The following is a 115,343-nucleotide window of genomic DNA, read 5'->3' on the forward strand; positions in this document are numbered from 1 at the left end:
CGAACGGGAAAGTCGGGGCGATGAGGTGCTTCATAGGCGCGTAGGGGAAATGAGCCTGACGACCCCTATGATCAACGACTGCTCAGGCGTGGCAAGTGTGAAATTTGGGGTAGGGGACTATGGGGGGCGGGGGGGGGGGCGGTTGCAGCCTGCGCTTGGTTACGTGCGCAGTTCATTGGTGAATAAGTTGCCATTCTTGGTTGCCGCTCAATCGCTCGCGAAGGTTGTTGGATTTCACCTTTTGAGTTGGGCGGATGACGTGTGGGAAGGTGTCGAGAAGCCACCTGCCGAAGCGCATACTGAAAGCTTTGAGTGGGTCGGTCGACGAGGCAAAGTGGCTGAATTCTGCCACGAAGAGCTCTGGATGCTTACTCCTGAACTCTCGCTCGACAGTGTGGGAGTCGAAGCGATCGGCCTGGGCAGTGAGGATGGAAAGAACATGGTGAGCAGTGACGTAGTTCATTTGACCGTTGTGTGTCTGGTTAACTGTTCGAGTCCGGGCAGGACTCTTCCCCCCCCTGCTTAATACGGGGAAGCGGGCGTTTTCCACTGCGGTTTCTGGGAGAACGGTTGGTTTTGTTTCCGTTTCCCCACGCTCCCATCGTGATGGTTGGGTTGGTTTGTAATCAGCGGACACCATGCCGTGTTCGTTCTCGAGGTCTGGTTAGCTCCAGTCATCAGGTCCTGTCGTGTTATACAAGCCCGTCCATCCGGACGCCACAACTTCAAGACGGTCTTTCAAGCGCCTGATCTCGTCGCGCATCTCGAAGCCATGAAAACCAGTCGGTTCGTGCTTTGGGATGAGTGCCTGAATGCGGAAAACATCCCTCGCAGGGGCAAACGTGTGGCGCTCATGATCAGGCGTCTTCTGGTTGCGTCTCATCGAGGAATGCTGAAAACGATGGGAACTGCTCCCGGAACTCGTAGCCCTCCATGTAATGGATCTGTCCAAATCTGCCGTCAGAAACATCGATGTAGAGGTAACCGCCCAACAGATTCCCACCGATATGCATCAGCGACTTTTCCGGAATGCCAATCCGCTTCTGATCGTCATTCTGCAAAATGTCATCAGCGGTCAGAAGGGAATCGACGACACCTGAGCGGGGCGGGAGGAAAAGCCGGGCGTGATCGAGGAAGCTATCGCGATGATCCACCAGAAAACTCCGATAGTCCTCTGGCAGGCGAATCCCCAGTCGTTTTTCAAGTTCCAGAACAGGCTCGTACATGTGTTGGCAGTGGTGATTAACGACCCAAACTCCGGGACCCGGCCCTCGGGAAGCCACGATGGCAATAGCAGCCAGATGGCCGGGTACGCTGCAGCGCATGGTCAGGCGTTGCGATCATGTTTGATGAAGCGTCGACAGTCGAGTTGGTAGCCGAGATGCTCGTAGAAAGCATGTGCGTCCGGACGATGGTCGCCGCTGGTAACCTCGATGCGGGCGCATCCATGTGCCCGGGCAAACTCTTCGGCAGCCGCCACAAGCAACCGACCGATGCCGCGCTGGCGAAAAGTGGGCGCTACAACCAGGCTCGTGATGCGACCAAGGAATCCATCGGCATGAAACAATGGGATGCAATGAAAAGAGGCAACGCCAGCAATACGTTGCGTTGAGGCGGCAACGAAAACGGCGGTGGTGGCAGAAGCCTCGCAATCGATGATGCGTTGCGCAACGCTCGCGACTGGCGAGGGATAGCCAAGGGTCGCGAGCAATTCAGCGACGGCGGGAGCATCGTCCGGCTGCGCGCTCCGAATCACGGCTGGTAATGTTTCAGGTGGGTGGTCGGTGATTGCTTTCACAAGAGACGAGTGACGCCTGCCGAATAATTATGCCAATGAACCCCTGTCCACCCCGGCCATCGGCCGTTACGCAGACAGCGGCAGCTCCGGGGATGTTCAGGGTAGATCTGGTTGGGAAACTGACACAGGGGCAATTTTTGTCACGGAGTTCCTCTATCTGTGAGGGGGGGAGTAGGGGTGTGAGTAGCATCCAATTGGGGTGTGATGCCCATGGGTGACATCCGTCTCCCGTCTGATTGGGCGGGTCGGAACGTATGAGGGCGAGGAGGGAGGCTTCTGCAACAGGCGATGCTCCAACTGAACCGGCGGGACGCCGGTAGCACGCCCCGGCTGGAAGCCGGTGTTACGGGCGAACAATCCGGACCGCGCTTTTACAAACGCAGCCACGAGCGCCTCTGCCGCAGTTGTTCGTAGTACAAACTTTAGTTTGCTCAGGACGCGCAACCCCTGATCGACTGAGGCAAACTGAAGTTTGAACTACAAACAGCTTCGGGCAGGCTGAAGCCTGTGCTCACTACAGCTCCCGCGCCCCACCACCTTGACGCACCGACGCACCGACGCACCGACGCACCTGCGCACCTGCGCACTGGGCCGAAGGCACCTTGCCAGAGAATCTGCGCCGCCCAGGAGGGGTGCGCTGCGGTGCACTTGTTCGGTCTTGCTGCTCACTTGTTTGCGCCATACCGCTTTACCTCCTCCGAAAGCTTTTTCACCGTCTTCTTCTGGAGTTCCACCTGCACAACAGCCGTTCCTTCATAGCCGTTGTCACCCGCTTTGCCCGCGTGTGGTCCGCTGATCTTCAGGTGCAGGATGTGGCCCGCCTTCCAAGCAACCGGATAGATCCAAGGATTGTCTTCTCCTGCAGCAATCTCGGGCATCGGGATCTGTTGAAAGCCTTTGCCGTCCCAAGCGAAAAGGCAGGTCCGAAACAGCTTTGAATATCCGGCTGAAATCGCGAGAATACGCGAGTCCGGGCTCCATCTAAGGTGCTCAGGATAGAATTCAAGAATGTCGGTTCCGTCGATTCTCGGTGGGGAGGAGAAAAGGATCTTCTCCTCCTTGCCTCTAATCTCCAATCGCTTCGTGTTCGTGTTGGCCACCTTGGCGACGGTCACGCGGAATTCACCATCTGGAGATGCCGTGCGGGCGGCTTCCGGCACATCTTCCGCGAAGAGCGATACTGTCAGAGCAAGGATTGCAAGCAGTTTGATCATGTAGTTACTTCAACAAGTGACTGTGCCAATACTTTCTATGCATCCCGGTCGTCGAGGCAAACATCAATAGGAACAACACCATCCTTCGTCTTAATGAAATCGCCAGGCGTTACATTCCTGGCAAAAATCCCATCCACGCGTCGCCAATCATTCAAGGTTACTTGTGAAAAGCCAAAGCTTTGCATGCACTCGGTCATTTCCTCAGTGGATGGGTGAGGCGAAGAGGGGTCGGCAGCTTCGCGCCATGGTTGAGAAGTAATGACAATACTTCCATCAGTAAGGTAGCCAGGGCGTGTCGCTTTGATTGCCCTGTTGCGCTCCGTGTCTTTCCACACCAAGTGTTTGGAGCCGACGTAAAGCGGCTCTCCATACTTGTTAAAAACCTCTTCTATTGTCATGGAATCGACCTTAAATTGGTTCTTCTGTTCTCTCGAAGACTGACGGTTGTAGCGCTTGGTCAGGAGCCTTGGAGTTCATGGCAGATACGGTCGAATCGCTCGAAGTACTGACGTTGGAGTGCGGCAGTCGCGAGTGAAAAAGATTCGTGGGTGAAGGGAAGGGACAGCTCTGCCGCAAGCTGCGCTCCCTCGCGTTTAAAGCTGGGATAGAGATCGCGGGCGGTGGCGAGGTCTCCGGCGTTGCGCATGCCATAGTCCGCAACCCAGAGGCAGTAGATCAGGCGCTCACGTGCCGTAAGGCCGCTAACACCAGTGCTGGCCTTTTTCTCGATGACGGCGTCACCGGCATCAATAATCCACGTCTCATGGTCGTACGATGTCTTCATGTTACTAATGCTCCCAAGGTTTGCGATAGCCGGAGCGTTCGTGGCAGGGAAAGGTTGCGCAGACAGGGGCTGCATTCCGGTGGCCCCGCGTGTGGCATGGGTTGAGAATCTTGCACCTGGTCTTGTTTTGTCACGAGTTTTTGCGACCGGGTTGCCCCGCACGCATTCGTTGGCCTTCATGCGGCTGGGGATGAGAATATTGCTTCCTGTTTGATGAGGCTGATGAACCATCAGTCCAGCCCCCGCAGGCTGAAGCCCTGTGCTCCTTAAAGCTCCCGCCCCCAACACCTTGACGCACTGCCCACTGGCGCACCGACGCACTGGGGCCGAAGGCCTGACCGCGTTTTTACAAACGCAGCTACGAGAGCCAATGCATCAACGCATCCCGCCGCGTTTTTTCCGCCTGCCGCCCCGCGCCCTCAGCCTCCGCAGGCTGAAGCCTGTACTCCGTCCAACTCCGGATCCAACACCTTGACGCACTGCCCACCGACGCACCGACGCACTGGCGCCGAAGGCCTGACCGCGTTTTTACAAACGCAGCTACGAGAGCCAATGCATCAACGCATCCCGCCGCGTTTTTTTCCGCCTGCCGCCCCGCGCCCTCAGCCTCCGCAGGCTGAAGCCCTATACTCCGTCCAACTCCGGATCCAACACCTTGACGCACTGCCCACCGACGCACTGGGGTCGAAGGCCTGACCGCGTTTTTACAAACGCAGCTACGAGAGCCAATGCATCAACGCGTCCCGCCGCGTTTTTTTCCGCCTGCCGCCCCGCGCCCTCAGCCTCCGCAGGCTGAAGCCCTATACTCCGTCCAACTCCGGATCCAACACCTTGACGGACTGACGGACTGACGCACTGACGGACTGACGCACTGACGCACTGACGCACTGACGCACTGACGCACTGACGCACTGACGCACTGACGCACTGACGCACTGACGCACTGACGCACTGACGCACTGACGCACTGACGCACTGACGCACTGACGCACTGACGCACTGACGCACTGACGCACTGACGCACTGCCCACTGCCCACTGCCCACTGCCCACTGCCCACTGCCCACTGCCCACTGCCCACTGCCCACTGCCCACTGCCCACTGCCCACTGCCCACTGCCCACTGCCCACTGCCCACTGCCCACTGCCCACTGCCCACTGCCCACTGCCCACTGCCCACTGCCCACTGCCCACTGCCCACTGCCCACTGCCCACTGCCCACTGCCCACTGCCCACTGCCCACTGCCCACTGCCCACTGCCCACTGACGCACTGCCCACTGACGCACCGACGCACTGCCCACTGACGCACTGCCCACTGCCCACTGCCCACTGACGCACCGACGCACCGACGCACCGACGCACCGACGCACCGACGCACCGACGCACTGCCCACTGGCGCACCTACGCCAAACTGGTCAAAAAAGAGCCCTTTTTGGTCTAAATATCACAAATTCTTGTCCAATAGGCACAAGAAAAACTATCCATTTGGCTAGATGATTCATTGTGCGGTACCGTGAGGCATGAGGTAATCCCTTATGCGTCTCTTGGATCGGACTTATGCCAGCTTCCATCGTCATGACCTCTGCGCCCCGTTCCCTCCGGCTGACACCCCACCAACGCCAGACCATGGCTGCACTGGCTGAGAAGCTGGACTCGGCGCAGGAGCACGCCACCGTCGTCCTCACCGAGACGGAGGAGATGCTTTCCAAGCGGGCCAAGGCCATCCTCATGATGGAGTCTGGCCGGGATCGTGGAGAGATCTGCCGCGAGCTCAAGCTGGGCAACTCTGAGCTCACCCGGGTGCGGCATCGCTTCCTCCTGCTCGGCCTTTCCGGCCTTCACGATGTCAGTTCCCAGCCTTCGTATCGCCCCACTGCGACCGGGATGATCAGCCGGACGGTGGCCCCTGTTTTGACTCCACCCCGGCCCGTGACGGCAGCGGTTCACCCGCCTGCCGCCCCAGTGGGCCACAGTCCCATTCAAGCTCCTCCCTCGACACCCATGCCCCACCTCCGCTCCGACAAAATGAATGCCGCCAATGCGGCCGGGCGTTTCCAAGCCTTGCGGGCGCTACTGGGCATCAGCCGCCCGCAACTGGCCCAGTGGCTGGGAGTCACGCGCCAGTACATCACCAAGATCGAGGGAGGCATGCCCCCCTCCAAGCCCGTGATGCTGCTGGTGGAGCGGCTGGAAGAGGAGGCTCGCCAGAATGCCGACCTCAACGGAAAGCCCCGGGATGTGGAGCCAGTGTCCCGCGGTTTCGCCATCGCCGGTGCAGCCCTGGAAACCCTCTCCCGTGCGCAAATTGCCTCCCTGCAAAACTCCGGCGGCGCCCATGCTGCTCAGCCCACGCGCCTGACACCCCGTGCCAGCGGTGTGCAGGTGGAGGCCCCCGTCTTTTCCGCCCGCTCTGTCCCGTTGCTGGCCATGCATGAGGCCGCGGATCTGCCCACCCCTGCTGTGGCCGCCCATCATGGGCGTCAGCATCTCGCCTTTGTGGTGGAGGATGAGCAGGCCTTTGCCGTCCGCATCAACGGCGAAGCCATGGCCCCGCATTATCCTGAGGGCTGCATCGCCATCATCTGCCCCGGCCTCCCCAGCCGCAATGGCGACCTCGTCCTCGCGCGTCTCAGAGACGAGCGCGGTGGTGGCACCATCCTCCGCCTCGTCCACTTCATCCAGGACGGCGAGAGCCTCGTCCTCACCAGCACCCACGCCGCGTATCCGCCGCTCACAGTGCAGAAGGAGGACCTGCTGTGGCTGGCTCCGGTGACCGTGAGCTTGCGGCATTTGAGGTAGGAAGTTCTTCGTTCTTGGTTCTTGGTTCTTGATTGAGCCTGATTTCTCCACCAGCCCTGGCGCGAGCCTTTACACGGAGTTTGGATGTCCTCTCCCCCTGCTCCCAGGCAACAGACAGGCAACAGACAGGCAACAGCGTGACCGCTCGTCTGAGGTCCAGAGGATGTCCGCAGCAGGGTTGGAGTACCGCCTTTAGGCGGAATCAGTCGCCAGAGCTGGGCGTGGCCACCAATCTCTATCACTTCCGCTCCACCCACCACACCCTCCGTACACTTTCCGTCAGTCGAGGTGCCTCCTCGCGTCACCTTCAGCCCAAGCGCCCAATACCCCGCCTAAAGGCGGAACTCCAACCCCGGTGCGATCTCTTTCAGGCAGCAGGGATACGTCATCGCGTTGCTCACGTTTCCTCATTCCTGCCGGGCACACTCGTCCTTGCTCCCAGAAAGCAAACCACAGAAGCTTCAGATGGTGCCTGCCAAGGAAACTGGGGGGAAGCATAGACTGACAGGCTTCAGATGGCCTCTGCCTGGGAAGCTCGGGGAGCGCACGCATCCTGCGTGCTGTTTGCAGCCTCTTGCCGCGAACGTCAGTCTCGCAGGTTCCTTGGCAGGCCCTAGCTGGAGCTTCTACGGTATCTCCACGCCCACCCACCTCCACCTACTCTGAGTCTGCCAGTTTCAACAGCCATTTTTCAAACGATGTCGCCTGCATCCGGCAATTGCGCCTGATATGATCCGCGACAAAAACAGGAGTCATCGGTATGTCCAGGTCGAAAAACACTTCGTTGCCAGCGCGATCAAGCGCGAAGACAAAGAAGACGCTTTCGAGCGGCCGTCCCAGCCAGCTCTTGCTCCTCCGGCGCATGTTTTCGGAAATGAGCTGGTCAGCATCCAGGAAAAGGCCGGGCAATTGATGACTCCATTTTGAGAGAATGAACCGCCGATAGTCCGGCGGCATGCGGATGCCCAAGGTAACCAGCGTTATAGTCTGATCTAACTCCCCACATCATTCGCGCCGTGGTTGGAGTTCCGCCTTTAGGCGGGTCAATGGACATCGTGCCCACGACTCTCTCCTCAGCCCCCGCTTGAATGACTCTGGGCCTGCAAGTCCTGAGCTTCCACTGATTCCGCCTAAAGGCGGTACTCCAACCCCGGCCCGATCCTTTACAGAAAGCACCTTCACTTCACCCCGCTGCTCTCATCTTGCCCAGAACGCTGGGTGGATGGGCACCTTCCAAACAACATCTCCCCACCCACCACCCCAACCAAGAACCAAGAACCAAGAACCCACTTGCGACCCACCCCTGACCCACCTACCACTTACCTTTTACCGCTCACCGCTCACCGCTCACCGCTCACCGCTCACCGCTCACCGCTCACCGCTCACCGCTCACCTCCCACCGAAAATGCCGACCTTCCTCCACACCGCCGACTGGCAACTGGGCAAGCCCTTTGCCCGGGTGGAGGATGATGCCAAGCGTGCTTTGCTCCAGCAGGAGCGGATCGAGGTGCTCCGGCGCATCGGCACCCTGGCGCGGGAGCGCAAGGCCGCGTTCATCCTCGTGGCGGGGGATCTCTTTGACTCCACCACGCCCTCCAAGTCCACCGTCGCGGCCGCATGCAGCGCCATCCGGGAGATGGGCGTGCCGGTGTATGCCATCCCCGGGAACCACGACCATGGCGGCGTGGGCAGTGTGTGGACCCAGCCCTTCTTTGAGCTCACGCGGCAACAGCTCGCGCCGAATCTGCACCTCCTCCTCGAACCCCGTCCCATCGAGCTGGACTCGGCCATCCTCCTCCCGTGCCCGCTGCTGCGCCGTCATGAGGTGACCGACCCCACCGCGTGGTTGCGCAATCCCGAGCTCACAGACTCCCTGCCCGCCGACAAGCCGCGCATCGTCCTTGCGCATGGCAGCATCCAGGGCTTTGGCTCGCAGGAGGACGATGACGAACTGGGGGCCGGCTCCGGGACTGCCGCGGGCATCGCCAATTTCCTCGATCTCACCCGCCTGCCTGCCGGATCCTGCGACTACCTCGCGCTGGGTGACTGGCATGGGATGAAGGAAATTACGCCCGGTGCCTGGTACGCGGGCACACCGGAGCGCGACCGCTTCCCCAAAGGGGAGGGCAATCAGCCCGGTCACGTCCTCTGCGTCACCGTGGAGCGCGGCTCTGCCCCGGTGGTGGAGCCAGTGGCCACTGCCCGCTTCGGCTGGCATCAGATCGAGCAGGAATTTCGCGATGACTCCGACCTGGAGGCCTGCGCCGCGCGGGTGGAGGAGCTGCTCGCCGGACGTTCCGGGGCGGACCTGTTGAGGCTCGAACTCCGCGGCCGTCTCGGCATGGACGCCATGACCCGGCTGGAGACCCTGCTGGAGCTCTGGCAGTCCCGGCTGCTACGGCTGAAGCTCAGCAACCAGACCCGGCTGGCCCCCTCCGACGCGGAGGTGGAGGCGCTGACCCGCCGCGCGGGTGATCCGCTCATCTCCCGCGTGGCCATGCGTCTCGTCGCCCGGGCCGCAGGCGCGGATGAGAACGCGGCCGCCGTGGCCCGCATCGCCCTGCGGGAGCTCCACGCACAGACTGCCGGGATGCCCCGTGCACTTTCCTGAAACCCATCCCCCTGCATGCGCTTCAAGTCCATCACCGTCCGCAACTACCGGGTCCACCGGGAGGTGACGGTCCCGCTGGACCCGATGCTGAACGTGATCGGCGGCCCCAATGAGGCGGGCAAGAGCACGCTGCTGGAGGCCGCGCGTTATGCCCTCTTCCTCAGGGCCAGGGGCGGCGGCGAGACGCAGCGGAGCATGCACTCCCTCACCCACCCAGGCGGGCATCCGGAGGTGGAGATCGAGTTCGAGATCGCCGGCACGGACTACCGTCTGGCCAAGCGCTTCAGCGGGGCCAGCGGCACGGCCGTGCTCACCCAGGCCGGCGGCAGCACCTGGCAGGCGGAGGAGGCCGAGGAAAAACTCAGCGCGCTCCTCGGCGTGGAGATCATCAGCGGGCGGGGTGCGGGCGAGAAAGTCGAGCAGCAGTGGGCGCACCTCCTCGTCAGCCAGGGGCGCTCCGGCAGCTCGCCCGTGGAGTATGCCAATGCCCAGCGGGATCAGTTGTTCACCCGTCTGCAGTCGCTCGGTGGCGCGGCCGTCATGCAGTCAGAGACGGATGCTGCCGTGGCCGGTCGTTTCCGCGATCTGGTGGAGGAATGGTTCACCAAAAACGGAGAGCCCCGGGTGGGCTCAGACTTCGGTCGCGCCGATATCGCGGTGAAGCAGGCAGAAGAGGCCGCCACGCAGGCCGCCGCCCAGTTGCGCAAGCTGGAGGAGGCCGCACAGCAGCACCAGCAGGCGGAGGCCGTGCTGGCCAGCGCGAAGCCGGAGCTGGAACGTCTCCGCTCAGAACTGCAGGCCGTGACCCAGCAGCTCAGCCGGGTGAAAGAGCTGCAGCAGCGGCAATCGACCCAGCAGACCGCGGTGCTGCATGCCGCCACCACCCACGAAAATCTGCAAAAAGGCGAGAGCGAGATCGAGCAGCTCCGCACTCAGGTGGCCCAGCTCCGCGAGGCCATGACCCCACGGGAGCAGGCCCTGGCCACGCTGAAGGCGCGGGTCGAGGAAACTCAGAAACTGGCGCAAGATCGCGAGAGCGAGCGCCACAAGCTGGATGCCACCCTGCGGGAGGCCCGCCTGCGTGCGGACGCCGCCCGCACCCAGATGGAGTGGCTCGAGAAATCCCAGGCCCTGGAGGCCCTCCGCCAGCGCATGGAGCAGGTGCGGACCCTCGCCGCCCGGCAGAAGGAGGAGGAGCAGGCCCTGGCCCGCCTGCCGCAGGTGGATGCCGCGAAGCTCAAGTCCCTGCGCAAGCTGGAGACAGACTGGATGCAGGCCGACGCCGCGCTCCAGGCCATGGCCACAGGCATCGAGGTGCTCGCCAGTGACCAGCCCATCCACCTCGGCGGCACGCCGCTCGCTCCGGGTGAGACGCGAGTTGTTTCCTCAGACGCGGAGCTGGGCATCGGCTCCGGCGTGAAGCTGCGCATCCATCCCGGCGGGGGCAGCTCCCTGGTGCAGGCCCAGCAGCGGAGGGAGAAGGCCCGCGCCGCCCTGCAGGATGACCTCGATCAATCCGGCCTGGATTCCGTGCAGGCCGCGGTGGAGGTCGCCACCCAGCGCCAGTTGAAGGAGGGCGGGATCGGCGCGCTCAAGGCGCAACTCGACGGACTCGGCGCTGGCAAAATAGGCCGCGAACTGGCCGCCGCCGAGCAGGAGGAAGCCCGCGTGCTGGCCGAACTGGAGCGCCGTCGGGCCGCGTGCTCGGATCTGCCCACTGTGGCCGATCTGGCCGGGGCCCGCGCCTTGACCGCGACCACCGGAGCCACCCTGCGCGAGCTGGAGATTCAGGAAACCACCCTCAAGGGCGTGCTGGATGCCAGCAGCCGCGCCGCGCGTGAGGCCGCCACCCAGCATGACAGGCAGCACCAGGCGCACCAGGCAGAGAAGGACCAGCTCACCACCCGCGAGGCCCAGCTCGCCCAGATGGTGAAGATGCACGGCGATGACGCCGAGCGCACCGCGAGACTACAGGAGGCCCTCACGCACCGCCGCGAGTTCGAGGAGCAACTCGCCCGCACCCAGCGGGAACTCACCGCCCTCCAGCCAGATTTGCTCGCCGGGGATGAGCTGCGGCTCAAGCGCTCCATTAAAATCAAGGATGAAGCTGTCAGTCAGGCTGCTATCGACCAAGGTGCAAGCCTGCAAATCCTCCGCAGTGAGGGCACCCTGGACCCCCACGCCGCCATGGCCGTGGCCGATGCCCGGCTCACCGAGGCCCGGCGCCAGCGCGAGCACGCCCGGCGTCGCAGCCAGGCCGTGCAGCTCCTGCATGAGCTCTTTCAGGAGGAGCAGAGCTCCCTTGCCAGGCAGTTCACCCAGCCGCTTGCGGAGAAGGTCTCCGGCTACCTCCAGTGCCTCTTCGGCCCGGAAACCACGGTGCAGGTGAAGCTCGGCGCGGACAACAAGTTCGAGGGGCTGGAGATCGTCCGCCCGGATCGCCAAAGCGGCGCGCTGGGCTTCGATGTCCTCAGCGGCGGCGCGCGCGAGCAGGTCGCCGCGGCTCTGCGTCTCGCCATGGCCGAGGTCCTCGCTGCCGGGCAGCCGGACAAGTGCCTCCCGCTGGTCTTCGATGACGCCTTTGCCTACTCGGATCCCGGCCGGGTGCGGACCCTTCAGCGCATGCTGGACCTGGCCGCCACGCGCGGACTCCAGGTCATCGTGCTCACGTGCAATCCGGCGGATTACGCGACCCTCGGCGCCCGGGAGTTCCGGCTGCCAGAGCCCACCCGGACCGCTTCTGTGCCACTGGCACCCATTGAGTCAACCTCGACATAGGGATAGGTAAGTCCTGCTTGTCGGCCGGGGTGGCTGTGCTCTATCCTGCCCCCGCCGAATGAACTTCCCCCGCCCGCTGTCCCGCCTCGCACTTGCCGCATTCCTGACCTGGCCGTTGCTGGCCTCCGGAGGCGCGCCTGCTCCTGATGGAGGCGAGCTCTACCGGCAGCACTGCGCCATCTGCCACGGAGCCGAGGGGCAGGGGATCCCCGGCGTCTTCCCGCCGCTCGCCGGTTCCGACTTCCTGGAACATCAACGCGAGCGCGCGCTTAAGGCCCCGCTGGAGGGCCTCTTTGGCAAGATCACCGTGAACGGCCGCGAGTACCAGGGCGGCATGCCCCCCGTGATTCTGCAGGACGAGCAGATCGCCTCCGTCTTCGCCCATGTCTATGGCTCCTGGGGGAACAAAGGGGCCGCCCCCACAGTGGCGGAGATCAAGACCCTGCGCAGCCAGAGCAAGTACCCCACGTATGAGGCCCTCGTGGCCTCCATGGTGAGCAGCCAGCTTCCTGCCGCGCCCCAGGGCTGGACGCTCAAGGTCGCCGCGGAGTTCAGCTTCTCCCCCGTACGCCTCGCCACGCACCCGGACGGCGCGCACGTCCTCATCCTCGCCCAGAACGGCGACATCTGGCAGTGGAAGGTCGGCACGCAGGAGCAGAAACTGTTGTTTCCTCGGGACACGTACTTCGATCTCGCGCTGGGCGATGTCCTCGCCCTCGGCCTCACCGTGGACAAAGAGGGCCGCCTCTACGTCACCAGCAACCAGTGCAACAAGAAGAAGACCCCCGTGGCCAATGAGGTCACCGTCTTCCGCACGGGGGCGTGGGCTGCGGAGAAGGGCTGGACCAGGCCCGAGCCCTGGCTGCGCGTCACGTACCCCTTTGGCATCGGACCCTACAACCACGGTGTCTCCCACATCGCCCAGGGGCCCGACGGCATGATGTACATCAACAGTGGTGCCCGCACTGATGGCGGCGAGCCCGGGAAGCAGCCCAACTACGACACCGGCGGCGAAAACGAACTCACCGCCTGCATGTGGCGCGTGGACCCCACCCAGGACAAGCCGCAGGTGGAGGTGATCGCCCGCGGCCTGCGCAACAGCTTCGGCTTCTGCTGGGATGACGAAGGCCGCATGATCGCCACCGAGAACGGCCCCGATGCCGAAGCCCCGGAGGAGCTCAATGTCATCGAACCCGGCCAGCACTACGGCTTCCCCTACCAGTTTGCCGACTGGACCGAAAAGGCCTATCCCCACACCCCCGACCTCCCCGCCGGGATCGTCGTGAAGCAGCCCCTCCGCAATCTTGGCCCCGATGCCGGCGGCAGCGCGGAGAAGGGAAAGAGCCTCTCAACCTTCGACCCCCACTCCTGCCCCAGCGGCATCGTCTGGCTCGGCAAGGACTGGCCCGCCCCCCTGGGAGGTAGTTTCCTCGCCGCCCGGTTTGGGAATCTCATCAAAGCCGATGCCGGGTATGACGTCCTCCAGATGCGCCCAGACTTCGAAGCCGGCACCACCAGCGTGAAACGCCTGCTCGCTCCGCTGGGCAGGCCTATTGATCTGCTGAAACTCCCCGGGCACCGCTTGTTGATCGCGGAGTACTGCCGCGGGACGAATCTGGCAGCAGGGATCGGGACCCCCGGGCGAGTGTTGGCGCTGGAGCCAGTTCGGTAAGTGGTAAGTGGTAAGTGGTAAGTGGTAAGTGGTAAGGGGTAAGGGGTAAGTGGTAAGGGGTAAGGGGTGGAAATGCATTCAAGCAACGCGGAGACGTCCGCAGCAGGGTTGGAGTACCGACTTTAGTCGGCGTATTGGGAAGCTGTACGGAGTTCAAACTTTAGTTTGCTTCAGTCCGTCCTGGGCTGCCCTGACCGCCTAAAGGCGGAACTCCAACCCAGCTGTGAACCTCCAACGAAGACAAACCATCCCATTACGCCGCTCAAGCTTCAGGAAACGGTGAACAGCGCCAAACACGCGCCGAAATCACCCTCAACATCCGCGCCGTGGTTGGAGTTCCGCCTTTAGGCGGGTCAATCGGCATCGTGCCCATGACATCCTCCTCCGCCCCTGACCCTGAATGACACGAGCTTCCAATACGCCGACTAAAGTCGGTACTCCAACCCCGGTGCGAACCTCCAACAAAGATTTGGCAACCTATCTCGCTGCTCAAGTTTCAGGAAACCGCGAGCAGGGCGCTCACGCTCCCAATCCACCTTCACCATCCGCACCGGTGTTGGAGTACCGACTTCAGTCGGCTCAGGGAAGCTCCACCACTTACCATTTACCATTCACCTCTTACCAGAGGTAAACCTCCGCCGCGTGCAGCGTCTCCTCCTTCTTCCGGGCCTGGAGCGCCTGTAGTTCGTGGTAATACGAGTCCGGAAGCCGCCAGGTGTTGGCATACGTGGGTGGACTGGATATCCTCCAGCCACCCACCTCCCAAAGACCTCAGGTCTTCAGGTCTTCTGTCTTTGGTCTTCCAGTCTTCTGTCTCCCGCGTAGCGGGGCTCACACCGCATCCAGAGCCTGGTCGATGTCGGCCAGGATGTCATCGATGTGCTCGATGCCCACGGAGAGCCGCACCAGATCCGGTGTGATGCCGCCCGCGCGCTGCTGCTCCTCATTGAGCTGCGAGTGCGTGGTGGAGGCCGGGTGGATGGCCAGGCTCTTGGCATCGCCCACATTCGCCAGGTGGGAGAAGAGCTTCAGACTTTCCACGAACTTCTGGCCCGCCGCGCGACCGCCGCGGATGCCAAAGACCACCATGGAGCCGCCCTTGCCGCGCAGGTACTTCTGGTTGAGCTCGAAGTGCGAATCATCATGCAGCCCGGGGTAGCGCACCCACTCCACCTTCGGGTGGGACTTCAGGTGCTCCGCCACGGAGAGTGAGTTCTGGCAGTGCCGCTCCATGCGCAGCGGCAGCGTCTCGATGCCCTGGAGGAAGAACCACGAGTTGTCCGGAGAGATGGCCGCGCCCAGGTTCCGCAGCGGCACCGTGCGCGCCCGCAGAATGTAGGCCAGCGGGGCCAGCGGCTCCGGCAGGTCATGCCCCCAGCGCAGGCCGTGGTAGCTGGTGTCCGGCTCGTCAAAGAGGGGATGCTTGCCGGTGTTCCACTTGAACCGGCCGCTGTCCACAATGATGCCGCCGATGCCCGTGCCGTGCCCGCCGAACCACTTGGTCAGCGAGTGCACCACAATGTCCGCCCCATGGTCAAACGGCTTCGTGAGGTACGGGGTGGAGAAAGTTGCGTCCACAATCAACGGCAACCCATGGGCATGGGCCACTTCTGCCACCTTCTCCAGATCCGTGATCTCCAGCGCGGGGTTGGAGACGGATTCCACAAAGACCGCCCGGGTTTTGGAGTCAACCGCCGCAGCGATCTCCTCCACCTTGTTCGAGTCCACAAACTTCACCTGAATGCCCAGCGCGGGCAGGATGTTGCTGAACTGCGTGTAGGTCCCGCCGTACAGGTTCCGCGCGCTGATGATGTTGTCACCCGCCTGGGCGAGGTTGATGATGGCGTAGAACACCGCACTGGTGCCCGAGGCCACGCCCAGCGCGCTGAGCGGGTGCGAGCCCTCCAGCAGAGCCACGCGCTTCTCCAGCACATCCGTGGTGGGGTTCATCAGCCGGGTGTAGATATTGCCCAGCTCCTTCAACGCGAAGAGATTCGCCGCATGCTCGGAGGATTTGAAGACGTAGGAGCTCGTCCGGTAGATCGGCACCGCGCGGGCCAGGGTGACGGGATCCGGCTCATGGCCGCCGTGGAGGCAGAGGGTTTCAAGTTTCATAGATGAGGAAGATGCATTCATTTTTGCACAGCCCGCTATATCGCTAGAGATCCGGCGGAATGTCAAGCCGCGCTCCTGCCCAAGTGGTTTCTCCCGCAGGACGGTGCGGCACTGCTCGAAACGGCAAGTGGTGAAGCGGTGAATGGTGAGGGGTAGGTGGTGGAGGGAGGCGGAGTCGGAGTACCGGGGGTGACGGGGTGCGTCGTGGGCACGATGGTGAGTGACCCGCCTAAAGGCGGAACTCCAACCACGGCGCTAACATCGATGGGATTTTTGATGTCCCTCTCGCTGCTCACGATGGCACTTCAGCAGGGTTGAAGCGTCTTCTGCTTACTGTTGAGGTACGCACCAGGGTTGGAGTTCCGCCTTTAGGCGGGTCAATCGACATAGTGCCCATGACGCCCTCTTTCACCTCTCCCATACGCCGCCTAAAGGCGGTACTCCAACCCAGGCACGAACCTCCTCAAGAAGCGAGGAAACGCATCGCCCCTGTTGAAGTCAAAACCCAAGCAGCGCGTCGGACATGCGCTCGCCACAGCACATCCGAGCCGGGGTTGGAGTACCGACTTTAGTCGGCTCAGTCCAAGCTGTGCGTAGCTCAACCTAAAGTTTGAACTACAAACAGAGCCTCGCAGGCCGGGGCTCAGGCTTGAAGTTTGACGGTTGAATTTTGAAGTTTGCCCTTTCTTCCCCATCGCCTCCTTTCTCCAAGGCCCATCCGCAAGCCCTCGAACCCGGAGGGTTCACTATGAATAGCCATGGGTCAAGTGAGCGGAGCGAGTGCAACCCATGGACCCCACGGTCGATGCTTCTACCGCGGAGCGGTAGGCCCATTGGGTTCAAGTTGTTGACGACGTGTTTCACGGGAAGGGTGTTGCAGGGCTGGCTCCGCGATGGGCCTACCGCTCCGCGGTAGAGTGCCCAGTTGGCTGTTCCATGGGTAGGCCTCGTCACCTCGGCCGACCCATGGCTATTCATGGCGAACCCTCCGGGTTCAGGGAATACAAAATTAGAAATGATAAATTAGAAATGATAAATGATAAATGAACTGCGGCTCTGGCTTAAGCGTTCAGGGATCAGAGAACACGCCGCATCCGATGCGCCATCATCCATTTATAATTCGCCTCACCTCGCATAAATCTGGTCAAACACCCCGCCGTCCTTGAAGTGCACCTCCAGCGCCCTCTTCCAGCCGCCGAGAATCTCATCGATCGTCACCAGCTTGATCTCCGGGAAGCTCGCAGCGTGTTTCTTCAAGATCTCGGGGTTAGCAGGGCGGAAGTAGTTCTTGGCCGCCACTTCCTGCACTTCATCGGTGAAGAGGTAATTAAGATAAGCCTTCGCCAGGTCCGTGGTGCCATGCTTCTTGGCCACGGGCTCCACGATCGCAATCGGCGCATCCGCCAGGATGCTTTGCGGCGGTACCACCACATCGAACTTGTCTGCGCCCAGCTCACGGATGGTCAGGTGCACTTCGTTCTCAAAGGTCAGCAGCACATCGCCAATCCCATTCTGTGCGAATGAATTCGTCGCACCGCGGCCGCCGGTGTCGAGCACGGGCACGTTGGCGAAGAGCTTCTTCACGAATTCCCTGGCCTTGGCTTCGTCGCCGCCCTCGTTCTTGATCGACCAGGCCCAGGCACCCACATAGCTGTAGCGGCCGTTGCCGGAGGTCTTCGGGTTCGGGATGATCACCTGCACGCCTGACTTCACCAGATCCGGCCAGTCCTTGATGCCCTTGGGGTTGCCCTTGCGCACCAGGAACAAGATCGTCGAAGTATAAGGAGAGGCGTTGTGGGGGAACTTGGTGCGCCAGTCCGCGGCCACCAGGCCCGCGGGCACGAGCAGGTCCACATCCGTGCTCTGGTTGAAGGTCACCACATCGGCCTCCAGGCCGTCCAGCACGGCGCGCGCTTGTTTGCTCGAACCGCCGTGCGACTGGTCCACCTGCACGGTGGCACCGCCCTTGGCCTTCCAGAAGGGGATGAAGAGGTCGTTCACCTGCTTGTAGAACTCCCGCGTCACATCGTAGGAGCTGTTGAGCAGGGCGGGCTCTGCAGCGTGGGTCAGACCGGCGCTCAGCAGCAAGGTGGAGGCCAGCAGGGTGCGCCGGACGAAGTCACGACGGAAGAGGGAGGCGGGGGAGGTGTTGCTCATGGTGTGATGGCATGGTGAGGGTGGCAGGAGCCGCACGGGGCGGCCCTGAACGCTGTGATGGCAATGATGAAAGGGGCTCCCCGGAAGCGACCGGGGCGAAGGGGTTAGGGGAAACTATGCAACTTCAATGAAGTCAGCGACGAACTCGTTCACCGGCTTGTCCCGGAGCTCATCCGGCTTGCCGATCTGCTGGATCTCGCCATCGCCCAGGATGACCACGCGGTCGGCCAGTTCAAAAGCCTCGTCCTGGTCGTGGGTCACGAAGAGGGTCGTGAGCTTGATGGAGTCATGAAACTCACGCAGCCAGCGGCGCAGTTCCTTGCGCACCTTTGCATCCAGCGCGCCAAAGGGCTCGTCCAGCAGGAGCACCTGCGGATTCACCGCCAGGGCGCGGGCCAGGGCCACACGCTGGCGCTGACCGCCGGAGAGCTGGGTGGGGAAGCGGCGGCCGTACTCAGGGAGCTGGATCTTCTCCAGCAGCTCCTGCACGATCTGCTTCTGCCGTGCGGAAGACGGGCGGGAGTGGCGTGGCATGACCTTCAGGCCAAAGGCGATGTTGTCCGCCACCGTCATGTGGTTGAAGAGCGCGTAGTGCTGGAACACAAAACCCGCCTTCCGCGCATAGGCGGACTGGAAGGTGACCTCGCCCCCGTGGAAGGTGATCGCGCCTTCGCCTTCGTTCGGGAACTCCAGGCCGGCGATGATGCGCAGCAGGGTGGTCTTGCCTGAGCCGCTGGGGCCGAGGAGGGCGACCAGTTCCCCGGTCTCCACCTGCAGGCTGATGTCCTTCAGCACGTTGGTCTTGCCGAAGTCCTTGCTGATGTGGTCGATCTTGATGCTCATGAAAAAAGGGAAGGTAACAAAGTGGACGGGGCTACAGGGCGGCGTTGCGCAGCGCACGGTCTGCGAACCAGGTGGTGGCGGACTTGATGACCAGCGTCAGCAGTGCCAGGAGGGCCAGGAGGGAGGCAACCGCAAAGGCGGGGACGAACTGATACTCGTTGTACAATACTTCGATGTGGAGGGGCATCGTGTTCGTCTGATTCCGGATGTGACCGGATACCACCGACACCGCGCCGAACTCGCCCATGGCACGCGCATTGCACAGGATGATGCCATAAATGAGGCTCCACTTGATCTTCGGCACCGTCACACGCCAGAAGGTGCTCCAGCCATTGGCACCCAGGGTGAGCGAGGCCTCCTCCTCGGCACGGCCCAGAGCCTGAAGCTGGGGCGTCACCACGCGCGCCACGAAGGGGAAGGTGACGAAGACCGTGCTCAGCACGATGCCTGGCAGGGCGAAGATGATCTTGATGTCCTTCTCAAACAACCACGGGCCCAGCAGACCCTGGCGGCCAAAGAGGAGTACATAGATGAGACCCGCCACCACCGGCGACACCCACAGGGGCAGCTCGATGAGCACGCTCAGCAATTGCTTCCCGCGGAAGCGAAAGTGCGCCACACACCACGCTGCGGCCAGGCCGAAGACCGTGTTCAGCGGCACCGCGATCAGGGCCACCTTCAGCGTCAGCCAGATGGAGTGCGTCGTGGCACGGTCCTCGAAGACCTTGAGATACGCCGCCCAGCCCTTGCGAAAAGCTTCCTGGAAGACCAGGGCCAGGGGCAGGACGAAGAAGACGAAGAGGAAACCCAGCGAGAGCGTGAGCACCATCGCCTTCATCCACAGCGGATCGCTGGTGGCGCGTCGGGCGAGTTGGTTGCGGGCAATGATGCGGGCGCGCGTCGCGCTCTCGGCATCAGGGACATTGAGTTGGGCTATACCGGCCATGGAAAAGGAGAGTCAGAGTCGGGGTCAGAATCAGCGCGGGATCAGCGCGCGGTGCGCTTGTTGTTCCAGCTCTGGAGCAGGTTGGACAGGAGCAGGATCACAAAGGAAATAACCAGCAGGATGAAGCCCAGGGCGGCCGCGCCGTTGTAGTTGTACTGCTCCAGGCGGGAGACGATCAGCAGCGGCGCGATCTCCGTCTTGAACGGCATGTTCCCGGAGATGAAGACCACGGAGCCGTACTCACCCACGGCGCGGCCGAAGGCCAGGGTCATGCCGGCCAGCGTGCCGGGCAGGATGGTGGGGAAGATCACGCGCCAGAAGGTCTGCCAGCGGTTCGCCCCCAGGCAGGCCGCGGCCTCCTCCACCTCCAGGGAGAGCCCCTGGATGATCGGCTGCACCGTGCGCACCACGAAGGGGAAGCCGATGAAGATGAGCGCGATGGTGATGCCCGTGGAGCTGTAGGCCGCCTTGAACCCGATGGGTTCGAGGAGATTCACCACCCACTGGTCGGGCGTCTCCACCCAGCTCACGTACAGGTTCTTCAGCCCGCCGGGGCTCAGGATCTTGCCCAGCCAGCCATTCGGCGCGTACAGGGTGCACAGGGCGATGCCCGCCACGGCGGTGGGCAGGGCAAAGGGCAGGTCCACCATCGCATCCAGGATGCGGCGACCGGGGAAGGAATAGCGCTCCAGCGCCCAGGCCGTGAGCACGCCGAAGAAGCCGCACACCAGCGCTGCGTAGAAGGACGTGGCAAAGCTCAGCTCCAGAGAGGCCAGCACCCGCTTGTCTGTGAGCGTGGAGGTGAAGATCTCCACGCCTCCCTTGGAGGACTTCCACGCCAGGGCCGCGAACGGTGCCAGGACGATGATGCTGAGATAGGTGATGGTGTATCCCAGAGAGAGTCTGAAACCGGGAAGGACGTGTCGGGTGCGGGCCATGGGTGTTCTTTAGAGATTGGGAGCGTAGGCGTGCAGGAGGCGGTATTCGGCGAGGATGGTTTTGACGGCGATGACCGTGGCCGCGACCTGCTTCTCCAGCGGAGCGTGACCGGGGGTTTCAAAGACGATCTCCATCGCCTTCGGGCGTTGTTCCGGCGGCGCGCTGAGCACACCCTGGTACCCCTCCTTGATGATGCCGGACTTCGCCAGGAAGCCGTCAATGAGGTGGTGGTTGTTCAGCGGCAGGATCTGGCTCGCCGCCTGCAGCGCGGGTTGGAGCACCTCCTCACTCAGGATCGTGCCGCTCACAAAGCCGTACACACCATCCTGCTCGTCATCCGTGTGCAGGGCGATGATGGCGTCGTACTTCTCACGGCGCAGTTCGCTTTCCAGGTACACCACCTCCGGCTCCTGGGAGCCGCTCCAGAACTCACGGTTCAGGTCCAGATCACGCCAGGAGTGGCGCGTCCGCAGGCGGTGGCCGGAGGGGTTGCAGATGGGATAGAGGTGCAACTCGTAGTCCTGCAGCTCCTCCGGGTCATTCCACGCCCAGCGGAGGAGTTCATAGGCGGCATCGATGCCTGCCTGCTCGTCACCATGAAGACCGGCAAAGATGCCCACCTTCAGCGTGTCCTGCCCGCGCGAGGGCTTGCAGACCAGCTTGGGGATGAAGGAGGGTGTCGCCGCGGCTGTGCGTTTGCTCAGGCGGCTGACGTAGCGTTCTTCGTAGGTGGCGAGTTTCAGGGCGGACATGGTCTTTATGCGGCAACTTTGTTTCTGGCTTCTTCGGCTAATGCGGTGGAGAGGTAGCGTTCGCCGGTGCTACACCCGACCGTCACAATGAGCTTGTTCCTGTTCTCCGGCCTCGCGGCCACCTGGAGCGCGGCCCACACATTGGCCCCGGTGGAGATGCCCACCAGGATGCCTTCCTCCGTGGCGAGGCGGCGGGCGGTTTCGATCGCGTCCTCATTCGTGACGCGCACCACTTCATCGATGATGCTGGTGTTCAGATTCTTCGGCACGAAGCCAGCCCCCGTGCCCTGGATCTTGTGCGGGCCCGGCACCACCGGCTCACCCCTCAGGGTCTGGGAAATAACGGGTGAGTCATTCGGCTCCACCGCGATGGCGCGGAGCTCGGGCTTGCGGCCCTTGAGCACCTCACCCACACCGGTGAGCGTGCCGCCCGTGCCCACGGCGGCCACGAAGATGTCGATCTCCCCGTCGGTGTCGGCCCAGATCTCTTCGGCCGTCGTGCGGCGGTGCACTTCCGGGTTGGCAGGGTTGTTGAACTGCTGCGGCACCCAGGAGCCGGGTGTCTCGGCCGCCAGCTCCTCAGCGCGGCGGATCGCTCCTTTCATGCCGTCCTTCGCGGGCGTCAGCACCAGCGTGGCTCCCAGCAGGGCCAGCAGCGTGCGGCGCTCCAGGCTCATGCTTTCCGGCATGGTCAAAATGATGGGGTAGCCCTTCGCCGCCGCCACAAAGGCCAGCGCGATCCCCGTGTTGCCGGACGTGGGCTCGATGATGGTGGCTCCGGGCTTGAGTTCGCCCGTGAGCTCGGCCGCCTCGATCATGGCGCGGCCGATGCGGTCCTTCACGCTCCCCAGCGGATTCTTGAACTCCCCTTTGAGCGCGATCGTGGCGGGCAGTCCGGCAGCAATGCGGTTGAGTTTGACCAGCGGGGTGCGGCCGACGGTTTCAACGATGTTGGGGTAGAAGGACATGGTCGGGATTGTTTCCTAAGGTTTGAGGAATCTGGCTTGGATCTTTTTTGTTGGTTGAGGGCCGCCGGATATCCGGCGGCCCCTTTTTCCAACCAACCAACTCTCACACGGCACTACTGAAAAAACTGAAGGTGGAGCATCGCTCCCTTGCTTGCGGGCTTCGCTTATTTGGCGGGCGTGTAGATCTCGTCGAACGTGCCGCCGTCAGCGAAGTGGGTCTTGGCCGCCTTCACCCATCCGCCGAAAGCTTCGTCGATGGTGAAGAGGTTCAGCTTCGGGAAGGTCGCGCCGTACTTGGCAGCGGCTTTCTCGGAGCGGGGGCGGTAGAAGTTCTTGCCGGCGATGTCCTGGCCTTCGTCAGTGTAGAGGTACTTGAGGTAGGCTTCGGCCACGGCGCGGGTGCCCTTCTTGTCCACGACCTTGTCCACCACGGCCACGGTCGGTTCAGCAAGGATGCTCAGGGAGGGGACGATCGTCTGGTACTTGCTGGCACCGAACTCCTTCTGCACGAGGAAGGCCTCGTTTTCCCAGGAGATGAAGACGTCACCCAGTTCACGCTGCACGAAGGTGTTCGTGGAGGCGCGGGCACCGGAGTCGAGCACCGGCACGTTCTTGTAGAGCTTCTTCACAAACTCCTTGGCCTTGTCATCGCTGCCGTACTTGCGCTTGGCGAACTCCCAGGCGGCCAGGTAGTTCCACTGGGCGCCACCGGAGGTCTTCGGGTTCGGGGTGATTACGGACACGCCGTCCTTGATGAGGTCATCCCAGTCCTTGATGCCCTTTGGGTTGCCGGCACGGACGATGAAGACGATCGTGCTGGTGTAGGGGGCGGAGTTGTTCGGGAGGCGCTTCTGCCAGTCGGCGGGCAGGAGGCCAGCCTTGTCGGCGATCGCGTTCACGTCGTTGGCCAGGGCCAGAGTCACCACATCGGCTTCCAGGCCGTCGATGACCGCACGCGCCTGCTTGCCGGAACCACCGTGAGACTGGTCAATCGTGACGTCCTTGCCGGTCGTGTCCTTCCAATGCTTCGCGAACGCCTTGTTGAACTCCACGTAGAGCTCACGGGTTGGGTCATAGGAAACATTCAGCAGACCTTCTGCGAAGAGGGAGGAGCCCAGCACGCCGGTCGCCGTCAGGGCGAGCACGGATTTGAGGAAGAATTTCTTGTTCATGTTCTGGAGGTGTTGTGTTTTGACTTTGATTTTTTTGAAGGGGAAAAAGCGGGGTCTTTTTCGAATGGGGGCCGGATTGCTCCGGCCAAGAGGGCCGTGGGATTAGAAGGAGAAGCGGACGCCCGTCAGGTAGGTCCAGCCGCTGTAGTCACCACCGTTGCCGCCGCCGTTCACGTCAGCGTACTCCGCACCGCCGAGCACCTTCAGCTTGTCGCCGTAGATGAAGTACTGGAAGCCGAGGTAGGCGGCGTTGTAACGATCTCCACGCCCGCCACCGGTCAGGTTGGGGGCGTTGCGCTCATAGCGGCTCTGCGCGTACACGCTGTCCGGACCATCGCCATCCGCGAAGGAATAGCGGCCCACGAGCTGGAGCTTGTCGGGTACGAGGTCAAACGTCGGCTGGATGAAGAAGCCCCAGGCGTCAGCAGCCTGGCCGGTGCCGGCGAAACCTTCCACCACGAGACCGATGCGGCCGTCCTGCACCCAGAAGGTGCTGGAGAACAGGTCTTCATAGCGGTTCAGGATCGTGCTTCCGGCTTCGATCTCGCTGTGCAGCCAGTCAAAACGCCAGTCAGCCTTCTTCACGCCCAGGGCTTCCTTGAAGTCGTAGCCGAAGCCGGCACCAAAGGCGATGCCGCCGTCGAACTGGCCAAACTCCTCGTCGATGTCATTGGAGTAAATCCCAGCCTGGTAAGTGAAGTTGCCGATCTTGCCGTCTGCGATCGCGCCCACCACGCGGTCCACGCGCAGTTGGTTGAAGATCTGGGACCGCTCAAAGGTCGGCTGGTTGTTCGTGGACTGGAGGAAGTCGTAGTAGCCGATCTGGGGCTTCTGGCGGCCCAGGGTCAGGTTGAACTCCTTCGAGGGGCGCCACTTGATGTAGGCATCCACGAGGCCGTTGTAGAAGGGGTCAAAGCCATCCGAGCTCTGCGCATCCAAACGAACGTCAAACTGGTTGAAGAGCTTGGCGTCGAAACCGAAGCGGGAGCGGCGGTCTTCCCAGCCGTCTTCATCGCCCTGGTCGGAATCCACCCAGTGGTACTGGCCCTGGTAACGGCCGCGGAGCTTGAACTCCTGGATGATCGGGTTGTCCTTGTTCTTGTAGAGCGTGGCGAGTCCCCAGATCTTGTCGTAGAGGGATTCTTCCTTCTCTTCCTTTTGCACGGGGGCGCTCCCCTTGCCGGAGGTGGTGACGATTTCGCCGGCCTGGGCTCCAACCGTGAGGGAGGTCACGGTGAGCGCCAGCAGCGCCTGGCTGGTGATGGTGTTGCGGAATTTCATGCGGTTGTTGTTGCTGAAGTGTTGATGCTTGATGGATGTGTCTTGGCATGGGCATGCGGCGTCCGGATTTCCGGTGGGCACACACCTTCGGATTGCGGGGTGATGCCTCCGGAGGTGCGGTCGGCAAAGACGGACAAGGTCTGACGCTGGCTAAAGGGAACGGGAGGCAACGGTGGGCCTGCTGGCGTCATGAGACGCAGGGGCGGCCACGGTTTGTTTCCTTGAAACCTCCGGTGTTCCGGTCAGTCCCTTGGGCGCGGTACGATGAAATCTGTCCGCGCTGAATTTAAATCAACAGAGGATCAACTTGCTGGCTTGAGAGGAGCGGGTCATGGCGGGATCAGGCTCGCTTTTTGGCGGTGGCCTGGGCACCGTTCACCGCATCGGGCAGGCGCGTCTTCTCGGTGCTTTCCACCTGGGTGACACGGCCTTCATGGACAACGATCTGGACGGATCCAAAACGCATGGCATCCACCTTGCGGCGGACGATTTCGACCCACGCTTCAGTGGCGAGGTCATTTTCAACGGAGTAGCTCATGGGAGGATTAGAGAGGGTTCTGGGATTTGGAGAGAAGCGTGAGAAAACCGTCAAGAGGGTCCGCGTGGCGCACGCGGCTGGGCTTGGTGACTCGTTGGGAGGCTTTGCTCTTGGCAGGTTTTTCTGATTCGGCTTCGAAGGGCAGTTGCACGCCGTCGCGCTCCATTTTCCGGAGAGTGACGGACACGACATCCGCCAGCGTGTAGCGGTCGAGGATCTGGGCGATGGCATTGCGCACATCAATCATCAGCATCCGGAGACCGCAGTGGTGCTCGTCAGGACACGTACATCGTTCGTAGTCCGTCTCACTTGCGCATCCGATCGGGGCGAGCCGGCCGTCGATGAGACGAACCACTTCACCGATCGTGATGTCCACTTGGGGCTTGGCCAGGCGGCATCCGCCTTCCTTGCCTCTCTTGCTTTCCACGTAGCCTGCCAAACGAAGCTCTTGAAGGATGTTTTCAATGAACTTGAACGGCAGGTTTTCGCCCTCAGCCAGGTTCGAGACAGATACGACATCCTTGCCCTGCCGCTGGGCAATGCCCAATCGGATAAGGGTTCGGAGGGCATATTCGCCTTTTTTGGTGAGGTGCATGAGCAATGTATAAAGGTTCAATCTACATAGCGCAAGTAGGAATTGAAATAAAATGTCGTGTATTCCTATGGGGTGAGTGGGGAATTGGGTGGAATGATGGAGTGATGGAGGGGTGGAGGGGTGGAGGGTGGATGGGTGGAGGGTGGATGGGTGGAGGGTGGAGGGTGGAGGGTGGAGGGTGGAGGGTGTGTGGGTAAGGCGTGCGTGAAGCGCCGCTTTTGCGGCCCTTTTTGGGGAATTAAAACCGGGAAATCAGAGCAGGGCGGTGGGGATTGGGGGAGGGCTGAAGCGCACCCATGCATTGAGGGCCAAGGGCCCGGGGTCATACCAGCCCAGGGCGGCGCCCTGGGTTGACGTGTCCAAAAAAGAATTCAGAGGGCTGAAGGCCTGGAGTCATCGAACTGCCCTGGGCCATGAATCCGCCTGAATGACGCCGGGCCTTCAGCCCTCAGAACTTCTTGTTACCTTATACCTGGGGCGTTGCCCCAGGCTGGTATGAATCCGGGCACTTGGTCCTCATGACCGAATCGCGGGGATTGGCCACGGATCGCTTGTATGCATCGTAAAGATAATGCCGTGGGTCCGGCGATTTCCTCACCGCGACACCGCATAGAATACCACTGACGCTGGGCTCTCTGATCTTGGCGGATTCTCGCACTTTCACTTCCCGCCGCGACCGCCCGACTTGAACTGGGATGTCGCGTTCATCCACGACGCATTGAGGGCCAACGGCCCGGGGTCATACCAGCCCAGGGCAACGCCCTGGGTAGGACGAACAAAAATGATCTGAGGGCTGAAGGTCCGGATTCATTCAGTCGCCTGCCGCATCGCTTGTCTCCTCGCCCCAAACACACGGCCTCCTTTCTCTTTCCTCTATCCAAATCACGGGCTTGATCTTTATTCCAGGGGTCATGCCTCAGTCCTTGAGCCTCGTCGTCGTCCATTTCATCTTCAGCACCCACGATCGATTCCCGTGCATCGGCCCATCCGTCCGACCGGGATTGCACGCGTACCTGGCCGAGATCGCACGAGACCTGAATTGCGATTGCTACCGCGTGGGTGGGGTGTCAGATCACGTCCATCTGGCAGTTCGATTGGCTCGCACCATTTCCATCTCCGAGTTTGTGGAGAAGCTCAAGACAGGATCTTCAAAGTGGATGAAGAAACAACAGCCCGAGCTCGGTGGATTCTCCTGGCAGCGGGGCTACGGTGCTTTTTCCGTCGCCCCGGCCGATGTCGACGCGGTGGTGGCGTACATCGACAACCAGGAGGACCATCATCGGACGCGGACGTTTCAAGACGAATACCGCGCGTTTTTGCGGAAGTACGGGGTGGAGTACAACGAGGAGTACGTGTGGGATTAAGGGCGATAACCACAAGGAAGCCTGAATGACGCCGGGCCTTCAGCCCTCAAAGTTTCCTCTTACCCCATAACCTGGGGCGTTGCCCCAGGCTGGTATGAGGCCGGGCCGTTGGCCCTCATGACCGGTTTGCGGTAGCTGGGCATGCTTCGCTCCCCAGGCATTGGGGGACACAGGCCCGGTGTCATACCAGCTCAGGGCAGCGCCATGGGGTTACGTATCCAAAAAAGAACTCAGAGGGCTGAAGGCCCGGAGTCATCATACTGCCGCGGGCGATGAATCCGCCCGAATGACGCCGGGCTTTCAGCCCTCAAAGTTTCCTATGACCCCATAACCTGGGGCGCTGCCCCAGGCTGGTATGAATCCGGGCCCTTGGCGCTCATGACCGGGTTGCGGTAGCCGGGCATACCTCGCTCCCCCTGCATTGAGGGCCAAAGGCCCGGGGTCATACCAGCCCAGGGCAACGCCCTGGGTTGACGTAACCAAAAAAGAATCAGAGGGCCAAAGGCCCGGAGTCATCAAGCGAGCCAACCACCTCCACCCCGGACCTCAGGTCTTCTGTCTCCCGCGCAGCGGGCATCACAACGCCGCCTCGACGGCCGCATAGTCGATCGCCTTCAAGCGCGCCTGCTTCACGCCCAGACGCGGCACGCACTCCAACAACGCTTTCGTGTAGGGGTGCTGCGGATTTCCTAGAACTTCCTCCGTGGTGCCGCTTTCCACGATCTGGCCGCGGAACATCACCGCCACCTTGTCCGCGATGCCGCGGATGATGGCGAAGTTGTGGGTGATCAGGATCACGCTCATGTTCAGGCTCGCCTTGAGCTCGGCCAGGAGGTCGATGATCTGCTTCTGAATGGTCACGTCCAGCGCCGTGGTCGGCTCATCGGCAATCAGCAGCCGGGGCTGGCAGCACAGCGCCATGGCGATCATCACGCGCTGCTGCATGCCGCCGCTGAGCTCGTGCGGATAGGCGCGCAGGCGTTTCTCCGGCTCTACAATGCCCACCTGGTACAGCCACTTCACGATCTCGGCGTCCAGGTCCTTCACATCCGGGCGGTGCAGTTGCAGCGCCTCCGCCATCTGGGTGCGGATGGTCAGCACCGGGTTCAAGGAAGTACTGGGCTCCTGGAACACATACGCGATCTCCTTGCCGCGGATCTTGCGCAACTCAGCCTCAGAGAGCTTCAATACATCCTTCCCGCCGAGCTGGAACGTGCTGGCCTCAATGCGTGCCGGAGGCTCGGGCAGCAGCCGCGCCAGGGAGAGGGCCGTCACGCTCTTGCCGCTGCCGCTCTCGCCCACAATGGCCATGCTCTCGCCGGCCTTCAGCTCGAGATTGATGCCTTTCACCGCCTGAAACGGCTCGCCGTGCTGCTTGTGGAACGTGATCTTCAGGTCCCGGATCTTCAACAAGTCAGTACTGGCGGCGGCGGTGGTGTCCATCACGAGGCAAAGGGTGAAATTCGAGCGACGGGAGTATCGGTGCGGAAGGCTCGGCTGAGAAGGCGAAAACTCAAGGCCCAGAGTGCCATAAGCAGGGCGGGTGCCGCAACCTCCAACGGTTCATCTAAAAATCGCGCCGCATTCTGCGCCATCATCCGGCCCCAGGTGGGCGTTTCCCCGGCTGCGTCCGGGCGGGAGGCACACAGGAAGTCGAAGACGCCCTTCCAGATCAGGACCGTGGAGGCGGTGCGCAGCAGCCAGTTCAGCAGGCTGGGCAGCGCATTGAGGAAGAGGTGATCCCACCAGTAGCCCCAGTGGCCGCGCCCCAGGGAGAAAGACGTCTCCGCCAGCCGATGGGAATTGTTCTCCTGGTAGGTCGCATGAAACGCCGCCATGCCGGGGACGGCGGTCGCCACCACCAGCAGGGCCCAGATCGTCACGTCCGGCACTCCCGGCAGGGAGGAGAAGGCCATCCACAGCAGCATCAGAGGCAGCGCCGCCAGCGTGGCCGCCAGGCCGATTTTGGGAAACAAATGAGGCCAGCGGGCAGGGGAGATGGCCAGACCGCTCACCACCACCAGCAGTGTGGCCAGCAGAGAAATCACCAAGCTGCCGCCTGCCTCACGCCAGGTGAGCTGCCATGCAGACTGCCACGCGGAGCCGGCCGGGGTCCACCACAGTGCCGTGAGCAGGGCCACCGCCAGGACCCCGCCCGCCACGGCGCAGACGCGATTCTGGGTCTGCTCCACATCTTCCACATGCTCCATGGCCGGGGGCAGGCTGCGCTTGTCCCCCAGATCCAGCAGCACATACCACGCCGCCAGCATGATGCCGGCGAGGTACACCGTGGCCGCCAGCTGGAGCGGGTGCTGCAGCTTCAGTGCATCCGCCGCAAATGCCCCCCAGCCCTCCACCATGAAGATGTGCTCCACCGGGATGGCAAAGGCCAGCAGCAGGGCCGCCGCAGGGCGGGCCAGGCGCGCCAGATGCACGCGCAGCTCCGGCATGAGGTGGCGATACTTGATGGTCGCCCGCGAGAGGCCACGGGACCTGAGCGGCCCCAGCATGGGATCCTTCAGCAGCACGCTCAGGCGGTGGGTGAAGGAGAATAGCGCCATGCCGAACACCGGTGCCGCCAGCACCAGCGCGGGCACGATCCAGGCCCACAGCGCCCGGCCCAGACGCACCGTCACGGGCTCCATGCCTGCGGGCGGGTCGTAGGGAAACAGCGTCTCCACCGGCAGCCGCCACACGCTCACCAGCAGGTACACCAGGCCAAAGGCCCACAGCATGGGCGGCACCCCCACCATGGCCCGGCCCAGCCAGCCGACCGCACGGCTGATCCGGCCGCCCGCGCCAGAGATGATCACGGCAAGCGCCAGCGCGGAGCTCAGCCCCATGGTCAGCGCCAGGGTGATCAGCAGGAAGGTGGGCAGCGCCCGCTGCACCAGCACCATCACCAGGGACTCCGCGTTCATCCCCACCGGCAGCACGCCAATGAGGAGCTCAAAGGAGTCACCCAGCGTGGCGCTGCTCCATTGCAGCAGCCCCAGCGCGAGTGCGGCGCAGACCAGAAAGGTGCGGACCGGGAGGTAAGAGGGGGCAGAGCGGAGGCGGTCCATCGGGTAAGCCTGAGAGGGAAAAGGGAGAAGGGAAGAGGGAAAAGGGGCGCTTAGGGGGCCGTGGTGGCTGGAGCAGGCGTGTTTGATTCCATGCTCTGGCGCAGATCCTGAAACAGGGCCGCCTGCTCGCGCTGGAAGCTCGGCAGCGCATCCCGCCGCACCGCCACCGGGTTGCCACCGGCGAAAAGCGGCAGGAAGGGCTTGAGCTCAAGGAGCCGCTCCTCCACCGCCTGCGCCAGGGCAGGCACCCGGGCAGGTTCAAACTCCGAGCGCAACGCAGAGAGCAGCGTGTCCAGCCCGGCATCGCTCACCCCGGAGAAATTCAGCCCACGGGCCGCCTGGCTGGAGTGCCAGTAGGGCCACTGATCCCAGGCCAGCTCGAAGTCCAGACCCAGCAGCGCTGCATCGAAGCGCCGCCCCTGGAGCCGCTGGCCGATGAGCTCCTGCCAGGGCACCTCCACCACCTGTGTATCGATCCCCAGCGCCGCCCAGGAGTCCGCCAGACGCTGCGCCAGGCGGCTGCGCTCCGGGCTGCCCGCCACCGTGAGCAGCTCGATCGTGAACACCTTGCCGTCCTTCACCACCTTGCCCTCGGCATTCTTGCTCCAGCCCATCTCGTAGAGCGCCTGCCTTCCCCGGAGCGGATCATACGCCACCGCAGGCAGCTCCGGCGTGTACCACAGCCCCGGCTGGAAGATGCCCTCACAGATCTCCCCCTGCCCTTGGAGGAAGTCATCCACCATCGCCTTGCGGTCCACAGCCTGGCCCAGGATGGCGCGGATGCGCACATCATTGAGAGGCGCCTTGCGACAGTTCCACATCACCTGCAGGCGGTTCCGCGGGCTGCTGGAGCGCACCGCCACCTCGGGATCCTCCACCATGCTCTTGATGCTGCTGCTGTCTGGCCAGAACAGGCCCACGCGCTTCATCGCAAAACCCAGGCGGATGTTTGAGGCCGACTGCCCCAGGCGAAACTCAATACCCGCTGGCTCCTCCCCGCCATGGGGTGTCCCCACACGTTGCAGGAAGAGCTGTTTGTCCGTCACCCGTGCCAGCTTGAAGGGGCCTGCCCCGGGCGGGGCATCGGTCAGGAAAGGCTTGCGCACCGCCGCCAGCTCATTGCCCTGGCGCTCGATCCACTTGGCCGGCAGGATGGGCAGCCCCACAAAGGCCGTCAGAGCCGGGCCATACGTCTCGCGGAAACTCACCCGCACCCGGGTGGGATCGCTGGAGTCCCAGAGGTGGATCATGCGCAGGATGTCCCGCCCCGGCACCGGCCACGGCTGGGCCAGCACCAGTTTCACCGTGCGCTCCACATCGGCAGAGGTCACTGGCGAGCCATCGTGAAAGGTGACGCCCGGCTTCAGGGGCATTTCCAGCAGGGGGCGCTCCAGCATCGGCGTCTTCGCCACGATCCGCATCTTCGCCCCCAGCGCGGGCAGATTCTGGTAGTAGAGCGCCAGTTCCTCGAAGAAGCGCAGCGACTCCCCGCTCACGCGCAGTTCGTACGCCTGCGGCCCGTCGAACCAGACCTCCTTCACCTGCGCCTTCTCCACCGCGTGCTGCACAAAGTACTCGTGGTGCGACCACGCGGGCTCGTTCATCTCCACCCGGATCGTCTCCACCGGCAGGGGGCCGTATTCCGCGATCGCCTGATGCACGGCCGAGCCACCCGCGCTGCCTGCGTCGGAGAAGCGCACCAGCAGCTCATTGCCCATGGCCTCCGCAGAGCTCAGGTGCAGCCGCGCCCATGCCACCGGGCCCAGTGAGCGCAGCTTCTTCGCCGCCTGCTGGGCGTACGTGTCATTGGCAAACCAGAAGCTCGTCTGCTGCGCCCACGTCCAGGACTGGGCCAGCGCGCCCTCCAGGCGTCCGTCCTTGCCAATCCGCAGGAGCGGCGCGTGCGTCAGCGTGGCCACCTGACGGTCCACCTCGCTCAGCGGCTGGTACGGGTTGAGCGTCGGCTCCAGCCCCTCGGCAGAGGCCACCACCAGATTGCCCCCGCGTAAGCGCTGGCTTTTCGCCGACTGGTCTGCTGACCAAACGGTCAACAAAGCCAGCGACAAGGGAATTCCAAAGATGACCCACCGCGATTTGAGCATGCAAAGAGCCACCACCTAAGCAGGAGCCGCTTCGGAAGGCAAGTTGCAGGGAACAATTGTGGCGGATTGCAAATTTGCTCGGGAGCGCGTCGCATTCTGGCGGTGTCAAGAGGGGCAGGAAGTCGGCTCACACTTCAAAGATTCAGAAATCTCTCCATCTGGGATGACGGCCGGAACAGAATCACGTCAGCGTCTGTGTCGCATCTCTATGGTTTTTATGGCAAGACTGCCTTGGGGGGCTTAGGTTTCCCCCTCCTGCGAGATCCAAGTCCCTAAAGATTCGACGTGAAGGTCGATTGGGAACATTTGATGATTGCGATCAACGATGAAGTTCCTAGGATGAGCATCATTGACCTTGCGCCCATCTGGATGAATCCAGAGATGTTGTGAATGTTGAGTGTATCCCTGTCCTCCAAACCATTTCGCAATCTGTTGATACGTTGGGGACTTTCCTGGAATGAACTCCTGGGACATTACCAAGGCTGCACCATCAGGGGTCTCAATGATGCCCTCGATCCGCATATCGTCACCGAACAGCAGGTTGCAGTTTATTACGTTTTGAACGTATATGCTCAAATCCCAATTGAGTCCGAAGTGAGGCGGTTTCGTGACTTTTATCACCCTTCCAGCTTCTGCCCAAGAGAATACTCGGTGCTCGTATCCGCCTTCTAAGCGTTTGAGATCCGCAATTCTTGATTCGAATTGACCGTGGTCGAGGATGAGTCCTTTTTCTTGGGCCCAATGTACCAAGGATTCGGACTGGGAACGCTCCCATTTGTCCGCATCATTCGGTGCATTTGCTGCCGATTCATGTGCTTGCGCACGTACAAGCAACTCTTGGAGCGTTCTAGACGCATCTCCGCAGGCGTCAGGATTTTCACATCCTGCGCTGGTTGATGAGATGAATCGAATTCCATGATTCACAATAATAGCATAGCTATTTTTAAGTGTCAAAATGTGCAAGCTATAGTGCTTCGGGAAAGTTTCAAATCCCTGAGCTCCCAAAACGTCTGGCCGTCTTTAATCAGGCATCCAACCTCAGCAGCGAAAGTACACGCGGACTCGGCTTGAGATCTGATGATTTCACTCCGTTGAGCCCCAGCGCCTTCGCTGTCGTCTCCATGAAGGTCTGATAGTCGGTTGCGGAAGGCTGCAAGCAAATAGATGGATGACCGCTCGGGGGAGCCGTCTTCAGGGATTTGTTTTTTTCACTCACAGAGTAGAACTAGCTTAGCTATTTTTACGGAAGTCAAACCTCCTGGCAGTTCCTCAACAGCGCCTCGATGGCTCAACCGCCCGGAGTTGCAGCAAGCGTAATCACCTCACCAGGAGTGCGATAGGGCACGATTTCCAATTTCCCGGCCCAAGCTTTCAGCCGGACTGCCCCCGTCTGGGACTGATCCAGGAGGAGGATGCCCCGCTCCCAACAGGTCTCCCGCACGTGTTCCGGGAGCAACTGGCCAGCGGGAAAATTTTGGCTGGAGGCGATGACGACCTTGGGGGCCACCGCCGCCACAAACTCTGGCAGAAACGAGGCATCGCTGGCGTGCTGGTTCCGGATCAGGACGTCTGATTTGAGCTCGTCCGGGGTGAAGTGTTCCAGCAGTGCCTTCTCTGCCAGGAACCCGCTGTCGCCGCACCAGAGGATGCGATGCGGCCCCAGGCAGAAGCGGATCACCAGCGCCCGGTCGTCAGCGCGTCGCGACCACCACCGGGCCGGCGGGTGGAGCACCTCTGCCGTGACGAGGACAGAGCCGCTCTCGCCCAGCGCCAGTCGATCACCTCGCGCCAGCGGCTTGCCCGGCCAGGGCTCTGATCGCAGCTTTTTGAAGGCGGTAGTGGAGGCGTCCCAGCGCCACGGCTCGGTGGCCGCGTGGTAGTAGAAAGGCGGGGCATGGCTCTGCCAGAGCTGGCTGGCCGCCCCGGCATGCTGGATGTCATTGTGACTCAGCATCACGCCATCCAGGTGGTCCACCCCGCGATAGGCCAGATAGGGCTGCACCAGGTACCGCAGGTGATCGCTGCTGCCCGTGTCCAGCAGCCATTGGGAGCGGTCCGCCCGCAGATGCTGCACGGCCGCGCCCTCCGGCAGGCGCAGCACCACCAGCTCCGCAGGCGGAGTCTCCTCGAACCACGGCGCGGCGATGTGGAAATTGCCTCCAGGCAGCGAGGCAAAAAACACCGCCGACTTCATCGTCAGCCAGGCCAGCAGGTAGTTGGCATTGCTGAAGAGCGCCTGCACCGCCGTCAGGTGCAGTGCCGCGCTCAGCAAGGTAAGCACCGCGGCAAAGAGCACACAGAAGGAGAGCGGGACCAGCACCACATTGGCAATCAGCGACACCGGCGTGGCCAGCTGGAAGTGGCCCAGCGTCAGCGGCAGACTACCCACCCACGCTGCGGCAGACACCGTGAAGAGTCCCACCACCTGTTGTCGAAGCGTCCACGCCCACTGCTGGAACCCCGTGAGCAGCACCCGCGGGATAAAAGGGTCCGGCTCCACCCAGCGCAAAAACGGCCTTGAGAACGGCCCTCCCAGCAGCGCAATCGCCGCCAGCACCGCGAACGAGAGCTGAAACCCCGGCGCATAGAGTTGCTGGGTATCGTAGGCCAGCAGCAGCAGCGCCGAGCCGCCCAGGCTGTTCATGAGGTCGCCCTTTCGATGAAACAACGCTCCGCACAGGAAGACCGATGCCATCACCGCCGCCCGCACCGCCGAGGGGCGGAGCCCGGTGATGAACGCATAGCCAAACAACACCGGAATGAGCACCCCCAGCAGCGCACCCCGCCTCAGGCCAAAGGCCTTCAGCAGCTTCCACAGGATGAACCCCACAATGGCCACATGCAGCCCGCTGACCGAGAAGATGTGCAACGTGCCGCTGTTGCGGAACGGCGTCTGCAGATCCGCCGTGTCACTCTGCACCGTGCCCAGCGCCATGGCCACGATCACCGCATACTCTTCCGGCGCGTTTTCCAGATCGATCTTCAGCCCGTGCTCCACCCACGCGCGACAGCGTTCCGCCGCAGACACGAGCCAGGCCTCCACATTCCAGCGATCCAGCGCCACCGGTTTCATCTCCAGCCCGCGCAGCTCCGCCACCAGGCCCAGGCGGAGATCATACTCGCGCTCGTTGAACTGGCCCGGATTGTCCGCCAGCGCGGGCAGCCGGATGAACCCCGTGACCTGATAACTGCCCGGCGGCAGGTTCTCCTTGCCTCCCGTCACCAGTCGCAACACCGTCGGGCCCGTCCACCGCAGACCCAGCGTGGGGGCTGTGATCTCCGTCGCCACGAAGTACTCCTCCCGCGTCACGCTCCCCGGCAGCTCCCGCCGCAGCGCCTTCTCCACCCGCCCGCTCGCGATCACCGTCAGGCCCGCCATCGGATCCCGCTGTTCGAGGAAAGCACACAGCGGATGCCGCTCCGTGGTCTGCCGGGCCACGAGATGCAGCGTGGCAAAGACCAGCGCCGTGACCCCGGCCAGCGCAGGCAGACCGGCGCGCGTACGGAAAGCGGCGATCCATAGCGAGACAAACGCCAGCACACTCGTGGCCGCGAGTACCAGCCACCCCGCCGGCAACGCAGCTCCTGTGAGAATCCCTACAATGGCCGCCAGCGCCAGCGTCACCAGCGGGCGTCTTGCAAGGTAAGGCAGGGGATTGAGCAAGAAGAAGACGGGGTGGGAGAGGTGAGTGAGTCCGGAAGATTGGATCCAGTGAGATGTCCTGCAAACGCCAAGCAACAAATTTCAAGCGTGATGGGAGATGGGAAGACAGAACACCAGAGAACTGAGCCGGGCAGGGGAGCGGTATGAGGAGTCCAAGAACGAATGGTGCTCCTCCCCGCCAGGCCCATCCAAGCCACCAACCCCGCTCCGCAGCAGGGTTGGAGTACCGCTTTTAAGCGGAATCACCCCCCGCACGTCCCATGACGCGAATCGCCCCCAGCCTTGCCAAACGCTCCGGCGACGGATGCCGATTGCCAATCGGCGGCACAGCAGATTGACAATCTGCGCTACGCTATGGCAGACGCGACCATGACAGACGAAGCGGTCTCTGCCGCGGGGCACTCGGCCGCCTGGTTCCTGAGCCTGACCGCGTAAACGCGGAACTCCAACCCTGCTTCCGACCCCCAACCCATTGCGGTCACCCAACTCGCTGCTCCAATTTCTCATCCTCTCCAGCAGCGCCAAACCACCTGCAAGGTCCTGCCAATCATCGCAGCAGGGTTGGAGTACCGTCCCGCATGCGGGACCAATGCCATCAGGGAAAAGCTGGTGAGGTCGAGCATCTCCCTTTTGTGAAAGTATTGAGGGCCGAAGGTCCGGCATCATTGCAGCCTTGGGCAACGCCCAAGGTAGGCGTTGGTTTTAGATGTTGAGGGCTGTAGGCCCGGGGTCATTCAGGAATGCTCGTCGTGGGCAGGCTTGATGAGGCCGGGCCTTCAGCCCTCCGATTCTCTTTCAACCCCTAACCTGGGGCGCTACCCCAGGCTGGTATGACACCGGACCGTTGGTCCTCAGTTTCATTCATGCAACGGCGTTGATCGCTCTGCCCAACCTTTTCCCTGATGGCATTGGATTAAAAGCGGAATCACCCATCGCGCGTCCCATGACGCGAATCACCCCAGCCGCGCCAACCGCTCCGGCGACGGATGCCGATTGCCAATCGGCGGCACAGCAGATTGCCAATCTGCGCTACGCTATCGCCAGCGCTCCAGCCACCCGCTTACGACTCCCGTCCTTCCCCTGAAGGCCGTCTCCTCCGCCAGATCAGGGCGGCGAGGCCGAGGCCGAACAGGGAGGCCATGCCGGGTTCGGGAGTCACGTTGACATAAACGGCGTTGGCAAAGCTGGTGGTGTCGATGCTGTAGGAAAAGCCCCCAGGCGCGGTGCCGATGCTCAGAAGGTTGTCGGTGAGGGTGCCGGTGTAGTCGAAGAGCTTGTAGCTGCCGTTGCCAAGACCGCCGAGGTTCGTGATGTTGAGCACACCGTCCAGGGTGAGGTTCCCGGTCACGGAGATCTCGTCGTCCAGCAGACTGTTGGGGGTGGAGAGATCGAAGTTCAGCACGGAGGTGGAGTTGAGGGTCAGGCCCGCACCCAGGGTGAGCTTGCCGCCCAGGGAGATGCCAGCGGCGTCCAAGTCACCGGCGGAAAGGATGCCGCCGTTCTGGATGGTCACGGCGCGGTTGATGGTGCCGGTGCCACCAAGTCGAGCGGCAGTGCTCACAATCACCGCGCCCACGGACGCAGCGTTCGGGCTGGTGGAGGAAAGCACACCGTTCACCAGCAGCGTGCCGATATTGACGTTGGTCTGGCCGGAGTAGTTGCTGGTGCCGGTGAGCGCCACGATGCCAGCGCCCGTTTTGGTGATCGTGTCCAGCCCTGCGCTGCCGCTGGTCGCGTCGCTGCGCCGCGAGATGCTGTTGATGTTGACGCGTCCGCCTGCAACTGCGGTGACCTCGCCTGCATTGGAGACCGCCGCGCCAGTGTTCCCTGTATAAATGGTGCCAGTGTAGGTGGACGTATGAGCGGAGTCCCCACCCACGGTGTAGGCCGCATTGGTGCCATTGCTTACGAACGTCACGTCTCGGCCAATCGTGACCGCGGCGGAGGTGAGCAGCTTGGCACCGCCAGCACCACTATGGCCCATGGTGACGGTGGCCGAGTTGTTGCCCAGTGAGCCAGCCTGACCATTGATGGAGCTGGCCCCCAGCTTCAGGGTGCCGCTCCAGATGGTCGTGCCCTGGTTGTAGGTGTTGAGATTGTTGAAGATCGCCGTGGCTCCGCCGTTCACGGCGATGGATCCAGAGGGGGTGCCAGAGATAATTCCGTTGACGGTGACTGATCCGGTGCCGCCCTGGAAACGGAGGGCAGAGATGCCGTCGATATCCAGGTTGCCATTGAGCACAAGCTGGCCCGAGCCAACGCTGATGCCGGAACCCAATGTGGTGATGCCCGTGCCTGTGAGGGCGTTTTTCACCACGATGTTGTTGTTGATCGTCTGGAGAGTGCCGGAGCTGTTGACGAGAAAGTAGCGGTTGTCGTGGCTGGTGCCGTTGCTGGGCTGAAAAGTCAGCGTCTGCCCGCTCAGCGTGTAGGACGCGGCACCGGCGTTGAAATGGAGCGTGTCCACATTCCATGCGACATCAGTCGTCGGTGTCGTGCGGGTAGATCCCGCGAACTGGATGATGTCCGGCGCGGTGGGCAGGGTAGGGTTGGCCGGGGCGACATTGCCCGCCCAGTTGTCTCCAGAACTCCAGTTGCTGTCGTCCACATCGCCCCCGTCCCAGATCACGGTGGCAGCAGGCAGCAGCGATGCACAGGTGGCAAGACCGACGATGATCAATGAAAGTCTGCTGGGGGACATAAGAGAAGCGCTGGAAAGGGGCTGGAGAAGGAAGGAACCTGCCTACGTCTATCCGCAGAAAATATGCAGATCAAACTTAAGGGGCAAGTATTTACAGGGTGTTGCCGTGGCTCATCCGCACCTGGGGACCCAAAAAACAAACCGCCGCACCCCAGAAGGAGTGCGGCGGTTTGTGAAAAAGATGAAGGCGGGGTGGGCGACGGGCTGGCTACTGGGCCGCAGCCGTATTGGCGGGTTTGGCGCCTTCCGCTTGCAGCTTGTTGTACTTGGCCACGGTCTCGTTGAGCTTTTTGCTCAGGGCATCCCGCTCTTCCGTGATTTTCTTGATGGTGTCGTTGCCCTGCTTGATGGCCACGTTCGCCTGCTCGATCAGGGCGTTTTGCTTCTCGATGGACTCGTTCTGTTGTTTGATGGCGGCGTTCTGCTTCTCCACCATCTCACGCAGTTGGGTGTTCAGGAGCGTCTGCTCCTCATGCTCCTGCTTGGAAATGGACGTCTGCCGGAGCTCGCCCAGGGAGGCGGTGAGGCGGAGGATCTCCCCATCGGCGGCCTTCACCCGGTTTTCCAGTTCCTGGTTGGCACCGGCGAGTTTGGTCGTCTCATTGCGCAGGTCCACCCCGAGCTGGCGGAGATCGCTCTCACGGTACCACTGGATGGTGCAGAGCCCGCACACCGCTGCCAGGAGCGTCACGAGGATGGTGGATGAAATGGGGCGCATGGAAGGGAGTGCGGAATGCGGAATGCGAAAATCTGAGTTACTGCTTGTCCAACGGCTTCACATTGAAGGCCACCTTGGTCACGCCGCAGCGCTTCACGTAGTCGAGCACCGCGATCATGGCCCCGTGGGGAGTGGCTGCATCGCCGCTGATGTACACCGGCAGTTCCTTGTTGGCGGCCAGTCGTTCCTTGAGCAGCTGGTCCAGCGCCTCCAGGGAGATCATGTCCTTGTCCAGGAAGACCTGGCCCCGCGCATCCACCGCCAGCGAGATCACGTCCGGCTTGAGGTTGCTATGGGAGGTGGCCGCCGCAGGCAGGTTCACATCGATCGTGCGCTGCTTCGTCATGCTCATGGTCACCATCATGAAGCTGGCGAGCAGGAAGAACATGATGTCGATGAGCGGCACGATTTCGAGCCGCGCCTTCTTGGCACCGAGGGGCGAGATGATTTTCATCGTTTCGCGAGAGTGTCTGGGGATGGATCGGCAGACGCCTGTGAAAGACCGTCTGCCAGCCCTTGATTAGACGTGAACGGACACGCGGTGGGTCGCGACGAAGACTTCCACGTTGTTCGCGGCGGTCTCGATGTCGTGCTGCAGCCCGGCCACCTTCGAGTGGAACCAGTTGTAGGGGATGAGGGTGGCGATGGCGATCCCGAGGCCGAAGGCCGTGGCGATGAGCGCCTCACCGATACCGCCGGTCACTTTTTCCACGGCCAGCTCTGCACCGCCCACGGCGCTGAAGCTGCCCATGATGCCCGTCACCGTGCCCAGCAGTCCGAGCAACGGTGCCAGGGTGATGATGGTGTCCATGGCGGTGAGAAAGCGCCCGGCCTGGCGGATCTCAATGCCGGCCGCCGCCTGGAGTGCGCCCTGGAGGCTGGCGTGGCGGTGGGACAGGCCGGCATGCACCACGCGGAGCACGGGGTCGCTGGAGTTCGCAGAGAGCTTTTGCGCATGGCCGAGGTCCCCGGACTCCAGGGACATGAGCACCCGCTCCAGATCCTGCGGCTTGCGGTTCTTCGCATGCGTCAACCACCACCAGCAGCGCTCAAAGATGATGGCGATGGCGGCAAAGGTGACCACGCCAATGGGCCACATGATAGGGCCACCATGGCGGAAGAGATCGACGAGGGCGTTGGCGAGGAGCGGGTTGGGCATGGGGTGCAGGGAGGGGAAAAGAGTCGAGGAAAGCTGGATGACGGAGTTCAGCGGAGCACGAAGCGCACGGGTACAATGTAGCGGCGTATCTCACCCGCAGGCCAGCGCCAGCGGCGGCGCACGTGATCCTGGGCGGCGCTGTCCAGCTCACCGTTGCCGCTGGAAGACTGGACAGACACGGAGCCTGGGATGCCGCTCATCTCCACCACCACCAGCAGACGCACCGTGCCCTGGGCACCCGCCTTGCGGGCATTATACGGGTAAGACGGGTGGGGGAAGCGCCCGGAGCCCCCGCGGAAGAGGGTGGGGGAGCCGCTGCCAGTGGCCGCGCTGCCAGAGCCACCCGAGCCAGCGTTGGACGGCGGGGTGGTCGGGCGCCGGGGCTGTGGCTTGGGGCGATCCACCTGCGGCTTGGGCTTCGGCTTTGCAGGGGTGGGTGCCGGCGGCGGCGGTGGCGAGTCCAGCGGGAGGATTTCTGACATCTCCGGCGGCGTCAGCGGGGCCTCGATGGTGGGGATCGGGGGGATCTCCAGTTCCTCCACCATTTCTTCCAGGGGCTCCTCCGTCACCTCTGGCTCCGTAGGCGGTGCTTCTGGGGCGGCCTCTGCAGGTGCGTTGAACTCTTCCAGAGGGATTTCATCGCCCATCTCCATGACCATGGGCATGTCCTCCATCTTCGGCAGGAGGGGCAGGCTCGCTCCGTACCCGCCGATGCCGAGAAGGACCAAGGCCACCCCGGCCATCCAAGTGGAGGCAAGGTGGGCATCTTTCTGACGGGGCGCGATGATCATGGAGCCGAAGTTACCGGGGTCTCAAAACGTCGTGGCAGAGCCCCTTTGGGCCGGTTGCCAGCAGAAAGGGGGTGAAATCTGCCATGCTGTCGCAGGCCGGGCAACTGCCAGTGGTGGCGAGCTTGGGAGCAGGGTATTCGAGAGCGTTCGGAGACACGGACTGGAATGGGAAAACGGCTGCGCCACGCTCTGGAATACCACGCGGCGGGGCGTGATATAGAGACCCAATCGCAGATAGCGGCAAGCGCTTTGTTGAGATTCTCTCTCATTTGTTGTCCCGAATTGTAATCGCAATGTTTGCTTTTTTCACGCTTTATCGTTGAAGGTGGACATAGGTGCGTTGCTCCTGCTTCCGGTCAATCCGGGCGGGGCGGCCCGCATTCATCATCCCTTTGTTTTCCCGCCAGTTCGCACGTCCTTATCGAATCCCACTTCATGTCTTCCGATTCCCCCAGTTCGCACCCGTCTCCCGGATCCGCCTCCTCCCTGCCGGCCCCTGTGACCCTGCCTGCTCCGGAGGGCCTTCCGGCGGCCGAGGCAGCCGCTTCACAGGTCGTGCCCGCTCAGGAGGGCTCCGCCCCTGCCTCCGCTGCGGATCGCGAGGTCCCGCGCATGCTTGCCATGGCCCAGCAGTTGATGGGCACCGGCGCGCCTGACGCTCTGAAAGGTGCGGCAGAGCTCTCCCACCGCGCCATCCTCCTGCTGAAACAAAAGCCCCTGGCCGATGATGACATGTGGCACCGCCAGCTGGCCGCGGCATGGATCATTCACGGGCACGCCCAGCGTGAGTCCGGCAGCCCCTCCGGGCGCACCGCCGCCGTCAAGGCCTATGATGAAGCCCTGGCCCTCCTCGCGAAGGTGCCAACCATCATCAATGATGAAGAGCGACATGACCGGGCCAACCTTTGGACCAATCGCGGCCGGACCTACATGGAGGAGGAATCCCCCGAGTCGCAGAAGGAGGCCGTGCGCTGCTTCGATGAGGCGGTGAAACTCAGGAAACAACTGCCGCTGGAGAATCCCTCCTTCCGCTGGGGGCTCACGGCCTCGCTGATGAATCGTGGCGATGCCCTGACCCGCCAGAGTGATCCCGCCGCGCTGAAGGATGCTGTGGCCAGCTATGACGAGGCCATTGAGCACCTCAAGCAGCTTCCCTATGAAGAGCATGCCGGCACCCGCTCGCGCCTGGCCATCGCCTACATGAACCGCGGCATCACCTGGCAGTGCCATGGCACTCCAGAAGCCGCCGCGCAGGCAGTGAAGTCGTTCGAGGAATCGGTGAACCTTCTCCAGGGCGATTTCGAGGCCAAAGAGGCCGAGCAGGAAGGCATCCTCTCCTGTGCGCTCATGAACCACGGCAACTCCCTGCTCTCCTGCCAGCCTCCGGTGCCGCTCCAGGCCCTGGACTCCGCCAGAGTGGCGATGGAACTGGTGACCGATCGTGAGCGGACCGAACCCATGTGCGGTGAGGTGGGCATCAAGGGCCGTCACCTGAAATGCCGCGTGCTCGCCTATCTGCTGGACCATCCTCCCCAGGGCCCCGGCGCACCCGTCGGCCAGGACTGGATCACGGAAGCTACCGATGCCGCGGATGAGGGCATGGAGCTGGCGAGACACTGGAATCTGCAGGGCATCCCTCAGTTCCAGCCGCTCGCGGGCGATCTGTTCCGCTTTGGCAGCCGCATCTACCAGGTGAGCCAGCCTCACTTCCTGGCGGAGTTCCTTCTCGACAGCATCGACCCCGCCCGCTCCCCCGGGGCGCCCGTGCGTGATCCCTACATGTTCCACATCGCCGGTGAGGCGCTTTGGAATGCCGTGGTGGAGCTGGAGAAAGCCGTGCCGCGCACCCAGGATCCCGAGCAGCGTGAAGCGCTCCTGGAGGTGCTGGGAGACCTGCAGAAGGCGGACGAACGTCTGCGTGAGCTGCGGGAGACCCATCTGGCCCCTGCACCCGGTGCTGGGCCCGCCCTGGCCATGGCGTAGCCCCCTCCGCCAGTCGTTTGCATGAACCCAGATCCCGCATCCAGCCCGGCCGCGCCGCGGTGGATGCGGATCATGCTCTGGGTTGCGGGAATCTACAACATCCTCTGGGGTGCGTGGACGGCGCTCTTTCCCGCAGCACTCTTTGACTGGCTGGGAATGGCCCAACCCAGCTATCCACAGCTCTGGCAGTGCATCGGCATGATCGTGGGAGTTTACGGGGTGGGGTATGCCATCGCCGCCACCCATCCCGCCCGCCACTGGCCGGTGGTGCTGGTCGGCCTGCTGGGGAAGGTGTTTGGCCCCATCGGCATGGTGCACGCCGTGTGGGAAGGTTCACTGCCCGCCGCCTTTGCCGTGACTTGCGTGACCAATGACGTCATCTGGTGGGTGCCCTTTGGCCTGGTGCTGAAGCACGCCTGGGACGTTCATGTGGGGCAGTCAGAAGAGTGGAGAGAGTCACCTCTGCCGGACGAGCGCACCCTGCTTGCGGAGGCTCTGACCTCTGCGGGGCCCTCGCTCGCAGCCTTGTCACAGCAGTCCCCGGTCCTCGTGGTGTTCCTGCGCCACGCCGGCTGCACCTTCTGTCGGGAGGCCCTGGCGGATATCGCCCGGGTTCGCCCGGCGATTGAAGCCTCCGGCACCCGGATCGCCCTGGTCCATATGGGAGAGCCCGCGGCTTTCGCTGCCTTCTCCGGGCAGTACGGTCTGGCGGACCTTCCAGCAGTTGCCGATCCCTCCCGGCGACTCTACCGCGGCCTGGGGCTGCGAAGGGGGAAACTCAGCCAGTTGCTCGGGTGGAGGGTCTGGTGGCGTGGCCTCCAGGCGTTTCTGAGGGGACATCGGGTCGGGAAATTCGAGGGCGATGTCACCCAGTTGCCGGGAGTCTTTCTCATTCATCGTGGAGTCGTGTTACGGCGATACTTCCACCAGACCTCGGCAGATCGCCCTGACTATCAAGCCCTTGCAAAGGCAGCATGAGTATTGTGAAGCAGGCGTGGAGATTTGCCTGAATCGGCTTCATTGTATTTTGGAGAAATCTCCCATCCATCTCACCTGATCCTTCGAATAAAGGTAACGGAGACGGAGGCGGCTGTATGGAAAACGCGGAATCATGCAGCTGACCTCCGGAGGGGGGATAGGAGCAGCGCGGAGGGCGTCCCCAGTGAAGGGGCGTTGGTGGCAGGGTTGGAGTTCCGCCTTTAGGCGGGGTGTTGGATGCGGGTGAGAGGGTTCGAGGAGCTTGTGATGAGGGCGTGTGTGGGTTGATCGTGGACGGGTGTTTTTTCCTCCGGCGACTGAGCCGCCTAAAGGCGGTACTCCAACCCCGGTGCGGACCTCGGGTGAAGATGGAGAACGGGTTCGCGCTGTTGGAGGGTGGAGGAAAAGAGGAGCAGCGCGGAGGGTGTCCCCAGATGGGGGGGGCGTTGGCGGCAGGGTTGGAGTACCGCCTTTAGGCGGGGTGTTGGATGCGGGTGAGAGGGTTCGAGGAGGTTGTGATGAGGGCGTGTGTGGGTTGATCGTGGGCGGGCGTTTTTTTCCTCCGGTGACTGAGCCGCCTAAAGGCGGTACTCCAACCCCGGTGCGGAACTTGGTTGAAGATGGAGAAGAGTTTCGCGCTGTTGGAGGGTGGAGGAAAAGAGGAGCAGCGCGGAGGGTGTCCCCAGATGGGGGGGCGTTGGCGGCAGGGTTGGAGTACCGCCTTTAGGCGGGGTGTTGGATGGGGGTGAGGGGGTTCGAGGAGCTTGTGATGAGGGCTTGTGTGGGTTGATCGTGGGCGGGCGTTTTTTTCCTCCGGCGACTGAGCCGCCTAAAGGCGGTACTCCAACCCCGGTGCGGACCTCGGGTGAAGATGGAGAACGGGTTCGCGCTGTTGGGGGGGGGGTGTGGGGAAAGAGGAGCCGCGAGGTGGGCGTCCCCAGTGAGGGGGCGTTGGTGGCAGGGTTGGAGTACCGCCTTTAGGCGGCTCAGTCGTATTACCCCAGGACGTCCTCCCGCTCATCACACGTCATTGCCACACGATCCCCCTATCTCTGCCCGCGCCGCGAGCCCCACCACTCGGGCAGACGGGGATTCATGCGCTGCCAAAAGATGCCGTGATAGCGTGGCAGGCACATCTCCCGCAGGATGAGGAGCGTGCTTAGCCCCAGCGACAACGCCAGAGCCAGCCGTAGATCGAGCCTCTCCATCCCGAGCGAGAGGGCCGCCAGCACGATGAAGGCTCCTGCCCACACCAGTTCCGGCTTCCGGCCGATGCGGAAGACATTGCAGAACAAGAAAAAGTGCCCAATGACCCATGCTGCGAGCAGGGCCAGTTCCCCTGCGAAACTCGCCAGCCACCCCGTCAGACCCGCGCCCAGAATCAGCACCAGCGCATCGGTCCACGAGAAGCGGAACCCGGGCGCGAATCGAGTGTCATCCGGCGAAGGCATGGCACCGCCCGCTTAAGCCGGGTTGCCATTCCCATTCAGTGCTGCTTGGGCTTTGGCCTGAGCCTCCTCCGCCTTGCGCATGATCTCATCTGGGGAGGGCAGGGAGGCCAGCACCTCGGCAGGGATGAAGCCATCCTGCGCCATCTTGGTCAGGCACTTCTTGCGCTCTTCCAGTGCCTTGTCCGCACTGCGTTCCTTGGAGAAACGGGACTTCGCGGCTTCACTGCGATCCCGCAGGCGTGCGTAGATATCGCCGCCCAGCAGGCTGCTGATGTCCACCTTCATCTTCTCCCGCCGGAGGTCTTCCTCGTTCACCTGCTCGCCATTGATCGGGCCGCTCTGGTGTTTGGGGAACATGATCGCCACCTCCGGGCAGACACGGGAGCAGGCAGGGCAGTTGGTCTTGCAGTTGTCGTTGTTCTGCACCTGGATCTTGCCGTCCTTGCTGACGCCATACACGTCGAAGAGGCAGAAACTCAGGCACTGCATGCAGTTGGTGCAGCGGGAGTAGTCGATGACGGGGAACCACGGCTTCCAGGTGCCGGGCTGGTTCATCGGCTTGTTGCCACGGGCCTTCTCCACCAGGGAGACGATGTCCAGGGTCTCCAGTCCGGTGATGTCCCGGGCCTCGATCGTCACCTTCCCCGTGGCGTCCTCCAGATCGGGCGCCTGTTGATTCTGAAACTGCCCCAGCACCAGCAGGGAACGGTCATCGTGGGGGAAGCCGCTGGCACCCTGGGCCGTGGCGCGGGTCACCGCGTAGCCTTTGTCCAGCAGGGCAGCCATGACCTGCGCCCGCGCCGGGGCAGAAAGCGCGATGGCACCATTGCCTTCGTAGAGGACGACACGCAGAGGACGGGCGGTGTGGGTGATCATCTCGGTAAAGCGGTAAGTGGGTAAAACAGTAAATCAGGGGAGCTGCCTGCGGGAGGGGGCGTCAGGGGATCGGATCAGGCCTTCAGCAGGCCCTCGGCGACCTCGTCGATGGTCTGTACGCGCATGTTCAGGATCTCGACGCCGTCTTCCGGCAGGGAGCATTCGGCCTGGCGGAACAGGCCACGCACCACCCGGGGGAAGCAGGCGGCGATCCGGATGGGGGTGCTTTCGGCAAAGGCCTTCAAGCGCTCGTCACGGTGGGCGGCCATCTCACAGAGGTCGGCCACGGATTCAAAACCCGCCCCGGAGTCGCAGAGCTTTGCCAGCACGCCGTCTTTCACCGATTGCGGGACGACTTGTGCGTACGCGCAGCGGCAGTAGAGCAGTTTGGTTGATGGCGATGTTTCAGACATTGATTTTGAAATGCAGTATGACGGGGCCGGATCGGGCACACAAGCGCCATTCAAAGCAGACGCAGACCGGAGCGGAGTCTTTCAGAAAGAGGCTCTATTGGGGACCCGGGTGCTGGCGTGAATTTAGGGGGGTGGCAGGCTCTGGCTGAGGAGGGGATCATCAGCTACCACCGGAGGGCGTCGGTTTGGACACACATCTTTGCCCCTGCGTTCGCGATTGGGGTAGGAATGCCGGGGGGCGTGTGAGGGGGCCTCGTGGAAGGCAGGTTTGATGAGGCCGGGCCTTCAGCCCTCTGAATACTTTTTGGATGCGTAAACCCAGGGCGTTGCCCTGGGCTGGTATGACACCGGGCCTTTGGCCCTCAATGCATGACGGACTGGCAATACTGGGACGAAGGCGAGAGTCAGGGAGCCAAGTCAATCGGAGGGCCAGCACTGCTCATCCCACGTGGATCCCCAAGTAGAGATCCCAATAGAGGCAACATCACGTTTAGAAGACATGCGCTCGATGCGGGTTCAGCTTCCGCAAACCGGTCATGAGGGCTGTAGGCCCGGCTTCGTCCATAGCTCACACTCTGATCAATCCATTTCATTCTGCGAGCGTCGCAAGCGACAAATGACCCTGGCGGCATCTGCCTCTCCACCCCTTCGCTCCCATGCTCGCGGGGCCGGAGACCCCGCCTCCTTTACTCTGCGGCCAGGTCACGTGGCAGTTTGTTCGCGGAACAAAGGAGGCGGGGGTTCCCAGCCCCGCTCACGGCGCAAACGTCTCATGAGCTGCTCTCCATCTGCCACGTCAGGAGCCGTGCGTCCTGACCGCTTAAAAGCGGAACTCCAACCCTGACGGCGGGCCTGAGCACGTGGCTTGACCCAGCCGTTCACCCCATCCTGTTAATCTTAAGAAAATCTTGTTAATCCTGTCCCAGAAAAGCTCTCATCCACCCCTGACGTCGCTCCTCACTTCTTCAGCGCGTGATACACGCCGAAGTCCTGATAGAAGAACCGCTTGGCCACCCAGTACATCCAGTGTTGCTCGGGGATTTCCTCTTCCTTCACCCACTGGCTGGTGCGTGGGGTCATGCTCTCCAGCTCCTTCATCGCGGTCTGGCGCATGGTGGTGTCATGCGCGCCGTGTTTGAGGGCGATTTCCTTCACCAAATCAGGGCGCTCCAGCACCACGCAGCCGCGGGTATGTTGCGCGGCGATCTCGCGGAAGTCCTGGAGGAATCCGGAGGACGTGAATGTTTCATAGACCCCGCGGGAGTCTTTGATGTTCTCCGTGGCGAACTGGATGATGGGGCAGGGCTCGATATCGCCCTTGGGGCCGACGTGGTGACTGATGCCGGTGGCCATGGGGCAGAGGGCCTGGCCGGCGTGGTCGTAGTACGCATCCACAATCGCAATGGGCTGCCGCGCGCGCTGCTGGACGATGAATTTCCTCGCCCGGGTGATCTGCTCCGGTGTCAATGCCAGCTCAGCATTGATCTTGGGGCCCACGGGACGGTAGGTGTGGAACCACGTGTAGTGCACGCCCATGTCGATGAGCTTCTTGAGCCACTCGACGGAGAGCAGGTCGTCGATGTTGGTCTGGCAGAGGCTGGTGGCCACCCCGGTGAGGAGCTTCTGGTCCAGGCAGTGGCGCAGGCCGCGCAGGGTGCGGTTGAGCACATCCTTGTTGCCGCGGCGTTCATCGCTCACGGTGCTGGTGCCTTCGATACTCACCAGCGGGGTGGCATTGCCAATCTGCCGGAGTGCTTTGGCCGTCTTCTCCGTGATCAACTGGCCGTTCGTGAACACCTGGAAATACGCATCCGGATGCTGCGCCAGAAAGTCCAGCAACTCGGGGTGCATGAAAGGCTCGCCACCCAGGATGCCGAAGAAGCTGTTTCCGTGCGACATGGCGTTGTTCACCGTCCGGTTCAGCGTGTCCAGATCGATGGCATTGCGCGGGGCCTCCACATCCACCCAGCAGCCCTGACAGCGCAGGTTGCAGGAGTTCAAAATGGAGAGGTACAGGAAAGGCGGGAAGTACACGCCCTGTTTCATCCGCTTCTTGAACAGCATCACGGACCGCGCCCCTTTGTAGCCGAAATTCCACGCCAGCTTCGCCAGACACTGAGGGTCAACCGTGCTGAGAATGCGGGAACCGAGGGTGAAGATCATGCGTTGTATGGGATGGGTAGGGGGGATGTCCTGGGACTGCGGGGCTGTAGGTCAGTGCGTCAGTGCGTCAGTGCGTCAGTGCGTCAGTGCGTCAGTGCGTCAGAAGTGCGCTCAATGGGAAGGAAGGGCTATTTCAAGATCAATCAACGTCAGGCGAAGCCCTTTTGACACGCAAAATCTCGATTCGCTGGATATGGGGATTTCTGACGCACTGCCCACTGCCCACTGACGCACTGCAAACTACGATGCCAGTTGCTTAGCCCCCTGAATTTCAGGCTACTAAGACTCCCCGCCCTCGCCTTCGCCCTCCGGGTACCCCGCGTCCTGCATCTTCTGGATGATCTTGCCCAGCAGCACGATGTACTCGTGCACGTCCAGGGAGTCGGGCTCGGGTACGCCGCGGGCGGCGTAGAGCCAGCCGTCCACATACGGATCACTCTTCACGATGCAGGCGTCTGCCTGGAGGATGGCATTGGTGCCGGCAAAGGTGCCATCCATCACGCAGTACACGTCGCTGGCGGCCTTGAAGCCTTCCACGCTGCCGATGGTCTGGCCGGGCTCAATGGGCGCGCCCATCTCCAGCGGGAACTGGCTGTCCACCAGTTCCCCCAGCATGCGGGTGGCAAATTTCGTGAACCCCACGTGCCACAGGCCTTCCTCGCCCTCCACCTGCGACATCCAGTAGTGGGAGGGGGAGTAGCGGAACCCCTCAGGGAAGCGGGCGGAAAACCGGGCGTGCTTGAAGCGGACGTAGTTGAGGGAGGCCATGCAGGGCGGGAAAGGGAGAGCAGAAACGGAGGGATGCAAACGTGTTTTCCGGGTACGATCGCCCGATGGTGAGCAGGAAGAAATTTCATTGGCCGATCCCCCCAGGCCACTGTAGGCGTGGCGCATGAAGTCACTCCGTGCCCTGCTCGCTGCTCTGGCGACGCTTTGTGCCCTGTCGTTGTCGTCCTGTACCTATTTCGGTGTCAATGCCCCGCCCATCCCGCCGATCGGGACGCAAGTCACCTGGCCACCGGCGAATTTCTCTGAGGTGCGCGGCTACTGCTACGACTACACCGCTGAAGAAGAGCGCTCCTTCTTTGTGAACGGGCGGATGCACAACGGGGTGATGGACCCGCGGGGCGTCACCCTCCGTCCGGACCAGGTGCGCCGCTTGCTGGACGCATTGACCGTTTCTCAGGGCAAGCAGTCCCGCACCCCCTGCTACAAGCCTCATCACGCGTTCGTCTTCTACAACTCCCAGGGCAAGGTGGTGGCGGTGTTTGAGATGTGCTTTGGCTGCAACAAATTCCGCGAAACGCCGGAGGGCCTGCCAGAATACGTGGACACCGGGGCGCTCTATGCCCTCTGTCAGGAACTGGGGCTCCCCCTCGGGCAGGGCAATCAATTTTACACGGACGTTTGCCAGCGCCGCCGGGTGCGCTAGTAGATAGGTCCGCGTCGGCTCCATCAATCCCTTCGACGCCCTTCACATCCCTCACCATGGAAATCATCTCCGCACCCAACGCTCCCGCCGCCGTCGGTCCTTATTCCCAGGCGGTCCGCACCGGCAATCTCCTCTTTTGCTCCGGCCAGATCCCGATCGTCCCTGCCTCCGGCAAGATCGAGGCCACCGACGTGGAGGGCCAGGCCCTGCAAGTCATCGCCAACATCAAGGCCGTGCTGGCCGGCGCTGGGCTGACGATTCAGAACGTGGTCAAGTCCACCATGTTCCTCCAGGACATGGGCGACTTCCCCAAGGTGAACCCGCTGTATGAAGCAGGCTTTGAGGGCCACAAGCCCGCCCGCTCCACCATCCAGGTGGCCAAGCTCCCCCTCGGCGCCCTCGTCGAGATCGAAGTGATCGCGGAGTTCGCGGCGTAGTCCGTTCTCCGTTCCGTTTTTCCTTTCGCGCTGGTCGGTTTCAATGCCGGCCAGCGTTTTTTTGTGGGTGCCTGCCGGAGTTGCGTCATCTATAAATGGTGCAATAGTCACGTTCATGGGAACTGTCGACTCCAAGTCCAAGCGCCGAGCTGGCGAAATGAAGTCGGAGGGCCGTGTGAAGGTGGCAAAACCTGAAATGAAGTTGTTCGCAGAACGGGCTGCCAAGAGGCTCAAGGCGTGGTACGGTTCCAGGGTGATCGCGGATTCCGGCGCGTTGCTCAATGACCTGCGTAAGGATGCATCCCGTTGATAGATGGCAGTGTACTTTGATACCGGCCTGTTCCTGAAGCTTTACCTCAATGAGCCGGACTCGCCCAAGGCTCTTTCCTTGGCGGCAAGGCTCACGAGCCCCATATGTTTCACGCCGTTTTTGCGTGCGGAGTTGGTAAATGCACTCCGGTGCAAGGAAGGGCGTGGAGAGATGACGGGGGGCAGACGTCACGAAAGCTTTGGCCGACCTCAGCGCGGACATCCGCTCAGGGTATGTTGTGCGAGCTGAACCTGATTGGAATCGTGTGTTTGCCGGTACCATGCGGCTGTCGCAGGTTCATGCTTCAACGACCCTTTGCCGCACCTTGGATGCCATTCACGTAGCTTCCGCTCTTCATCTGGGGATTGGCGAATTTGCAACGGCTGACAAGCGGCAGTCGACGCTGGCCAAAGCTGCTGGCCTGACCGTGATGGGAATCTGAGGGCTCTGATTCCTGAAGACGGGCTCCATACATCGTCTCAACAGGTATTCACGATAGTTTCCCCATCCCGCGGGCGTTGAGGCTTTTCCATGACACTCTTTACCTCCTCCCGGACCTTTTTCCTTGGTGGCATTCTGGCCGCTGGCCTTTCCGCCTCCGTCTTCGCCGCCAGCCCCTATGAGGGCCGCTGGGCGCTGACTCTGCCCAACGGCGGCGCGGGCTGGCTGGGGATAGAAGAAACGGGCGGCAAGCTCCAGGGCAGCATCCTCTGGGGTGGTGGCAGCGTGGTGCCGGTGCAGGAAGTGAAAGTGGAGGGCGACACCCTCAAGGTCATCCGTCTCTCCAAGGCGAAGAACCCCAAGACCCAGGCGGAAGAACAGGTCACGGAGACCATCACCGCGAAGGCCACTGGAGATGATCTCAAGCTCAGCACGGTGAAGGTGAAGGCGGATGGCAAGGAGTTCGCCCAAGGCGACTTCACCGGCAGGCGCATCGCCGCCATCCCGGCCAAGCCTGACCTCTCGAAAGTGAAGTACGGTGAGCCCGTCACCATCTTCAACGGCAAGGATCTCTCTGGCTGGACGCTTATGAATCCCCAGTCGGACAACGGCTGGAGCGTGGTGGACGGCGTGCTGCAGAACCGCGTGGAAAAAGGCAAGCACCACGGCAACATCCGCACCGACAAGGAGTTCGAGGACTTTAACCTGAAGCTGGAAGTCCGCACCCAGGAGAAGAGCAACAGCGGCATCTACCTGCGTGGCATCTATGAGGTGCAGGTGGCGGAAACGTTCGGCAAGCCGCTGGACTCCCACAACATGGGCGCGCTCTACAGCCGCATCACGCCCTCCGTGGCCGCAGAGAAGGCAATTGGAGAGTGGCAGACCTTCGACATCACCCTGGTGGACCGCCACCTCACCGTCATCCTCAATGGCAACACCATCATCGACAACCAGCCGGTGCTGGGCTGCACCGGTGGCGCGATCACCAGCGACGAGACCAAACCCGGCCCGATCTATCTCCAGGGCGACCACACGAACATCGACTTCCGCAACTTCATGCTGCGTCCGGTGGTGAAGTGAGGAGAGGGCTCCAATTCAATTTTACCACAGAGTCACAGAGGACTCAGAGACGGATTTTTAGACAGAATTTGAGTTTCTGAATCCAGATCTGGTTCCTCGTTCCGGATCAAAAAAACAGGTCATAAGAGCCAGCGGCTTTTATGACCTGTTTTGTTTTAGCGGGGCCTCACCCTATAGACGAGGCCCGGGATTGAAGAAGGAGGGGCTCAGTTCACCTTGAGCAGTTCCACTTCGAAGATGAGGGCCTCGTTCGGCCCGATGTCACGGCCCGCACCGCGGCTGCCGTAGGCGAGCTTGGAGGGGATGTAGAACTCAAACTTCGCGCCTTCCTGCATGAGCTGCACACCTTCCGTCCAGCCTGCGATCACGCGGTTGAGGGGGAAGCTGATGGGCTCCTTGCGCTTGTAGGAGCTGTCGAACTCCGTGCCGCTGATCAGCGTGCCGCGGTAGTGCACCAGCACGGTGTCGGTGGCCTTGGGGCTCTTGCCGGTGCCCGGGGTGAGCACTTTGTACTGGAGGCCGCTGGCGGTGGTGGTCACGCCTTCTTTTTTGGCGTTGTCTTCCAGAAATTTTTCGCCTTTGGCGAGGGCAATGTCAGACATGATGCAGGTGGGTGTTTCAGTTTGGTTTTTGACTAGGAAGGGAAAACCTAGACCCGTACGGGTCATCGGCAAGCACAACCTCGCCCCACCCCTCAGGCCCGGGGGCGCAGATCCTGCTCGTATTCCATCCGGTCGGTGCGGTTGCGGGCCTTGATCTTGTGATCCCGCTTGAAGCGCCGCTCCACGGTCATCTGGCGCGTCTTCTTGCGCTTGAGCAGCTTGGCGATTTCTTCATCCAGCTTCAGGTAGCCCAGGTGCCGTTCGGGGTCCAGGCGGCCCTCTTCCACCGCGATGCGGATGGCGCAGCCTACGTCCTTGCCATGTTTGCAGTCCTGAAAACGGCACTGCATGGCCAGCTCATCGATGTCGGCAAAGCGTTCCCGCAGGATCGTCTCGTCCGTCCACATCTGGATCTCCTTGATCCCCGGGTTGTCCACCACGATCCCGCCCTTGCGCAGCACCATCAGCTCCCGTGCCGTGGTGGTGTGGCGGCCCTTGCCCGTGATCTCGTTCACCTCGCCGGTGAACTGGAACTCGTCTCCCAGCAGTTCATTGATGAGGGCGGACTTGCCCACGCCGCTGGAGCCGATGAAGGCCAGCGTCTGCCCCTTGGTGAGGTAGGGCTTGAGCGTTTGCTTGAAGAGGCGCGGCTTCATGGCGCTGCAGAGGTGCACCTCCGCATCGGGATTGAGCTTGCGAATCGCCTCCACCGCCTCCTGGTTCTGGTCTGCCGGGAAGAGGTCAGACTTGTTCACCAGCACCACGGCGCGGGCGCCGCTGCGACCGATGACGGTGAAGTACCGCTCCATGCGACGGAGGTTGAGATCGGGGCCGCTCTCCGTCACCACCACCACGATGGTGGGATTGGCCACGATGACCTGCTCTTCCGTACTGTGGCCTGCTGACTTGCGGGAGAGGCAGGTCTGCCGGGAGAGCCGGGCCCGGATGACGGTGTCGCGATCTTCGTCACCCAGTTCCAGCGCCACCCAGTCCCCCACGGCGGGCAGTTCGGCGTCGGTGGCGGCGTCATGGTACACCTTGCCGCTCATGACCACCTCGTACTCCTCAAAGCGGCCCTTCTCGACCGTGAGCGCTCCGTAGGTGATCTTGTTGTCGCGGATCAGGCGCGCAGGCACCCAGCCGTTCGCAGCGCAGGGGGCGAACTCCTTCTCAAACGTGTCATTCCAACCTAGATCAGCGAGGGCAACAGGCACGGGGAAGGGATAAGGGATATGGGAGCGGGGTCAAGAGGAAGCATTCCCAGGAGCGGGGTCCCCGGCGGATCCGCGGTAGGCGAGGGTGCGGGAATCGTGAAACCCCGGCCGGAGGTGAACGCAGGCTTGGCAGGCGGCCGGGATCTGCCAGATTCCCCGGCACCCACCATGAGCCTGAACCCGAGCCCGAGCCCCAGCCCCAGCCGGAGTCGCAAGCAAGACCGGGCCTCCCGCCGGAAGAAACGCCCCGCCCCTGATGCGTATGATGACGTTGGAACTGGCGCTGGAACTGGGGCGGAAGCGGGCATGGAGGCACCCGCTGCGCCCTCGCCCGTGGCGGTGGCGGCGGCGGTGACTTGGTGGCTCTATGTGCTGCGTTGTGCAGACCGCTCCCTGTACTGCGGCATCACCAACGATGTGGAGAAGCGTCTGGCCCGCCACAACGCCGGCACCGGAGCCCGGTACACCCGCGGTCGCGGCCCCCTGGTGCTGGAGCGCTCCTGGCCCGCAGGATCCAAACCCGAAGCCCTGAAGATGGAATTGCGGTTCAAGAAACTACGCAAGGCCCGCAAGGAGCAGGCGGTGCGGGAGACATAACGTAGCGCAGATTGGCAATCGGCATCAGTTGGCCGGAGGGGCGAATGATCATTCTCACACGAAGGCACAAAGGCACGAAGAATTGGCAAAGCACGAACAGGGCGGTGCATGAGCTATCTTCCCAGTGCAGGTCCGCAGCGGGTTTGGAGTACCGCCTTTAGCCCAATGCCATCAGGGGAAACGCATCGTCTTGCTGTTTTGCCTTGGCGCGCCTCGGAGCCGCGATGGTGCAACCGCCACGACTGTAACGGGTGAGCCCTTTCAGAAGGGCCGAAGGTCCGGGTTCATACCAGCCTGGGGCAACGCCCCAGGGATAGATGGCCAAACTACCCTTGAGGGCTGTAGGCCCGGTGTCATCGCGTCTGCCTATGACGAGCATCCCTGAATGACGTCGGGCCTGCAGCCCTCAACCTCTAAAACGAGCGCCTACCTTGGGCGTTGCCCAAGGCTGCAATGATGCCGGACCTTCGGCCCTCAGGTCATTCCCAAAAAGGAGGTCATCGGCCACGCCACTTTTTCCCTGATGGCATTGGCTTTTAAGCCGAATCAGGATTCGCATGGCCCTTGATATCGCTTCCGATGGAGCGGATGGCGACAACTTGGAGGCCTCCGGGAAGGAATCACATCATGGGACGCTCGCTTCCTGATTCCGCTTAAAAGCGGTACTCCAACCCTGCTGCGGAGATTGGCAGGACTTTGCGGGTGGTTTGGCGCTGGTGGAGGCGATGAAGAAATGGGAGCAGCGGGGTGGGTGGCCTCAGTAGATTGGGGGTCGGAAGCAGGGTTGGAGTTCCGCGTTTACGCGGTCAGGATCAGGACCCAAACGACCCAGTGCCCCGCCGCAGGGCCCGCTTCGTCTGTCATGGTCGCGTCTGCGACAGCGTAGCGCAGATTGGCAATCGGCACCTTCCGCGCATTCCTCTCACCTCTCTCCGTCCCTGACCTCAGGGATGCTCATCGCGGGCCGCCGCTATTTCCCAGAAGGAGCGCCCTCGCCCAGCTTTCGATGAAACAACTCCAGGGCCAGGCCATGGCAGGTGTTCGCCAGCACGGGGTCATAGCGGTGGCCCTCATCACGAATGAAGGCGTGCTGCCCGTTGAACTCGTGCCAGGTGTAGCTCAGGTCTTGGGCATCCAGTTCTGCCTGCACCTTGCGGCGGCCTTCCAGAGGGATGTGGGGATCCTGCCGCCCCCAGATCATGCAAAGCTCCGCCCGGGTGTTCCGGATGCTGGCCAGGGTGTCATCGTTCATCCCCTTGCCCAGGCTTTGTTTGTGGACGTCGGTGGCGTAGAGACACACCGCGGCGTCGAGGTCCTGATTCTTGGCCGCAGCGCGGAAGGAGAGATGGCCGCCGATGCAGATGCCGAAGGTGCCCAGCTTCCCCGTGCAGGCGGGGTGGGCCTTCAGATAGTCCAGGACGGCCCGGGAGTCGGCATCATAGCTTGCCAGCTCCTTGGCTGTTTTCAGATCATTGCCTTTGTCCGCCCCCGCCTGGTCATAGGCCAGCACCTCGCCCGGCGGCAGGAATTCATGGTAGATCTCCGGGACCGCCACCAGGTAGCCATGCCCGGCCAGATAGGCTGCGGTCCGGCGGATGGGTGCGGTGGCCTGAAAGATCTCCGAGTACATCAGAATGCCGGGATACCTGCCCTCCGCCACCGGGCGGAAGAGGTGCGTTCGCATGGGGCCGAACGGGGTCGGCAGGTCGGCAAATTCGTCAGAGCGGAGGATCATGGGGGAAACGGGGCGGGTTCTGGGGCTCCTTGGACCGGGCCGGGAACACCCTTCGACAAGATCCGGTGGAAGGCAAGCCAGAGCCGCGTCTGACGGAGAATCCTCTTATGACGTTGCTTGGCAAAAAGTCCGTTTCAGTGTATGCAGCCCTCATGACGATTTCACTTCGGGCGTTCATGGGATGGGTGGCAGCCAGCGCAGCCTGCGCCCTGGTGGGATGCGGCCCGAGTGACCAGCCCGGGGCTCCCGCCAAGCCCAAGAAGCTGGTGGTGGCGATGGATGCCACCTACCCGCCATTTGAGGTGGTGGACGAGAAAGGCGAGTTCTACGGCGTGAGCGTGGATCTGGGCCGGGAGCTGGGCAAGTTCCTGGGGCGCGAGGTGGAGTTCAGGAACATCAACTTCGACGGCCTCATCGCCGCCCTGAAGTCTGGCAGTGTGGACTGCGTCATTTCTTCCATGAGCGCCAACGATGATCGGCGCAGGTCCATCGACTTCAGCGATCCCTACGTGAAGACGGGTCTGGCCATCCTGGCAGCCGCCAAGTCCCCCGTGCAATCGCTGGAAGACCTGAAGGCCCCCGGCCGGCGGGTGGCCGTGCGGCTCGGCACCACGGGCGAGCAGTATGCCCGGCAGTTCCTGCCCGATGCCTCCCTGGTGGTGCTGGACTCAGACACCGCCTGCGTCATGGAGGTGGTGAAAGCCGGGGTGGACGCCTGGATCTATGACCAGCTTTCTCTCATGAACTATCACAACCGCCACCCGGAGGCCACGCGGGTGCTCCTGCAGCCGCTGCGTGAGGAAGTGTGGGCCATCGGCATCCAGCAGGGCAACACGGACCTCAAGACCAAGGCCAACGAATTCCTCGCCAAATTCCGCGCAGAGGGCGGATTCGCGCGGCTGGGGGACAAGTACCTTGCCAAGGAAAAAGAGGTCATGAAAGAGCTGGGCATCCCGTTCGTCTTCGATCTGGAGCCGGGCGATCTGGGGAAGAAGTGACCGCGCTGGCCGGGTGGGCGTGCCCCCGGCACGATGAGGCTTGACGCCTGCTCCTTGTGGTTTGAAATGGGCCCCTATGAGCGAAGCGTTTCCTGACATTCCGAAGATCAAGTACGAGGGGCCCAAGTCGAAAAACCCGCTTTCCTTCAAGCACTACCATGCTGACGAAGTGGTGGCGGGGAAGAAGATGAAGGACCACATGCGCTTCGGCGTGGCCTACTGGCACGCCATGCGCAACACCCTGTCTGACCCCTTTGGCGGTGGCACCTCCCAGAAGCCCTGGGATGATGGCACGGACAGCATTGCCAACGCCCAGCGGCGCGCCCGCGTCTGCTTTGAGTTCATGGAGAAGCTGGGCGTGGACTACTACTGCTTCCACGATCGGGACGTCGCGCCGGAGGGCAGGTCCCTCGCGGAAAGCAATGCCAGCCTCGACGCCGTGGCGGACGAGCTGGAGCGCCTGCAGAGGGACACCGGCAAGAAGCTCCTCTGGGGCACGGCCTGCCTCTTCGCCCACCCGCGCTACAACCAGGGCGCGGCCACCAGCCCCAATGCCAACGTCTTCGCCTATGGCGCGGCCCAGGTGAAGAAGGCGCTTGAAGTGACGCACCGCCTGGGCGGTGAAGGCTACACCTTCTGGGGCGGTCGCGAAGGCTACGCCACCCTCTGGAACACCAACCTGAAGCGCGAGATGGACCACCTCGCCCGCTTCATGCACATGGCGGTGGACTACAAGAAGAAGATCGGTTTTGCCGGTCCGTTTTACATCGAACCCAAGCCCCGGGAGCCCTCCACGCACCAGTACGACTCCGACTCCGCCGCCTGCCTGAACTTCCTGCGTGAGTACGGCCTGCTGGAGCACTTCAAGCTCAACATCGAGACCAACCACGCCACGCTGGCCGGGCACACCATGCGCCATGAGCTGGAAGTGGCCCTCGCCGCCGGCGCCCTGGGCTCCATCGATGCCAACACGGGTGACGAGCTCATCGGCTGGGACACGGACCAGTTTCCCACCGACATCTACCTCACCACAGAGATCATGCTGGTGCTCCTGAAGATGGGCGGCTTCACCACAGGCGGGCTCAACTTCGACGCCAAGGTGCGGCGCGAGAGCTTCGAGCCCGTGGACCTCTTTCACGCCCACATCGGCGGCATGGACGCCTTTGCCCGCGGTCTCAAGATCGCCGCCGCCATCATCGAGGACGGCCGTCTTGAAGGGTTTTTGAAACAACGCTACAGCACCTTTGACAGTGGCATCGGCGCCCAGATCGAGAGGGGGGATGTCGGCTTTGAAGAGCTCGAAGCCTACACCCTGAAGAACGGCGAACCCGCGATCGGCAGCGGTCGCCAGGAAATGCTGGAAAACCTCGTCAACGAGTTCATCTGAGGTTGCCTCAGGAACTGAAGGGGGAATCCGACATGGTCCTGGGAGCCACCGCGAAAGCGGTGGCTTTTTTGTGCAAGCAGCGCGGGCTTTGTGAGACGGGGGGCGCGGAGCGCGTCATGGGACGTGCGAGGCGTGATTCCGCTTAAAAGCGGTACTCCAACCCTGCTGCGGTGATTGGCAGGACTTTGCGGGTGATTTGGCGCTGCTGGAGACGATGAGAAATGGGAGCAGCGAGTTGAGTGGCCGCAGTAGATTATGGGTCGGAAGCAGGGTTGGAGTTCCGTCCCGCATGCGGGACCAATGCCATCAGGGAAAAGTGGAGAGGTCGAGCATCTCCCTTTTGTGAAAGTATTGAGGGCCGAAGGTCCGGCATCATTGCAGCCTTGGGCAACGCCCAAGGTAGGCGCTCGTTTTAGATGTTGAGGGCTGTAGGCCCGACTTCATTCAGGGATGCTCGGCATAGGCAAACTTGATGACACCGGGCCTTCAGCCCTCAAGGGTAGTTTGGCCATCTATCCCTGGGGCGTTGCCCCAGGCTGGTATGAACCCGGACCTTCGGCCCTTCTGAAAGGCGCTCACCAGTTACAGTCGTGGCGGTTGCACCATCGCGGCTCCGAGGCGCGCCAAGGCAAAACAGCAAGACGATGCGTTTTCCCTGATGGCATTGGCGTTTAAGCGGAATCAGGATTCGCATGGCCCTTGATATCGCTTCCGATGGAGCGGATGGCGACAACTTGGAGGCCTCCGGGAAGGAATCACATCATGGGACGCTCGCTTCCTGATTCCGCTTAAAAGCGGTACTCCAACCCTGCTGCGGTGATTGGCAGGACCTTTGTAAGGGGTTTGGCGCTGCTGGAGGTGAGTGGCCCCAGTGGGTTGGATGTTGGAAGCAGGGTTGGAGTTCCGCGTTTACGCGGTCAGTTTCAGGAACCAAGCACCCAGCACTCCGCCGCCTGCAAGAGGTTCTCGTTTCTGTTATCCGCCCTCCCGCCCCCCCCCATCAGGCCGCAAAAAAACAACGGCACAGAGTCGCCCCTGTGCCGCTGAAGATTGAGGAGTCAACATCCCGCCGGTTCGAGACCGGCAGGAAATGCATCAGAACTTGATGACAAAGTCCACAATGAACCGGTCATCAATGAAGCCTTCTTTCTTGCCCACCGACTTGGTGTAGGCGAAGCCGAAGTCCAGGTAGCTGGTGAGGTGGGAGCGGAAACCGCCGCCGACCGTGATCTGGGTTTCGCCATCGGCATAGGCGCTGCCGAAGTTGACGAGGTCGTAGCCTTCGGAATCAAGGGGCGCTACGCCGCCTTCCTTCACCACGGTGTAACCGTTGGCCACGACGAAGGGGATGAAGTGGCTGCAGACGTAGTAGTCGGCCTGCAGGTGGTAGTGCAGGATGGTGCTCTTCCAGTAGTCATCATTGGGGACCTGGATGCCGACGTTCGCCTGCAGGTGAAAGTCACCAAAGCCCTTCTGGCTGGAAACGAAGAAGTTCCACAGACCGTCGCCGTTGCCCTGGAACACTTCCTCGTCACCGGAGGGGAACTCATAGGTCACACCGGGGGTGAGGATGAACTGGTGCTCCGGCAGGTCGATGAGTGCGTACTTCAGACCGACTCCCAAGTCGCCGAATCCATCCGCATCCTCGCCTACGCCCGGGTGAAACTCGTTCCAGCCGCCCTTCACCATCATCAGGCCGAGGCGGGGCGTCGCGGCCCAGCGCAACTGCATGCCGTACACCTGGAGATCCCCGCCCTGGGTGGCGAAGTCGTCCGCCAGATTCTGGTAGCCGAACACCGGACGGATTTCGTTCCGGATCACCGCGTCTTCAAAGAGGATGGGATCCGCCACCGGAGCGATGGTGTGCTCGCGCCAGTCGATCGCCTTTTCCAGATTCACGCTCTTGGAGAGCGGGGCGGCGACGGGCTCTCCTGCTTGGAGAGAGACGGTGGAGAACAAACTGGCCACCAGCACGGCGTGAGCCGCAAAAAAGGCGAAGGGACGCATAGTTGGGAGGGCGACATTATTGAGCATGCGAAATATTATAGACGTCTCGTCGCGAAACGCTACGAAAATTATAGAAACAATCAAAGAAGCCGGTTAAATTTTAAATATCGGAGATTCTGCGATGCTGGAATGACCGATTTTCTCGAAACTATGAACGGGCACCCCGCTGCCTCTTTGACGATTTTGGCTAGTTGAACTGTTCCAGAATGGCACCCAGGAGGCCAAAGGCGAGGATGACCACCACACAAAGGACGACCACACCCAGCCAGACGTAGTTGAGGATCAGGCCCGTCATGGCCAGCGCCTTGCCTTCATAGCGGGAGCCTGGCGCTTTGATTTGATTGAGAGCGATATGGCCACAAATCAGGCCTGGAATCACCAGCAACACCCCAAGGCTGCAGGTGACCAGAGAAATGATGCCAAGCACCAGGCTGGCAATGGCAGTGCCCGGGGTGGGCATCACTCCCATGCCCACATGAGTGGGCGGAGCGGGCGGTGCTGGCCAGCCCGGGGTTGTGGGGGCGGGGGAGGGCGAGACCTTGGTGAGAGAGGGGCCCGTGCCTGGGCGAAGCACCTCCACGTCCGCTGGCGAGGAGGGGATGGGGGAGGGAACGGCAGGCAGTAAGGCGGGCTGTGGGAGCACTTCTGACAGCGGCTTCCAGTCGGACATCCCCGCACACCACGCCAGATCAGTGGGGAGGAACCGGCCTGTGGTCAGGCCGCTGAGGATTTCTGCCTCAGGGAATTCTCCAAGGGGGCTGCCGTCTCTGCCGAGGTGGTACTGCATGGTGGGGAGTCGTTGGGGGCGGGAGGCAGGGGTGACAGGATGGCCGTGCCCATCAAGCACCGTGCACGCCAGAGTCCTGCCACTTCCTGAATGCTTCGCGAGATTTTTTCAACCCTAAATGCAACCTGCCCTGGCTGGTTAGGGGGCGGAGAGATTTGGCGGAGGCGGGATCGAAAAATCCGTGTTACCGTCCCTTCTGCCCACGACACGTTTGCCGCGGATCTCCGCCTTGCTGAGGAAGAGGGGTGCCTCAGGGTTCTCCCCGTCCTTTTGCCCAGCGCCCAGATACTCGTAGCCAGGAGAGCTATTGCTGAGAGGGCAGCGCAAAAGGCTGCTGTACACCTCTTGCTCCAGGATGCCGTCGGTGACCAGCGCGTCCAGGTTGTCCGGGTACTTGCCTTCGTGGTCCAGGGCATAAATTTTGCACGCCGTCACCAGTTGCCGGACATTGCTGATGGACTTGGTGATGTTTCCCCGCTCCTGGATGCGGGTGAAGGTGGGTAGCGCGAGGGATGCCAGAATGCCGACGATGGCGAGGGCGATGGAGGCGTAGCCCATCACCAGGCCGGCCACCGCCATGCCCTTGCCCCCGAGTGACCCACCGGACTGGCGCACTCGCGTGAGCGCCATGTGGCCAAGGACGATGGTGATGATCGATCCGATGCCGCACAAGCCGAAGGTAAAGATGGAGATGATGCCCATCACCAGTGCGGCAATGGCCAGACCATTGGTGGGGGAGTGGTACTCCGGGGCCACGGAGGAGGAGAGCGGCACCTGGGTGACCGGGGCGCTCTTGATCTTGGCCGCAGGGGTCATCTGCCCAAACAAGGTGCTCAGCGGCACCCAGTCGGCCTGCCCTTCCTTCCACCCCAGATCCGTTGCTTGAAACTTGCCGTCGAAAAGTCCATGGCGGATTTCTTCGGCGGTGAATTGCCCCAACTGCTCACCATTGCGCGCGACATGATAATCCATGCGCAAGACGCTATGGATTTTGCTTGTGGACGTCAAGATTTCAAAGCAACGGCCAGAAGCGTCTGAAAGTGCGGGCTCTTTGCCTCACGATCCACGAGCCGGATCTCGATGTTTTGGAAGCCTGCCCGCTCCAGCATTTCATGAAGTTCCACCTCGGAAAAGCCCAGCCAGACATCGGCGTACAGCAGCCGCGCTTTTTCGAAGCTATGGCGGAGCAGGTCCAGCACAATGACCCGGCCGCCGGGCTTTAGAATGCGGTGCGCCGCCGCGAGGGCGAGCTCGGGCCTGCCGGCGTGGTGCAGGGCCTGGCTGAAGAGGGCCACATCCACGCTGCCATCGGTGATCGGCGGGTCTTCGATGTCGCCCAGCCGGTAGTCGAGATTGGCGAAGCCATGCTCCTGCGCGAGGCTGGAACCGTAGGCCACCATTTTCTCGGAATTGTCCACCGCAATGACCTGCCGCGCATGCTGCGCCAGCATCTGGGAGACCACCCCCTCACCGGCCCCCAGATCGGCAATGACCAGCGGGGGAACGAAGTGCAGCAGCATCTCCCCCAGCGCCTTCCAGGATCGGCCGGGAATGTACTGGCGGCCAAATTTGCCCGCCAGAGCGTCGAAGTAGGATCGCGCGGTGTCAGCGCGCTTCCGGCGCACGAGCTTGAGGGAGGTGAGGTCATGTTTCGCCTCATGCAGTTCCTGGGTGGCGGCGTCCAGCAGCGCCAGGAGGTGCTCGTGGGTCTCCTGATCCTTGGGCCGTGGCGGCTGCAACTGGTACAGCCGGTTCTTCCCAGACCGGCGGTCGGTGACGAATCCCGCCGTCTTCAGGCGGGCCAGCTGCGCAGAGATGTTGCTCTGGCCCAGGGCCAGAATCTCCTGCAGCTCCGCCACAGAGAGCTCCTCATGACGCAGCAGCGCCAGGATGCGCACGCGGGTGGCATCGGAGAGAAGGGCGAAGGATTTGAGAATTGACGACACGAGAGGAGGTAGTAACGTATCAACGCATCATCATTTGTAAATACGAACTGAAACCCGATCCATGCCAAGCTCCTACATCTTCTCCTCTGAATCCGTCGGTGAAGGCCATCCCGACAAGGTTGCCGACACCATTTCTGATGCCGTACTGGATGCGTGCCTTGCCCAGGACAAGAACAGCCGTGTGGCCTGCGAAACCTATGTGAAGAGCAACATCGCCATTGTCGGCGGTGAGATCACCACCAAGGCCAAGCTCGACTACGTCCAGATCGTGCGCGACGCCATCCGCGAGATCGGCTACGTGAACAACGACGACGTCTTCCACGCAGATCAGGTGTTCGTCATGAACATCATCACCGCCCAGTCTCCGGACATCGCCCAGGGCGTGGACGCGAAGAAGGCCAAGGGCAAAAAGACCGCCGAGCAGGGCGCTGGTGACCAGGGCCTCATGTTCGGCTACGCCTGCAATGAGACCCCTGAGCTCATGCCCGCGCCCATCATGTACGCCCACCGCCTGGGCCGTGAGCTCACCGCCATCCGCAAGGCAGGCAAGGCCGCCAAGTGGCTGCGCCCCGACGCGAAGAGCCAGGTCTCCGTGGAGTATGTGGACGGCAAGCCGACCCGCATTGTGAACGTGGTCATCTCCACCCAGCACGCTGCCGGCGTGGAGCACGCAGAGATCGAGAAGTTCTGCATCGAGAAAGTGATCCGCAAAGTTCTGCCGAAGAACATGCTCACGAAGGACACCGAGTTCCTCATCAACCCCACCGGCAAGTTCGTCGTCGGCGGCCCGCAGGGCGACACCGGCCTGACCGGCCGCAAGATCATCGTGGACACCTACGGCGGCATGGGCCGTCACGGTGGCGGCGCCTTCTCCGGCAAGGACCCCTCCAAAGTGGACCGCAGCGCCGCCTACATGGGCCGCTGGGTCGCCAAGAACGTCGTCGCCGCCGGCCTCGCCGACCGCTGCGAAGTTCAGTTCGCCTACGCCATCGGCCACCCCGAGCCTGTGAGCGTGCACGTTGACACCTTCGGCACCCACAAGAAGTCCGAAGACTCCATCATCGCCGCCGTGCAGAAGGTGTTCTCCTTCAAGCCCGCCGACATCGTGAAGCAACTCAACCTCCTGCGCCCCATCTACAGCAAGACCACCAACTACGGTCACTTCGGCAAGGACGATGCTGATCTTACCTGGGAAGCGATCGACAAGGTCGCGGCGCTGCAGAAGGCGACCAAATAAGACAGAAGACACCAGACTGCCAGACACCAGACATCAGACCTGACCCCGGCATGGCGCATCACAACTTTGAGGAACTGGAAGTATGGAAGCGGAGCGCCCGTCTGGGCGTCGCTGTTCTCCAGCTTGCAGATACCTTGACGCTTTATGCGCTGCGAGATCAGATGGCCCGGTCTGCCATCTCCATCGCTTCAAATATTGCTGAGGGTTCTGAGCGAGATAGTGACAAGGAGTTCCGCCGCTTTTTGGCGATAGCCAAAGGCTCTGCTGCGGAACTCCGCACTCAGCTCTATCTCGGTCAGCGAGCCGGGCTGCTTACTGCCGAAAGCGCTGCTCCCCTGATCAGGGAGGCAAAGGAAGTTTCCTCCATGATTCAGGGTCTGATCCTCTCGCTCACCAGGGCATCAACTTCGGTCTGCCTGGTCGCATGGATCAGTCTGGCGTCTGGAGTCTTCTAGTCTGGTGTCTCTTCTCGTAAGCCATTTCAACGAACCAAAACCCCGAACCACCACCACCACCACCATGAGCAACCGCGTTATTCAAACTGAAGACTACAAAGTAAGAGATTTCTCCCTGGCCGATTTCGGCCGCAAGGAGCTGGACATTGCCCAGCATGAAATGCCCGGCCTGATGGCCACGCGTGAGAAGTACGGCCCTAAGAAGCCCCTTCAAGGCGTCCGCATCACGGGCTCCCTGCACATGACCATCCAGACCGGCGTTTTGATTGAAACGCTGACGGAACTCGGTGCCGATGTGCGCTGGGCGTCCTGCAACATCTTCTCCACCCAGGACCACGCTGCCGCCGCCATCGCCGCTGCCGGCACCCCGGTGTTCGCCTGGAAGGGCGAGACCCTGGAAGAATATTGGTGGTGCACCTGGAAGGCCATCATGTTCCCCGGCGGCAAAGGCCCGCAACTGATCGTGGACGACGGTGGCGATGTCACCCTCCTCATCCACAAAGGCTATGAAATGGAGAACGGCGACACCTGGGTGGACACCCCCTCCGACAACCACGAAGTGTCCGTCATCAAGGCTCTGCTCAAGCAGATCGCCGTGGAGCAGCCCGGCATCTTCCACGAGATCGTGAAGGAGCTCAAGGGCGTCTCCGAAGAGACCACCACCGGTGTGCACCGCCTCTATGAAATGGCGAAGGCTGGCAAGCTGCTCTTCCCCGCCATCAACGTGAACGACAGCGTCACCAAGTCCAAGTTCGACAACCTCTACGGCTGCCGTGAGTCCCTGCTGGACGGCATCAAGCGTGCCACGGACGTGATGATCGCCGGCAAGGTCGGCGTCGTCTGCGGCTACGGCGATGTGGGCAAGGGGTGCGCCGCTGCTCTGCGCGGCATGGGCGCCCAGGTCATCGTGACGGAAATCGACCCTGTGTGTGCCCTTCAGGCCGCCATGGAAGGCTACCGCGTCATGCCGATCGAGGACACCCTTGGCACTGGCGACATCTACGTGACCACCACGGGGAACAAGGACATCATCACCGTGGAGCACATGGTGAAGATGAAGGATCAGGCCATTGTTTGTAACATTGGCCACTTCGACAACGAGATCCAGGTGGACAAGCTGGAGAAGCTTGCCGGCATCCAGAAGCTCAACATCAAGCCCCAGGTGGACAAGTACACCTTCCCCGCCGGCAACAGCATCTACATGCTGGCAGAAGGCCGTCTCGTGAACCTCGGCTGCGCCACCGGCCACCCGAGCTTCGTCATGAGCAACAGCTTCACCAACCAGACGCTGGCCCAGATCGAACTCTGGGAAACCAGGGACTCCCGCCCCATCGGCGTGACCGTGCTTCCCAAGAAGCTCGACGAAGAAGTGGCCCGCCTCCACCTCGGCAAGATCGGTGTGAAACTCACCGTCCTCTCCCAGGAACAGGCCGACTACATCGGCGTGCCAGTGGACGGCCCGTACAAGACGGACCACTACCGCTACTAAGCGGAACAGGCCCCCCTCACCGGGCGGCTGGAGATGGACTCAAAACGCGGTCCCCTGAAAAGGGGGCCGCGTTTTTTTGGATCTTGGTTCGCAGGGGAGTGATGGAGTGATGGAGTGATGGAGTGGTGGAGTGGTGGAGTGGTGGAGTGGTGGAGTGGTGGAGTGGTGGAGTGGTGGAGTGGTGGAGTGGTGGAGTGGTGGAGTGGTGGAGTGGTGGAGTGGTGGAGTGGTGGAGTGGTGGAGTGGTGGAGTGGTGGAGTGGTGGAGTGGTGGAGTGGTGGAGTGGTGGAGTGGTGGAGTGATGGAGGGGCGGAGTGATGGAGGGGCGGAGTGATGGAGGGGCGGTTCGGGGGAGTTATGTCATGAACCCTGTGGATTTGTGCGATCTTGATGCTGCGGTGGCATTGCTTCCTGAACCCGGAGGGTTCGCCATGCATAGCCATGGGTGAAGGGAGCGTAGCGAACGCAACCCATGGTAAGTGGCACTGGGCAATCTACCGCGGAGCGGTAGGCCCATGGCGGCCAAGAATTCCACCAGGTGCATCCCGTGAAGGACGGCAGCGGTTCGGTACGCGATGGGCCTACCGCTCTGCGGTAGCAGGCAAACAGACCCATTCCATGGGCGGCCCTTTCCCGATCTGTGAGCTCGGTCGACCAGGGGGTAATTACACGTCTTGGCGTTCGGTGCGGGTTCCTTCCGTAGCGAAGAGTCGGAAATGAGGGCAGTCACCTTTTTTTGGCTGCGGGTGCATAAAGCTGCGCTGCTCGGTTGAGAGGAGCAGCGAGGTGGGTGGCCTCAGTTGATCATGGGTTGGCAGCAGGGTTGGAGTTCCGCGTTTACGCGGTCAGTTTCAGGCCCCAAGCGGCCGAGTGCCCATCCGCAGAGACCGCTTCATCTGTCACGCTCGCGTCTGCGACCGCGTAGCGCAGATTGTCAATCTGCTGTGCCGCCGATTGGCAATCGGCATCCGTCGCCGGAGCGAGCAAGCGAACCAAGCACCACTGCATCGGAGATTTCCACGAAGCCGGGGCTTCAGTCCTTCTGATGCGGCACTCCTTTTCCCTGATGGCTCGGGCGTTGGGAGACGGGGTTTGCGTCATGGGACGTGCGAGGCGTGATTCCGCTTAAAAGCGGTACTCCAACCCTGCTGCGGAGATGGGCAGGACTTTGTAAGGGGTTTGGCGCTGGTGGAGGTGATGAGAAATGGGAGCGGCGCGGTGGGTGACCGCAATGGGTTGCGGGTTGGCAGCAGGGTTGGAGTTCCGCGTTTACGCGGTCAGTTTCAGGCCCCAAGCGGCCGAGTGCCCATCCGCAGAGACCGCTTCATCTGTCACGCTCGCGTCTGCGACAGCGTAGCGCAGATTGTCAATCTGCTGTGCCGCCGATTGGCAATCGGCATCCGTCGCCGGAGCGGGCGGGCGAACCAAGCACCACTGCATCGAAGACGGCCATCAAGCCGGGGATTCAGTCCTTCTGATGCGGTACCCTTTTCCTTGATGGCTTGGGCGTTGGGAGACGGGGTTCGCGCCATGGGACGTGCGTGGCGTGATTCCGCTTAAAAGCGGTACTCCAACCCTGCTGCGGTGATGGGCAGGACTTTGTAAGGGGTTTGGCGCTGGTGGAGGTGATGAGAAATGGGAGCGGCGCGGTGGGTGACCGCAATGGGTTGCGGGTCGGCAGCAGGGTTGGAGTTCCGCGTTTACGCGGTCCGGATCAGGCTCAGGACCCAGACGACCGAGTGCCCCGCTACAGACACCGCTTCATCTGTCACGCTCGCGTCTGCGACAGCGTAGCGCAGATTGGCAATCTGCTGTGCCGCCGATTGGCAATCGGCATCCGTCGCCGGAGCGGGCGGGCGAACCAAGTCGCACGGCATCGAAGACGGCCATGAAGCCGGGACTTCAGTCCTTCTGATGCGGCGCCCTTTTCCCTGACGGCTTGGGCGTTGGGAGACGGGGTTTGCGTCATGGGACGTGCGAGGCGTGATTCCGCTTAAAAGCGGTACTCCAACCCTGCTGCGGTGATGGGCAGGACTTTGTAAGGGGTTTGGCGCTGGTGGAGGGGATGAGGAATGGGATGGCCGGGTGTTTTAGGCTTATGAAGTGGGTGGGTGCCCTTGCTGCTCCTCCTCCCTGCGCCAAATGACGGCTCCTTCATCTCGCTGATTTCCCTGCCAGAGGCCCAGTTTTCGCTTCGTTACCCTTTGGCCATCCGTTCCATGTCCTGCCGATTCGTTCTCCCGGTTCTCACCCTTCTCGCCGCTCCTGCCGTCTCCCTGCGCGGGGCGTCTGCGTCTGCGACGGCGCTCCTTCCACCCGAATCTGTGCGGGTCATGATTGAAAACCGCTGCACAGACTGCCATGACGCGGAGACGAAGAAAGGCAGTCTGGATCTCACGGCGCTCGCCTTCGACCTCCAGAACCCGAAGGCCTATGCCCGCTGGGTGAAGGTCTTTGACCGCGTGGAGGCCGGCGAAATGCCGCCGAAGGGAAAGGCCCAGCCAGAGGCTGCGCTGCGCAAGGACTTCCTGGGCCAGCTCAGCGCCAGTCTGGTGAAGTCCGATGCGGAGCGGGCCACCGCAGACGGGCGCTCCACGGTGCGCCGCATGAACCGGTATGAATACGAAAACACCGTGCGGGACCTGCTCAAAGCACCCTGGTTGCAGATCAAGGACAAACTGCCGGAGGATGGGGAGGCCAACCGCTTCAACAAGGTGGGGGACGCGCTGGATGTCTCCCATGTGCAGATGGCCCGCTACCTGACCGCGGCCGACTATGCGCTGCGCGAGGTGATGGCGGACCAGCAATCACGTCCGTCGTCCAAGCCGGTGCGCTACTACGCCCGTTCAGAGCCGTCGATGGTGAAGAAGATGTTCTTCAGCGAGTTTAACCGCAACCCGGTGAGAGCCACGTTCCCGGTGCTGGGGTATGCGCCGCAGCCGGATGTGCGGGCGGGCAAAGCGCCTGCCACGGCGGGTGAGAAGGACGCCGCCATCCGGGATCAAGAGGCCATCGGGGTGGTGGCCAGCAGTTATGAGCCCATTGAGCTCAAGTTCAGCTCCTTCAAGGCACCCCGTTCCGGCCGTTACAAGCTGCGGTTCAATGCGTATGCCGTGTGGGTGGGACCGGGGGCGGAGAAGGCCTGGTGGCAGCCGAATCTGGATGTTGTTTCCAAGGGCCGCCGCTCTGAGCCCATCACCATCTACGGTGAGACTCCGCCGCGTCTGTTGCGCTTGCTGGGCAGCTTTGACGTGGGCGTGGAGCCCACCACCCGCGAGATCGACACCTACCTCCTCAAGGGGGAGACCATCCGCTGGGATGCCGTGCGGCTCTTCCGCTCCCGCCCACCGGCACCGCGGAATCCACTGGCGGAAAAGGACGGACAGCCAGGGGTGGCCTTCAAGTGGATGGAGGTGGAGGGCCCCTTGCTGCAGAGCTGGCCAGATGCCGGGCACAAGGTGCTCTTTGAAAACCTGCCCGCGACACGGAAGGACGCGAAGTCTCCCCTCACGGTGGAATCCAGGGATCCGCAGGATGCGGAACGTTTGTTGCGTCGTTTCCTCGATCGCGCTTACCGCCAGCCCTATGACGAGGAGGATGTGCAGATCTTCCTGGGCATCATTCAAAAGGCCCGGGGCGAGGGGCTCGACTTTGCCAATGCGATGCTGGCCGGATACACCGCCGTGCTGTGCTCCCCCAAGTTCTTCTGCCTGGAGGAAAAGCCCGGGAAACTGGACCAGAGAGCGCTGGCCGCACGGCTGGCTTATTTCCTCTGGAACTCCGCCCCGGATGAGGCGCTGCTCAAGGCAGATCTCAGCGACCCCAAGGTGCTGCGTCAGCAGACTGACCGTCTGTTGAACCATCCCAAGTCCCGGCAGTTCGTGGATGCGTTCCTCAACTACTGGCTGGATCTCCGCAAGATGGGGGCTACCTCGCCAGATGCGGAACTCTATCCCGACTACTACCTGGACGACCTGCTCATTGAGTCCGCCATGCAGGAGACGCAGCTTTTCTTTGCGGAGATGCTGAAGAGCAATCTGCCGGCCCGCACAGTCGTTGACTCCGACTTCGCCATGCTGAATGAGCGGCTCGCCCAGCACTATGGCCTGCCACCTTTGGAGGGGGTGACCGTGCACAAAGTGGCACTGCCCAAGGGAAGCGTGCGTGGCGGGTTGATGACCCAGGCGAGCGTGCTCTCCGTCACCGCCAACGGCACCACCACCTCCCCCGTGGTGCGCGGAGTGTGGATCATGGAGCGCATCCTGGGCAAGGCACCACCGCCACCGCCACCCAGTGTGCCGGCCATTGAGCCTGACACACGCGGGGCTCACACGATTCGCGAGCAACTGGAGAAGCACCGCGCCCAGCAGTCCTGTGCGCTCTGTCATACCAAGATTGATCCGGCAGGCTTTGCCCTGGAGAACTTCGATGTCATGGGCGGCTGGCGGGAGCAATATCGGGCCATGGGGGAGGGGACGTCGCCTCCTGGTTATGGGAAAAACGGCCAGCGGTTTGCCTTCCACGCCGCGCAGAAGGTGGATGCCAGCGGGGAGCTGCCCAATGGCGGCGGCACCTTCCAGGACATCCGCGGGCTGAAGGATCTGTTGGTGAAAGACGAGACTCAGATTGCCCGCAATCTCACCTCCCAGCTCATCACTTATGGCACCGGTGCCCCGGTGAGATTCGGCGACCGCGCCGTGGTGGAACAGATCCTGCAGAGCACCGCCGCAGACGGCTACCGGTTGCGCTCCCTCATCCACGCCCTGGTGGGCACCGACCTCTTCCAGTCCAAGTAGCCCCTTTTTCTGATCTGATCACGATGAACCCTTCTGTCCATGTCTCCACCCAGCGTAGCGTGTCCCGTCGCCAGTTCCTGCGTGCCACCGGAGTGGGGCTGGCCCTGCCCCTGCTGGACGCCATGGTGCCCGCGTTTTCCCGGGCGGCTGCTGCCATCGCCACGCCACCCCGGCGCATGCTCGGCATCTGCAACAACCTGGGGCTGCTGCCAGAGAAGTTCTTTCCCGCTCTGAACTCCACCGGTGCGGGCTACACGCTCTCGCCCTATCTGGAAGAACTGCAGGCCCACCGGAATGACTTCACCGTCTTCAGCGGCGTGTCCCACCCGGATGTGGACGGCGGTCATCCGGCGGACAATTGTTTCCTCACGGCTGCTCCGCATCCCGGGAGCGGCGGATTCCGCAACACCATCTCGGTGGATCAGTACGCGGCAGAGCGTCTGGGGCACCTCACGCGTTTCCCTTCGCTGACGCTGGGCGTCAATGTCTCCCAGGGGGTTCGCAGCCTCTCGTGGACCGGGGCGGGCGTGTTGATCCCGTGCGAAGAACATGCTGCCGATGTGTACCGCCGGTTGTTTCTGAAAGGCTCCCCGAAGGAAGTGCGTGAGCAGGAGAGAAAGCTGTCCCTGGGGCAGAGCATCATGGATGCGGTGGCCGGCCAGGCCAAGAGCCTGCAACGGGATCTGGGCGCTCACGATCGGGAAAGGCTGGACCAGTACTTCACCGGGGTGCGCGATCTGGAGAAGCGCCTGGAAAAATCCCGGGAATGGGAAAAGAAGCCCAAGCCCGTGGTGAAGGAGAAGCAGCCCGTGGATCCTGACAGTCCGGCCGAGTATATGGAAAAGGTGCGGCTCATGTATGACATGGCCGCCCTGGCCTTTGAGACAGACAGCACCCGGCTCATCACCCTCATGCTGGACAGTGTGAATTCACCCACGCTCGACATCGAGGGGGCACACATCACGGACGGCTACCACAGTCTCTCCCACCACGGGAAATCTGAGAAGAAGCTTGTGCAGTTGGAGGCGATTGACCGGGAACACATGCGGCATCTCAGCGCCTTGTTCACGCGGCTCAAAGGAACCGGGGAGCAGGGAGCCAACCTGCTCGACCAGTCCATGATCCTCTACGGGAGCAACCTGGGCAACGCCAGCACCCACGTGACGACGAACCTCCCCGTGCTCTTTGCCGGCGGCGGGTTCAAACACGGCCAGCACCTTGTGTATGACAAGGAGAACAACTACCCGCTTCCGAACCTCTTTGTTTCCATGCTCCAGCGCATGGGGTTGGAGGAAGGGGCGTTTGCGAGCAGCACCGGGACGATGAAGGGGCTGGAGATGGTTTAGGTAGGGGGTGTTGGGTGGTGGTTGTGCGGGAGCCAACTGGGGGTTGAGGATGGGTTCGCGCTGTTGGAGGGGGTGGGGAAATGTGAACCGCGAGGGGGGTGTTCTTGGTTGGTGGAGCGTTCGTGGCAGGGTTGGAGTTCCGCCTTTAGGCGGTCAGGAAACAACCGCCCAGCGCGTTGCTCTCACGATGGTTTCAGTGTTGGAGTACCGACTTTAGTCGGCCGAAGCTTTTCAATCGCGCCCTGAGCCGACTGAAGTCGGTACTCCAACCCCGGTGCGGGAGCCAACTGGGGATTGAGGATGAGTTCGCGCTGTTGGAGGGGGTGGGGAAAGATGAGCCGCGAGGGGGGTGTCCTTGGTTGGTGGAGCGTTCGTGGCAGGGTTGGAGTTCCGCCTTTAGGCGGTCAGGAAACAACCACCCGGCGCGTCGCTCTCACGATGGTTTCAGTGTTGGAGTGCCGACTTTAGTCGGCCGAAGCTTCTCAATCGCGCCCTGAGCCGACTGAAGTCGGTGCTCCAACCCTGGTGCGGACCTTGGGTGAAGATTGGAGATGGGTTCGCGCTGTTGGAGGGGGTGGAGAATGTGAGCTGGTTGTTCTCAGTTGATGGAGCGTTGGTCGGGGGTGGACGTTTTTCCCTCCTGCGACTGAGCCGCCTAAAGGCGGAACTCCAACCCCGGTGCGGGAATCAACTGGGGGTTTGAGGATGGGTTCGCGCTGTTCAAGTGACGGTCGTGTGCTGAATGTTGTCGCCAGACGCAGCCACAAAAAAAACCGGGGCGTCCTCGTGAAGAGAACGCCTCGGTCCGGGGTTGTTTGTTTTTTGGGTGGGGTCTTTTGATTCTCTCTGGCGGGCGCTCGTCCTACTGCGGACGGTCGGTGACAATGCCGCGGGCCTTGTCGATGAGTTGCAGGAATTCACCGCGATAGCCCAGGTCATCGGAGCCTTTGCCGGAGAGGGCAAGCTGTCGAATCTGTTCCCAGTTGAGCTCTCCAGCGTGTTGCGAATTCCGCAGCATCATCCCAAACCCTGCGACGGAGGCGGCGAACTTGAAGTCTCCGGGTGCGTCGGCCATTTTCTTCTCCTTGTCCACCACGGGCACCTCCATGAGCACGCTGGTATCGGCGAGGGGCTGCTTGTAGCGGAGCTTCACGGTCATGGTCTCGTTGCTGGCGGGGCCCGCCTTTGCCGCCTGGGCAGGCACGGCTGCGGGAGCGGCGGGGGTGTCGGCGTATTTAAGGTCATCCACCAGGGGGCGTCCGTCGGGGAGCTTCACGTTGGCAGGAACGATCTCATAGAGGGCGGTGACGGTGTGTCCTTCGCCAATCTCACCCGCGTCCTTGCGGTCGTTGTTGAAGTCCTGCTTGGCCAGCACGCGATTCTCGTAGCCGAGCAGACGATACGCCTGCACCTGGGCGGGGTTGAACTCCACCTGGATCTTCACATCCTTGGCGATGGTCACGAGGGTGGCGTTCATCTGCTCCACCAGGACCTTGCGGGCCTCGCTGAGGCTGTCGATGTAGGCGTAGTTTCCGTTACCCTTGTCGGCCAGGGTCTCCATGGTGCGGTCCTTCAGGTTGCCGGCGCCGAAGCCCAGCACGCTGAGGAACACCCGGGACTTGGCTTTCTCCTCGATCAGCTTCTGCAGCTCCCCGGGGCTGCTGATGCCGACGTTGAAGTCGCCATCGGTGCACAAGATGACGCGGTTGACGCCTTCTTTCTGGAAGTGCTGCTGCGCCTGTTCATAGGCCAGGCGGATGCCGCCAGCGCCGTTGGTGGAGCCACCGGCTCCCAGGCCGTCAATCGCCTCGATGATCCGGGACTTCTCCGTACCCGCCGTGGAGGGCAAGATGACGGCGGTGGAGCCTGCGTAGGTGACGATGGCCACGCGATCCTTTGTGGAAAGGCGCTCCGTGAGCATGCGCAGGGACTGCTTCACCAGGGGGAGCTTGTCTGGCTCGTCCATCGAACCTGACACATCCACCAGGAAGACAAAGTTGGCCGGGGCGCGCTCTTGCTGGTTCACGCGGCCTTTGATGGCGATGCGGGCCAGGCGGTGCTCGGGTTTCCAGGGGGCTTCGGCCATGTCCACCTGCACTCCGAAGGGCCTGTCATCCGTGGGGCCTTCGTAGGCATAGGGGAAATAATTGATGAGCTCCTCCAGCCGCACCGCATCCGCAGGCGGGCGCTGGCCGCTGTTGAGGAAGCGGCGGACATTGGCGTAGGAGGCCGTGTCCACATCGATGGAGAAGGTGGAGAGAGGCTCCTGGGCTACGGCCATGAAGGGGTTCTCGTAGATGGGCGTGTAGGTTTCCCCTGCGGAGACACTTTCTCTCTGGCGGAGGGGTTCAGTAACTTCGGGGGGGAGACCCCGGCCGAACCTGGTCGTGTCACCCGTGCGGCCGGCGTCTTTGTCTGCCTTCGTGCTGTCGGTCCCCACGTAGAAGTTTGATCCTGTCGTGATGGTCACGCCCGGTTGCGCCTTTGCACCTGCAGCCGGTTGGGCCGGCTGACGGGCTCTCGCGGAGGCGCCTTCCGCTGGCGTGCCCAGTTGAGGGGTCGCATCCAGCATGACGGGTGCGGCTGCCAGAGGGTCTGGACTGGACGGTGCTGCGGGAGCGGTCGCTGCTCCCGCGGCGGTCACACCGCTGGTGCTGGCGCTGGTGCTGGTGATGGGTGCCGCTTTGGCGAGGGGCTTGGCCGGAACTGCGGCGGCTGCCTGCTTGGCGCGCTCCATCAGATCTGCGGGCGTTTCGGCGAGCTGCGCTTCCCTGGCCTTGAAGGTGCGTGCCGGGGGCAGGGCATCCAGCATGTGGCCCGCAACGCCAGAGGGCGGGGGGCTCGCGGCCACGGACCCGGCCGACTCTGGGGCAGGCGCGGTGCTGGCCATCGGTTGTCCCTTGCCAGACTGCTCTATTTTGATTTCAGCGGTTCCCGCCCCGTTGGTAGCTCCTGCCCCGCTGCTGCTGGTCACGAGTTGAGGGGCGGTGATCGGGGCGGGAGGCGCGGTGGGCAGTGCCAGCGGGGCTGCCGGGACACCGCCCAGGAGAGACTTTCTGTCCTCTCCCTCGGCATTGGTAGTATCCCTGAACCGCTCATCCTGGAGCTCGATCTTGCCAGCCACGCTGGATGAGCGCACCTCCGCGGGGAGCGTGCGATTTTTCTTCTTCACGGTCGTTTCCAGTTCTTTGGGCGCTGGTTCTGCACGCGTCACGGTGATTCCCTCGGACGCATTCGACCGGGCAGCCGCTTCCGGCATGTCCTGCCTGCGCTCAATGAGCACGCCGCTGGGGACCAGCAGCGTCAGGGCCAGGCCCGCAGCGATGGCCGTGGAGATGAACTCGGCCCGCTTCCAGAACGGGGGGCGCACGACTTTGCGAGGCGTGTTGAGGAATGCCTTGAGCACCTGGCTGCGTTGATCGCCGGTCAGCTCCTCTTGCTCGGGAGCGGATGGACCAGCGTTCTCCCCCACTTGCTCCTTGAGGAGGCTGCAAAAGACCTTCATGGCTTCGGCTTCCTCGCGCAGGGCGGGATCCAGGGTCATCTGCTGCTCCAGAGCTGCCCGTTCGTCCGGAGGCAGTTCATTGAGCGCGTAGGCAGTGAGTTTTTCGTTCATGGCGGAAAAAAAAGGGGGGGTGAAGGTTCGCCTCAGGCATTCAGGGCGAGCCAGCGTTCGCGGAGATTGGCCACTCCGAGGTGGATGAGGGTTCCGACGTTGCCCACGCTGGTCTTGAGGGCCTCGCTGATCTCCTTGTAGCTGAGGTCGGCCTCGAATTTGAGGCGGACGGCCTCCCTTTGTTTCTCGGGCAGCTGGTGCAGCCACTGGCGCAACTGCTGCGCCAGCTCCTTCTGCTCCAGCTCCGCCGAGGGCAGGGGAGTGTTGGCAGATTCCTGGTCGAGAACTTCGAGGTCCATGGGAACAAGACGTTGATGTTTGCGCTGGTGATCCAGAGCGCGGTTGCGGCACACCGTGAAAAGCCACGGGGCCAGGCGCTCGCGATCCAGCGTGGCCAGCGACTGGCTCAGCTTGATGAAGACATCCTGGGCGATGTCGCGAGCCTGGTTGATCTCTCCCACGATGCCAAACGCATAGCGAATGACGGGGCGCTCGTAACGTTCGAGCGCGGCGAGGAGGAACGCATGATCAGGGTCACGTTGGCTCATGAGATGTTCAGCGGGCATGACGGCAGGGCGGACCGGATCTTGGAAAAAATTGCGAAAACTCTCTCTTCGCGGCGGTCAGAGGCTGCCGGTGTGAGCGCCCCGCCCGGCTGGAGGCTGAGCTCAACCCTGGAGCTGGCGGACGAGCTGCTTGATGTCATGCGGACGGCGCACGTCCTTGAAGCGCACCTCCGCACCCGGGCTGGCGGAAGAGTCGAAGTCCACATTGCCGATGCCAAGGAGGGCTGCGTAACTTTTTTGCCGCACGTCGATGGCGCGAATGTCCGCGATGCGCACCTCCTTTGAGTTCCTGCCCACCAGCCCGAACTCCATCTCCACACGCCGCGTGGTCACGAAGTAGGTGGTGGTGGTGCGGTCCAGAGAGACGAAGACCAGGATGAGCGCGGCGATGGAACCGAGCAGGACGATCCACTCCAGCCCGTACTGCTGGGTGATGCAGAAGGCCGCACCGCCCAGGCAGGCAAACGAAACCGCCAGAGACTTGGGATAGGCGAACCAGCTGGGGTGCCCCAGAAAGAGGATCTCCTCGCCACCGCGGGAGGGCAGGGTGGGGCCCGCCGGGGGGCTGAACTCCTCCGCCTGTAGCGAAGGTGAAGTGGGCAGGACCGGGGCTGGAGGAGAGAGGCGGGGTTCTAGGAAAAGGTCCTCCGGCTCGTCATCCAGACCGGCCGGGCGATGGGACAGCGGTTGAGGCGGGGTCTGCCGGCTGACCGGTCTGGAGTAGGAAAAGAGATCCCGCTCATCAAGGTCATCTTCGTCCTCCTCACAGTCCTCAGCGGGAGGCTCATCGTCGAAGCCATCGTCCCCTTCATCATCGTCGTCCCGGTCATCCGCGTCCTTGTGAAGCCGCACGTTCTCGGGCGGCAGGGATCGGGTGAGGGGCGTGTCAGCGCGGAATTCCTGTTTGAGAGGGGGGCGGGGCCGGGAGCCGGTGGTCGTCAGCATCGGCGTCCCGGTCACATCGGGATAGGGGGCGGCGAGCAGGTCACCCAGCAGATGGCCCAGCCCCGTCTCATCATCCACCACGATCTCACTGCGGCTGAGCTCCCCGCTCTGGAGCATCGCGCGGAGATCCGCCTTGCTATAGACTTCCGTCAGAGCCGGGTGGTCTGGGAGGAAGTAGCGGGGGTGGCTCATGGCGGGCAGGATGGAGCAACCAATACCCTTTTTTGAGCCCTAAAATCAAGCCTGCAAAGGCTTCTCTTCATCCTCATCATCCTCTGGCACCACGGGCAGCAGGTCCTCCCGGCGGAGGAGCTGTTGCAGATCCAGCAGCGGCAGCATGGCGGCTGTGGATTTGCACAGTTCCGCCAGGTACGGCGTCATGCGGTCCATCTCGGCGATGGCGTTGTGCACCAGATTGATGATGATGCTCTCATCGTAGCGGTGCTTGGAGAACACCTGCCCCTGGCGGAAGACGACCGTGCCCTGATCCCAGTCGAGCTCGAAGTTGCCCAGGTTCAGGTCGCGGTTCACGCGCATGAGCAGCTCTGCGGCGCGGCTCTTGTGCGTATGGGGCACGTTGACGGAGGCCGTGGCCACCACGCCCAGCACGTGCATCTCGCCGTAGCTCTGCACATGCACGGGGACCTTGGTGTGGTAGGCCTCGAAGTTGGATTCCACCACCTCCATCTCTGATACTTCCCGGTAGGCCCAACCCTTGTTTTTAAAGGCAGTCAGGACAGTAGCGTGGAGTGCGGACATGGACTGGGGCAGAGAAGTGAGGAGGGGGCTCAACTCTGCCATGAATACGGCACCCAAGATCAAAAAGAAATGGTCGGGGCGAGAGGATTCGAACCTCCGGCCTCGTGGTCCCAAACCACGCGCTCTACCAGGCTAAGCTACGCCCCGAAAAAGTTGAGGGCGGAGTCTCGGTCAGGAATACGCAACGTCAAGTGCAAGACTGAATTAACGCAAGATTCTCTGCCGAAAACTCACACCAGCGTCTTAGCCGCGCCATTGGGGCAGGGTTTCCAAGACGGAGTGTGCTCCCTTGGCGAGCCAGGCGTGGGTCTTGTCGATCTTCTTGGGCACCACGGTCTGGGCCAGAGCGACCCAGAGGAGACTGGCGAGGAGGAGGATGGCACCGGAGATGGCGAAAATGCCTGTCAGGCTGGGATCGGTCTGCCCCAGGGCGATGCCCCAGAAAATCAGCCCCAGGCCGGATAGCGATCCAAGCCAGGTCAGCGCGAGCTTGCGGGTCCGGGCGCGTTTGCAGTCCCGGCACAGGGGGATGGCCACCTTGGCCGTCTTCCGCACGCAGAGAGCGACGATGATGTAGATCAGCATGCCGGGGAGGATGGCGAGGTAGATGAGAGGATGGTGCCAGGTGAGGGTTTTCTTCACCACCTTCACCGGCGGGGCACCGCATTTGAAGCACTTGTCCGGCAGCGGTGTGTCCTTCATGACGACCATCTGCTTCCCATCCTGCCATGGCCCGGCCCCCAGGGTGACGCCCTGGCGGAGCTTGTCGATCACGGTCGGCTTGCAGGTGGGGCACACCTCCACGTTGTCGATTCGCATCAGTTCAGACGCAGGGTAGAACCGGTTGCACTCCGAACAGGGCGCGACCAGTCCCTGAGCCGTGGCTGGTTGCTCGTCGGGCCATACTTGGGACGCCTGCTGCCAGTCCGGCCAGCCCGCCTTCCAGACCCGGGTGTGGCCATTGATTTCCCCACTTGCCCTCATCGCCTGCAGTTGCGCCTCGCTCACGGGACCTGCTGAGCTGCCATCCTTTTCATAATGCCAATCCATGGGTTCCTTAAGCAAAAAAGACCCGGTTGCGCAAACGAATCCGCGAGCCCGGGAGAGGGTCGGCCACTTTCACCAGAGCGGTGGAGCACAATTCTGGCGCTCCAGCTTGCTGATTCCCCGTGATGCGCGAAACTGGCCGACTACCTCAATTTTATGTCAGCCGAACGCAAGACCCTCGAAGAACGCGCCCAGATGTCCGACCTGGAGCGCCTGCGTCACTCCTGCGCTCACATCATGGCGACAGCCATCCTGCGGATCTGGCCCGACGCGCAGTTTGCCTACGGTCCGCCGGTGGAGAGCGGGTTCTACTACGACTTCGACCTCAAGCATCGCATCACTCCTGACGACTTCGAGAAGATCGAGGCGGAGATGAAGAAGATCGCGAAGGAGAACCAGAAGTTCGAAAAGCGCGTGCTCTCCCGTGAGGAAGCCATCGCCCTGGCAGAGAGCGGCCGTCTGGGCGGGCTCAGTGAGCGTCCGGGCAATGCCTCCCAGTTCAAGCTCGACCTCATTGCCAAGATTCCGGAAGGGGAGGAAATCTCCTGCTACCAGAACGGGGAGTTCCTGGACCTGTGTGCCGGACCTCACGTGAACTACACCTCCAAGTGCAAGAACGTGAAGCTCATGTCCATCGCCAGCGCCTACTACATGGGCGATGAGTCGAAGCCGCAGCTTCAGCGCCTCTATGGCACCGCTTTCCCCTCCAGTGAAGAGCTGGCCAAGCACCTGGAGCAGCTTGAAGAAGCGAAGAAGCGCGACCACCGCAAGCTGGGCCGCGAGCTTCAGCTCTTTGCCATCGATGAGAAGGTGGGCCAGGGCCTCATTCTCTGGCTGCCCAAGGGCGCGGTCATCCGCCAGGAGCTTCAGAACTTCATTGGCGAAGAGCTGCGCAAGCAGGGCTACCAGCAGGTCTTCACCCCGCACATCGGCAAGCTGGAGCTGTACAAGACCAGCGGCCACTTCCCCTACTACAAGGAGAGCCAGTTCAGCCCCGTGGTGGAGAACGACGAGCTCGCCAAGGCGGCCGACTGTGGCTGCTCCTGTGCTGAAGTGATGGCCCGCCTGGAAGGCGTGTCCAAGAAGCTGCGTGAGGAGATCAACTCCCGCACCGGGCAGGACACCATCACCGCAGACCGGGTGATGCCTGAAGAGGACCTCATGGATGGCTTCCTGCTGAAGCCCATGAACTGCCCGCACCACATCCGCATCTACGCGCAGAGCCCCAAGAGCTATCGCGATCTGCCGGTGCGTCTGGCCGAGTTCGGCACCGTGTATCGCTGGGAGCAGAGCGGCGAGCTGGGTGGCCTCACCCGGGTTCGTGGTTTTACCCAGGATGATGCGCACCTCTTCTGCACGGAAGACCAGGTGGAGCAGGAGATCATGGGCTGCCTCAGCCTCGTGAAGACCGTGCTCACCACTCTGGGCATGTCAGACTACCGCGTGCGCGTGGGGCTGCGTGACCCGGACAGCAACAAGTACACGGGCACTGCCGAAAGCTGGGACAAGGCCGAGGCCTCCTGCCGCAAGGCTGCCAGCACCCTCGGTGTGCCCTTCACTGAGGAGCCCGGCGAAGCCGCCTTCTACGGCCCGAAGATCGACTTCGTGGTCAAGGACGTGATCGGTCGCGAGTGGCAGCTCGGCACCGTGCAGGTGGACTACAACAACCCCGTGCGTTTTGACCTCACCTACATCGGTGCGGACAACGCCGCCCACCGCCCGGTGATGATCCACCGTGCGCCCTTCGGCAGCATGGAGCGCTTCACCGGCGTGCTCATCGAGCACTTCGCAGGCCACTTCCCCGTCTGGCTCGCGCCGGAGCAGGTGCGCGTGCTGACCGTGAGTGAGAAGAGCGATGCCTTCGCCAACGAGGTGCTCAACGAGCTCAAGGCCAAAGGCGTGCGCGTGGTGCTGGACCAGTCGTCCGACAAGATCGGTGCCAAGATCCGCAACGCGCAGATCGACAAGATCCCCTACATGCTCGTCATCGGTGAGAAGGAGGCCAACAGCGGTGCCGTCGCCGTGCGCCACTCCAAGAAGGGCGACCTCGGCGTGAAGGCGCTGGGCGAGTTCGTGACCGGCCTTCAGGAAGAGATCGCGGAACGGAAGCTGTAGGGAGTATCCAGCTCAGGAGAAGTTTCAGGAAACCCCGGTTGGAAGTCCGGGGTTTCTTGTTTGTGGGGGGAGGCTTGATGAAAGTAGAAGAGCCGTCCCGGCTCTTGGGAGCGCTGGGTGATGTGGGAGCAAGAACCGCTGGGGTGCAGGACGCTGGGGGCTGTTCGGAGTGGCTTTGGCCTGCCTGCGTCAACAGCAGCTTCAGCGCCGCTCCCTCTGCCATTGCACCTCCAAAGCTGGCGGTAGTTGACGACGTGAGGAGAACCGACCAACCGCGCGCGTTTTGGAGTGGCTGCCAAGGAACCAACTTTGGCAGGTCAATCTCAGTTCGAAGTTAATCCCCGAAGGGGATTTCTAGCACAGCCCAGCGGTTGGACGAGCCTTAAGCGAGTCAACCCTGGGTACCTCCGGAGATGTTGATCAGGTGGGAAGGCCGACAGCATCCGCTTTCTCCCCTCCGCCATCAACACCTCCACGTCAGGCGGATACGATGTCGTGCGTTGACTGACGTTCGCGGCAAGATGCCGCGAACAGCACGCAGGATGCGTGCGCTCCCCAAGCTGCCCGGGCACAGACCATTTGAGGACTGTCAGACCGTGCGTTCCTCAGGTTCCTTGGCAGGCACAAAATTTCCCCGTCTATCACGCTGTGGCAGGAAAGAGGACCAAGGGGCCAAGGTCTGCGCTGGAGCGGGAGCGAGTCGCTGGGTATGCGGAAGACCGTTGCGTGAATCACGTCGCAGACGCTTCAGTGAGTGCCTCCTCACGTCGACAACTACGACCGTCGGAGGTCGCGCCTTGGCAGAGGGTATGACTCCACTGGCCATTGCCGCCGTCGTCAGCCTGTGCGCTGTCGCGATGTTGGAAGCGACACCTCACCCGCGCTCCCTCAGGAACCGCTCGATCTCCTCGGCCAGGCCCTTGCCGATTCCTTGAACCTTGGCGATCTCTTCCACGGTCGCCTTGCGCAATCTCGTCACGGAGCCGAAGTGCCGCAGCAGGTTGGCCTTCCTGGTCTGGCTCACCCCCGGGCAGTCATCCAGGATGCTTTCCTCGACCCGGCGGCCGAGCAGCAACTGGTGGTAGCCGTTGGCCCAGCGGTGGGCTTCATCGCGGATGCGCTGCAGCAGCTTCAGCGCACCGCGATCATGTGGGATCAGCAGCGGTTGCTCCACATCGGGGCGATAGACTTCCTCATTCTCCTTGGCCAGCCCGATGATGGGCACCTCATGCAGGCCCAGGCGTTGGAGCTCCTTCGTGGCGGAGGAGAGCTGTCCCTTGCCGCCGTCCACGATGATGAGATTGGGCAGGGTGACAAACTTGGGGCCCACGCCCTTGGGCTTTTCCTCCTCCAGCCGGCGCATGGCCTCCAGCGGGTTTTCCTGGGAGACGTCGGCGGCGTCTTCACCCAGCGCGGCCCGGCCCTCCAGCAGAATGCGGGAGTAGCGACGGCGCACCACCTCGCTCATGGCGGCGAAGTCGTTCTGCCCGCTGACGATGCGGATGCGGTAGCGGCGGTAGTTGGCGTTGTCCGGCGCGCCGTTCTTAAATCGGACCATGCTGGCCACGCAGTGGGCGGTGCCGATGTTGGCGATGTCAAAGCACTCCATCACCAGCGGGGGCTCCTCCAGGCCCAGATACTCTTGAAGCTCGGCCACATCACGCATGGGATCGATGGTGCTGGAGATGCGGGTGCGGGCCCCGCGCTCAAAGGTGCGCGTGGGGCGCAGCGTCTTCTTGAAGTCCTCGATCATGTCGCGCAGCTCGGCGGCTTTCTCGAAGTCGAGCCGGGCGGCCGCCTTCTTCATCTCCTCCTCCAGAGCGGTGACGAGGTCGCGTGATTTGCCTTCGAGGAATTCACACGCGCGGTCAATCCGGGCGCGGTACTCCTCCTGCGTCACCCGGCCGATGCACGGGGCGGAGCACTTCTTGATGATGTCGTTGTTGCAGTGCTTGTAGTCGTCTTCATCCGGATTCAGCGGGCGGCAGACGCGCAGGCCGAACTCCCGGTTCATCCAGTTCAGCGTAGTGCGCAGTGCTCCCGAGTGGGCAAAGGGCCCAAAGTACCGGGCACCGTCGTCCTTCTTCAACCGCGTGAGCGTGAACCGGGGAAACGGCTCCGCCATCTGCACCTTCACCAGGAGGAAGCGCTTGTCGTCGCGGAAGCTGATGTTGTACTTGGGGCGGAAGTCCTTGATGAGGCGACCTTCCAGCAGGAGGGCCTCCGGCTCATTGCGCACGAGCTGGGTTTCAAAGTCCCAGATGCTGTCAATGAGCGCCCGCGTTTTGAGATCGGCCTTCCGTGCGCGGGAGGGCATGAAGTAGCTGCTCAGCCGCTTGCGCAGGTCACGGGCCTTGCCCACGTAGATCACCCGGTTCAGGCGGTCGCGCATGACATAGATGCCCGGCAGGTGGGGCACATCATGAAGCCTGGCGTTGAGGTCGGGTTTCTCGCGGGAAAAAGACATGGATGGACCGGTAATGTAACGTGAGCAGCCACCCGGCGGCAAATTGAGATTGCACCTTGAAGCCGGGTGGAGGAGAATCCACCCACCTGATGGGCGGCAGGCACCGCTCACCTTCTGTGTTACGTTTCATGCCTCCCTTCCGTCCCAGCATCCGGCATCTTTATCTGCTCGCGCTGTTTCAGCTCGTAGGTGGGCCGCTGGTCATACTGGCGGTGGTCTTCTTCAGCAGGATGGTGGTTCACCAGACTGCGGAGCACGGCCTGACCGTCGGGGTGGTGAAGGCCAGCCAGAGCGCGGAGTGGCAAAAGGTGGCCTCTGCCTTGAGCGGTGCCTCCTACGGCCAGCTCCCCTCTGGGAAGAAAGATCCCGTGCCCGTGGTCAAAGATCCCGGTGGCAAGCTGCTCGGGCTCCTGTGGGTGGGCGTCACGCTCCCTGAGGATCCGCCTATGCCCTGCGACGGCCCCCACCTCTGGGTGCGCCCCCTGATCTCGGCCTGGCCTCATGCGCCGCCCCTGCCACCGCCACGATGCGCGTGACATTCCCCGCCGGTGAACCGTCGGTGATCGGTGCTTTTTTGCTGAATGCCACCTCCTTCTGCGGAGGGGCTGGAAGAGTGCGTGACAGTGCCCTGCCCTCGTGAAAGGGCGGGTTCTACGCCCCCCCCATGGCAGTGAAGCGCCCTGCTGACTGACGGCGCATTGGAATCTCGTTCCCCGCCCTGGCCTCGCCTTTGTGCAGGCAGACCCTCTCGCGACCGATGACCGGGCACACGCGCCCGGACAACGCATCCACTCATTCTCCCATGTCACTTTCCATCCATTCTCGATTTGTTATCGCATCATCCCTGGCAGTGGCCATCGCGGCCCCCTTGGCAGGACAGGAAGCCCCCACCGAACTCGACGCCGTCACGGTGGTCGGCAAAGCGGAAGATCTCCTGGGGGCCGCGCCAGCGGCTTCTGAAGGTCGTGCCAGTTCAGAAGATCTGCTGAGTCGCCCGATCCTGCGCCGGGGCGAGATTCTGGAGACCATACCCGGCGTCATCATCACCCAGCATGCTGGTGGCGGGAAGGCCAACCAGTATTTCCTGCGCGGCTACAATCTGGACCACGGCACAGACTTCGCCACCAGTCTGGATGGGATGCCGCTGAACATGCGCACTCATGCCCATGGCCAGGGTTATACGGATCTCAACGGCGTGATTCCGGAGCTGGTGGAGCGTCTGGACTATGTGAAGGGTACCTACACCGCCGCCAACGGAGATCTCTCCACCGCGGGCGGTGCGAACTTCCTCCTCTTCAAACATCTGGAACGCAACCAGGCCACCTTTGAGATTGGGGAGGACAACTACTACCGCGGCCTCATTGCCGGCTCCATCCGCCTGGATACACCTGTGGCTCCGGCGGATGGTGGGGTGGTGAACGCCAAGAATGCCGGGAAAAACCCGCAGCCCGTGGCTCCGGTGGACCCCGACGTGACGGAGAGCCTGACGTATGCACTGGAGTACAACACCTATGATGGCCCCTGGGTGCTCCCGGAGGACTTTGAGCGCTGGAACGGGCTGCTGCGTTATTTCAAAGGTGATGAAGACAACTGGTTCACCGCCACGCTCATGGGCTACCACGGTGAGTGGCGCTCCAGTGACCAGATCCCCCAGAGGGCCGTGAAGGACGGCCGGATTGACCGGCTTGGCACTGTGGATCCGACGACGGGTGGACACTCCCAGCGCTACAGTTTGAATCTGGCCTTCCAGACGACGGAGGGCGATGTCGTCACCACCGGGAATGTGTACGGCATCCACTATGATCTGGACCTGTACTCGAACTTTACTTATTTCCTCGACTATCCGGATCGCGGGGATCAGTTCCAGCAGAAGGAAGAGCGGTGGATCATCGGCGGCAATCTGGCCCGCACTTGGAAGAACCAGGAGTTCTTTGGCACTCCGGCGGACTATACGCTTGGCTTCCAGACGCGGCATGATCTGATCGACCCCATCGGCCTCTATCGCACGGAGGCGCGCCGGCGATTTGCCACGGTGCGGGAGGACGAGGTGTATGAGAGCAGCTACAGCGTGTACGCAGACAGCACCGCCCGCTGGACGGACTGGTTCCGCACGAACATCGGCGTGCGCGGGGATGTGTTCTACTTCGACACCTCACAGAGCACCCTGGCGGCCAACGAAGGCTCTGAGTGGGACGGCATCGTCAGCCCGAAATTCAGCGCCATCTTCGGCCCGTGGCAGGAGACGGAGCTCTATCTCAACTACGGCATGGGCTTCCACAGCAACGATGCGCGTGGGGTGAACACGGTGGTGGATCCCAACAGTGGGGATCGCGTGAACAAGGTGGATCCGCTGGTCCGTACGATGGGGGGAGAGATCGGCGTGCGCACCCAGGTGGTGCCGCACCTCACCAGCACGCTGGCCCTCTTCTGGCTGGAGAGCGATAGCGAGCTCGTGTACATTGGCGATGCCGGTGCCAATGAGGCGGGTCCCGGGTCCCGGCGGTATGGCATTGAGTTTGCCAACTACTGGCGTCCGGTGCGCTGGTTCAGTCTGGATGCGGAGATCGCGATCACCCACGCACGCTTCACAGACGCTGGTGATGAAGACCACATCCCGGGGAGCATTCCCTTCATGTTCAGCGGCGGGATGACGCTCGGCGCGCATGCGGAAGACGAAGGTTTCTTCGCCACCCTGCGGGCACGGGCCTTTGACCGCCGTCCCCTCATTGAGGACAACAGCGTGAAAGGCAAGTCCAGCTTCTTGGTGAATGCCGGGGTGGGTTATCGCAAGGCCAACTGGGAGGCGGCGGTGGAGTGTCTCAACCTCTTCGACCGGGAGGACAATGACATCGAGTACTCCTACACAAGCCGTCTGCGGAACGAGGGGCCGGAAGGCTATGATGACGTGCACCTGCACCCTACGGAGCCCAGGACGTTTCGGTTGAGGGTGACGTATCGGTTCTAGGAGTTGGTGAGAGGGAGGCTTGAAATGGCAAACTTCAAACTTCAACGATCAAACCACAAGGTGGCATGGCCGCAGGGTAAAGGAGGCGGGGTCTCCGGCCCCGCGGTCTGTGGGGTGGGCGGAGCGGGGGAGCGGATCAAGGGACGCTTGGTGTGTGAGCGGGGCTGGGAACCCCCGCCTCCTGTACCCACGAACAAGCGACGAGGTGACTTGGCCGCGGGTTAAAGGAGGCGGGGTCTCCGGCCCCGCGGTCTGTGGTGTGGGCGGAGCGGGGGGGGGGATCGTGGGACGTTTGGTGCGTGAGCGGGGCTGGGAACCCCCGCCTCCTTTACTTACGATCAAACCACAAGGTGGCATGGCCGCGGAATACAGGAGGCGGGGTCTCCGGCCCCGCGGTCTGTTGGGTGAGCGGAGCGGGAAGGGGATCAAGGGACGCTTGGTGAGTGAGCCGGTCAGAACAACCGGACTACGCCCGTAGCGACCTCACATGGTCAGAACTCAAGTCTTGAGTCTTTCGTCTTCCAGTCTTGTGTCTCCCGCGCAGCGGGTCGAGAGCGGCAAAATGTCGCACCGCACTACCGCACTACCGTATTTCGGTGTCACCTGCACTACAGCCTGACAGACAACCTTCGTCACCTGTTATGCCATTAGTAGTTGAATAGAACCCGCCTCTGTCCATGGCGTTCCTGGAAGGCATGGAGCGTCAAACTTCCGGTTGACGGAGGAAGTGCCTCACATGATGGTGCATAACTTGTCGTGAAGCGTTCTCTGCAATCATTGCTGTGCCTGATTGCCGCCCTGCATCTTGTGGGCGGGCATTGGGGCGTCATGCAGATGATTGCCTGGGCGCAGATGTTGCGGGACTACTCGCAAGACCGCGGTGTGGCGGTGGCGGTGATGGATACCTTTAATGGAGAACATCCCTGCCCCATGTGTGACAAGATCAAGGCGGGCCGGGCTCAGGAGGAGCAGCAGAAGCCCGCTTCATTGCCCAAGGCAGACCAGCCGGCGATCTGGCTGGTTGCCTCCAAAGTGGTACAGGATCTGCCCGCGTCTCCGTGGGCCACAAGCAAGGTGCAGGCGGCATTCGCCGAACCACGGCAGCTTGCTGCACAGTATGATGCCGGGCCGGCCACGCCGCCGCCACGAGCTGGCATCTAACCTCCTGTTTTGCAGATCCTTGCGAGGCCTCAGCCGGTAACCTCAGATGGTGTGACCGCGCCTTCTGCCACGGGCAGAGGGGTGCAACATGGCCATGTGGCGGTCGTTGGTGACCTGGTCCCTGCATGAAGAGTGATGGTTCACGCCATTCCTTTCATGCCGCCATCGCGGTGGACTGCCAGACAGGATAGAAACGCCCTCTTAACGCGCCCGATCATTTCTCCGGTCTGCCTCTGTGTGTGGCCGGAGGGGCGTGCGTGCTCAGTTACCCTGGACCGCCCGGGCCTCTTCCGCCCCAGGCCTCATCATGTCCATGGCCGATTGCTGCCTTCCTTGTTACATCCAACCCCTCATGCCCTTAGTTTGATATGTATTGCAAAAACTTTCTTGTTCCTTGTTTGACCGCCCTTTCCCTTGGTCTCGCCACTGCTGCCTCACACGCCCAGGATGCGGCGCTGGAGGCTCAGAAACAGGCTGGCCAGCAAGTGTACTCCATGGTCTGCTTTGCCTGCCACCAGCCCACAGGAGCAGGGATTCCCGGCATGTTCCCGCCGCTTGCGGGCTCGGACTGGGTCTCGGCAAAGAAACCGGACCGCCTGATCCGCATGGTCATTCACGGCATCACCGGGCCCATCTCCGTGAACGGCAAGCCCTTCCCCACCCCCGCACCCATCATGCCTCCGCAGGGGACTCTGAGTGATGAACAGATCGCCAATGTCCTCACCTACGTGCGCACGGCCTTTGGCAACACTGCTTCCGCAGTCTCGGCTGCGGAGGTGAAAGCCGTTCGCACGGCGGAAGCTGCGCGAACCTCACCCTGGACCGAGGCGGAACTTCTGAAGATTGCAGTGGAGTAACGTCATGAGCACAAACGAAAAACCAGAAGGGGAGGCCGGAGTGGGAAAAGGAGGGTGGATTCATCTGCTCACTCTCTTTTTTGCCTCTGTCGTGGCGCTGTTCGCGGCCAGCGCCGGGCTGGTGCTTGCTGCCGGCGGTCTGCAGCACAGCCTTGGCCTGGCCGGGGCTTCGCAGCCACCGCCACCGGCGAAAGGCACTTCTGACCAAGGACGGGCCGGCGCGCCCACGCTCGTGTCTGAAGCTCCAGCCGCCCAGGCGGGCGGCCCCGGCGCGGCAGCAGCAGGGGTGAATCCGCAGGTCATGGCGGAGGGGCAGAAGATCTATGCAGGCTCCTGCATGGCATGCCACCAGGCGACTGGCCAGGGCGTCCCCAACGTCTTTCCTCCTCTGGTCAACAGCGACTGGGTTTGCAACGAGGACGCAGACTGCGCCATCGCCGTCGTGCTGTGTGGATTGCAGGGGCCCATTGAAGTGAACGGCAAGCCGTTTTCCTCACCCATGATCATGCCTCCGCATGGGGCGATGCTGGATGATGCGAAGATCGCCGCGGTTCTTACCTATGTGCGCAACGCCTGGGGCCATGCCGGCTCTGAGGTGCCCGCCACCCGCGTGGCGGCGCTGCGTGCCAAGTTCAAGGAACGCACCGCTCTCTGGACCCAGGCAGAGGTGCATGGCGCCGTGCATGGCGCTGCCTCCCAGCCCCACCCTGCCAAAGCCGATGGGCCGGTCAAGTAACCTCAAGGTTCCACCGGGATCCTTCTCACGCGCCTGGTTCCTGGTGGGCGCGGCGGGGGCGCTGCTGTTTGCCCATGCCCCGCTGCCGGAGGATCAGGACGGCAGGCCCGGGGCCCTGCACCCGCTGGTGCCCAGCCTCGTCTATGATCAAGCGTGCTGCCAGTGCCACGGGGCCGAGGGGCGCGGCGTGCCGCCGTGGGTGGGGCCCTTTCCGGCGCGCCGTATGAGGGAAGCCAACTCCACCGGGTGGAGCATCGCGGTGGTGTTGCAGGGGTGCAGCCTTGCGAATCCCCAGGCCCCGGGAGGGGCCCGGGTCATGCCCGCCATGGGGGCGTGGTTGAATGATGCTCAGATTGCCGAGGCGCTCACTTTTGTGCGCGTCGGCCTCTGCGGTGCCGGCTCCGAGGTGTCCCCGGACGCCGTTGCCTCCTGGCGCGGGCGCGCCGGGGGGCGGCGGGAGCCGTGGACACGTGATGCATTTCATCGAACCTTTGGGGGTGCGGCAGCCACCCTTGCCCAGGACGACCACCCATGAACAAGCCTGAATTGTCCCCCACCACCGGTCCGCAGAGCGTTCCCTTCCGCCCATGGAAGTTCTGGACCGCCATCGTCTGCCTTTGCGCCCTGCTGGCAGGCATCTTCTGGTGGATGAATCGTACGCTGCAGCGCGGAACCCGTGCTTCCGAGCCTCTGCCCCGCTATCTGCGGGTGGCGGAGACCTTGCAGGCGGTCGAGCGTGATGGCAGGGAGGTGAGCTCCGCCTCGCTGGACGGCAAGGTGCGCCTGTTTGCCTGCCTCTACACCGTGTGTCCGCATGGGTGTGCCGCCGTGATGGGGCAGATGAAAAAACTGCATGAGGCTCACGGCAACCGCCCGGACTTCCAACAGGTCTCCATCACTGTGGTGCCGGATCGTGACACCCCCGAGCTGCTCACCGCCTTTGCTGAAGGCATGGGGGCCGGGCAGTCCTCGTCGTGGTGGTTCCTCACCGGGCGCCAGTCTGCGCTCTGGGATTTCATGAGCAAGGGGCTGGGCATGGCTCCGCCGGTGCCCATCCCGCCGGATGAACGGCTCAACCCGCTGGACTTGTATGCGCATGACCTGCGCATCGTGCTGGTGGATCGCAAAGGTTGGGTTCGCGGTTATTACGAAGTCTTCCATCCCCAGCCGGAGATAGCCTCCCTCATCTGTGAGCGTCTGGCGGAGGATGTGAGCCGCCTCCTGGACGACCCAGACCTTTAACCCGCCTGTCTGCCCCACGTCATCATCCGCCCCTGAACCTGAAAACCTGATCCCTGCCATGAACACCCAAACCAAACTCACCCTCTCCCGCCCGTTGGCGTCCACAAGCCATTGGCTCCTCGCCGCATGGATGATCGTCCTGGCCCTGCTGCCGCAGGGTGGGCTGCGCGCCGGGGAGAAGCCTGTTTACATCTATGAAGGCCGGATCTCCGGTGTCTATTGCAGCGCCTGCTCTGCCAAGGTCAAGGCGGCGCTGGGCAGGCTGGATGGAGTGTCCAAGGTCAAGATCACCGCCGCAGAAGAGCTGGGCGTGCAGGCGTTGCAGGTGCTCTCCACCTCCCCTGGACTTACGAAGGAGGCTGCCATCGCCGCCCTGGGGACGTCGGCCAAGGAGTTCACCATCCTGCAGTTCAGCCGCAAGCCGTGATGCCGTGAAGGCGGAAGAATTTGTGCCGGGCGGCTCTCCTGAAGCCCGGCGCAAGAACCAACCAGACAAACAACCAAACAACTCAGAACATCCTCAAATGAAAAAGACAAAGCGACATGGAATCGCAGCGCTGGCTCTGGCCTGTGGCATCCATTCCGCAGCGGCAGGGGTCCCCTCCGCTGCTGACTCTGGCAAGGCGGTCATCACGCCGGCCGCAACGGAAGAAAAAGACTGGACCGCCGCCCGCCCGGACGGGCACGCGCCGATTGGCGTCATGGCTGATCACATGCACCACGCGGGTGAATGGATGTTGGGCTATCGCTACATGTTGCAGCACAGCGAGGGGCTGCGGCAGGGGGATGACTCTCTCTCCACGAATGCACTCTTCCACACCCACGCCCCCAACGGTGACCACTATGCGGTGGCCCCGCTGGAGATGGACATGCAGATGCACATGCTGGAGCTCATGTATGCACCCACAGATTACCTGACCTTCATGGTCATGGGAAACTACATGGAGATGGACATGGACATGTACGGGGCCGCCCACCACGGCGGGCATGGAGCCGGCCATGGTGACGCCCATGGCGCATCCACCCACAGGACGTACAGCAGCCACTCCGTGAGCGGCTGGAGCGACACCAGCTTCACGACGATGGTGCGCCTGTTCAATGCCAACCGGCAGTCCGCCCATCTGCAGCTCGGCATCAGCGCCCCAACCGGGGACGACGGCATCAAAATGGGCGATACCTACACCCACTATGGCATGCAACTGGGCTCCGGCACCTGGGACCTGTTGCCGGGCATCACCTACCTCGGCCAGGCCGACCGCCTCTCCTGGGGGGCGCAGTATTCCGCTGTGCTCCGTCTGGAGGAGGAGAATGACAGCGGCTTCCGTTTTGGCAACGTGCACCAGGTGACAGCCTGGTCGGCCGTGAAGCTCAATGACTGGGTCAGCGTAAGCGGCAGGGCCGTCTATCGCCACGAAGGGGTGATTAGAGGGCATTACAACGGGCCGCACAACCATTCATCCCCGCCTGATTTCCAGGGCAACTACGGCGGTGACTCGGTTGATCTCGGCGTGGGCATGAACTTCCGCGTGCCCAACGGGCCGCTGAAGAACCAGCGCCTTGCGGTCGAGTGCCTGTGGCCGGTCTATCAGGACTTGAACGGCGTGCAACTGGAGCGGGACTGGACGCTCTATGCGGGCTGGCAGTGGGCGTTCTGACGGAACCCCCGCCCTTTGTCATCATCAGTTTGCGCCGGCGGCAGTTTGCCGGCGCGTTTGGGCATGCGGCTGCACCCCGGAAATGGGGTGCAGCCGTTGTCGTGCGTTCAGGTTTCATCGAACCACGACTGTTCCAGTGCGACATTTCGCCACCTTTACGTTGTGATGCTTTCCGTGAACCTTGCAGGATGGACTTTCCACCCTACTATCTGGATCACGTGGCGGGGGGGCGATTGATCATCGGCCTGATCGCCTCGCTTCATGTTCTCATCAACCACCCGCTTGCCGTGGGGGCATATCCCATCCTCACCTGGATGGAGTGGTGGGCCCACAAACACCAGCGGCCGGATATTGACCGCCTGGCCTACCGCGTCACCTCAGTCGTGTTTATTGTGACGACGACGGTGGGCGCGCTGACGGGCGTGGGCATCTGGGTGTCCACCTCCTTGTTTGCCCCGTTTGCGATTGGCAGCCTGCTCAGAGTGTTCTTTTGGGGATGGTTTGCGGAGTGGCTGGTCTTCATCAGCGAGGTGGGTCTCATCATGTGGTGGTTCCTGAGCTGGAAGCAGGCAAACACCCCTGAGAAGAAGCGCCGGCACATCAAGATCGGTGTCGCGCTGAGTGTCATGTCCTGGTTCACCATGGCTCTTATTGTGGCGGTTCTGGGCTTCATGATGAAGCCCGGGGAGTGGAGCCAGACCAGGGCGTTCCTGGACGCGATGGTGAACCCTCTCTACCTGCCGCAGCTTGGGTTCCGCACCTTCTTTGCGCTCATGACCGGGGCGGTGTTTGTGTGGTTTTCCTCCTTCTTCTTCACGAAGGGGCAGCGGGAGCTGCGCACCTGGCTGGTGTACCGCCTTTCCCACTTCACCATGGTGGGGCTCCTGATGACGTTGCTCTTTGGCCTGTGGTACTGGCAGAGTGTGCCGGATGTGATGAAGGCCAACAGTGCGGTGGCCCTGCTCTCCCAGCAGTTCATGAGCTGGCATGACCAGTTTTCCGCCCTGCTTGGGTGGACGCTTGTTTCGTTCCTGGTGGTGGCTGTCGCAGGCCTGTCGTTCTCAGAGATGGTACCCCGGTGGGCGCTGCTCCTGCCCAGTTTCATGGGCATCTGGATGCTCGGTCATTTCGAGCGGGCGCGTGAGTTCATGCGCAAGCCGTGGGTGATCGGGGAATATCTTTACTCCAACGGGGTGCGAAAGGATGAGCTGGCATTTCTCCAGCACGAAGGAATGCTGAAGCATGCCACCTATGTGGCCCACCGGACCGTGACGCCGGAGAACAAGGTGGAGGCGGGCCAGGATGTCTTCATGATCGCCTGCTCCCGCTGCCACAGCACCACGGGGCTCAATGGCGTGCTGGAAAAATTTGCCATCATGTACGGGGCTGACAAGCCATGGGACGACGGAGCGATGAAGGCCTTCATGGCCAACATGCACCAGTCCCGCACGTTCATGCCGCCTTTCCCCGGCACTCCTGAGGAAGCGGAGGCGCTGGTCGCCTATCTGCAAAAACTGCGTGCGGAACCCCGGTCCCTCGAAGGCGCGCAGAGCGCCGGCATCAGGCTGCCCCAGCCGGACGCCGGGACGCGTGTAGCCCAGCAGAAACTCTGACTCATCTTCTCTCTCCCTATTCCATGACCCTGTCTTATACCGCTGTTGCCCAGTTCCTTGCAGCCGTGCCCGTGCCCCGGGACCTGCCTCTGCCACTGCCCGTGCCTGAGGCGGTGCTGAAGGGGCTGCTGGTGCTCTTCTTCTTGTTGCACATCTTTTTTGTGAACCTCATGGTGGGTGGTTCCTTCATGGTGGTGTTTTTCGAGTATCTCGGTCTGCGCCGCAAGAAGTGGGACGGCCTGGCCTATGAGGTGGCCAAAACGGTGACGGTGAACAAGAGCCTCGCCGTGGTGCTGGGCATTGGCCCGTTGCTCTGCATCAACCTGGTGTACACGGTGCAGTGGTACGGGGCCAATGCGCTGACCGGACATGCCTGGCTTCTCATTGTGCCCACGGTCATCAGCGCCTTCCTGCTGGCTTATTTGCACAAGTACACCTGGCATGCCTGGGATCACGGATGGAGGAAGAAGCTGCACCTCGCGGTGGGCGTGCTCATGGCCCTGCACTTCTTGTTCATCCCGCTCATCTTCCTGGCCAACGTCAACCTCATGCTCTTCCCCAGTGAGTGGGAGAAAGTGCGCGGCTTCTTCTCGAGCCTGCAGATCGGGAATGTCTTTCCCCGCTATCTGCACTTCCTGCTCGCCTCTGTGGCGCTGGCTTCCCTGTTTATGGTGGGGTGGTTTGGCAGGGCTGGTGCGGCAGGTGCTCTGCCTCAGGGATTCAGCCGGGATGACCTGCGGCGCACGTTCTACCGGGCCGCGCTGGTGCCGACGGCCGCGCAGTTCCTCGCGGGTCCCTTGTTGCTCTTCACCCTGCCTCCGGTGGGCATCACCCACACGCTCTACGGGGTCATTGGTGCAGGGGCACTGCTGGGGCTGGTGGTGCTGCATCAACTGGCAAAGGAGGTGGGGGCTCCGGACGGCCAGGTGGGCCGGCGCTATGTGGGCATCTGCATCTTGTTCAGCTTTGTGGTGCTGGGCATGGGCAGTGGGCGGCACATCTACCGGGAGGCCGCCCTGGCCTCCCACAAGGCGGAAGTAAAACATCGAACCCAGGAGTACGAGACCGCCCTGGCCGCCTTCAATGCCCAGCAGGCTGCCGGCGCAGGCCCGGCGAAGGCGCAGACGGGCGAGCAGCTCTTTGCCTCTTGTGCGGCATGTCACGCGCCTGCCATCCGTCTGGTGGGGCCGCCGCTGGCAGAGATCGCCCAGATCTACGCTGGCAATCCTGCCGGCATCGTTGCCTGGGCCAAGGCGCCGGGCAAGAAACGCCCAGACTACCCGCCCATGCCGCCCTTTGCGCATCTCTCGGATGCAGATCTCACCAAGATCGCTGAATTCATGCTCACCCAGGCGGTTTCAAAGTAAGTCTCTAAAAAGAAGACCCGGGGGCGGGTGAGGAGTTTCCACACCCCCCCACGGCTTCTTTCTCCAAACAGATTCCAAGAGCAGGCGCAGTGGTGGCGGGTGAGCTGCTCATGCGCTCACGGCCCGGGCGTTGCGCCGGGTGAACCCTCTCTCCGCCAGGGCAAAGGCGAGTACGGTGATGCCGAACATGGGCATGAAGAGTGCCGCTGTGGCGAGGCTGAATTTCACCACTCCCGGGAGGCGCGGTGTGCGCACCCATTGCGGCAGGTCCAGTCTCCCTTGGGGACGGCGTCGCCACCACATCATGGCGGCAGCGCCAGAGATGAGCATGAAGAGCAGGGCGAGCGTGGTGGAGAGGATCTGGTTGAGACGGCCGAAGAGCTTGCCTTCATGCATGTCGATGCCCATGGACACAGCTTTCTGCGTGGCGGGCATCGTGTTCCATCCAGCCTGGGCCAGCACCTCTGCGGTGTAAGTGTTGAGCTGGTAGTGGGTCTCCAGTGCCGTGTCTCCATTCCGGTTGCGCACGTGTACCGTGCCGGAAGGGCCGGGCGGCAGACTGATCTCCAGGGGACCGGGAAGGTTCTGCGCGAGGGCAAACTGCACAAAGGCATCCAGCGGCAGCGGCCGGGCGTCCGGGGTGGGGGGGAGGCTCTCGTGACCGGCGTTGTCCAGCATGCAGTGGGGGTACTCCTGTCCTGTTGCTTCCTGAATCCCGGTGAAGAGCTTGCCGCCCCAGAAGGCCGTCCACGGCAGGCCTGTGAGGAGATAGAGGGCCAGAATGGCGGAAAGGTAGAAGCCACCCACGGCGTGAAGGTCCCGCCAGCGCTGGCGTCCCAGGCCGCTCAGGCGGGGCAGAAAGGTGCCCCACACGCTCCACTGGCGACCGCGGGGCCACCAGAGGTACACGCCAGTGAAGCAGAGGATGATGCCCCAGCAGGCCAGCAGTTCGAGGAGCCAGCTCCCATAAGGCTCGGCGAAGGTGAGGCCGTGCAGGGAGATGGCGGCAAAGCTGAGGCGCGTCCACTCATCGATGGTGGTGATGACTTCACCCGTGTAGGGGTTCACCAACACGGAGGTGGGATTGCTCCATTCCCCGAACCAGAACTGGGAGGCATGGTGGGGGTCGCCGTCCACTTTCACAGAGCCCAGAGGCTTCCCCTGGCAGGCAGCGCGGGCGGCCCCCAGCTGCTGCTCATAGGACACCCTGGTGGCCTGCGGCTTCAGGGCGCGGTACTCCGGGTGCAGCCAGTCTTCCAGTTCATGCTGCCACACATAGGGGAGCCCGGTGAGTGACATGAAGAACAGGAAGGGGATGACAAACAACCCTGCATAACCATGCCACCGCCAGAGCCAGCGGTGGAGCGTGGACTGATCCGGCGATGGCATGGGCTTCTTCATGAATCCTAGAACTTGTAGGTGATGCTGGCCTGCACGCTGAAGGGCTGGCTGGGATCCAGGGTGTAGTTGAACGCGCCCGCCTCGCCGCCCGTGTAGTAGTCCCGGTCAAACACATTCAGGAAGTTGACCTGGAACTTCCAGTTGTCCCGCTCGTAGAACACCGTGGCATCGGTGCGCCAGTAGGCGGGCAGTTCATAGGTGTTGGGCAGATTCGCCTCCCGGTCGCCTGTGTAGTAGAGCCCGGCTCCGAGGCCAAAGCCCTTGAGAGCGCCGCTCTGGATCTGGTAGGTGGTCCAGATGCTGCCGCTGTGCAGGGGAACGTTGGAGAGAGGCTGGCCCACCGGCAGCACCGTGTCACTGACGACCTCGGTATCGGTGTAGGCATAGCTGGCGATCATCTTCCAGCCAGGAGCGATTTCACCGGCCAGATCCAGCTCAATGCCGCGGCTGCGGCGTTCACCCGTCTGAATCAGATTCTCCGGGTCAGTGGGGTCAGACACCAGGACCCCCTCACGCGTCAGGTCATAGACCGCCAGATTGGCGCTGAGACGGTCCTTGATGAGGTCCTGCTTGATGCCCACCTCAAACTGCTCTCCCTTCTCTGCATCATAGATGGTGTTGCTGGAGCTGTGGTTGATGTTCGGGATGTAGCTCTTGCCGTATGAGAAGTAGAGCGAGGTCGCATCCACCGGCTGCCAGACCAGCCCTGCACGGCTTGAGAAGCGGGCTTCGTCAGCTTTCTGCACGGTTTCTTTGTTCCATGTCTGGGTTTCATTGAAGAACCAGTCTTCACGTGCCCCAAGCAGGATCTTCCACTGCGGCGTGAGCTCAATGAGGTCTGACAGGTAGATGCCGAAGGTCTGGGCCTGGGCTCTTCTCACCCCACCGCTGGTGCTGGAGTAGCCGTAGTCAGAGATGCGCCCGGGATGGCTCAGGCTCATGTTGAAGGTGTAGCGGTCATTGGGGCTGCCGCCATCGTTGAGATAGCTGTACTCAGTGCCAACCAGCAGGCTGTGCTTGATCGCACCGGTCTCAAACGAGCCCAAAAGTTCCGCCTGGACCGAGAAGTCCGTGGCTTCCTCACTCACATCCAGATAAGAGGTGAAGGGAAGAATGTCCCCTCCCTCATACAGATAGTTGTCCGGGAAGGTCTGGGTGGAATCCTGGGTGCCGTAAGTGTAGTGGCCGCCCAGGCGCAGCTTCCAGTTGTCGTTGAACTCATGCTCAAGGATCAGCGATGCGGAGTAGGTCTCGTTCACGCCATAGTCGTGCGGCAGACCATAGTAGCCCTTGCGCGGGAAGCGGGTGTAGCCGGGGAGGTTCGGCACGCCGAAGTCGAATGCCTCACGCTCCAGGCGATTGTACTCCAGCAGCACCAGCAGGGTGGTGTCGTCTGTGATGTCCCACTTGATGGCGGGGGCGATGGAGAATGCGTCGTAGCCGGAGCGGTCGCGGTAGCCGTCGTTGTGCTCATACGCGCTGTTGAGCCGCAGACTGACATCGTCTCCCAGGGGCTGGTTCCAATCCAGCGTGGGGCGGAGCAGGCCGTAGCTGCCGGAGGTGATGCTGAACTCACCTGCCTGAACGTCGAATGGCCGCTTGGACACGGTATTGATGTAGCCGCCCACGGAGCCCACGCCGCCGTAGAGGGCGCCTGCCGGTCCCTTGAGCACTTCCACACGCTCGATCGCCTGGACATCCCGGTAGGTGAAATAGCCGTAGTTGCGGAAGCCGTCCCGCAGGGAATTGCTGGTGGTAAAGCCGCGGATGTTGAAGAACGTCGCGCCGTTGCCGCCATAGCTGGACTCGGCACGCACGCCGCTTACGTTTTCCACCATCTGGGACACTCGGGTGACTCCTCGATCCTGAAGGATTTCCTTGGGCACCACCTGGACGGAGGCGGGCAGATCTTTGAGCGGGGTGTCTGTCTTGGTGGCTGAAGTGGCCTCCGCAGGAGCATAGGTGCGCTCCACGCTGGAGGCGGTAACCTCCACTGTGGGAAGCTGGGTGGCCTGATCCGGCGCGGCCTGGGAGCGGGCGGGTTGAGGGGTGAGCGCTGCCGCCAGGGCGGAAGCGGTGACGACGTTGGCAAAAAGGGAGTGTGAAGTTTTCACGTTGAGAATGATGAGATAACTGGATGAAGTGGATGCGGCAGCCCGGGGTCCGGGCAGTCGTTCGAGAAAAGATGATTCCGTCGGCGACGATCACGCACTTCGCCCGATGGGGGCATAGGCCCAGCAGCAGGAGGGGAGGATCTGTCTCAGCAGGCTACAAGGGTGCGCTGCTGCCGGGGCGTGCAGGCACGAGTTGTTGCGTGGGTGACCAGGGGAAATGGTCGGGGTCTGACGGCTTGTTTAGGATCAAGCCACGGACATGAAGTGACCATCACGCCGCGGGGGCGGGGTGGGCGGCCGCGTCATCCACTGGGTCTCACACCCAGGGCGGCCATCATAGGCTGGCGTGGCGGCATCACCGGCCGGGGGGCTCTGTGGCACCTCCGTATGGACCACTGCGGCCAGCATCTGGCAGGGCTTTTCCACCTTGTACTGGCGGAGCGGATCGCTCTGCGCGTCCGTCTCACGGCGTTCCTGCAGATCCAGGCACATGGAGCACGGGTGCTCACCGTCGAAGGTCTCCTTCACTGCCAGCACCAGCCCTTTCTCCCGGGAATAGTCCTGTAGCATCCGGCTCCAGGCCACCAACTGCAACCATCCCCAAGATCCACCCGTCAGGTGCAGAGCGGTCAGGATGCAAATGGCGGTAGTGAGCCAGCGTTTCACAGAGGCGCTATCTAGAACACGCCCAATGCATCCCGTCAACCCGCTCTTCTAAAGGGAAAGGGAGGGGGCGCGTCACTATTTCCCCAAAAAAGGTTCTCCCAGAAGTCACCTCCTAACTCTCGTTGACATTGTCCTTCATCGCCACTTACTCTCCCACCGCTTGAAACGCTGCCTCCATACGCTGGTGTGCCTCATTGCCGCTCTCCATCTGGTGGGCGGACATTGGGGTGCGCTTCAGATGGTGGCCTGGGCGAAGATGTTGCAGACTTACTCTGAGGACAGAGGGCTGGTGGTGGCGATCAAGGACACCTTCGATGGCGGGCACCCCTGCGCCATGTGCAAAAAGATTTCGGCAGAGAAGGAAGGGGAGTCTCAGAAGAAGCAACCTGCTTCCAATATGGAGCAGGGCGCTGTCGCCAAATGGCTGGGAGTCGCGTCTGCCGCCGTGTTGCCGGGCCCTGCCTGGTGCCATGGCAGCGCTGTCTCGCAACATCCCGCCTGCTCGCCGCACTATTACCGCTGGGACATTCTGCCCCCAGTGCCTCCGCCCAAAATCGCGGCCTGAGATCTCATCCCTACAGCAGGGATGAACAGCCCGCATGCAGGCACGGTTGCTCAAGGGTGACAGCCTCATGCGAAACCGCCCTCACGCTCCGTGCCCAACTCCCTGGCACGGGCTGACAAGGCAGCTGGGTATTGCCCACCCTGATTTCCCAGATCCACACTTTCCGCGTGGTCGTGTCATCGCCGCATTTCTCCCTGCATGACCACGCAGTCTTTCGGGTAACTGAGCAGAGTGCCCCGGATACCGCGGCCCGTCCTGACGCCACCGTTTTGGCGGCAGGGCGGGTCGCACCTTTTCCGGATCACCGGTTGGCCCCGATCGTTCCGCTATTTCCTGAACTCCCCCAGGTCCCAAACTCCCCTCTCAACCAAGACAACAACGACATCACTCATGAAACACCAGACCATCCTGGCCGTGGCATCCATGGGCATCCTGCCCCTTGGAGCCCAGCAGCCATCCACGCCCCCGCCCGCTCCCACCGCGACCCTTCCAGAGGTCACCGTCACTGGCACCAAGGAGTCTCCCTCTCTCACCGTCCCCTCAGTGGAGGCCGCCAGGGAGAATCTGGCCCGCACCCCGGGCAACACCTCGGTGGTGGATGCAGAGGAGTATCGCATTGGCCGGTCTTCCAGCTTTGAGGACGTCTTCAAAAGCGTGCCTGGGGTCTATGCACCTGCCCGCGGCAGCGATGGCGATGAGGTGAAGCTCTCCATCCGCGGCAGCGGACTGGATCTGGGCTATCACCTGCGTGGCATCAAGATCCTGCAGGACGGCGTGCCGGTGAGCCTCGCAGACGGATTTGGAGATTTTCAGTCCATTGATCCACTCTCTCTGAGATATGTGGAGATCTGGCGGGGATCCAACGCGCTGCGCTACGGCTCTACCACGCTCGGTGGTGCCGTCAATTTCGTGAGCCCCACAGGTTATGATGCGGACCCTTTCCGCGTGCGTTTTGAAGCCGGCAGCTTCAACTACTACAATGCGCAGCTCAGTGGCGGCGGTGTGAGCGGCCCTCTGGACTACTATGTCAGCGGCTCGTTCATGAGCCGGGAGGGGTTCCAGGAGCACTCCCAGATGGACAATGAGCGCTTCTACGGGAACTTCGGTTATCGCATCAGTGATGACCTGGAGACGCGCTTCTTTCTCACCTACGTGCGCAGCCGTTCCGACCTGCCTGGCAACCTGACCAAGTCGGAGATCGAGAACTCACCCCGCGCTGCGGATCCTGACGCGATCGCCTTCGACCAGGGACGGGACGTTGACTGGTTCCGTATTGCGAACAAGACCACTTTGAAGCTGGACGAGACGCACCGCCTGGAAGGCAGCCTCTACTACACCCACTTCGAGCTGGATCACCCGCTCTTCTGGAACCCTTATTTCCTGAACGGCCTGGGCGTGCGCATCGGCACCTACGACAGCTTCGGCGGGGAGTTGCGCTATCTGAGTGAGGAAGACTGGCTGGGGCGCAAAAATCGCTTCACATTGGGCTTCACTCCTGCGGTGACGTTTCTTCACGATGAACGTCTGGAGAACGACTTCGGCAGGCACGGTCCCCACGTCGCCGACGGAGACTTCACCGCGGTGAACTACGACCTCTATGCGGAGGAGCAACATTACCTCACAGACAAGCTCTCCGTGCTGGTCGGTTCTTCTTTCACCTATTCCGTGCGCAACTTCGATGACAACTTCAACAGTGACCCCAACGGGGACCAGTCGCGAGATCAGGATTACTATGGTTTCAGCCCCAAACTGGGCCTGCTCTATGAAGTGAGTCCGCAGAGCCAGTTCTTCGCCAACGTCAGTCGCAGCTTTGAGCCGCCGACGGCAGTGGAGACGGTTGGCCTGGGCGGCCCGTCTGGCGATGTCCTGACGCGGGATATTGATGCGCAGACCGCCACCACGGTGGAAGTGGGGACGCGGGGAGAAGCCGGCCGCTTCAAATGGGAGCTTGCCTACTACTACTCCTGGCTGAACGATGAACTCCTCACGGTAAACGATGCCGCAGGCAATCCTCTCGGTACCGTCAACGGTCCGGACACCCATCATCAGGGGGTGGAGCTCGGGCTCGACGCCATTTTGTGGCAGAGCAGCCCAGCACCGGTGGTGACCAGCGCGAAGTCGCCCAAGGCGGTGGCGCCGGTCCAACTGCAAGGTGGGGACAAGCTCACCTTGAAGCAGGTGTTCAACTGGAATGACTTCCGGTTCGATGACAGCGATGCCTATGGCGACAATCACCTCGCGGGGGCCCCGGAGTTCTTCTACCGCGCCGAGCTCCTGTTGGAACTCAGCAATGGCATCTATTTCGGGCCCAACTTCCAGTGGGTCTCGCGTGTGCCTGCGGATTATGCCAACAGCCTCTATGCTGACAGCTATGCGATTCTGGGCGTTCGCCTCGGTTACCGCAGCTCCAAAGGCTGGACCATCTTTGCAGAGGCGCGCAACTTGACGGACGAGAATTATGCCTCGTCCGCTGAGCCCATCGCTGACGCGAGAACCGCTTTTGGTCCGGCACGAGTCTTCCATCCTGGCGAGCCGGTTTCCTTCTACGGCGGCTTTGAGTGGAAGTTCTAGGTCTGACCTCCTGCAGGCCGGTATTCACCGCGCCTGTCTTTCATGCACAGACGCCGGGTGCAGCCGCTCGCTGCACCCGGCCTGTGGGGCAATGTTTCATGAACCAATCTTTCCCGCTTCCATTTCGGATGGGGGAGCTCCCCCTTTCGGGCCGCCCAGTCTTTTAAGGATCTCCAGAATGGGACCTGCCTGGTTGAGGGTGTACAGGTGAATGCCCGACACGCCGTGGTGGAGCAGCTCGGAGCATTGCTCTGTGGCATGATGAAGGCCCACCTCCAGCACGGCAGCGGGATCGTGCTGGACTTTCATGAGGGCCTTCAGCAAGCGGGCCGGGACCCGGGCGCCGCCCGCCAGCTCTGCCATGCGTCTCAACCCGCTGAGGCTGGTGACAGGCAGGATGCCCGCCAGGATGGGGACCCGTATGCCCGCCAGTTCGCAACGCTCGCAAAAGTCGTGGAAGTCGCGATTGTCAAAGAAGAGCTGCGTGCAGATGTAGTCGGCACCGGCGTCGATCTTGGCTTTGAGATGGTCCATCTCCAGCAGCCGGTTGGGAGTGCCGGGGTGACCTTCGGGAAAGCCTGCCACGCCAATGCCGAACCCCCGCCGGTCCGGGTGGGTGCCGCTTTGGTTGAAGTTCTGAATGTGCCGGACCAGATCGACACACTGCACGCAGTAGTCCTGGCTGTGATCGTAGTCGGGCAGGTTGCGCGGGGCATCCCCGCGCAGGGCCAGGATGTTGCAGATGCCCTGCGCGGCATAGTGGCTCAGCAGGGTGTCTATTTCCTCGCGCCGGTGATTCACGCAGGTGAGGTGCGGGATGGGGGGCAGCGTGGTGGTGCGCTTGACGTGTTCCACGAGCTGCATCGTGGCGTGGCGCGTGGAGCCGCCAGCCCCGTAGGTGATGCTCAGGAAGTCAGGCTTGCAGGCGCTGAGTTGCTCAATGGTGTCGTTCAAGCGGTCGCGACCCTCCGTGGTGTTGGGGGGGAAGAACTCGAATGACAGCGACGGTCTGGAGGCCTGGAGGATGTCGCGGATGTGCATGATAGACGGGGAGATGGGAGACTCAGTGGAGAACGGGCCGCCAGCAGGAGTGAGGTGGAGAGGGGCACGATGAGACCGTGGAGGGGAGTTGCCTTCCCCTCCACGGTCTGCGGGGTGGGGCGGGCTTAGACGGCGGCAGGCTGGGCCGCGCGCAGCGTGCGGGCGGCCGCCACCATGTGGATGAGGGAAGGTTTCACCTCCTCCCACCCGCGGGTCTTCAATCCACAGTCCGGATTCACCCAGAGATTGCGACGGGGCAGCACGGCCTCGGCCTTGCTCATCAGTCGCACCATCTCCTCCTCAGTCGGCACGCGCGGGGAGTGGATGTCATACACACCCGGCCCGATTTCGTTGGGATACTGGAAACCAACGAACGCGTCCAGCAGCTCCATGTTGGAGCGGGAGGTCTCGATGGTGATGACATCGGCATCCATGTCCGCGATGGACTTGATAATGTCATTGAACTCCGAGTAGCACATGTGCGTGTGAATCTGGGTGTCATCCTTCACCCCGCTGGCGCTCAGGCGGAAGGCCTTGACCGCCCAGTCCAGGTAGTGATCCCAGTCATGGCGACGCAGAGGCAGCCCTTCGCGGATCGCGGGTTCATCGATCTGGATGGCAGCGATGCCGGCCTTTTCGAGGTCCACCACTTCATCCCGGATGGCCAGGCCGATCTGGTGGGTGGTCACGGAGCGCGGCTGGTCATCGCGCACGAAGCTCCACTGGAGGATCGTCACCGGGCCGGTGAGCATGCCCTTCATGGGGCGCTTGGTGAGGGACTGGGCGTACTCAGACCAGTAGGTGGTCATGGGTTTCGGGCGGCTCACATCGCCAAAGATGATCGGCGGTTTCACATAGCGGCTGCCGTAGCTCTGGACCCAGCCGTTGCTGGTGAAGGCGAACCCTTCCAGGTTCTCGCCGAAGTACTCCACCATGTCGTTGCGCTCGAACTCGCCATGCACCGGCATGTCGATGCCGATCTCATCCTGCCAGGCCACGCATCTGGCGGTTTCCTCCTTGAGGAACTGGTCATAAGCCTCGTCACTCAGCTCGCCTTTTTTCCACTGGGCGCGCGCCTTGCGCACCTCGGCGGTTTGGGGGAAGGAGCCGATCGTGGTCGTGGGGAACTCGGGCAACTGCAGCTTGGCCGCCTGCTGCTGCTGGCGGGCAGGGAAGGCGGAGGCCCGCTCGTAGTCAGAGGCCTGCACCGCGGCCAGGCGGGATTTCACCGCCTCGTTGTGGATGCGCTTGCTGGCCTTGCGGGAGGCGGCGGCAGCCTGGTTGGCTGCCAGCTTGTCGATTGCGCCGGTGCCGTCCAGGAGCTGGCGCAGGTCCACCACCTCGGCCAGTTTCTGATCAGCAAAGGCCAGCCAGTTCTTCAGTTCATCATCCAGCTTGGGCTCATTCGCCAGCGTGACGGGGGAGTGCATGAGCGAGCAGGACGGGGCCACCCACAGTCGGTCGGCTCCCACTGCGGCGCGGGCTTTAGCGAGCACTTCCAGGGAGGCGTCGTAGTGGTTCTTCCAGATGTTGCGGCCTTCCACAATGCCCACGGAGAGGATCTTGTCCTGCGGGAACTTGGCCAGCACGGCGTCGATGTCCTCTGCGCCGCGCACGAAGTCGAAGTGCAGGGCCTCCACCGGGAGGGCCAGGTAGGCATCCAGATTGCCACGCACACCACCGAAGTAGGTGGTGACGATCAGTTTGGCCGAGCCTTTGGCCTTGGAGAGGCGCTCGTAGCTGCTCTTCAGCGCGGCCAGTTGTTTCTCTGTGAGATCCAGGGAGAAGACCGGCTCATCAAGCTGGATCCACTGTGCCCCGGCGGCGGCCAGCCGGCTGATGACCTGCTCATAGACGCCCAGCAGATCGTCCAGCAGCGTGAACGGGTCGAAGTCGGGATGGTTGACGTCTTGAACCTTGCCGAGGGAGAGGTAGGTCACCGGTCCCACGAGCACCGGCTTGGCATTGATGCCGAGCGCTTTTGCTTCCGCGAACTCGTCAAACACCTTGGTGCTGCTCAGGGTGAACTTCGTCTCAGCCCGGAACTCCGGCACAATGTAGTGGTAGTTCGTGTCAAACCACTTGGTCATCTCACTGGCATAGGTGGAGACGCCCTTGCTCTCGCAGCCACAGTCAGCGCCGTGCGTATGAGCCACGGGGGACGCGCCCCCCTGGGTGCCGCGGGCCACAGTGAACACCGTGTTGGCATCCGTCTGGCCGCCCTGCCACTGGAACCGCGGGGGCACGTTGCCCACGAGGCAGCTCAGGTCGAGCGTCTGGTCGTAGAAGGAGAAATCGTTGACCGGAATCAGGTCGATCCCTGCCGCCTGTTGTTTCCTCCAGTTGGTCTCCCGCAGCTTCCTGCCGGTGGCCAGCAGCTCGTCCAGCGCCAGCCTGCCCTTCCAGTAGGACTCAGTGGCCTTTTTCAGTTCACGTTGCTCTCCGATGCGCGGGTAGCCGAGGGTGTGTGTTTTGATCGCAGTCATGAATCGGAAGCATTCAACCGTCTTGCGGTTTCATCCAATTCATTGTATTGAGGCTTCGCATTCATCTGATTTATGATTTCCGGAACCTCATCCACCCTGGAGTTTCGTCATCTCCGCACCATCTCGGCCATTGTGGACACGCACAGCCTGTCCAAGGCGGCGGAGCGTCTGCACCTCAGCCAGCCTGCCGTGTCGCACCAGGTCCGGGTGATGGAGGAGCTCTGCGGGCTGCCACTCTTTGAGCGCAAGACCATGCCGGTGAAGCTCACGCCTGCCGGGCAGCGGCTGCTGGAACTGGCCCGTTCCATGGAGCAGCAGATGGCAGATGCAGAGCGGGATCTGGCCAGGATCGCCGGCGGGAGCACCGGCCAGCTCCGGATCGCGGTGGAGTGTCATTCGTGCTTCGACTGGCTCATGCCGTCCATGGATGCCTTTCGTGAACGCTGGCCCGAGGTGGAGCAGGATCTGGTTTCAGGGTTTCACGCTGATCCCATCGGCCTGCTTCATGAGGACCGGGCGGATCTGGTCATCGTCTCCCATGCGATCAAGCGGCCTCACACCGCCTACCATCCGCTTTTCCGGTATGAAGTTTCCGCCTTGCTGGCCAAGGAGCATCCGCTGACCCGGAAGCCGTATCTCACAGCCAGGGACTTCGCTACAGAAACGCTCGTGACCTATCCCATTCCGGATGATCGCATTGACGTGATGCGCGAGGTGCTGATCCCGGCGCGGATCGATCCCGCCAAGCGTCGCGCCACGGAGCTCACAGTCGCCATTTTGCAGTTGGTGGCCAGCCGTCGCGGCATCGCTGCCATGCCCCGCTGGGCCATCCAGCCCTTCCTGGATCGCGAGTACGTCGTCGCCCGGCCCATCGGCAAAAATGGCCTGCAGAGCGCCCTGTACGCCGCCACCACCGAGACGCTCGCCAAGGTGGCCTGGATGTCTGATTTCCAGCAGATCATGCGCAGGGTGAGCTTTGCTTCGTTGCAGGGGATCAAGGCGTTCTAAGAGAAGACACCAGACATAAGACACCAGACTGCCAGACACCAGACATCAGACTTGAGGGGGAGGGGGCCGTCGCTGGGTTGCGACACCATCGACACCCTTTTTGAAGGTTTTACGAAAATCGTCTATTTGGCGTGTATTTGGCGTATGGTGTTGGATCTGAGGCGGATGTGTGGAAAATAAGGGCGGTGTTGAGTAAGGTTGGAGCAGGGTAGGTGAGTGGATAGTCTCCACTTGGCCAAGGTGTGGGTGGTCTCCTGAACCCCCGGCGCTTCCGCCTGGGGGAAAGCGGCAGTGGTCCGGGCCAGGGGAAGAGGCTATCTGCTGCACCCCTCCAAGGGCCTGGGTCATCCAGCGGTGCCCAAGTAGATGCACATGATATATGCCAGTTTTTGGCGTATGATCCTCAAAATGAGTACTATATGTAAAATAGTCGTTAATAGTCGTTTTTCGTAAAAACTCCAAAAAGGGTGTCGATGGTGTCGCAGAAGAGGGGGGACTGCATGCGCCAGTTCCTTGGCAGGCACTAGCTGAAGCGTCTGAGGGCCTCGCCTTCTCGACGACCTCATCAAGTTTCAATAGGCCAGGCTGGTTGAATTCGGGGTCGGGAACAGAGCACCCAAAGACCTTCGCACACCCAACCCACCCCGGACACCCTGTAGGGCAAGCGCCCCGCTTGCCGCGCGCCACCCCTGACTGAGACAACCGGAGCGGTCGCCCTACAACCCAGGGTGGTTGAATCCGGGGTCGGGAAATGAGCCCCCAAAGACCTTCGTACACCCAACCCACCCCGGACACCCTGTAGGGCAAGCGCCCCGCTTGCCACGCCCCACCCCTGACTGAGGCAACCGAAGCGGTCGCCCTACAACCCAAGATGGCTGGATCCGCGGACGAAGACGGAACCCCCAAAGACCTTCGCGCCCCCAACCCGCCCCTGACGCCTGTAGGGCAAGCGCCCCGCTTGCCACGCGCCACCCCTGATGAGGCAACCGAAGCGGTCGCCCTACAACCCAGGGGGGTTGAATCCGGGTCTGGTAAAAGAACCCCCAAAGACCTTCGCGCCCCCAACCCCCCCCGGACACCCTGTAGGGCAAGCGCCCCGCTTGCCGCGTGCCACCCCTGATGAGGCAACCGAAGCGGTCGCCCTACAACCCAGGGTGGTTGGACGCGGGTTGGGGAACAGAACACCCAGAGACCTTCGCACACCCAACCCACCCCTGACACCCTGTAGGGCAAGCGCCCCGCTTGCCACGCGCCACCCCTGATGAGGCAACCGAAGCGGTCGCCCTACAGACCCAGGACATCCGGCCACTCGTTCAGAAAAAGAACACCCAACGGTCTCTGCGCTTTGCACCTCCCGTCGCGCCAAAAATCTCCGGCGGCACCTCCACCAACCCCTTGCGCAAACTTCAACTCGTTGCTATCGAAAAATCATGGCGCATCCGCCCCGTATTCCCGTGCTCTTACCTGTGGAAAAGGCGGTGATTTATTTCATCACCTTTTGCGTGCAAGATCGACACAAGGTGCTGGCCAATCCGGAGGCTATGACCGCCTTCCTCGATGCTGCCAACCGGATGGAAGGACGTTGGATTGTTCGCTCTGCAACGTTGATGCCCGACCACATCCATGTGCTGGCTGTTCCACATGATCGCTATGAATCCGTGGGCAATTTCGCGGGAGCTATCAAACGGTGGATGCGCCAATCCTTGGCTGCGAAATGGGCATGGCAAACCGGGTGTTTTGATCGGCTTTTGCGCTCGGCAGAATCGGCCGACGCCAAGTGGCACTACATCAGGGAGAATCCCGTGCGCGCGGGTCTGGTGAAGCACTGGCAGGATTGGCCCTATCACATCGGTGTCGATCCAGAGGAACGGCAGGAGTTGCCGTTCGTGATCGAGGCCTGACTGAGGCAACCGAAGCGGTCGCCCTACAACCCAGGGGGGTTGGATCCGGGGTCGGGAAATGAGCCCCCAAAGACCTTCGTACACCCAACCCACCCCTGACACCCTGTAGGGCAAGCGCCCCGCTTGCCGCGCCCCACCCCTGATGAGGCAACCGAGGCGGTCGCCCTACAACCCAGGGTGGTTGGACGCGGGTTGGGGAACAGAACACCCAAAGACCTTCGCACACCCAACCCGCCCCAGACGCCCTGTAGGGCAAGCGCCCCGCTTGCCACGCGCCACCCCTGACTGAGACAACCGAAGCGGTCGCCCTACAACCCAGTGTGGTTGAATCCGGGGGCGGGAACAGAACTCCCAGAGACCCTCGCACACCCAACCCACCCCTGACACCCTGTAGGGCAAGCGCCCCGCTTGCCGCGCGCCACCCCTGACTGAGGCAACCGAAGCGGTCGCCCTACAAACCCAGGGTGGTTGAATCCGGGGTCGGGAAATGAGCCCCCAAAGACCTTCGCGCCCCCAACCCCCCCCCGGACACCCTGTAGGGCAAGCGCCCCGCTTGCCGCGTGCCACCCCTGATGAGGCAACCGAAGCGGTCGCCCTACAACCCAAGGTGGTTGAATCCGGGGCCGGAAACAGAACACCCAAAGACCTTCGCGCCCCCAACCCCCCCCGGACACCCTGTAGGGCAAGCGCCCCGCTTGCCACGCCCCACCCCTGACTGAGGCAACCGAGGCGGTCGCCCTACAACCCAAGGTGGTTGGATCCGGGGTCGGGAACAGAGCACCCATGACTCTTGCGCGCCCAACCCCTGCCCCGGACACCCTGTAGGGCAAGCGCCCCGCTTGCCGCGCGCCACCCCTGACGGAGGCAACCGAAGCGGTCGCCCTACAGACCCAGGGTGGTTGAATCCGGGGCCGGGAACAGACCCCCAAAGACCTTCGCTCACCCAACCCGCCCCAGACACCCTGTAGGGCAAGCGCCCCGCTTGCCACGCGCCACCCCTGACGCCGCAGACCTCATCACGGCCTAACAAACCTCCCACGCTGCCTCCCTCCGCTCCCGCAACCGACGGGGACCGTCGGACTAAGCGGCGCGCCGGGTGGGGCACCGCCCGGCAAGGCTACTCGCTGGAGGTCTTTACCTCCACTTTGCGGAGGACGATCTCGCGCCCGTCTCCCGGTGCGTAGAGGTAGCCGGGCCGGTAGCATTCCGTCACGCGGGTCTTCCCGGTGCCGCTCCGGTTTTCCACCACCGCGATGCGCTGGCGCAGGGCAATGTCCACTTCCGTGTCGGGGCGGACCTTGAACTCGGTGACACCATGCTGGGCCAGGATGTCCTCAAAGGAAGCCCGCAGGGTGCGCAGTTGCTGCACGACCCCGGCGGGGTTGGGTTCGCGCTCGTAACGCTGGATGAGATTTTCCACGAGATCGAGCCGCTTGATGACATCCCCTGCGAAGAAGATGATCGTCTGCTCCTCTGTGCTGGAGGAGAGCTTGTGTTTGAGCTCCTCATGCTTCTCCAGCAGCTCCCGGTTGCGCTCCTTCATCCGGGAGACCAGCAGGGCCTCCTCGGCGCGGATCTCGTTGGCGAGCTTCTTCTTGACATCCTCGGCATCGCGGCTGGCCTTGTCGAGGCTCTTCTGTACATCGGTCTCCACTTCCTCGCGCTCGTGCCGCAACTGGTCCAGGCGCTGGTTCTCCTTCTTCACCGTTTCCTGAAGGCTGTTCAGCCTGACCTGAAGGGAGAGCTCCAGCTCCGAGAACTGGCTCAGCCGGGCCTCGGCGTCACGGCGGCGTGCCTCTGCCTGCGATGTGGCCTCATGGAGGGAGAGGATCCGGTCGCCGCTCTGTGTGAGTGACTGCATGCGGTTCTCCGTCTCCAGCAGGCGTGCCTGCGCTTCCAGCACGAAGGACTCATGACTGGAGTGTTGTTTCCTGAGGGCCTCGATGCTGGCGCTGAGGCCGGCCTCCTCCTCATGCAGTTGTTTGAGGTAGAGTTCGTGCTTTTCAGACGCGTCAGCGAGCAGCTTCTCGTGCTCCTGAATCCTGGTCTGCAGCTCGTTGAGCTTCTGGCCCGCCGTGGTGCCCGCATCCAGCACTTTTTGAATGCTCTGCTCCTGGTTTTCGATCGCGTGCTGCAGGTCGGCGAGTTCGCGTTCCCGCCGCGCCTTCTCCTCTACCAGGGCGGCGCTTTGCTCCGCCAGCTCCGCCAGCTTCTTCTGGGTGTTGGCGGCTTCTTTGGCGAGGTTGAGCGCCAGGCTTTCTGCCTCGCTGCGCTGGCCCAGCAGGGTTTGCAGGGTGGCCTGGGCGGCGGTCATCTCGGCATTGAGCTCGGGCATGCCGGCGCGGATGGCTTTTTCCTCATCGATGGTGGCCTGGAGCTTGCGCTCCAGTTGCACGAGTTCGACCTCCTGGGTGTTGATCTGCGCGGTCAGCGCGTCCGCCTTCTGCTGCACTTCCTGGAGCTGGGCCTCCCCACTCTCCAGCCTGCGGGTGTGATCCTCCAGGCGGGAGCGGCCCAGTTTCTCCTGTTCTGCGACCGTGATGACCTCACGGCGCAGCGTTTCACGCTGCATTTCCAGGTCCACGAGTTTCTTCTCCTCCGCATCGCGCTGCTTTTCAGCAGCTTTCAGGGAGACCAGAGCCTGCTGCAGACGTTCCTCGATCTTCTCCAGTTCGGCGAGCCGCTCGTTGGCAGCGGCCACGCGGCCGTACAGGCTCTCCAGCGTGCGCTCGGCGCTGCCGATCTCGCTCTTCTTCACCGCGAGGGAGGTGGTGAGCACCTGGATCTCACTGCGAACGTCCACCGTTTTCGCGTCGAGCTGGGCGCGCTCAGTCCGGGAGCGCTGCAGCTCGCGGGTGGCGGTTTCCAGGCCTGCACGGGTGGACTCGAACTGTTGCCGGTCTGCCTCCATGTCGGCCTTCATCTGGGCGGTGGCGGCTTCTGTGGACTCCTTGTCTGAGAGGAGCTGCGCCAGCAGGGCCTGTTGCTCCGTGGTTTTCTGGTTCAAGGAGTCCAGCGTCTCCCGCACCGTTGCCAGTTTCTGCTCTGTGTCGGCCTGTTCGGCCAGCTGGGCCTCCAGGGAGGCGGTCTGCCGTTGCAGTTCGGTCAGACGGGAGTCCAGCTCCGCCACTTCTTTCTTGCGGGTACCCAGCACCAGGGTGGCGGACTCTGTCTCCAGATGAAGGCTTTCCAGGCGTTTCGTCTGGAGGGTCTCCTCCTCGGTCATACGGGCCAGGGCTTCCACCAGCACGACGTGACGCTGGGTGGTGCCCTCCAGCTCCTTGCTGATGGCTTGCGTCTGCTCGCTCAGACTGGCGTGCTCGAGTTGCTTCGTCGCGAGGGTCTCCTGCAGGGCGGTGGTCGCCTTTTCCGCCTCGCTCTTCCGCAGTTCAGCATCTTCCAGTTGTTTCCTGGTTTCGGCCAGGCGGGCTTCCACCTCTTTGTGGTCGGAGAGGTGGATTTCGAGCTGGGAGGACTTTGCCAGGAGATCCTTCAACACCGCGTCGGTGGAGGCCCGTTTTTGTTCGAGCTCGTGGAGGAGTTTCTCGTGCTCGGCCTGCCGGTCGGTGAACCGTTGCTGTTGCTCCTTGGCAGCGGCTTCCAGTTCTTCGTTTTTTTTGCGGGAGTCCTCCTGGGTGATCTGCAGGAGCTCGATGTTCTCCTCCAGGCTGGCCTGCTGCCGGGTGAGGGTCTGCACCAGGGTGTGCTGGGCCGTGCCCCGCTCCAGCAGGTCCTTGAGCGTCGTTTCCTTGGCCTCACGTTGACCCGTCAGTTCCAGAAGCTGTGCCTCTTCCCGGGATCGTTTTTCCGTGATTTCCTCGAGCGACCTGGTCGCTGCTTCCAGTTTGGATTCGCAGGCCGCGAGTTCGGCGAGCCGTTGATCAGCGCCTTCTTCCCTGGAGCGAAGGACGGCAAGTTTTTCCTCAATCCGCTTTTCTTCGGTCTCCAGGTTCCCGATGGATTTTTCCAGTTCTGCTTTCTGGGCGGCAAGTTTGGCGGTGGTTTCTTTGGCCCGGGCATTTTCTTCATCCAGATGCTGGCGCGTGGACTGGAGTTCCGAGTTGAGCGCCTCCATCCCTTGTCTGAGGGACTTCTCCAGAGCACTTGCCTCTTTGAGGGCCTGCTGCTTCTGGGCGAGCGAGGTCTCCAGGGCAGCTTGCTCCTCATTGACCCCCTGCATGGCCGGTTCCGGGCGGTTTGGCTCAGGGGAGGCCAGGGGGGCGGGCGTCGGGGAACTTTCCACGCTGCCGCTTTCCGCGGGTTTGGGAGCGAGGTTTTGGGGCTTGGCAGAGAGATTCAGGGCAGGCGGCGGAGAGACCACTTTCTCCATCATGGTGTCAGCGGAGATCACGCCTTGGCGGGGCAGTTGCGCGTCAGCGGGCGAGGGTGGTGGTGCGGATGGGCTCACTGCGGTCGGCGGCGGTGAGGGAGCGGAAGCTGAGGCGGGAGGAGGTGAGGGTGGCGCTGCGGGGGAGGAAGGCTGGGGGGTGGACACGGGAGAGGTGGGGGCTGCGGGGGCAGCCGTGGCCCCTGAGGAAGGGGCGAGCGCTGGCGATGGCGGTGGCGGGGCTGCTACTGAGAGGATGGGGGGGAGGGCGACAACCGGAGCTTCCACTGCGGATGCCGCAGGTGCTGGCTTGTCGGCGGTGGCCGTGGGCGCAGTCGAGGGAGAGGTCGAGGTCTCGGCGTTCGGCTTGGGTGGGGTCACCGCCAGGGGCGTGACGTCCACCGTCGCGGTGGTGACCACGGGGGCCACCAGCACTGGCGCAGTGGCGGGGCTGATCTTCACGGCGG

General features: G+C 62.4%; 89 protein-coding genes, 1 tRNA gene and 1 pseudogene (2 of these 91 running past the window's edge). 37 read left to right on the forward strand and 54 right to left on the reverse strand.

What is annotated here, in order from left to right; genetic code table 11:
* The 7 genes from VSP_RS06100 to VSP_RS06135 all read right to left on the reverse strand — a co-directional run.
* Positions 1 to 34: the 5' end (the start) of a hypothetical protein gene (locus VSP_RS06100; RefSeq protein WP_009959431.1), read on the reverse strand. Its footprint begins 158 nt before the window's first position; the window shows 34 of its 192 coding nt (coding positions 1-34); the start codon lies at positions 32 to 34; the stop codon falls past the left edge of the window.
* 138 nt (positions 35 to 172) lie between these two features.
* A complete protein-coding gene (locus VSP_RS41980) occupies positions 173 to 463 on the reverse strand; it encodes a hypothetical protein (RefSeq protein WP_157210762.1) in 291 nt (96 codons plus the stop codon).
* 394 nt (positions 464 to 857) lie between these two features.
* Positions 858 to 1,226, reverse strand: coding sequence for an SMI1/KNR4 family protein (locus VSP_RS06115; protein WP_009959435.1), 369 nt, complete (start codon positions 1,224 to 1,226; stop codon positions 858 to 860).
* A gap of 101 nt (positions 1,227 to 1,327) precedes the next feature.
* Positions 1,328 to 1,798: a GNAT family N-acetyltransferase gene (locus tag VSP_RS40690; protein ID WP_198141327.1), complete on the reverse strand. Its 471-nt coding sequence runs from the start codon at positions 1,796 to 1,798 to the stop codon at positions 1,328 to 1,330.
* 665 nt (positions 1,799 to 2,463) lie between these two features.
* Complete coding sequence (locus tag VSP_RS06125) at positions 2,464 to 3,012, reverse strand: hypothetical protein (protein WP_009959438.1); 549 nt, start codon at positions 3,010 to 3,012, stop codon at positions 2,464 to 2,466.
* 35 nt (positions 3,013 to 3,047) lie between these two features.
* On the reverse strand, positions 3,048 to 3,410 hold the full coding sequence (locus tag VSP_RS06130; protein WP_009959439.1) for a hypothetical protein: 363 nt from the start codon (positions 3,408 to 3,410) through the stop codon (positions 3,048 to 3,050).
* A gap of 59 nt (positions 3,411 to 3,469) precedes the next feature.
* A complete protein-coding gene (locus tag VSP_RS06135) occupies positions 3,470 to 3,796 on the reverse strand; it encodes a hypothetical protein (RefSeq protein ID WP_156346422.1) in 327 nt (108 codons plus the stop codon).
* A gap of 1,625 nt (positions 3,797 to 5,421) precedes the next feature.
* On the opposite strand from VSP_RS06135, the gene VSP_RS06140 reads away from it, so the two are divergent.
* Positions 5,422 to 6,594: a S24 family peptidase gene (locus tag VSP_RS06140; protein WP_198141328.1), complete on the forward strand. Its 1,173-nt coding sequence runs from the start codon at positions 5,422 to 5,424 to the stop codon at positions 6,592 to 6,594.
* Positions 6,595 to 7,251: 657 nt separating this feature from the next.
* Here the strand turns inward: VSP_RS06140 and VSP_RS06145 are convergent.
* Complete coding sequence (locus tag VSP_RS06145; protein ID WP_009959444.1) at positions 7,252 to 7,551, reverse strand: hypothetical protein; 300 nt, start codon at positions 7,549 to 7,551, stop codon at positions 7,252 to 7,254.
* Between the two features lie 448 nt (positions 7,552 to 7,999).
* On the opposite strand from VSP_RS06145, the gene VSP_RS06150 reads away from it, so the two are divergent.
* Genes VSP_RS06150 through VSP_RS06160 form a run of 3 tightly spaced genes read left to right on the forward strand, consistent with a single transcriptional unit; the run spans position 8,000 to position 13,655 of the window.
* A complete protein-coding gene (locus VSP_RS06150) occupies positions 8,000 to 9,205 on the forward strand; it encodes a metallophosphoesterase family protein (protein WP_009959445.1) in 1,206 nt (401 codons plus the stop codon).
* Between the two features lie 15 nt (positions 9,206 to 9,220).
* The gene (locus VSP_RS06155) at positions 9,221 to 11,983 is read left to right on the forward strand and encodes an AAA family ATPase (protein ID WP_009959446.1); all 2,763 of its coding nucleotides are present in this window, start codon (positions 9,221 to 9,223) and stop codon (positions 11,981 to 11,983) included.
* Positions 11,984 to 12,041: 58 nt separating this feature from the next.
* Positions 12,042 to 13,655 carry a PQQ-dependent sugar dehydrogenase gene (locus VSP_RS06160; protein WP_009959447.1) on the forward strand — a complete coding sequence of 538 codons (1,614 nt, stop codon included), beginning with the start codon at positions 12,042 to 12,044 and terminating at the stop codon, positions 13,653 to 13,655.
* 831 nt (positions 13,656 to 14,486) lie between these two features.
* On the opposite strand, the gene VSP_RS06165 is transcribed toward VSP_RS06160, so the two are convergent.
* The 11 genes and pseudogenes from VSP_RS06165 to VSP_RS06215 form a co-directional block, all read right to left on the reverse strand.
* Positions 14,487 to 15,770, reverse strand: coding sequence for an O-acetylhomoserine aminocarboxypropyltransferase/cysteine synthase family protein (locus VSP_RS06165; RefSeq protein ID WP_009959449.1), 1,284 nt, complete (start codon positions 15,768 to 15,770; stop codon positions 14,487 to 14,489).
* Between the two features lie 1,125 nt (positions 15,771 to 16,895).
* A complete protein-coding gene (locus tag VSP_RS06170; RefSeq protein ID WP_009959450.1) occupies positions 16,896 to 17,927 on the reverse strand; it encodes a sulfate ABC transporter substrate-binding protein in 1,032 nt (343 codons plus the stop codon).
* Positions 17,928 to 18,053: 126 nt separating this feature from the next.
* A pseudogene (locus VSP_RS34100) lies at positions 18,054 to 18,770 on the reverse strand (sulfate/molybdate ABC transporter ATP-binding protein); the annotation flags it as partial.
* 31 nt (positions 18,771 to 18,801) lie between these two features.
* Complete coding sequence (cysW, locus tag VSP_RS06180; protein WP_009959453.1) at positions 18,802 to 19,716, reverse strand: sulfate ABC transporter permease subunit CysW; 915 nt, start codon at positions 19,714 to 19,716, stop codon at positions 18,802 to 18,804.
* A gap of 41 nt (positions 19,717 to 19,757) precedes the next feature.
* A complete protein-coding gene (locus tag VSP_RS06185) occupies positions 19,758 to 20,654 on the reverse strand; it encodes an ABC transporter permease (RefSeq protein ID WP_009959454.1) in 897 nt (298 codons plus the stop codon).
* 9 nt (positions 20,655 to 20,663) lie between these two features.
* A complete protein-coding gene (locus VSP_RS34105) occupies positions 20,664 to 21,407 on the reverse strand; it encodes a M14 family metallopeptidase (protein WP_009959456.1) in 744 nt (247 codons plus the stop codon).
* Between the two features lie 5 nt (positions 21,408 to 21,412).
* A complete protein-coding gene (gene cysK / locus VSP_RS06195) occupies positions 21,413 to 22,375 on the reverse strand; it encodes a cysteine synthase A (protein WP_009959458.1) in 963 nt (320 codons plus the stop codon).
* Positions 22,376 to 22,539: 164 nt separating this feature from the next.
* The gene (locus tag VSP_RS06200; RefSeq protein ID WP_009959459.1) at positions 22,540 to 23,547 is read right to left on the reverse strand and encodes a sulfate ABC transporter substrate-binding protein; all 1,008 of its coding nucleotides are present in this window, start codon (positions 23,545 to 23,547) and stop codon (positions 22,540 to 22,542) included.
* Between the two features lie 102 nt (positions 23,548 to 23,649).
* The gene (locus VSP_RS06205; protein WP_029190226.1) at positions 23,650 to 24,828 is read right to left on the reverse strand and encodes a porin; all 1,179 of its coding nucleotides are present in this window, start codon (positions 24,826 to 24,828) and stop codon (positions 23,650 to 23,652) included.
* Between the two features lie 340 nt (positions 24,829 to 25,168).
* Complete coding sequence (locus tag VSP_RS06210; protein WP_009959462.1) at positions 25,169 to 25,366, reverse strand: YezD family protein; 198 nt, start codon at positions 25,364 to 25,366, stop codon at positions 25,169 to 25,171.
* A 7-nt stretch (positions 25,367 to 25,373) separates the two neighbouring features.
* Positions 25,374 to 25,961, reverse strand: a complete 588-nt coding sequence (locus VSP_RS06215; protein ID WP_009959463.1) for an RrF2 family transcriptional regulator — start codon at positions 25,959 to 25,961, stop codon at positions 25,374 to 25,376.
* A 911-nt stretch (positions 25,962 to 26,872) separates the two neighbouring features.
* Here VSP_RS06215 and tnpA point away from each other — a divergent pair.
* Positions 26,873 to 27,325, forward strand: a complete 453-nt coding sequence (tnpA, locus tag VSP_RS06220) for an IS200/IS605 family transposase (RefSeq protein ID WP_009959465.1) — start codon at positions 26,873 to 26,875, stop codon at positions 27,323 to 27,325.
* Between the two features lie 576 nt (positions 27,326 to 27,901).
* On the opposite strand, the gene VSP_RS34110 is transcribed toward tnpA, so the two are convergent.
* The 10 genes from VSP_RS34110 to VSP_RS38975 all read right to left on the reverse strand — a co-directional run bounded on the left by VSP_RS34110 (position 27,902) and on the right by VSP_RS38975 (position 41,525).
* Positions 27,902 to 28,768 carry an ABC transporter ATP-binding protein gene (locus tag VSP_RS34110; RefSeq protein WP_009959466.1) on the reverse strand — a complete coding sequence of 289 codons (867 nt, stop codon included), beginning with the start codon at positions 28,766 to 28,768 and terminating at the stop codon, positions 27,902 to 27,904.
* Positions 28,768 to 30,390, reverse strand: coding sequence for an ABC transporter permease family protein (locus VSP_RS06230; protein WP_009959467.1), 1,623 nt, complete (start codon positions 30,388 to 30,390; stop codon positions 28,768 to 28,770). Before VSP_RS06230 ends, VSP_RS34110 begins: the two co-directional genes overlap by 1 nt.
* Before the next feature lie 50 nt (positions 30,391 to 30,440).
* A complete protein-coding gene (locus tag VSP_RS06235; protein ID WP_009959468.1) occupies positions 30,441 to 32,492 on the reverse strand; it encodes an ABC transporter substrate-binding protein in 2,052 nt (683 codons plus the stop codon).
* Positions 32,493 to 32,732: 240 nt separating this feature from the next.
* Entirely contained in the window at positions 32,733 to 33,455 is a 723-nt protein-coding gene (locus VSP_RS06240; protein ID WP_198141330.1) for a putative polyvalent protein kinase domain-containing protein, read from the reverse strand.
* 325 nt (positions 33,456 to 33,780) lie between these two features.
* Complete coding sequence (locus VSP_RS06245) at positions 33,781 to 36,156, reverse strand: ComEC/Rec2 family competence protein (protein ID WP_009959471.1); 2,376 nt, start codon at positions 36,154 to 36,156, stop codon at positions 33,781 to 33,783.
* A 1,060-nt stretch (positions 36,157 to 37,216) separates the two neighbouring features.
* Positions 37,217 to 38,857 carry a PEP-CTERM sorting domain-containing protein gene (locus VSP_RS06255; RefSeq protein ID WP_009959473.1) on the reverse strand — a complete coding sequence of 547 codons (1,641 nt, stop codon included), beginning with the start codon at positions 38,855 to 38,857 and terminating at the stop codon, positions 37,217 to 37,219.
* Between the two features lie 208 nt (positions 38,858 to 39,065).
* Entirely contained in the window at positions 39,066 to 39,575 is a 510-nt protein-coding gene (locus tag VSP_RS06260) for a hypothetical protein (RefSeq protein ID WP_009959474.1), read from the reverse strand.
* 37 nt (positions 39,576 to 39,612) lie between these two features.
* Positions 39,613 to 40,029 (reverse strand): ExbD/TolR family protein, encoded by a 417-nt coding sequence (locus VSP_RS06265; protein WP_009959476.1) that lies wholly within the window; start codon positions 40,027 to 40,029, stop codon positions 39,613 to 39,615.
* Positions 40,030 to 40,095: 66 nt separating this feature from the next.
* Complete coding sequence (locus VSP_RS06270; protein WP_009959478.1) at positions 40,096 to 40,734, reverse strand: MotA/TolQ/ExbB proton channel family protein; 639 nt, start codon at positions 40,732 to 40,734, stop codon at positions 40,096 to 40,098.
* 47 nt (positions 40,735 to 40,781) lie between these two features.
* Complete coding sequence (locus VSP_RS38975; RefSeq protein WP_009959479.1) at positions 40,782 to 41,525, reverse strand: TonB family protein; 744 nt, start codon at positions 41,523 to 41,525, stop codon at positions 40,782 to 40,784.
* 435 nt (positions 41,526 to 41,960) lie between these two features.
* Here VSP_RS38975 and VSP_RS06280 point away from each other — a divergent pair, with 435 nt between their 5' ends.
* Together VSP_RS06280 and VSP_RS41985 are read left to right on the forward strand one after the other, a co-directional pair.
* Positions 41,961 to 43,508: a tetratricopeptide repeat protein gene (locus VSP_RS06280; protein WP_009959480.1), complete on the forward strand. Its 1,548-nt coding sequence runs from the start codon at positions 41,961 to 41,963 to the stop codon at positions 43,506 to 43,508.
* Between the two features lie 21 nt (positions 43,509 to 43,529).
* The gene (locus VSP_RS41985; RefSeq protein ID WP_063607711.1) at positions 43,530 to 44,486 is read left to right on the forward strand and encodes a peroxiredoxin-like family protein; all 957 of its coding nucleotides are present in this window, start codon (positions 43,530 to 43,532) and stop codon (positions 44,484 to 44,486) included.
* 1,046 nt (positions 44,487 to 45,532) lie between these two features.
* Here the strand turns inward: VSP_RS41985 and VSP_RS06295 are convergent.
* The 5 genes from VSP_RS06295 to VSP_RS34130 all read right to left on the reverse strand — a co-directional run bounded on the left by VSP_RS06295 (position 45,533) and on the right by VSP_RS34130 (position 50,157).
* Positions 45,533 to 45,937 (reverse strand): hypothetical protein, encoded by a 405-nt coding sequence (locus VSP_RS06295; protein WP_009959484.1) that lies wholly within the window; start codon positions 45,935 to 45,937, stop codon positions 45,533 to 45,535.
* 12 nt (positions 45,938 to 45,949) lie between these two features.
* Positions 45,950 to 46,813 (reverse strand): ferredoxin family protein, encoded by an 864-nt coding sequence (locus tag VSP_RS06300; RefSeq protein ID WP_009959485.1) that lies wholly within the window; start codon positions 46,811 to 46,813, stop codon positions 45,950 to 45,952.
* Positions 46,814 to 46,887: 74 nt separating this feature from the next.
* The gene (locus VSP_RS06305) at positions 46,888 to 47,226 is read right to left on the reverse strand and encodes a hypothetical protein (protein ID WP_009959487.1); all 339 of its coding nucleotides are present in this window, start codon (positions 47,224 to 47,226) and stop codon (positions 46,888 to 46,890) included.
* A gap of 957 nt (positions 47,227 to 48,183) precedes the next feature.
* Entirely contained in the window at positions 48,184 to 49,389 is a 1,206-nt protein-coding gene (locus tag VSP_RS06320; RefSeq protein ID WP_009959489.1) for a radical SAM/SPASM domain-containing protein, read from the reverse strand.
* Positions 49,390 to 49,668: 279 nt separating this feature from the next.
* Positions 49,669 to 50,157 carry a glycine cleavage system H family protein gene (locus VSP_RS34130; protein WP_009959491.1) on the reverse strand — a complete coding sequence of 163 codons (489 nt, stop codon included), beginning with the start codon at positions 50,155 to 50,157 and terminating at the stop codon, positions 49,669 to 49,671.
* Between the two features lie 124 nt (positions 50,158 to 50,281).
* Between VSP_RS34130 and VSP_RS06330 the strand changes: the two genes are divergently transcribed.
* The 5 genes from VSP_RS06330 to VSP_RS06350 all read left to right on the forward strand — a co-directional run bounded on the left by VSP_RS06330 (position 50,282) and on the right by VSP_RS06350 (position 53,089).
* A complete protein-coding gene (locus VSP_RS06330; protein WP_009959492.1) occupies positions 50,282 to 50,821 on the forward strand; it encodes a hypothetical protein in 540 nt (179 codons plus the stop codon).
* Positions 50,822 to 50,877: 56 nt separating this feature from the next.
* Positions 50,878 to 51,258 carry a Rid family detoxifying hydrolase gene (locus VSP_RS06335; protein ID WP_009959493.1) on the forward strand — a complete coding sequence of 127 codons (381 nt, stop codon included), beginning with the start codon at positions 50,878 to 50,880 and terminating at the stop codon, positions 51,256 to 51,258.
* A 115-nt stretch (positions 51,259 to 51,373) separates the two neighbouring features.
* Positions 51,374 to 51,568, forward strand: a complete 195-nt coding sequence (locus tag VSP_RS06340; RefSeq protein ID WP_075090164.1) for a hypothetical protein — start codon at positions 51,374 to 51,376, stop codon at positions 51,566 to 51,568.
* Positions 51,569 to 51,767: 199 nt separating this feature from the next.
* The gene (locus VSP_RS41990; RefSeq protein WP_156346399.1) at positions 51,768 to 52,010 is read left to right on the forward strand and encodes a PIN domain-containing protein; all 243 of its coding nucleotides are present in this window, start codon (positions 51,768 to 51,770) and stop codon (positions 52,008 to 52,010) included.
* 89 nt (positions 52,011 to 52,099) lie between these two features.
* Positions 52,100 to 53,089: a 3-keto-disaccharide hydrolase gene (locus tag VSP_RS06350; protein WP_009959496.1), complete on the forward strand. Its 990-nt coding sequence runs from the start codon at positions 52,100 to 52,102 to the stop codon at positions 53,087 to 53,089.
* Between the two features lie 206 nt (positions 53,090 to 53,295).
* Here the strand turns inward: VSP_RS06350 and bamJ are convergent, their stop codons facing one another.
* Both bamJ and rsgA read right to left on the reverse strand, forming a co-directional pair.
* Complete coding sequence (gene bamJ, locus VSP_RS06355) at positions 53,296 to 53,691, reverse strand: BamJ family beta-barrel-assembly machinery protein (protein ID WP_009959498.1); 396 nt, start codon at positions 53,689 to 53,691, stop codon at positions 53,296 to 53,298.
* A gap of 92 nt (positions 53,692 to 53,783) precedes the next feature.
* Positions 53,784 to 54,905 carry a ribosome small subunit-dependent GTPase A gene (gene rsgA / locus VSP_RS06360; RefSeq protein ID WP_009959500.1) on the reverse strand — a complete coding sequence of 374 codons (1,122 nt, stop codon included), beginning with the start codon at positions 54,903 to 54,905 and terminating at the stop codon, positions 53,784 to 53,786.
* Positions 54,906 to 55,001: 96 nt separating this feature from the next.
* Here rsgA and VSP_RS42930 point away from each other — a divergent pair, with 96 nt between their 5' ends.
* On the forward strand, positions 55,002 to 55,502 hold the full coding sequence (locus VSP_RS42930; protein WP_198141331.1) for a GIY-YIG nuclease family protein: 501 nt from the start codon (positions 55,002 to 55,004) through the stop codon (positions 55,500 to 55,502).
* Between the two features lie 970 nt (positions 55,503 to 56,472).
* On the opposite strand, the gene VSP_RS06380 is transcribed toward VSP_RS42930, so the two are convergent.
* The gene (locus VSP_RS06380; protein ID WP_009959504.1) at positions 56,473 to 57,237 is read right to left on the reverse strand and encodes a dienelactone hydrolase family protein; all 765 of its coding nucleotides are present in this window, start codon (positions 57,235 to 57,237) and stop codon (positions 56,473 to 56,475) included.
* A 152-nt stretch (positions 57,238 to 57,389) separates the two neighbouring features.
* On the opposite strand from VSP_RS06380, the gene VSP_RS06385 reads away from it, so the two are divergent.
* Positions 57,390 to 58,235, forward strand: coding sequence for a transporter substrate-binding domain-containing protein (locus tag VSP_RS06385; protein WP_157210765.1), 846 nt, complete (start codon positions 57,390 to 57,392; stop codon positions 58,233 to 58,235).
* A 76-nt stretch (positions 58,236 to 58,311) separates the two neighbouring features.
* Entirely contained in the window at positions 58,312 to 59,622 is a 1,311-nt protein-coding gene (xylA, locus tag VSP_RS06390) for a xylose isomerase (RefSeq protein ID WP_009959507.1), read from the forward strand.
* Positions 59,623 to 60,717: 1,095 nt separating this feature from the next.
* Here xylA and VSP_RS06395 read toward each other — a convergent pair.
* From VSP_RS06395 to VSP_RS06410, 4 genes are all read right to left on the reverse strand, one after another.
* Positions 60,718 to 61,629 (reverse strand): hypothetical protein, encoded by a 912-nt coding sequence (locus VSP_RS06395; RefSeq protein ID WP_009959508.1) that lies wholly within the window; start codon positions 61,627 to 61,629, stop codon positions 60,718 to 60,720.
* 187 nt (positions 61,630 to 61,816) lie between these two features.
* Complete coding sequence (locus tag VSP_RS38980) at positions 61,817 to 62,416, reverse strand: DUF4190 domain-containing protein (protein ID WP_009959510.1); 600 nt, start codon at positions 62,414 to 62,416, stop codon at positions 61,817 to 61,819.
* A gap of 138 nt (positions 62,417 to 62,554) precedes the next feature.
* The gene (locus tag VSP_RS38985; protein WP_009959511.1) at positions 62,555 to 63,388 is read right to left on the reverse strand and encodes a DUF4190 domain-containing protein; all 834 of its coding nucleotides are present in this window, start codon (positions 63,386 to 63,388) and stop codon (positions 62,555 to 62,557) included.
* 32 nt (positions 63,389 to 63,420) lie between these two features.
* Positions 63,421 to 64,362 (reverse strand): ArsR/SmtB family transcription factor, encoded by a 942-nt coding sequence (locus VSP_RS06410; RefSeq protein ID WP_009959512.1) that lies wholly within the window; start codon positions 64,360 to 64,362, stop codon positions 63,421 to 63,423.
* A gap of 61 nt (positions 64,363 to 64,423) precedes the next feature.
* Here VSP_RS06410 and metK point away from each other — a divergent pair, with 61 nt between their 5' ends.
* The 6 genes from metK to VSP_RS06455 all read left to right on the forward strand — a co-directional run bounded on the left by metK (position 64,424) and on the right by VSP_RS06455 (position 73,685).
* The gene (gene metK, locus VSP_RS06415; protein ID WP_009959513.1) at positions 64,424 to 65,599 is read left to right on the forward strand and encodes a methionine adenosyltransferase; all 1,176 of its coding nucleotides are present in this window, start codon (positions 64,424 to 64,426) and stop codon (positions 65,597 to 65,599) included.
* Between the two features lie 50 nt (positions 65,600 to 65,649).
* Positions 65,650 to 66,054 (forward strand): four helix bundle protein, encoded by a 405-nt coding sequence (locus VSP_RS06420; RefSeq protein ID WP_009959514.1) that lies wholly within the window; start codon positions 65,650 to 65,652, stop codon positions 66,052 to 66,054.
* A gap of 64 nt (positions 66,055 to 66,118) precedes the next feature.
* Entirely contained in the window at positions 66,119 to 67,543 is a 1,425-nt protein-coding gene (gene ahcY / locus VSP_RS06425; RefSeq protein ID WP_029190228.1) for an adenosylhomocysteinase, read from the forward strand.
* A gap of 117 nt (positions 67,544 to 67,660) precedes the next feature.
* Positions 67,661 to 67,861: a hypothetical protein gene (locus VSP_RS34150; RefSeq protein ID WP_009959516.1), complete on the forward strand. Its 201-nt coding sequence runs from the start codon at positions 67,661 to 67,663 to the stop codon at positions 67,859 to 67,861.
* Positions 67,862 to 69,762: 1,901 nt separating this feature from the next.
* Positions 69,763 to 72,339, forward strand: a complete 2,577-nt coding sequence (locus tag VSP_RS06450) for a DUF1588 domain-containing protein (protein WP_198141332.1) — start codon at positions 69,763 to 69,765, stop codon at positions 72,337 to 72,339.
* Between the two features lie 23 nt (positions 72,340 to 72,362).
* Positions 72,363 to 73,685: a DUF1552 domain-containing protein gene (locus tag VSP_RS06455; RefSeq protein WP_009959522.1), complete on the forward strand. Its 1,323-nt coding sequence runs from the start codon at positions 72,363 to 72,365 to the stop codon at positions 73,683 to 73,685.
* 862 nt (positions 73,686 to 74,547) lie between these two features.
* Here the strand turns inward: VSP_RS06455 and VSP_RS42935 are convergent.
* The 6 genes from VSP_RS42935 to VSP_RS06485 all read right to left on the reverse strand — a co-directional run bounded on the left by VSP_RS42935 (position 74,548) and on the right by VSP_RS06485 (position 80,621).
* Positions 74,548 to 77,301, reverse strand: a complete 2,754-nt coding sequence (locus VSP_RS42935; protein ID WP_009959523.1) for a VWA domain-containing protein — start codon at positions 77,299 to 77,301, stop codon at positions 74,548 to 74,550.
* Positions 77,302 to 77,333: 32 nt separating this feature from the next.
* Entirely contained in the window at positions 77,334 to 77,867 is a 534-nt protein-coding gene (locus VSP_RS34160) for an RNA polymerase sigma factor (protein ID WP_009959525.1), read from the reverse strand.
* Between the two features lie 102 nt (positions 77,868 to 77,969).
* Positions 77,970 to 79,004, reverse strand: a complete 1,035-nt coding sequence (locus VSP_RS06470) for a PH domain-containing protein (RefSeq protein ID WP_009959526.1) — start codon at positions 79,002 to 79,004, stop codon at positions 77,970 to 77,972.
* 45 nt (positions 79,005 to 79,049) lie between these two features.
* On the reverse strand, positions 79,050 to 79,571 hold the full coding sequence (locus VSP_RS40500; RefSeq protein WP_157210766.1) for a YbjN domain-containing protein: 522 nt from the start codon (positions 79,569 to 79,571) through the stop codon (positions 79,050 to 79,052).
* A gap of 70 nt (positions 79,572 to 79,641) precedes the next feature.
* Positions 79,642 to 79,718 (reverse strand) — tRNA-Pro (locus VSP_RS06480).
* Positions 79,719 to 79,814: 96 nt separating this feature from the next.
* Entirely contained in the window at positions 79,815 to 80,621 is an 807-nt protein-coding gene (locus VSP_RS06485) for a DUF4339 domain-containing protein (protein WP_009959528.1), read from the reverse strand.
* Positions 80,622 to 80,774: 153 nt separating this feature from the next.
* Here VSP_RS06485 and thrS point away from each other — a divergent pair, with 153 nt between their 5' ends.
* The gene (gene thrS / locus VSP_RS06490) at positions 80,775 to 82,733 is read left to right on the forward strand and encodes a threonine--tRNA ligase (RefSeq protein ID WP_009959529.1); all 1,959 of its coding nucleotides are present in this window, start codon (positions 80,775 to 80,777) and stop codon (positions 82,731 to 82,733) included.
* Between the two features lie 874 nt (positions 82,734 to 83,607).
* On the opposite strand, the gene VSP_RS06495 is transcribed toward thrS, so the two are convergent.
* Positions 83,608 to 85,200: an excinuclease ABC subunit UvrC gene (locus VSP_RS06495; RefSeq protein ID WP_009959530.1), complete on the reverse strand. Its 1,593-nt coding sequence runs from the start codon at positions 85,198 to 85,200 to the stop codon at positions 83,608 to 83,610.
* Positions 85,201 to 85,328: 128 nt separating this feature from the next.
* Here VSP_RS06495 and VSP_RS06500 point away from each other — a divergent pair, with 128 nt between their 5' ends.
* The 11 genes from VSP_RS06500 to VSP_RS06550 all read left to right on the forward strand — a co-directional run bounded on the left by VSP_RS06500 (position 85,329) and on the right by VSP_RS06550 (position 96,796).
* Positions 85,329 to 85,736: a hypothetical protein gene (locus VSP_RS06500; protein WP_009959532.1), complete on the forward strand. Its 408-nt coding sequence runs from the start codon at positions 85,329 to 85,331 to the stop codon at positions 85,734 to 85,736.
* A 266-nt stretch (positions 85,737 to 86,002) separates the two neighbouring features.
* Positions 86,003 to 88,165 carry a TonB-dependent receptor gene (locus VSP_RS06505; protein WP_009959533.1) on the forward strand — a complete coding sequence of 721 codons (2,163 nt, stop codon included), beginning with the start codon at positions 86,003 to 86,005 and terminating at the stop codon, positions 88,163 to 88,165.
* Positions 88,166 to 88,921: 756 nt separating this feature from the next.
* The gene (locus VSP_RS06510; protein WP_009959534.1) at positions 88,922 to 89,326 is read left to right on the forward strand and encodes a hypothetical protein; all 405 of its coding nucleotides are present in this window, start codon (positions 88,922 to 88,924) and stop codon (positions 89,324 to 89,326) included.
* A gap of 398 nt (positions 89,327 to 89,724) precedes the next feature.
* The gene (locus tag VSP_RS06515) at positions 89,725 to 90,183 is read left to right on the forward strand and encodes a c-type cytochrome (protein ID WP_029190232.1); all 459 of its coding nucleotides are present in this window, start codon (positions 89,725 to 89,727) and stop codon (positions 90,181 to 90,183) included.
* A gap of 4 nt (positions 90,184 to 90,187) precedes the next feature.
* Positions 90,188 to 90,919, forward strand: a complete 732-nt coding sequence (locus VSP_RS38990) for a c-type cytochrome (RefSeq protein ID WP_009959536.1) — start codon at positions 90,188 to 90,190, stop codon at positions 90,917 to 90,919.
* Positions 90,903 to 91,454, forward strand: coding sequence for a c-type cytochrome (locus VSP_RS06525; protein ID WP_009959537.1), 552 nt, complete (start codon positions 90,903 to 90,905; stop codon positions 91,452 to 91,454). The genes VSP_RS38990 and VSP_RS06525 overlap by 17 nt, the downstream gene beginning before the upstream one ends.
* On the forward strand, positions 91,451 to 92,161 hold the full coding sequence (locus VSP_RS06530) for an SCO family protein (RefSeq protein WP_009959538.1): 711 nt from the start codon (positions 91,451 to 91,453) through the stop codon (positions 92,159 to 92,161). Before VSP_RS06525 ends, VSP_RS06530 begins: the two co-directional genes overlap by 4 nt.
* A gap of 58 nt (positions 92,162 to 92,219) precedes the next feature.
* Positions 92,220 to 92,588 carry a heavy-metal-associated domain-containing protein gene (locus tag VSP_RS06535; RefSeq protein ID WP_009959539.1) on the forward strand — a complete coding sequence of 123 codons (369 nt, stop codon included), beginning with the start codon at positions 92,220 to 92,222 and terminating at the stop codon, positions 92,586 to 92,588.
* A 97-nt stretch (positions 92,589 to 92,685) separates the two neighbouring features.
* Positions 92,686 to 93,816 carry a hypothetical protein gene (locus VSP_RS42940; RefSeq protein WP_198141333.1) on the forward strand — a complete coding sequence of 377 codons (1,131 nt, stop codon included), beginning with the start codon at positions 92,686 to 92,688 and terminating at the stop codon, positions 93,814 to 93,816.
* Between the two features lie 188 nt (positions 93,817 to 94,004).
* Entirely contained in the window at positions 94,005 to 95,429 is a 1,425-nt protein-coding gene (locus VSP_RS34175; protein WP_009959543.1) for a c-type cytochrome, read from the forward strand.
* 23 nt (positions 95,430 to 95,452) lie between these two features.
* Positions 95,453 to 96,796 carry a c-type cytochrome gene (locus VSP_RS06550; protein WP_009959544.1) on the forward strand — a complete coding sequence of 448 codons (1,344 nt, stop codon included), beginning with the start codon at positions 95,453 to 95,455 and terminating at the stop codon, positions 96,794 to 96,796.
* A 108-nt stretch (positions 96,797 to 96,904) separates the two neighbouring features.
* Here VSP_RS06550 and VSP_RS06555 read toward each other — a convergent pair whose 3' ends face one another.
* The 3 genes from VSP_RS06555 to VSP_RS06565 all read right to left on the reverse strand — a co-directional run bounded on the left by VSP_RS06555 (position 96,905) and on the right by VSP_RS06565 (position 100,977).
* A complete protein-coding gene (locus VSP_RS06555; protein WP_009959545.1) occupies positions 96,905 to 98,197 on the reverse strand; it encodes a PepSY-associated TM helix domain-containing protein in 1,293 nt (430 codons plus the stop codon).
* A 5-nt stretch (positions 98,198 to 98,202) separates the two neighbouring features.
* The gene (locus VSP_RS34180) at positions 98,203 to 100,311 is read right to left on the reverse strand and encodes a TonB-dependent siderophore receptor (RefSeq protein ID WP_009959546.1); all 2,109 of its coding nucleotides are present in this window, start codon (positions 100,309 to 100,311) and stop codon (positions 98,203 to 98,205) included.
* Between the two features lie 246 nt (positions 100,312 to 100,557).
* A complete protein-coding gene (locus tag VSP_RS06565; RefSeq protein ID WP_009959547.1) occupies positions 100,558 to 100,977 on the reverse strand; it encodes a hypothetical protein in 420 nt (139 codons plus the stop codon).
* A gap of 160 nt (positions 100,978 to 101,137) precedes the next feature.
* Between VSP_RS06565 and VSP_RS06570 the strand changes: the two genes are divergently transcribed.
* Together VSP_RS06570 and VSP_RS06575 are read left to right on the forward strand one after the other, a co-directional pair.
* Complete coding sequence (locus tag VSP_RS06570; protein ID WP_009959548.1) at positions 101,138 to 101,542, forward strand: hypothetical protein; 405 nt, start codon at positions 101,138 to 101,140, stop codon at positions 101,540 to 101,542.
* Positions 101,543 to 101,932: 390 nt separating this feature from the next.
* Complete coding sequence (locus tag VSP_RS06575) at positions 101,933 to 104,113, forward strand: TonB-dependent receptor family protein (RefSeq protein WP_009959549.1); 2,181 nt, start codon at positions 101,933 to 101,935, stop codon at positions 104,111 to 104,113.
* A gap of 96 nt (positions 104,114 to 104,209) precedes the next feature.
* On the opposite strand, the gene metF is transcribed toward VSP_RS06575, so the two are convergent.
* Positions 104,210 to 105,154, reverse strand: coding sequence for a methylenetetrahydrofolate reductase [NAD(P)H] (gene metF / locus VSP_RS06580; protein ID WP_009959551.1), 945 nt, complete (start codon positions 105,152 to 105,154; stop codon positions 104,210 to 104,212).
* Between the two features lie 125 nt (positions 105,155 to 105,279).
* Positions 105,280 to 107,640 (reverse strand): 5-methyltetrahydropteroyltriglutamate--homocysteine S-methyltransferase, encoded by a 2,361-nt coding sequence (metE, locus tag VSP_RS06585; protein ID WP_009959552.1) that lies wholly within the window; start codon positions 107,638 to 107,640, stop codon positions 105,280 to 105,282.
* Positions 107,641 to 107,712: 72 nt separating this feature from the next.
* Between metE and VSP_RS06590 the strand changes: the two genes are divergently transcribed.
* Both VSP_RS06590 and VSP_RS06595 read left to right on the forward strand, forming a co-directional pair.
* A complete protein-coding gene (locus tag VSP_RS06590; protein WP_009959553.1) occupies positions 107,713 to 108,648 on the forward strand; it encodes a LysR family transcriptional regulator in 936 nt (311 codons plus the stop codon).
* 1,430 nt (positions 108,649 to 110,078) lie between these two features.
* Positions 110,079 to 110,549 carry a transposase gene (locus VSP_RS06595; protein ID WP_009959554.1) on the forward strand — a complete coding sequence of 157 codons (471 nt, stop codon included), beginning with the start codon at positions 110,079 to 110,081 and terminating at the stop codon, positions 110,547 to 110,549.
* 1,117 nt (positions 110,550 to 111,666) lie between these two features.
* On the opposite strand, the gene grpE is transcribed toward VSP_RS06595, so the two are convergent.
* A protein-coding gene (gene grpE / locus VSP_RS40715; protein ID WP_081452428.1) for a nucleotide exchange factor GrpE crosses the window boundary here: on the reverse strand, positions 111,667 to 115,343 show its 3' portion. 1,279 nt of this gene lie beyond the right edge of the window; only the last 3,677 of its 4,956 coding nucleotides appear in the window; the start codon falls outside the window, past its right edge; it ends in the stop codon at positions 111,667 to 111,669.

The organism is Verrucomicrobium spinosum DSM 4136 = JCM 18804, assembly GCF_000172155.1.
Classification (GTDB): domain Bacteria; phylum Verrucomicrobiota; class Verrucomicrobiia; order Verrucomicrobiales; family Verrucomicrobiaceae; genus Verrucomicrobium; species Verrucomicrobium spinosum.

Excerpts from the sequence above, each read along its gene's own strand:
- VSP_RS06295 (WP_009959484.1), bottom strand. The coding sequence starts at position 45,937 with ATGCCTTCGCCGGATGACACTCGATTCGCGCCCGGGTTCCGCTTCTCG.
- VSP_RS06340 (WP_075090164.1), top strand. The coding sequence starts at position 51,374 with ATGGGAACTGTCGACTCCAAGTCCAAGCGCCGAGCTGGCGAAATGAAG.
- VSP_RS41980 (WP_157210762.1), bottom strand. The coding sequence starts at position 463 with ATGAACTACGTCACTGCTCACCATGTTCTTTCCATCCTCACTGCCCAG.
- VSP_RS06485 (WP_009959528.1), bottom strand. The coding sequence starts at position 80,621 with ATGGATTGGCATTATGAAAAGGATGGCAGCTCAGCAGGTCCCGTGAGC.
- VSP_RS06205 (WP_029190226.1), bottom strand. The coding sequence starts at position 24,828 with ATGAAATTCCGCAACACCATCACCAGCCAGGCGCTGCTGGCGCTCACC.
- VSP_RS06335 (WP_009959493.1), top strand. The coding sequence starts at position 50,878 with ATGGAAATCATCTCCGCACCCAACGCTCCCGCCGCCGTCGGTCCTTAT.
- VSP_RS06215 (WP_009959463.1), bottom strand. The coding sequence starts at position 25,961 with ATGCACCTCACCAAAAAAGGCGAATATGCCCTCCGAACCCTTATCCGA.
- VSP_RS38975 (WP_009959479.1), bottom strand. The coding sequence starts at position 41,525 with ATGATCATCGCGCCCCGTCAGAAAGATGCCCACCTTGCCTCCACTTGG.
- VSP_RS41985 (WP_063607711.1), top strand. The coding sequence starts at position 43,530 with ATGAACCCAGATCCCGCATCCAGCCCGGCCGCGCCGCGGTGGATGCGG.
- VSP_RS06305 (WP_009959487.1), bottom strand. The coding sequence starts at position 47,226 with ATGTCTGAAACATCGCCATCAACCAAACTGCTCTACTGCCGCTGCGCG.
- ahcY (WP_029190228.1), top strand. The coding sequence starts at position 66,119 with ATGAGCAACCGCGTTATTCAAACTGAAGACTACAAAGTAAGAGATTTC.
- VSP_RS06505 (WP_009959533.1), top strand. The coding sequence starts at position 86,003 with ATGTCACTTTCCATCCATTCTCGATTTGTTATCGCATCATCCCTGGCA.
- VSP_RS06495 (WP_009959530.1), bottom strand. The coding sequence starts at position 85,200 with ATGTCTTTTTCCCGCGAGAAACCCGACCTCAACGCCAGGCTTCATGAT.
- VSP_RS06270 (WP_009959478.1), bottom strand. The coding sequence starts at position 40,734 with ATGCCCAACCCGCTCCTCGCCAACGCCCTCGTCGATCTCTTCCGCCAT.
- VSP_RS38980 (WP_009959510.1), bottom strand. The coding sequence starts at position 62,416 with ATGCAGTACCACCTCGGCAGAGACGGCAGCCCCCTTGGAGAATTCCCT.
- VSP_RS34175 (WP_009959543.1), top strand. The coding sequence starts at position 94,005 with ATGGACTTTCCACCCTACTATCTGGATCACGTGGCGGGGGGGCGATTG.
- VSP_RS06230 (WP_009959467.1), bottom strand. The coding sequence starts at position 30,390 with ATGGACCGCCTCCGCTCTGCCCCCTCTTACCTCCCGGTCCGCACCTTT.
- VSP_RS06165 (WP_009959449.1), bottom strand. The coding sequence starts at position 15,770 with ATGAAACTTGAAACCCTCTGCCTCCACGGCGGCCATGAGCCGGATCCC.
- VSP_RS06145 (WP_009959444.1), bottom strand. The coding sequence starts at position 7,551 with ATGCCGCCGGACTATCGGCGGTTCATTCTCTCAAAATGGAGTCATCAA.
- VSP_RS06530 (WP_009959538.1), top strand. The coding sequence starts at position 91,451 with ATGAACAAGCCTGAATTGTCCCCCACCACCGGTCCGCAGAGCGTTCCC.
- metK (WP_009959513.1), top strand. The coding sequence starts at position 64,424 with ATGCCAAGCTCCTACATCTTCTCCTCTGAATCCGTCGGTGAAGGCCAT.
- VSP_RS06155 (WP_009959446.1), top strand. The coding sequence starts at position 9,221 with ATGCGCTTCAAGTCCATCACCGTCCGCAACTACCGGGTCCACCGGGAG.
- bamJ (WP_009959498.1), bottom strand. The coding sequence starts at position 53,691 with ATGTCTGACATTGCCCTCGCCAAAGGCGAAAAATTTCTGGAAGACAAC.
- VSP_RS06135 (WP_156346422.1), bottom strand. The coding sequence starts at position 3,796 with ATGAAGACATCGTACGACCATGAGACGTGGATTATTGATGCCGGTGAC.
- xylA (WP_009959507.1), top strand. The coding sequence starts at position 58,312 with ATGAGCGAAGCGTTTCCTGACATTCCGAAGATCAAGTACGAGGGGCCC.
- VSP_RS06535 (WP_009959539.1), top strand. The coding sequence starts at position 92,220 with ATGAACACCCAAACCAAACTCACCCTCTCCCGCCCGTTGGCGTCCACA.
- VSP_RS06555 (WP_009959545.1), bottom strand. The coding sequence starts at position 98,197 with ATGAAGAAGCCCATGCCATCGCCGGATCAGTCCACGCTCCACCGCTGG.
- VSP_RS06170 (WP_009959450.1), bottom strand. The coding sequence starts at position 17,927 with ATGAGCAACACCTCCCCCGCCTCCCTCTTCCGTCGTGACTTCGTCCGG.
- VSP_RS38990 (WP_009959536.1), top strand. The coding sequence starts at position 90,188 with ATGAGCACAAACGAAAAACCAGAAGGGGAGGCCGGAGTGGGAAAAGGA.
- VSP_RS06595 (WP_009959554.1), top strand. The coding sequence starts at position 110,079 with ATGGCGCATCCGCCCCGTATTCCCGTGCTCTTACCTGTGGAAAAGGCG.
- VSP_RS06150 (WP_009959445.1), top strand. The coding sequence starts at position 8,000 with ATGCCGACCTTCCTCCACACCGCCGACTGGCAACTGGGCAAGCCCTTT.
- metE (WP_009959552.1), bottom strand. The coding sequence starts at position 107,640 with ATGACTGCGATCAAAACACACACCCTCGGCTACCCGCGCATCGGAGAG.
- VSP_RS06265 (WP_009959476.1), bottom strand. The coding sequence starts at position 40,029 with ATGAAAATCATCTCGCCCCTCGGTGCCAAGAAGGCGCGGCTCGAAATC.
- VSP_RS42935 (WP_009959523.1), bottom strand. The coding sequence starts at position 77,301 with ATGAACGAAAAACTCACTGCCTACGCGCTCAATGAACTGCCTCCGGAC.
- VSP_RS06200 (WP_009959459.1), bottom strand. The coding sequence starts at position 23,547 with ATGAACAAGAAATTCTTCCTCAAATCCGTGCTCGCCCTGACGGCGACC.
- VSP_RS06330 (WP_009959492.1), top strand. The coding sequence starts at position 50,282 with ATGAAGTCACTCCGTGCCCTGCTCGCTGCTCTGGCGACGCTTTGTGCC.
- VSP_RS42940 (WP_198141333.1), top strand. The coding sequence starts at position 92,686 with ATGAAAAAGACAAAGCGACATGGAATCGCAGCGCTGGCTCTGGCCTGT.
- VSP_RS06125 (WP_009959438.1), bottom strand. The coding sequence starts at position 3,012 with ATGATCAAACTGCTTGCAATCCTTGCTCTGACAGTATCGCTCTTCGCG.
- tnpA (WP_009959465.1), top strand. The coding sequence starts at position 26,873 with ATGCCTCAGTCCTTGAGCCTCGTCGTCGTCCATTTCATCTTCAGCACC.
- VSP_RS06525 (WP_009959537.1), top strand. The coding sequence starts at position 90,903 with ATGGGCCGGTCAAGTAACCTCAAGGTTCCACCGGGATCCTTCTCACGC.
- VSP_RS06280 (WP_009959480.1), top strand. The coding sequence starts at position 41,961 with ATGTCTTCCGATTCCCCCAGTTCGCACCCGTCTCCCGGATCCGCCTCC.
- VSP_RS06140 (WP_198141328.1), top strand. The coding sequence starts at position 5,422 with ATGGCTGCACTGGCTGAGAAGCTGGACTCGGCGCAGGAGCACGCCACC.
- VSP_RS34150 (WP_009959516.1), top strand. The coding sequence starts at position 67,661 with ATGGAGTGGTGGAGTGGTGGAGTGGTGGAGTGGTGGAGTGGTGGAGTG.
- VSP_RS06160 (WP_009959447.1), top strand. The coding sequence starts at position 12,042 with ATGAACTTCCCCCGCCCGCTGTCCCGCCTCGCACTTGCCGCATTCCTG.
- VSP_RS06395 (WP_009959508.1), bottom strand. The coding sequence starts at position 61,629 with ATGCGTCCCTTCGCCTTTTTTGCGGCTCACGCCGTGCTGGTGGCCAGT.
- VSP_RS40500 (WP_157210766.1), bottom strand. The coding sequence starts at position 79,571 with ATGTCCGCACTCCACGCTACTGTCCTGACTGCCTTTAAAAACAAGGGT.
- VSP_RS06185 (WP_009959454.1), bottom strand. The coding sequence starts at position 20,654 with ATGGCCCGCACCCGACACGTCCTTCCCGGTTTCAGACTCTCTCTGGGA.
- VSP_RS06575 (WP_009959549.1), top strand. The coding sequence starts at position 101,933 with ATGAAACACCAGACCATCCTGGCCGTGGCATCCATGGGCATCCTGCCC.
- thrS (WP_009959529.1), top strand. The coding sequence starts at position 80,775 with ATGTCAGCCGAACGCAAGACCCTCGAAGAACGCGCCCAGATGTCCGAC.
- VSP_RS06300 (WP_009959485.1), bottom strand. The coding sequence starts at position 46,813 with ATGATCACCCACACCGCCCGTCCTCTGCGTGTCGTCCTCTACGAAGGC.
- VSP_RS06130 (WP_009959439.1), bottom strand. The coding sequence starts at position 3,410 with ATGACAATAGAAGAGGTTTTTAACAAGTATGGAGAGCCGCTTTACGTC.
- VSP_RS34160 (WP_009959525.1), bottom strand. The coding sequence starts at position 77,867 with ATGCCCGCTGAACATCTCATGAGCCAACGTGACCCTGATCATGCGTTC.
- VSP_RS06320 (WP_009959489.1), bottom strand. The coding sequence starts at position 49,389 with ATGATCTTCACCCTCGGTTCCCGCATTCTCAGCACGGTTGACCCTCAG.
- VSP_RS06455 (WP_009959522.1), top strand. The coding sequence starts at position 72,363 with ATGAACCCTTCTGTCCATGTCTCCACCCAGCGTAGCGTGTCCCGTCGC.
- VSP_RS06380 (WP_009959504.1), bottom strand. The coding sequence starts at position 57,237 with ATGATCCTCCGCTCTGACGAATTTGCCGACCTGCCGACCCCGTTCGGC.
- VSP_RS06420 (WP_009959514.1), top strand. The coding sequence starts at position 65,650 with ATGGCGCATCACAACTTTGAGGAACTGGAAGTATGGAAGCGGAGCGCC.
- VSP_RS06350 (WP_009959496.1), top strand. The coding sequence starts at position 52,100 with ATGACACTCTTTACCTCCTCCCGGACCTTTTTCCTTGGTGGCATTCTG.
- VSP_RS34110 (WP_009959466.1), bottom strand. The coding sequence starts at position 28,768 with ATGGACACCACCGCCGCCGCCAGTACTGACTTGTTGAAGATCCGGGAC.
- VSP_RS06590 (WP_009959553.1), top strand. The coding sequence starts at position 107,713 with ATGATTTCCGGAACCTCATCCACCCTGGAGTTTCGTCATCTCCGCACC.
- VSP_RS06260 (WP_009959474.1), bottom strand. The coding sequence starts at position 39,575 with ATGCGCCCCATTTCATCCACCATCCTCGTGACGCTCCTGGCAGCGGTG.
- VSP_RS06255 (WP_009959473.1), bottom strand. The coding sequence starts at position 38,857 with ATGTCCCCCAGCAGACTTTCATTGATCATCGTCGGTCTTGCCACCTGT.
- metF (WP_009959551.1), bottom strand. The coding sequence starts at position 105,154 with ATGCACATCCGCGACATCCTCCAGGCCTCCAGACCGTCGCTGTCATTC.
- VSP_RS06235 (WP_009959468.1), bottom strand. The coding sequence starts at position 32,492 with ATGCTCAAATCGCGGTGGGTCATCTTTGGAATTCCCTTGTCGCTGGCT.
- VSP_RS38985 (WP_009959511.1), bottom strand. The coding sequence starts at position 63,388 with ATGGATTATCATGTCGCGCGCAATGGTGAGCAGTTGGGGCAATTCACC.
- VSP_RS06470 (WP_009959526.1), bottom strand. The coding sequence starts at position 79,004 with ATGAGCCACCCCCGCTACTTCCTCCCAGACCACCCGGCTCTGACGGAA.
- VSP_RS06500 (WP_009959532.1), top strand. The coding sequence starts at position 85,329 with ATGCCTCCCTTCCGTCCCAGCATCCGGCATCTTTATCTGCTCGCGCTG.
- VSP_RS06550 (WP_009959544.1), top strand. The coding sequence starts at position 95,453 with ATGACCCTGTCTTATACCGCTGTTGCCCAGTTCCTTGCAGCCGTGCCC.
- VSP_RS06385 (WP_157210765.1), top strand. The coding sequence starts at position 57,390 with ATGACGATTTCACTTCGGGCGTTCATGGGATGGGTGGCAGCCAGCGCA.
- cysW (WP_009959453.1), bottom strand. The coding sequence starts at position 19,716 with ATGGCCGGTATAGCCCAACTCAATGTCCCTGATGCCGAGAGCGCGACG.
- VSP_RS06450 (WP_198141332.1), top strand. The coding sequence starts at position 69,763 with ATGTCCTGCCGATTCGTTCTCCCGGTTCTCACCCTTCTCGCCGCTCCT.
- VSP_RS34130 (WP_009959491.1), bottom strand. The coding sequence starts at position 50,157 with ATGGCCTCCCTCAACTACGTCCGCTTCAAGCACGCCCGGTTTTCCGCC.
- VSP_RS06210 (WP_009959462.1), bottom strand. The coding sequence starts at position 25,366 with ATGAGCTACTCCGTTGAAAATGACCTCGCCACTGAAGCGTGGGTCGAA.
- VSP_RS06115 (WP_009959435.1), bottom strand. The coding sequence starts at position 1,226 with ATGTACGAGCCTGTTCTGGAACTTGAAAAACGACTGGGGATTCGCCTG.
- cysK (WP_009959458.1), bottom strand. The coding sequence starts at position 22,375 with ATGTCCTTCTACCCCAACATCGTTGAAACCGTCGGCCGCACCCCGCTG.
- VSP_RS34105 (WP_009959456.1), bottom strand. The coding sequence starts at position 21,407 with ATGTCCGCCCTGAAACTCGCCACCTACGAAGAACGCTACGTCAGCCGC.